The sequence below is a fragment of the Kitasatospora purpeofusca genome (genome assembly GCF_042691725.1).
Taxonomy (GTDB): Bacteria; Actinomycetota; Actinomycetes; order Streptomycetales; family Streptomycetaceae; genus Kitasatospora; species Kitasatospora purpeofusca_B.
In genome coordinates, this window is record NZ_CP170483.1 from 5,600,935 (window position 1) to 5,714,388 (window position 113,454).

At 73.5% G+C, this 113,454-nt stretch carries 98 protein-coding genes, 2 tRNA genes, 1 other RNA gene and 1 riboswitch (2 of these 102 cut by a window edge); of the genes, 73 read left to right on the forward strand and 28 right to left on the reverse strand.

Features of this window, described 5'->3' with window-relative positions; genetic code table 11:
- Both mtrB and ACFCLZ_RS24185 read left to right on the forward strand, forming a co-directional pair.
- Positions 1-1,178, forward strand: partial view of an MtrAB system histidine kinase MtrB gene (mtrB, locus tag ACFCLZ_RS24180; RefSeq protein ID WP_380279181.1) — the 3' portion only. It extends 964 nt beyond the left edge of the window; only the last 1,178 of its 2,142 coding nucleotides appear in the window; its start codon lies off the left edge, out of view; its stop codon occupies positions 1,176-1,178.
- Positions 1,153-3,042, forward strand: a complete 1,890-nt coding sequence (locus ACFCLZ_RS24185; protein ID WP_380279183.1) for an LpqB family beta-propeller domain-containing protein — start codon at positions 1,153-1,155, stop codon at positions 3,040-3,042. Before mtrB ends, ACFCLZ_RS24185 begins: the two co-directional genes overlap by 26 nt.
- Here the strand turns inward: ACFCLZ_RS24185 and ACFCLZ_RS24190 are convergent.
- Positions 3,030-3,701, reverse strand: a complete 672-nt coding sequence (locus ACFCLZ_RS24190; RefSeq protein ID WP_380286256.1) for a ComF family protein — start codon at positions 3,699-3,701, stop codon at positions 3,030-3,032. The two genes, ACFCLZ_RS24185 and ACFCLZ_RS24190, sit on opposite strands and share 13 nt — an antisense overlap.
- Positions 3,702-4,148: 447 nt before the next feature.
- Here ACFCLZ_RS24190 and hpf point away from each other — a divergent pair, with 447 nt between their 5' ends.
- Complete coding sequence (hpf, locus tag ACFCLZ_RS24195) at positions 4,149-4,841, forward strand: ribosome hibernation-promoting factor, HPF/YfiA family (protein WP_376089678.1); 693 nt, start codon at positions 4,149-4,151, stop codon at positions 4,839-4,841.
- A gap of 196 nt (positions 4,842-5,037) precedes the next feature.
- Positions 5,038-5,796 carry a response regulator gene (locus ACFCLZ_RS24200; protein WP_380279184.1) on the forward strand — a complete coding sequence of 253 codons (759 nt, stop codon included), beginning with the start codon at positions 5,038-5,040 and terminating at the stop codon, positions 5,794-5,796.
- A gap of 34 nt (positions 5,797-5,830) precedes the next feature.
- Here the strand turns inward: ACFCLZ_RS24200 and ACFCLZ_RS24205 are convergent, their stop codons facing one another.
- A complete protein-coding gene (locus ACFCLZ_RS24205; RefSeq protein ID WP_380279186.1) occupies positions 5,831-7,015 on the reverse strand; it encodes a winged helix-turn-helix domain-containing protein in 1,185 nt (394 codons plus the stop codon).
- A gap of 77 nt (positions 7,016-7,092) precedes the next feature.
- Positions 7,093-7,674 carry a GNAT family N-acetyltransferase gene (locus tag ACFCLZ_RS24210; RefSeq protein ID WP_380279188.1) on the reverse strand — a complete coding sequence of 194 codons (582 nt, stop codon included), beginning with the start codon at positions 7,672-7,674 and terminating at the stop codon, positions 7,093-7,095.
- Between the two features lie 251 nt (positions 7,675-7,925).
- On the opposite strand from ACFCLZ_RS24210, the gene secA reads away from it, so the two are divergent.
- Positions 7,926-10,688 (forward strand): preprotein translocase subunit SecA, encoded by a 2,763-nt coding sequence (secA, locus tag ACFCLZ_RS24215; RefSeq protein WP_380279190.1) that lies wholly within the window; start codon positions 7,926-7,928, stop codon positions 10,686-10,688.
- Between the two features lie 128 nt (positions 10,689-10,816).
- Here the strand turns inward: secA and ACFCLZ_RS24220 are convergent, their stop codons facing one another.
- The gene (locus ACFCLZ_RS24220; protein ID WP_380279192.1) at positions 10,817-11,296 is read right to left on the reverse strand and encodes an Rv3235 family protein; all 480 of its coding nucleotides are present in this window, start codon (positions 11,294-11,296) and stop codon (positions 10,817-10,819) included.
- Between the two features lie 395 nt (positions 11,297-11,691).
- Here ACFCLZ_RS24220 and ACFCLZ_RS24225 point away from each other — a divergent pair, with 395 nt between their 5' ends.
- The 11 genes from ACFCLZ_RS24225 (at position 11,692) to ACFCLZ_RS24275 (ending at position 26,920) form a co-directional block, all read left to right on the forward strand.
- A complete protein-coding gene (locus ACFCLZ_RS24225) occupies positions 11,692-12,789 on the forward strand; it encodes a patatin-like phospholipase family protein (RefSeq protein ID WP_380279194.1) in 1,098 nt (365 codons plus the stop codon).
- 122 nt (positions 12,790-12,911) lie between these two features.
- Positions 12,912-13,430, forward strand: coding sequence for a DUF6912 family protein (locus tag ACFCLZ_RS24230; protein ID WP_380279195.1), 519 nt, complete (start codon positions 12,912-12,914; stop codon positions 13,428-13,430).
- Between the two features lie 69 nt (positions 13,431-13,499).
- Positions 13,500-14,156 carry an HAD family hydrolase gene (locus ACFCLZ_RS24235; protein ID WP_380279197.1) on the forward strand — a complete coding sequence of 219 codons (657 nt, stop codon included), beginning with the start codon at positions 13,500-13,502 and terminating at the stop codon, positions 14,154-14,156.
- Between the two features lie 165 nt (positions 14,157-14,321).
- A complete protein-coding gene (gene pruA, locus ACFCLZ_RS24240; RefSeq protein WP_380286257.1) occupies positions 14,322-15,947 on the forward strand; it encodes an L-glutamate gamma-semialdehyde dehydrogenase in 1,626 nt (541 codons plus the stop codon).
- Positions 15,948-16,291: 344 nt separating this feature from the next.
- Positions 16,292-21,238 (forward strand): NAD-glutamate dehydrogenase, encoded by a 4,947-nt coding sequence (locus ACFCLZ_RS24245; protein ID WP_380279199.1) that lies wholly within the window; start codon positions 16,292-16,294, stop codon positions 21,236-21,238.
- Between the two features lie 90 nt (positions 21,239-21,328).
- Positions 21,329-21,889 carry a hypothetical protein gene (locus tag ACFCLZ_RS24250; RefSeq protein ID WP_380279201.1) on the forward strand — a complete coding sequence of 187 codons (561 nt, stop codon included), beginning with the start codon at positions 21,329-21,331 and terminating at the stop codon, positions 21,887-21,889.
- A gap of 37 nt (positions 21,890-21,926) precedes the next feature.
- Complete coding sequence (locus ACFCLZ_RS24255) at positions 21,927-22,556, forward strand: RNA polymerase sigma factor (protein WP_380279203.1); 630 nt, start codon at positions 21,927-21,929, stop codon at positions 22,554-22,556.
- The gene (locus ACFCLZ_RS24260; RefSeq protein ID WP_380279205.1) at positions 22,553-23,641 is read left to right on the forward strand and encodes a CU044_5270 family protein; all 1,089 of its coding nucleotides are present in this window, start codon (positions 22,553-22,555) and stop codon (positions 23,639-23,641) included. Before ACFCLZ_RS24255 ends, ACFCLZ_RS24260 begins: the two co-directional genes overlap by 4 nt.
- A 188-nt stretch (positions 23,642-23,829) precedes the next feature.
- Positions 23,830-24,009, forward strand: a complete 180-nt coding sequence (locus ACFCLZ_RS24265; RefSeq protein WP_380279207.1) for a hypothetical protein — start codon at positions 23,830-23,832, stop codon at positions 24,007-24,009.
- Between the two features lie 83 nt (positions 24,010-24,092).
- The gene (locus ACFCLZ_RS24270; protein ID WP_380279209.1) at positions 24,093-26,126 is read left to right on the forward strand and encodes a B12-binding domain-containing radical SAM protein; all 2,034 of its coding nucleotides are present in this window, start codon (positions 24,093-24,095) and stop codon (positions 26,124-26,126) included.
- A 323-nt stretch (positions 26,127-26,449) separates the two neighbouring features.
- Positions 26,450-26,920, forward strand: a complete 471-nt coding sequence (locus ACFCLZ_RS24275) for a hypothetical protein (protein ID WP_380279211.1) — start codon at positions 26,450-26,452, stop codon at positions 26,918-26,920.
- 321 nt (positions 26,921-27,241) lie between these two features.
- On the opposite strand, the gene ACFCLZ_RS24280 is transcribed toward ACFCLZ_RS24275, so the two are convergent.
- Entirely contained in the window at positions 27,242-30,058 is a 2,817-nt protein-coding gene (locus ACFCLZ_RS24280) for an FtsK/SpoIIIE domain-containing protein (protein ID WP_380279213.1), read from the reverse strand.
- A 425-nt stretch (positions 30,059-30,483) separates the two neighbouring features.
- On the opposite strand from ACFCLZ_RS24280, the gene ACFCLZ_RS24285 reads away from it, so the two are divergent.
- The 3 genes from ACFCLZ_RS24285 to prfB all read left to right on the forward strand — a co-directional run bounded on the left by ACFCLZ_RS24285 (position 30,484) and on the right by prfB (position 35,172).
- Positions 30,484-32,451 carry a protein kinase gene (locus ACFCLZ_RS24285; RefSeq protein WP_380279215.1) on the forward strand — a complete coding sequence of 656 codons (1,968 nt, stop codon included), beginning with the start codon at positions 30,484-30,486 and terminating at the stop codon, positions 32,449-32,451.
- Between the two features lie 222 nt (positions 32,452-32,673).
- Entirely contained in the window at positions 32,674-33,933 is a 1,260-nt protein-coding gene (locus tag ACFCLZ_RS24290; RefSeq protein ID WP_380279217.1) for a serine/threonine-protein kinase, read from the forward strand.
- A gap of 126 nt (positions 33,934-34,059) precedes the next feature.
- Positions 34,060-35,172 (forward strand): peptide chain release factor 2, encoded by a 1,113-nt coding sequence (prfB, locus tag ACFCLZ_RS24295; protein ID WP_380279219.1) that lies wholly within the window; start codon positions 34,060-34,062, stop codon positions 35,170-35,172.
- A gap of 78 nt (positions 35,173-35,250) precedes the next feature.
- Here prfB and ACFCLZ_RS24300 read toward each other — a convergent pair whose 3' ends face one another.
- The gene (locus ACFCLZ_RS24300) at positions 35,251-35,445 is read right to left on the reverse strand and encodes a hypothetical protein (protein WP_344325125.1); all 195 of its coding nucleotides are present in this window, start codon (positions 35,443-35,445) and stop codon (positions 35,251-35,253) included.
- A 351-nt stretch (positions 35,446-35,796) separates the two neighbouring features.
- Between ACFCLZ_RS24300 and ftsE the strand changes: the two genes are divergently transcribed.
- The 8 genes from ftsE (at position 35,797) to ACFCLZ_RS24340 (ending at position 44,887) form a co-directional block, all read left to right on the forward strand.
- A complete protein-coding gene (gene ftsE / locus ACFCLZ_RS24305) occupies positions 35,797-36,486 on the forward strand; it encodes a cell division ATP-binding protein FtsE (RefSeq protein WP_350544679.1) in 690 nt (229 codons plus the stop codon).
- 76 nt (positions 36,487-36,562) lie between these two features.
- Positions 36,563-37,474 carry a permease-like cell division protein FtsX gene (gene ftsX / locus ACFCLZ_RS24310; protein WP_380279222.1) on the forward strand — a complete coding sequence of 304 codons (912 nt, stop codon included), beginning with the start codon at positions 36,563-36,565 and terminating at the stop codon, positions 37,472-37,474.
- Positions 37,475-37,595: 121 nt separating this feature from the next.
- Positions 37,596-38,744 (forward strand): S41 family peptidase, encoded by a 1,149-nt coding sequence (locus tag ACFCLZ_RS24315; RefSeq protein ID WP_380279224.1) that lies wholly within the window; start codon positions 37,596-37,598, stop codon positions 38,742-38,744.
- A gap of 44 nt (positions 38,745-38,788) precedes the next feature.
- The gene (gene smpB, locus ACFCLZ_RS24320; RefSeq protein ID WP_363571207.1) at positions 38,789-39,265 is read left to right on the forward strand and encodes an SsrA-binding protein SmpB; all 477 of its coding nucleotides are present in this window, start codon (positions 38,789-38,791) and stop codon (positions 39,263-39,265) included.
- 87 nt (positions 39,266-39,352) lie between these two features.
- Positions 39,353-39,734, forward strand: a transfer-messenger RNA (tmRNA) gene (gene ssrA / locus ACFCLZ_RS24325).
- A gap of 129 nt (positions 39,735-39,863) precedes the next feature.
- Entirely contained in the window at positions 39,864-42,179 is a 2,316-nt protein-coding gene (locus ACFCLZ_RS24330; protein ID WP_380279226.1) for a HelD family protein, read from the forward strand.
- Between the two features lie 395 nt (positions 42,180-42,574).
- Complete coding sequence (locus ACFCLZ_RS24335) at positions 42,575-44,047, forward strand: NAD-dependent malic enzyme (protein ID WP_380279228.1); 1,473 nt, start codon at positions 42,575-42,577, stop codon at positions 44,045-44,047.
- A 558-nt stretch (positions 44,048-44,605) separates the two neighbouring features.
- Positions 44,606-44,887 carry an HU family DNA-binding protein gene (locus tag ACFCLZ_RS24340; RefSeq protein ID WP_030308200.1) on the forward strand — a complete coding sequence of 94 codons (282 nt, stop codon included), beginning with the start codon at positions 44,606-44,608 and terminating at the stop codon, positions 44,885-44,887.
- A 75-nt stretch (positions 44,888-44,962) separates the two neighbouring features.
- Here the strand turns inward: ACFCLZ_RS24340 and murA are convergent, their stop codons facing one another.
- Entirely contained in the window at positions 44,963-46,315 is a 1,353-nt protein-coding gene (gene murA, locus ACFCLZ_RS24345) for a UDP-N-acetylglucosamine 1-carboxyvinyltransferase (protein ID WP_380279230.1), read from the reverse strand.
- 299 nt (positions 46,316-46,614) lie between these two features.
- Here murA and ACFCLZ_RS24350 point away from each other — a divergent pair, with 299 nt between their 5' ends.
- The 6 genes from ACFCLZ_RS24350 to ACFCLZ_RS24375 all read left to right on the forward strand — a co-directional run bounded on the left by ACFCLZ_RS24350 (position 46,615) and on the right by ACFCLZ_RS24375 (position 54,051).
- Positions 46,615-47,199: a YqgE/AlgH family protein gene (locus ACFCLZ_RS24350; protein WP_380279232.1), complete on the forward strand. Its 585-nt coding sequence runs from the start codon at positions 46,615-46,617 to the stop codon at positions 47,197-47,199.
- Positions 47,200-47,291: 92 nt separating this feature from the next.
- Entirely contained in the window at positions 47,292-47,573 is a 282-nt protein-coding gene (locus tag ACFCLZ_RS24355; RefSeq protein ID WP_376089604.1) for a DUF3039 domain-containing protein, read from the forward strand.
- Positions 47,574-47,667: 94 nt separating this feature from the next.
- The gene (locus ACFCLZ_RS24360) at positions 47,668-49,275 is read left to right on the forward strand and encodes a beta-N-acetylhexosaminidase (RefSeq protein ID WP_380279234.1); all 1,608 of its coding nucleotides are present in this window, start codon (positions 47,668-47,670) and stop codon (positions 49,273-49,275) included.
- A 323-nt stretch (positions 49,276-49,598) separates the two neighbouring features.
- On the forward strand, positions 49,599-50,465 hold the full coding sequence (locus ACFCLZ_RS24365) for an FAD binding domain-containing protein (RefSeq protein WP_380286259.1): 867 nt from the start codon (positions 49,599-49,601) through the stop codon (positions 50,463-50,465).
- Entirely contained in the window at positions 50,462-51,727 is a 1,266-nt protein-coding gene (locus ACFCLZ_RS24370; protein WP_380279236.1) for a 2Fe-2S iron-sulfur cluster-binding protein, read from the forward strand. The genes ACFCLZ_RS24365 and ACFCLZ_RS24370 overlap by 4 nt, the downstream gene beginning before the upstream one ends.
- The gene (locus ACFCLZ_RS24375) at positions 51,724-54,051 is read left to right on the forward strand and encodes a xanthine dehydrogenase family protein molybdopterin-binding subunit (RefSeq protein WP_380279238.1); all 2,328 of its coding nucleotides are present in this window, start codon (positions 51,724-51,726) and stop codon (positions 54,049-54,051) included. Before ACFCLZ_RS24370 ends, ACFCLZ_RS24375 begins: the two co-directional genes overlap by 4 nt.
- A gap of 123 nt (positions 54,052-54,174) precedes the next feature.
- Here ACFCLZ_RS24375 and ACFCLZ_RS24380 read toward each other — a convergent pair.
- Positions 54,175-54,246 (reverse strand) — tRNA-Cys (locus ACFCLZ_RS24380).
- A 243-nt stretch (positions 54,247-54,489) separates the two neighbouring features.
- Positions 54,490-54,555: riboswitch (guanidine-III (ykkC-III) riboswitch) on the forward strand.
- 45 nt (positions 54,556-54,600) lie between these two features.
- On the opposite strand from ACFCLZ_RS24380, the gene ACFCLZ_RS24385 reads away from it, so the two are divergent.
- Positions 54,601-54,915 (forward strand): DMT family transporter, encoded by a 315-nt coding sequence (locus tag ACFCLZ_RS24385; RefSeq protein WP_380279240.1) that lies wholly within the window; start codon positions 54,601-54,603, stop codon positions 54,913-54,915.
- An 82-nt stretch (positions 54,916-54,997) separates the two neighbouring features.
- Positions 54,998-56,437, forward strand: coding sequence for an MFS transporter (locus ACFCLZ_RS24390; RefSeq protein ID WP_380279241.1), 1,440 nt, complete (start codon positions 54,998-55,000; stop codon positions 56,435-56,437).
- Between the two features lie 4 nt (positions 56,438-56,441).
- Here ACFCLZ_RS24390 and ACFCLZ_RS24395 read toward each other — a convergent pair whose 3' ends face one another.
- Positions 56,442-57,728: a hypothetical protein gene (locus ACFCLZ_RS24395; protein ID WP_380279243.1), complete on the reverse strand. Its 1,287-nt coding sequence runs from the start codon at positions 57,726-57,728 to the stop codon at positions 56,442-56,444.
- Positions 57,729-58,167: 439 nt separating this feature from the next.
- On the opposite strand from ACFCLZ_RS24395, the gene ACFCLZ_RS24400 reads away from it, so the two are divergent.
- From ACFCLZ_RS24400 to ACFCLZ_RS24410, 3 genes are read left to right on the forward strand one after another with little or no spacing between them, the layout of a single operon-like run.
- A complete protein-coding gene (locus ACFCLZ_RS24400) occupies positions 58,168-58,812 on the forward strand; it encodes a class F sortase (protein ID WP_380279245.1) in 645 nt (214 codons plus the stop codon).
- Positions 58,809-60,137 (forward strand): alpha/beta hydrolase, encoded by a 1,329-nt coding sequence (locus ACFCLZ_RS24405; RefSeq protein WP_380279247.1) that lies wholly within the window; start codon positions 58,809-58,811, stop codon positions 60,135-60,137. The genes ACFCLZ_RS24400 and ACFCLZ_RS24405 overlap by 4 nt, the downstream gene beginning before the upstream one ends.
- 20 nt (positions 60,138-60,157) lie before the next feature.
- Positions 60,158-62,770, forward strand: coding sequence for a bifunctional lysylphosphatidylglycerol flippase/synthetase MprF (locus tag ACFCLZ_RS24410; protein ID WP_380279248.1), 2,613 nt, complete (start codon positions 60,158-60,160; stop codon positions 62,768-62,770).
- A 241-nt stretch (positions 62,771-63,011) separates the two neighbouring features.
- Here the strand turns inward: ACFCLZ_RS24410 and ACFCLZ_RS24415 are convergent, their stop codons facing one another.
- Positions 63,012-63,446, reverse strand: coding sequence for an SsgA family sporulation/cell division regulator (locus ACFCLZ_RS24415; RefSeq protein ID WP_380279250.1), 435 nt, complete (start codon positions 63,444-63,446; stop codon positions 63,012-63,014).
- 327 nt (positions 63,447-63,773) lie between these two features.
- Between ACFCLZ_RS24415 and ACFCLZ_RS24420 the strand changes: the two genes are divergently transcribed.
- The 5 genes from ACFCLZ_RS24420 (at position 63,774) to ACFCLZ_RS24440 (ending at position 68,476) form a co-directional block, all read left to right on the forward strand.
- The gene (locus ACFCLZ_RS24420; RefSeq protein WP_380286260.1) at positions 63,774-65,606 is read left to right on the forward strand and encodes a DEAD/DEAH box helicase; all 1,833 of its coding nucleotides are present in this window, start codon (positions 63,774-63,776) and stop codon (positions 65,604-65,606) included.
- A 266-nt stretch (positions 65,607-65,872) separates the two neighbouring features.
- Positions 65,873-66,118 (forward strand): TM2 domain-containing protein, encoded by a 246-nt coding sequence (locus tag ACFCLZ_RS24425; protein WP_350564126.1) that lies wholly within the window; start codon positions 65,873-65,875, stop codon positions 66,116-66,118.
- Positions 66,119-66,133: 15 nt separating this feature from the next.
- The gene (locus tag ACFCLZ_RS24430; protein ID WP_380279251.1) at positions 66,134-66,562 is read left to right on the forward strand and encodes a DUF2752 domain-containing protein; all 429 of its coding nucleotides are present in this window, start codon (positions 66,134-66,136) and stop codon (positions 66,560-66,562) included.
- A gap of 378 nt (positions 66,563-66,940) precedes the next feature.
- Positions 66,941-67,591 (forward strand): IclR family transcriptional regulator, encoded by a 651-nt coding sequence (locus ACFCLZ_RS24435; protein WP_380279253.1) that lies wholly within the window; start codon positions 66,941-66,943, stop codon positions 67,589-67,591.
- Positions 67,592-67,669: 78 nt separating this feature from the next.
- Entirely contained in the window at positions 67,670-68,476 is an 807-nt protein-coding gene (locus tag ACFCLZ_RS24440; RefSeq protein WP_380279255.1) for a S16 family serine protease, read from the forward strand.
- A 29-nt stretch (positions 68,477-68,505) separates the two neighbouring features.
- Here the strand turns inward: ACFCLZ_RS24440 and ACFCLZ_RS24445 are convergent, their stop codons facing one another.
- Complete coding sequence (locus ACFCLZ_RS24445; RefSeq protein WP_380279257.1) at positions 68,506-69,081, reverse strand: Lrp/AsnC family transcriptional regulator; 576 nt, start codon at positions 69,079-69,081, stop codon at positions 68,506-68,508.
- 202 nt (positions 69,082-69,283) lie between these two features.
- Here ACFCLZ_RS24445 and ACFCLZ_RS24450 point away from each other — a divergent pair, with 202 nt between their 5' ends.
- On the forward strand, positions 69,284-69,868 hold the full coding sequence (locus tag ACFCLZ_RS24450) for a VOC family protein (RefSeq protein ID WP_380279259.1): 585 nt from the start codon (positions 69,284-69,286) through the stop codon (positions 69,866-69,868).
- 10 nt (positions 69,869-69,878) lie between these two features.
- On the opposite strand, the gene ACFCLZ_RS24455 is transcribed toward ACFCLZ_RS24450, so the two are convergent.
- Positions 69,879-70,430, reverse strand: coding sequence for a hypothetical protein (locus ACFCLZ_RS24455; protein WP_380279261.1), 552 nt, complete (start codon positions 70,428-70,430; stop codon positions 69,879-69,881).
- A 154-nt stretch (positions 70,431-70,584) separates the two neighbouring features.
- Here ACFCLZ_RS24455 and ACFCLZ_RS24460 point away from each other — a divergent pair, with 154 nt between their 5' ends.
- From ACFCLZ_RS24460 to ACFCLZ_RS24475, 4 genes are all read left to right on the forward strand, one after another.
- Positions 70,585-71,310, forward strand: coding sequence for a response regulator transcription factor (locus tag ACFCLZ_RS24460; protein WP_380279263.1), 726 nt, complete (start codon positions 70,585-70,587; stop codon positions 71,308-71,310).
- Complete coding sequence (locus ACFCLZ_RS24465; protein ID WP_380279265.1) at positions 71,307-72,857, forward strand: sensor histidine kinase; 1,551 nt, start codon at positions 71,307-71,309, stop codon at positions 72,855-72,857. The genes ACFCLZ_RS24460 and ACFCLZ_RS24465 overlap by 4 nt, the downstream gene beginning before the upstream one ends.
- 210 nt (positions 72,858-73,067) lie before the next feature.
- On the forward strand, positions 73,068-74,714 hold the full coding sequence (locus tag ACFCLZ_RS24470) for a cellulose binding domain-containing protein (protein ID WP_380279267.1): 1,647 nt from the start codon (positions 73,068-73,070) through the stop codon (positions 74,712-74,714).
- 163 nt (positions 74,715-74,877) lie between these two features.
- Complete coding sequence (locus ACFCLZ_RS24475; RefSeq protein ID WP_380279268.1) at positions 74,878-76,278, forward strand: glycosyltransferase 87 family protein; 1,401 nt, start codon at positions 74,878-74,880, stop codon at positions 76,276-76,278.
- A gap of 80 nt (positions 76,279-76,358) precedes the next feature.
- Here the strand turns inward: ACFCLZ_RS24475 and ACFCLZ_RS24480 are convergent, their stop codons facing one another.
- Positions 76,359-76,802, reverse strand: coding sequence for an SsgA family sporulation/cell division regulator (locus tag ACFCLZ_RS24480; RefSeq protein ID WP_380279270.1), 444 nt, complete (start codon positions 76,800-76,802; stop codon positions 76,359-76,361).
- A 421-nt stretch (positions 76,803-77,223) separates the two neighbouring features.
- On the opposite strand from ACFCLZ_RS24480, the gene ACFCLZ_RS24485 reads away from it, so the two are divergent.
- The 6 genes from ACFCLZ_RS24485 (at position 77,224) to mycP (ending at position 83,658) form a co-directional block, all read left to right on the forward strand.
- The gene (locus ACFCLZ_RS24485) at positions 77,224-78,552 is read left to right on the forward strand and encodes an RDD family protein (protein ID WP_380279272.1); all 1,329 of its coding nucleotides are present in this window, start codon (positions 77,224-77,226) and stop codon (positions 78,550-78,552) included.
- 90 nt (positions 78,553-78,642) lie between these two features.
- The gene (locus ACFCLZ_RS24490) at positions 78,643-79,350 is read left to right on the forward strand and encodes an RDD family protein (protein ID WP_380279274.1); all 708 of its coding nucleotides are present in this window, start codon (positions 78,643-78,645) and stop codon (positions 79,348-79,350) included.
- 170 nt (positions 79,351-79,520) lie between these two features.
- Positions 79,521-80,231, forward strand: a complete 711-nt coding sequence (locus ACFCLZ_RS24495; protein WP_380279276.1) for an endonuclease V — start codon at positions 79,521-79,523, stop codon at positions 80,229-80,231.
- Between the two features lie 96 nt (positions 80,232-80,327).
- Entirely contained in the window at positions 80,328-80,780 is a 453-nt protein-coding gene (locus tag ACFCLZ_RS24500) for a hypothetical protein (RefSeq protein WP_380279278.1), read from the forward strand.
- Positions 80,777-82,306 (forward strand): PPE domain-containing protein, encoded by a 1,530-nt coding sequence (locus tag ACFCLZ_RS24505; protein WP_380279280.1) that lies wholly within the window; start codon positions 80,777-80,779, stop codon positions 82,304-82,306. The genes ACFCLZ_RS24500 and ACFCLZ_RS24505 overlap by 4 nt, the downstream gene beginning before the upstream one ends.
- Positions 82,307-82,458: 152 nt before the next feature.
- Entirely contained in the window at positions 82,459-83,658 is a 1,200-nt protein-coding gene (gene mycP, locus ACFCLZ_RS24510) for a type VII secretion-associated serine protease mycosin (protein ID WP_380286261.1), read from the forward strand.
- On the opposite strand, the gene ACFCLZ_RS24515 is transcribed toward mycP, so the two are convergent.
- Together ACFCLZ_RS24515 and ACFCLZ_RS24520 are read right to left on the reverse strand one after the other, a co-directional pair.
- Complete coding sequence (locus ACFCLZ_RS24515; RefSeq protein WP_380279282.1) at positions 83,649-84,218, reverse strand: GNAT family N-acetyltransferase; 570 nt, start codon at positions 84,216-84,218, stop codon at positions 83,649-83,651. The two genes, mycP and ACFCLZ_RS24515, sit on opposite strands and share 10 nt — an antisense overlap.
- A gap of 59 nt (positions 84,219-84,277) precedes the next feature.
- Entirely contained in the window at positions 84,278-84,925 is a 648-nt protein-coding gene (locus ACFCLZ_RS24520) for an NAD(P)-dependent oxidoreductase (RefSeq protein WP_380279284.1), read from the reverse strand.
- Positions 84,926-85,064: 139 nt separating this feature from the next.
- On the opposite strand from ACFCLZ_RS24520, the gene ACFCLZ_RS24525 reads away from it, so the two are divergent.
- Positions 85,065-85,538 carry a winged helix-turn-helix transcriptional regulator gene (locus tag ACFCLZ_RS24525; RefSeq protein ID WP_380279286.1) on the forward strand — a complete coding sequence of 158 codons (474 nt, stop codon included), beginning with the start codon at positions 85,065-85,067 and terminating at the stop codon, positions 85,536-85,538.
- Positions 85,535-86,107, forward strand: coding sequence for a DinB family protein (locus ACFCLZ_RS24530; protein WP_380279288.1), 573 nt, complete (start codon positions 85,535-85,537; stop codon positions 86,105-86,107). Before ACFCLZ_RS24525 ends, ACFCLZ_RS24530 begins: the two co-directional genes overlap by 4 nt.
- A gap of 49 nt (positions 86,108-86,156) precedes the next feature.
- On the opposite strand, the gene ACFCLZ_RS24535 is transcribed toward ACFCLZ_RS24530, so the two are convergent.
- The gene (locus ACFCLZ_RS24535; protein WP_380279290.1) at positions 86,157-86,636 is read right to left on the reverse strand and encodes an RNA polymerase sigma factor; all 480 of its coding nucleotides are present in this window, start codon (positions 86,634-86,636) and stop codon (positions 86,157-86,159) included.
- Positions 86,637-87,188: 552 nt separating this feature from the next.
- The gene (locus tag ACFCLZ_RS24540) at positions 87,189-87,938 is read right to left on the reverse strand and encodes a hypothetical protein (protein WP_380279292.1); all 750 of its coding nucleotides are present in this window, start codon (positions 87,936-87,938) and stop codon (positions 87,189-87,191) included.
- A 256-nt stretch (positions 87,939-88,194) separates the two neighbouring features.
- Here ACFCLZ_RS24540 and ACFCLZ_RS24545 point away from each other — a divergent pair, with 256 nt between their 5' ends.
- Positions 88,195-89,283, forward strand: a complete 1,089-nt coding sequence (locus tag ACFCLZ_RS24545; protein ID WP_380279294.1) for a hypothetical protein — start codon at positions 88,195-88,197, stop codon at positions 89,281-89,283.
- 39 nt (positions 89,284-89,322) lie between these two features.
- Here ACFCLZ_RS24545 and ACFCLZ_RS24550 read toward each other — a convergent pair whose 3' ends face one another.
- Complete coding sequence (locus tag ACFCLZ_RS24550; RefSeq protein ID WP_380279296.1) at positions 89,323-89,913, reverse strand: isochorismatase family protein; 591 nt, start codon at positions 89,911-89,913, stop codon at positions 89,323-89,325.
- 258 nt (positions 89,914-90,171) lie between these two features.
- Entirely contained in the window at positions 90,172-91,488 is a 1,317-nt protein-coding gene (locus tag ACFCLZ_RS24555) for a nicotinate phosphoribosyltransferase (RefSeq protein ID WP_380279298.1), read from the reverse strand.
- A 202-nt stretch (positions 91,489-91,690) separates the two neighbouring features.
- Here ACFCLZ_RS24555 and clpS point away from each other — a divergent pair, with 202 nt between their 5' ends.
- The 9 genes from clpS (at position 91,691) to ACFCLZ_RS24600 (ending at position 97,868) form a co-directional block, all read left to right on the forward strand.
- Positions 91,691-91,984 (forward strand): ATP-dependent Clp protease adapter ClpS, encoded by a 294-nt coding sequence (gene clpS / locus ACFCLZ_RS24560; RefSeq protein ID WP_380279300.1) that lies wholly within the window; start codon positions 91,691-91,693, stop codon positions 91,982-91,984.
- 112 nt (positions 91,985-92,096) lie between these two features.
- Complete coding sequence (locus ACFCLZ_RS24565; protein ID WP_380279302.1) at positions 92,097-92,681, forward strand: DUF2017 domain-containing protein; 585 nt, start codon at positions 92,097-92,099, stop codon at positions 92,679-92,681.
- A gap of 244 nt (positions 92,682-92,925) precedes the next feature.
- A complete protein-coding gene (locus ACFCLZ_RS24570) occupies positions 92,926-94,383 on the forward strand; it encodes an amino acid permease (RefSeq protein ID WP_380279304.1) in 1,458 nt (485 codons plus the stop codon).
- 54 nt (positions 94,384-94,437) lie between these two features.
- Positions 94,438-94,869: a Mov34/MPN/PAD-1 family protein gene (locus ACFCLZ_RS24575; protein ID WP_380279306.1), complete on the forward strand. Its 432-nt coding sequence runs from the start codon at positions 94,438-94,440 to the stop codon at positions 94,867-94,869.
- Positions 94,870-95,019: 150 nt separating this feature from the next.
- Entirely contained in the window at positions 95,020-95,139 is a 120-nt protein-coding gene (locus ACFCLZ_RS24580; protein ID WP_327677307.1) for a putative leader peptide, read from the forward strand.
- Positions 95,140-95,243: 104 nt separating this feature from the next.
- On the forward strand, positions 95,244-95,522 hold the full coding sequence (locus tag ACFCLZ_RS24585) for a MoaD/ThiS family protein (RefSeq protein ID WP_209416124.1): 279 nt from the start codon (positions 95,244-95,246) through the stop codon (positions 95,520-95,522).
- Positions 95,523-95,607: 85 nt separating this feature from the next.
- Positions 95,608-96,576, forward strand: coding sequence for a PLP-dependent cysteine synthase family protein (locus ACFCLZ_RS24590; protein ID WP_380279309.1), 969 nt, complete (start codon positions 95,608-95,610; stop codon positions 96,574-96,576).
- Between the two features lie 156 nt (positions 96,577-96,732).
- The gene (locus ACFCLZ_RS24595; RefSeq protein WP_380279311.1) at positions 96,733-96,924 is read left to right on the forward strand and encodes a MerR family transcriptional regulator; all 192 of its coding nucleotides are present in this window, start codon (positions 96,733-96,735) and stop codon (positions 96,922-96,924) included.
- A 197-nt stretch (positions 96,925-97,121) separates the two neighbouring features.
- The gene (locus tag ACFCLZ_RS24600; protein ID WP_380279313.1) at positions 97,122-97,868 is read left to right on the forward strand and encodes an MBL fold metallo-hydrolase; all 747 of its coding nucleotides are present in this window, start codon (positions 97,122-97,124) and stop codon (positions 97,866-97,868) included.
- Positions 97,869-97,888: 20 nt separating this feature from the next.
- Here the strand turns inward: ACFCLZ_RS24600 and ACFCLZ_RS24605 are convergent, their stop codons facing one another.
- Positions 97,889-98,806: a branched-chain amino acid transaminase gene (locus ACFCLZ_RS24605; RefSeq protein ID WP_380279315.1), complete on the reverse strand. Its 918-nt coding sequence runs from the start codon at positions 98,804-98,806 to the stop codon at positions 97,889-97,891.
- A gap of 142 nt (positions 98,807-98,948) precedes the next feature.
- Here ACFCLZ_RS24605 and ACFCLZ_RS24610 point away from each other — a divergent pair, with 142 nt between their 5' ends.
- A complete protein-coding gene (locus ACFCLZ_RS24610; protein ID WP_380279317.1) occupies positions 98,949-99,989 on the forward strand; it encodes a LuxR C-terminal-related transcriptional regulator in 1,041 nt (346 codons plus the stop codon).
- Between the two features lie 31 nt (positions 99,990-100,020).
- Here ACFCLZ_RS24610 and ACFCLZ_RS24615 read toward each other — a convergent pair whose 3' ends face one another.
- From ACFCLZ_RS24615 to ACFCLZ_RS24630, 4 genes are all read right to left on the reverse strand, one after another.
- Complete coding sequence (locus ACFCLZ_RS24615) at positions 100,021-101,310, reverse strand: LLM class flavin-dependent oxidoreductase (protein WP_380279319.1); 1,290 nt, start codon at positions 101,308-101,310, stop codon at positions 100,021-100,023.
- Positions 101,307-102,365, reverse strand: a complete 1,059-nt coding sequence (locus ACFCLZ_RS24620; RefSeq protein ID WP_380279321.1) for an LLM class flavin-dependent oxidoreductase — start codon at positions 102,363-102,365, stop codon at positions 101,307-101,309. The genes ACFCLZ_RS24615 and ACFCLZ_RS24620 overlap by 4 nt, the downstream gene beginning before the upstream one ends.
- Positions 102,366-102,821: 456 nt before the next feature.
- A complete protein-coding gene (locus tag ACFCLZ_RS24625) occupies positions 102,822-104,099 on the reverse strand; it encodes a PTS transporter subunit EIIC (protein WP_380279323.1) in 1,278 nt (425 codons plus the stop codon).
- 407 nt (positions 104,100-104,506) lie between these two features.
- Positions 104,507-105,796 (reverse strand): PTS transporter subunit EIIC, encoded by a 1,290-nt coding sequence (locus ACFCLZ_RS24630; RefSeq protein ID WP_380279325.1) that lies wholly within the window; start codon positions 105,794-105,796, stop codon positions 104,507-104,509.
- Between the two features lie 377 nt (positions 105,797-106,173).
- On the opposite strand from ACFCLZ_RS24630, the gene ACFCLZ_RS24635 reads away from it, so the two are divergent.
- The 4 genes from ACFCLZ_RS24635 (at position 106,174) to rdgB (ending at position 108,547) form a co-directional block, all read left to right on the forward strand.
- A complete protein-coding gene (locus ACFCLZ_RS24635) occupies positions 106,174-106,407 on the forward strand; it encodes a glucose PTS transporter subunit EIIB (RefSeq protein ID WP_063349220.1) in 234 nt (77 codons plus the stop codon).
- Positions 106,408-106,575: 168 nt separating this feature from the next.
- Positions 106,576-107,310 (forward strand): ribonuclease PH, encoded by a 735-nt coding sequence (gene rph / locus ACFCLZ_RS24640; protein WP_380279327.1) that lies wholly within the window; start codon positions 106,576-106,578, stop codon positions 107,308-107,310.
- 191 nt (positions 107,311-107,501) lie between these two features.
- Positions 107,502-107,891: a hypothetical protein gene (locus tag ACFCLZ_RS24645; protein WP_380279329.1), complete on the forward strand. Its 390-nt coding sequence runs from the start codon at positions 107,502-107,504 to the stop codon at positions 107,889-107,891.
- Between the two features lie 50 nt (positions 107,892-107,941).
- Positions 107,942-108,547, forward strand: coding sequence for an RdgB/HAM1 family non-canonical purine NTP pyrophosphatase (gene rdgB, locus ACFCLZ_RS24650; protein WP_380279331.1), 606 nt, complete (start codon positions 107,942-107,944; stop codon positions 108,545-108,547).
- A gap of 68 nt (positions 108,548-108,615) precedes the next feature.
- Here rdgB and ACFCLZ_RS24655 read toward each other — a convergent pair.
- Both ACFCLZ_RS24655 and ACFCLZ_RS24660 read right to left on the reverse strand, forming a co-directional pair.
- Positions 108,616-108,690: transfer RNA gene (locus tag ACFCLZ_RS24655), tRNA-Leu, on the reverse strand.
- A 14-nt stretch (positions 108,691-108,704) separates the two neighbouring features.
- The gene (locus tag ACFCLZ_RS24660) at positions 108,705-109,037 is read right to left on the reverse strand and encodes an HNH endonuclease (RefSeq protein WP_380286262.1); all 333 of its coding nucleotides are present in this window, start codon (positions 109,035-109,037) and stop codon (positions 108,705-108,707) included.
- A 215-nt stretch (positions 109,038-109,252) separates the two neighbouring features.
- Between ACFCLZ_RS24660 and ACFCLZ_RS24665 the strand changes: the two genes are divergently transcribed.
- A complete protein-coding gene (locus ACFCLZ_RS24665) occupies positions 109,253-111,616 on the forward strand; it encodes a chitinase C-terminal domain-containing protein (RefSeq protein ID WP_380286263.1) in 2,364 nt (787 codons plus the stop codon).
- Between the two features lie 86 nt (positions 111,617-111,702).
- Here ACFCLZ_RS24665 and ACFCLZ_RS24670 read toward each other — a convergent pair whose 3' ends face one another.
- Together ACFCLZ_RS24670 and bcp are read right to left on the reverse strand one after the other, a co-directional pair.
- Complete coding sequence (locus tag ACFCLZ_RS24670; RefSeq protein WP_380279333.1) at positions 111,703-112,350, reverse strand: hypothetical protein; 648 nt, start codon at positions 112,348-112,350, stop codon at positions 111,703-111,705.
- A gap of 177 nt (positions 112,351-112,527) precedes the next feature.
- The gene (gene bcp, locus ACFCLZ_RS24675) at positions 112,528-113,004 is read right to left on the reverse strand and encodes a thioredoxin-dependent thiol peroxidase (protein WP_380279335.1); all 477 of its coding nucleotides are present in this window, start codon (positions 113,002-113,004) and stop codon (positions 112,528-112,530) included.
- A gap of 132 nt (positions 113,005-113,136) precedes the next feature.
- On the opposite strand from bcp, the gene ACFCLZ_RS24680 reads away from it, so the two are divergent.
- On the forward strand, positions 113,137-113,454 hold the 5' portion of the coding sequence (locus ACFCLZ_RS24680) for a DUF3618 domain-containing protein (RefSeq protein WP_380279337.1). The gene runs 33 nt beyond the window's last position; the window shows 318 of its 351 coding nt (coding positions 1-318); its start codon is at positions 113,137-113,139; the stop codon falls past the right edge of the window.

Consider the following 113,454-nt stretch of genomic DNA (forward strand, 5'->3'; position numbering starts at 1 on the left):
TCAACCGGATGGCCAACGCGCTGCAGGCGCAGATCCGCCAGCTGGAGGAGCTGTCCCGGGTGCAGCGGCGCTTCGTCTCGGACGTCTCGCACGAGCTGCGCACCCCGCTGACCACCGTCCGGATGGCCGCCGACCTCATCTACGACAGCCGCGAGGACCTGGACCCGATGGCGGCCCGGTCCGCCGAGCTGCTCCAGGGGCAGCTGGACCGCTTCGAGTCGCTGCTCGCCGACCTGCTGGAGATCAGCCGGTTCGACGCGGGCGCGGCCGTCCTGGACGCCGAGCCGGTGGACCTGCGTGAGATCGTCGGCCGGGTGGTCGAGGCCGCCGATCCGCTGGCCCGGGCCAAGGGCAGCGCGGTGGTGATCCGCGGCGACGGCGAGCCGGTGGTGGCCGAGGTCGACTCCCGGCGGATCGAGCGCATCCTGCGCAACCTGGTGGTCAACGCGCTGGAGCACGGCGAGGGCCGGGACGTCGTGGTCCGGCTGGGCTCGCAGGACGGCGCGGTCGCGGTCGGCGTGCGGGACTACGGCATCGGCCTCAAGCCGGGCGAGGCGTCCCGGGTGTTCCACCGCTTCTGGCGGGCCGACCCGTCCCGGGTGCGGACCACCGGCGGCACCGGCCTGGGCCTGTCCATCGCGGTCGAGGACGCGCATCTGCACGGCGGCTGGCTCCAGGCCTGGGGCGAGCCGGGCGGCGGCTCGCACTTCCGGCTCACTCTGCCGCGCACCCGCGGCGGCGAGATCAGCCGGGCGCCGTTCCGGCTGGAGCCGGAGGACTCGCGCAACAACCGGGGGCTGGGCACGTACGGGACGCCGTACCGGCGGGCGATCCGCCCGGGCGGCTCGACCGCGCTGGCCGCGGCCGAGGAGTTGGCCGTCCCGGAGACCCCGGAGGCCTCCGGAGCCGGTTTCGGCAGCGGGCTGGGCGGTGTGCTGAGCATCGGCCCGGGTCTCGGCCGGCGGCTGCCGGACGCCCCGCGGGCCGACCCCTCGGACGTCCTGCCGGCCGGTGCCGGGTACGGTGCGACCGGCGCGCAGGTCATGGTGGACACGGCGCCGGGCCGGCCGTCGGTGGCGCAGCGGACCGCGCGGCCGGACGAGGCCGCCGGGGCGGACGGCACGGGTGGAACGGACACGGAGGGGTCGCGGGGTGCGAAGGACCAGCGGCAGGACTGAGCCGCGGCTGGCCGGGGTGGCCGGCGCCCTGCTGGGCGCCCTGCTGGCCGGCGGCTGCGCGGCGATGCCGGATTCCGGCGGCGTCACCAAGATCGAGCTGTCCAAGAGCTCGGCGGACAAGAACCTCCAGGTCAGGGTCTTCCCGGTGGAGCCCGCCAAGGGGGCCGCGCCGCCGGAGCTGCTGGCCGGGTTCCTGGACGCGCTGACCGCCGACGACAGCTACGGCACGGCCCGCAAGTACCTGACACCCGCCGCGGCGGCGCGCTGGAACGCGGAGGCGGGCGTCACGGTGCTCGGCGGCGGGCCGAGCCAGGGCCGCGTGGACGTGACCGACGCCGACACCGAGATCTCCGTCCCGGTCCGCGGCCAGGTGGTCGCCGAGGTGGACGAGCGGCACTCGTACCGCATCCAGGATCCGCGGAACTTCGAGACCGACTTCTCCTTCAAGAGGGAGAAGGGGGGCGAGTGGCGGATCGACCAGCTGCCCGACGGGCTGGTCCTCAACGAGGTCAACTTCCGCAACAGCTACCGCCAGGTCGACCGGTACTTCTACACGGCGCCGGACCCGTCCGCGCCGTCCGCCGCTGCGGCGACCAGCCAGGACGTGCTGATCGCCGACCCGGTCTACCTGCGGCGCCGAATAGACCCGCTGGGCTCGGCCGCCAACGCGGTGGTCACCGGGCCGTCGACCTGGCTCGCCCCGGTGGCCCGCTCGGCCTTCCCCACCGGGACGAAGGTGGAGGCGGTGAGCCTGGACGACAACCGCACCGGACACGTGTCGGTCAGCGGGGTCGACCTGGGCAGTGCCACCGCCTGCCGCCGAATGGCGACCCAGCTCCTCTACACGCTCGCCGACCAGGGGACCGGACAGGTGGACCGGCTGGAGCTCAAGGGCCAGCACGGCGGCCCGAGCTGTCTGGCGAGCCGCGCCGACGAGCCCGCGATCGGCCCCGGCTCGCTGGCCGGGCAGATGGCCACCCGGCAGTTCTACCAGCGCGAGGACGACGGCGTGCTGTACGAGTCGCACGGCGGTGACTTCGCGGGCGATCCGGTGCAGGGGCCGTTGGGGCGCCCGCAGCAGTCCGGCAAGCGGCTCGGCCCGATCGCGGTGGCCCGGGACGGCGAGCACGCCGCGGCGATCAGCGGGGACGGCCACCAGCTCTTCACCGTGCCGTTCCTGGACGGCCTGGCGGCGATGCCGCAGCCGGTGCTGACCACCCAGAGCCGCGCGGGGGCGAACGACGGGCTGACCTCGCCGACCTGGGACGGGCGGGGAGACCTCTACGTGGTGGACCGCGACCCGCAGGGCCCGAAGGTGTTGTTGGTGCGCGACAAGAAGGTCGTCGAGGTGCCGGTGGTCGGCCTGGGAAACCGGTCGGTGCAGGGCATCAAGATCTCCTCGGACGGGACCCGGGTGGCCCTGCTGCTCAAGGAGGGCAAGGACAGCAAGGAACAGCAGCTCTGGCTGGGGCTGATGGTCCACGAGGGCACCAAGGACGCGCCGACCGCGAAGATCACCGGTCTGCGGCTGGCCAACCCGGTGTTCCAGGAGGTGACCTCGGTCTCCTGGGCCGAGGCGGACCAGTTGCTGGTACTGGGCAAGGAGAAGGACAAGCTGCAGCAGCTGCACTACGTCAGCACGGACGGGTCCCAGAACACCGACGCGCGACTGCAGAGCGGCGGCGAGATGGTCACGGTCGCCGCGTCGGAGTCCCGGGTGAACGGCGGGGGCGGCAGCGCGCCGCAGGTGCCGCCGGTGCTGGCGCTGCAGGAGGCGAAGGGCAAGCTGTACCGGCTGGTCAACAACCAGTGGCGGGAGCTGGTGCTGCAGTACCGGGCCTCCTCGTTCATCTACCCGGGCTGACCGCCGGGTCCGCCGGCCCCGGCGGGCCGGTCCGCGCCGGCCGCCGCGACGGTGGCGGCCGCGCGGGGCGGCAGGCCGACGGCGGACAGCGCCCGGGCCGCCTCGGCGAGGCTCGCGCCGGTGGTCACCAGGTCGTCCACCAGGACCGGCCGGAGCGCGGGCGGGCGGTGGCCGAGGGGCCGTACGGTGAGCGCGCCGTGCAGGTTGCGCCGGCGCTCGGCGGCCGGCAGCCCGGCCTGGTCGGCGACCGGTCGGGTGTGGCGCAACAGCGGTGCGGCGCGGGCGTCCAGGCCCTCCCGGCGCAGGGTCCGGGCGGCGGCCTCGGCCAGCCGCAGGGTCGGGTCGTGGCCCCGGGCGCGCACGGCCGCCCGGGCCGAGGGCACCGGGACGAGCAGCAGCGGGACCTGCCCGGTGTCCGGGCCGAGCGTGGAGCGCACCGCCCGGGCGAGGGCCTCCCCGAGCGGGCCGGCCAGCCTGAGCGCGCCGCGCTCCTTGTGGGCGAGCAGCAGCCGGCGGACCGGGCCGTCGTACGGCGCGGCGGCGTGCGCCCAGGGCAGGGCGGCGGAGGGGGTCGGCCGCGCGGTGGCGAGGATGCGCCGGCAGCCCGGGCACAGTTGGCCGCGGTCGGCGCCGCAGCCCGCGCAGGGCGCGGGGAGCAGCACGTCGAGCAGACCGGCCAGGGCGTGGGCGAACGGCCCGCGGGCGGACTGCGGTTGCGGCGGTGCGGAGGTCTTCGGCACGACAGCTCCTCCCGGCTCAGGAACGGAGAGTGAGCAAAGAATGCGCCGTACGGGGGGTGTTGTCCAGGTATTTACCTGTGTTTCACTCGCAGGAGGGTAGACAGGGGGCTACAGCTTGACCGCCAAGCCCCATTGGTCCGTCATACCCGAACTCTCCGCTGGGGAGGCGAAAACTCCCTGTGAGGTGTTCGATAAGCCCCAGGGGGTTTCAAACGTCCCTGGTGGGGAGGAAGTGAGGTGAGGGCCAGTCGTTCCCACCGTTGCCGGTGGGACGGAGGGCCGGCGGAAGGATTGGCTGGTCCGGCTGGTCTCAGCGCGGTCCGGTAGCACCCGGACCGGCGACAGAACGAGGGATCGGAGTTCTGCGTGGACATCGTTGTCAAGGGCCGCAAGACCGAGGTGCCCAAGAGGTTCCGGGATCACGTGGCCGAGAAGCTGGAGAAGGTCCAGAAGTTCGACACCAAGGCGATCAGCCTCGATGTCGAGGTGTCCAAGGAACACAACCCGCGGCAGGCCGACCGGTCCGACCGCGTGGAGATCACTCTCCGTACCCGTGGCCCGGTGATCCGGGCCGAGGCCGCCGCCGCGGACCCCTACGCGGCGCTCGATCTGGCCTCGGCGAAGCTCGACGCCCAGCTGCGCAAGTCCGCGGACCGGCGTCGGGTCCACAAGGGCGGCAACGGCCGCACCCCGATCAGCGTCGCCGAGGCGACGGCGGCCCTGGCCGCGCTGCCCGAGACGAAGCCGGCGGAGAGCGGCACCAACGGAGCCGTCCGCAAGACCATGATGGGAACCCTGGAAGTGGAGGGCGAAGGCCCGCTGGTGGTCCGGGAGAAGACGCACCCGGCCGCCCCGATGGCGCTCGACCAGGCGCTCTACGAGATGGAGCTGGTCGGTCACGACTTCTACCTCTTCGTGGAGAAGGACAGCGGCCTGCCGAGCGTGGTCTACCGCCGGCACGGTTACCACTACGGCGTGATCCACCTGAAGGCCGACGGCTCGACCGTCGAGGGCGGCGGCGCCGGCGGTGCGATCGGCGCGGGTGACGACGAGGACTGACCGTCCGAGCAGCATGGGAGGGTGACCCCGGTGGCCGGTGCCGCCGGGGTCACCGGCGTTCCGGGGCCGGCCCGGTCCGGTGCCGGGCGGCCGCGCAGGTCACCCGATGCGGGGCAATCGGCGCCGGAGGGTGATCGCAGGGCCCTTTGGCCGTGGAATGATTGGCGCACGACGACCGGCGACGGGGGAGGAGCGGATGGGGGATCACTTCGGGCTGGGGCCCGCAACGGGGCCGGTCACGGGGGTGTCGCCCGGCCCGGGGGCGGAGCCCGAGTACGCCTCCCCGCGGCGGGAGCCGATCCGCGTCCTGGTGGTGGACGACCACGCGCTGTTCCGCCGAGGCCTGGAGATCGTGCTGGCCGAGGAGGAGGACATCACGGTCGTCGGCGAGGCCGGGGACGGCGCCGAGGCGGTGCTCAGGGCCGCCGACCTGCTGCCGGACATCATCCTCATGGACGTCAGGATGCCGCGCCGCAGCGGGATCGAGGCCTGTACCGCGATCAAGGACGTCGCGCCCAGCACCAAGATCATCATGCTGACGATAAGCGACGAGGAGGCCGACCTCTACGAGGCGATCAAGGCGGGTGCCACCGGGTACCTGCTCAAGGAGATCTCCACCGACGAGGTCGCCACCGCGATCCGCGCGGTCGCCGACGGGCAGTCCCAGATCAGCCCGTCGATGGCGTCCAAGCTGCTCACCGAGTTCAAGTCGATGATCCAGCGCCGCTCCGACGAGCGGGAGTTGGTGCCCGCGCCGCGGCTGACCGACCGCGAGCTGGAGGTGCTGAAGCTGGTGGCCACCGGGATGAACAACCGGGAGATCGCCAAGGAGCTGTTCATCAGCGAGAACACCGTGAAGAACCACGTGCGCAACATCCTGGAGAAGCTGCAACTGCACTCCCGGATGGAGGCCGTGGTGTACGCGATGCGGGAGAAGATCCTCGAAATAGGGTGAGCGCGGGGCCCGCCGGGCCCCGCCCCCGCCGCGCTCAGCCGAGCAGCTTCTCCAGTGCCGGGCGGAGCGCCTCGTCGTGCAGCGCCTCGACCCGGACGCTGTCGCAGCCCACCCAGGACGCCGCCTCGCGCAGCGCCCCGGCGAGCGCCTCCAGGTGCCGGGGGGAGTCCAGCGAGACCTGACGGGCCACCAGCGTCCGCCCCTCGCGGGCCGGATCGACCCGGCCGACCAGCCGCCCGCCGGTCAGCAGCGGCATCGCGAAGTAGCCGTGCACCCGCTTGTGCTTGGGCGTGTAGGCCTCCAGCCGGTGGAACATGCCGAAGATCCGCTCGGTGCGCGGGCGCTCCCAGATCAGCGAGTCGAACGGCGAGAGCAGCGTGGTGCGGTGGCGCCCGCGCGGCGCCGCGGCGAGCGCCGCCGGGTCGGCCCAGGCCGCGCCCGGGGAGCCGTCCGGGCCCCAGCCGGCCACCTGGACCGGGACCAGGCCGGATTCGGGCAGCGCCGCGTCCAACTGGTCGGTGCGCAGCCGGTGGTAGTCCAGCAGGTCGGCCCGGGTGGCCACGCCGAGGGCCGCGCCGGACTGCGCGACCAGGGTGCGCAGGCAGTGCTCGTCGTCCGGCTCGGCCGCGAACAGCTCGGCGGGGATCGCCTGTTCGGCCGGCGCGTAGACGCGCTTCCAGCTCCGGCGCTCGGTGCAGACCACGTCGCCGAAGGCCAGCGCCCGCTCCACCGCGATCTTGGTGTCGGACCAGTCCCACCACTCGGCGGTCCGCTTGGCGCCGCCCAACTCGGTGGAGGTGAGCGGGCCCTCGGCGCGCAGCCGGTCGAGCACGGCGCGGTAGGTGGCCGCGTCGACCTGCTTGCCCCAGACGTGGGCCTTGGCGCGGTAGTGGCGCCGCCGGAAGGCGAACAGCGGCCACTCCTCGACCGGCAGCACGCAGGCCGCGTGCGACCAGTACTCGAAGCTCGCGCCGGAGCCCCAGTACGCCGTCTCGACCGCCGGGCGGCCGACCGCGCCGAGCCGGGCGTACGGGACCAGTTCGTGGGAGCGGGCCAGCACCGAGATGGTGTCGAGCTGGACGGCGCCCAGCCGGCGCAGCACCCCGCGCACGCCGCCGGGGCGGTCCGGGGCACCGAGCAGTCCCTGGGCGCGCAGGGCGATTCGGCGGGCGTCGTCGGCGCCGAGGACGGTCACCGGGGCGGGGGTCGAGGCGGTCATGCCGGCGAGCCTAGGCGGGGGCACCGACAACCGGCCCCGGCCGTCCGGGCCCGGCTGTTCGGCCGGTGCCCGGGCGTTCAGTCGGGGAGGTCCCCGGCGAGCAGGGAGGCGATCCAGGTGTCGAGGAACCGCCCGCGCTGCTCGGAGTAGGAGCGCAGGGTGCCCTCGAAACGGAAGCCGACCTTCCCGGCCACCGCGCGGGAGCCCTCGTTGCCCACGTAGGCGAGCCACTCCAGGCGGCGCAGACCCAGCTCGCGCAGGCCGTAGCGGGCCACCGCGGCGGCGGCCTCGACGGTGTACCCGCGGCCGCGGAACTCCTTGGCCGCCCACCAGCCGACCTCGGCGGCGCCCGGCCGGCCGGCACAGGCCATCAGCCCCTGGCTGCCGACCAGCGCGCCGGTCTCGCGCTCGAACACGCACCAGACCAGGTTCTCGCCGGTCCGCCAGCCGTCGATGGCGAGGTCGTGGACGAAGTACTCGGCGTCCTGGCGGCGGTACGGCGACGGGACGACCGTCCAGCGCTGGATCTCCTCGTCCTGGCAGGCGGCGAAGACGGCGTCGACGTCGCCCTCGCACGGGGCGCGCAGGACCAGGCGGTCGGTGGTGAGGACGACGGGCTCCGTCGGGTGCGGCGAGTTCTGCTTCGGCTGCTCATCCATGGACGGATTATTCCGTATAGAGATAAGTCGGAGCATCCGATTAACGGGTCGGCGCGTTCAACTGGACGGACGCCCGACCGTTTTGCCCCGGTGCGAGGGACTATCGTCGGAAGTGCTCGCGCGGGTGACACGGGAATACCGTGCTGACGCACCTCCCGGGGCATTGGGCTCCTCGCATACGATGGCCCGTGCGGTGGGGTGGATCCACCGTGCAGTCGTCCAGTGCCAATCCAGGCAAGGAGCCCGCTCACGTGTCCGTCTTCGACAAGATCCTGCGCGCCGGCGAAGGCAAGATCCTTCGCAAGCTGCAGCGGATTGCCGCCCAGGTCAACTCCATCGAAGAGGACTTCGTCAACCTCACCGACGCCGAGCTGCGCGCACTGACCGACGAGTACAAGCAGCGCCTTGCCGACGGCGAGAGCCTGGACGACATCCTCCCCGAGGCGTTCGCCACCGTCCGCGAGGCCGCCAAGCGCGTGCTGGGCCAGCGGCACTACGACGTCCAGATCATGGGCGGCGCCGCGCTGCACCACGGCTACGTCGCCGAGATGCGCACCGGTGAGGGCAAGACCCTGGTCGGCACGCTGCCCGCGTACCTCAACGCGCTCACGGGCAAGGGCGTGCACCTCATCACGGTCAACGACTACCTCGCCGAGCGCGACTCGGAGTGGATGGGCCGGGTGCACCGCTTCCTCGGCCTCGAGGTCGGCGTGATCCTCGGCAGCATGACGCCGGCCGAGCGCAAGCGCCAGTACGGGATGGACATCACGTACGGCACCAACAACGAGTTCGGCTTCGACTACCTGCGCGACAACATGGCCTGGTCGAAGGACGAACTGGTCCAGCGCGGCCACTACTTCGCGGTGGTCGACGAGGTCGACTCGATCCTCATCGACGAGGCCCGCACCCCGCTGATCATCTCCGGCCCGGCGGACCAGGCGACCAAGTGGTACGCCGACTTCGCCAAGCTGGTGCTGCGCCTGAAGATCGACCGCGACTACGAGGTCGACGAGAAGAAGCGCACCGTCGGCATCCTGGAGGAGGGCGTCACCCGGGTCGAGGACTACCTCGGCATCGACAACCTCTACGAGTCGGTGAACACCCCGCTGGTCGGCTTCCTGAACAACGCCATCAAGGCGAAGGAGCTGTACAAGGCGGACAAGGACTACGTCGTCATGAACGGCGAAGTCATGATCGTCGACGAGCACACCGGCCGCATCCTGGCCGGCCGCCGCTACAACGAGGGCATGCACCAGGCGATCGAGGCCAAGGAGGGGGTGGAGGTCCAGAACGAGAACCAGACCCTGGCCACCATCACCCTCCAGAACTTCTTCCGCCTGTACGACAAGCTGGCCGGCATGACCGGTACCGGCACCACCGAGGCGGCCGAGTTCCACCAGATCTACAAGCTCGGCGTGGTGCCGATCCCGACCAACAAGTCGCCGCTGCGCATCGACCAGCCCGACCTGATCTACAAGTCGGAGCCGGCCAAGTTCGCGGCCGTGGTCGAGGACATCGCCGAGAAGCACGAGAAGGGCCAGCCGGTGCTGGTCGGCACCGTGTCGGTCGAGAAGTCCGAGTACCTGTCGCAGGAGCTGCGCAAGCGCGGCATCCCGCACGAGGTGCTGAACGCCAAGCACCACGAGCGCGAGGCGCAGATCGTCGCCCAGGCCGGCCGCAAGGGCGCCGTCACCGTCGCCACCAACATGGCCGGCCGCGGTACCGACATCATGCTCGGCGGCAACGCCGACCACCTCGCGGCCGCCGAGCTGGCCCAGCGCGGGCTCTCCGCGGTGGACACCCCGGAGGAGTACGAGGCCGCGTTCCCGGCCGCGCTGGAGAAGGCCAAGGCCGCGGTGAAGGCGGAGCAGGACGAGGTCAAGGAGGCCGGCGGCCTCTACGTCCTCGGCACCGAGCGCCACGAGTCCCGCCGGATCGACAACCAGCTGCGCGGCCGTTCCGGCCGTCAGGGCGACCCGGGCGAGTCCCGCTTCTACCTGTCGCTGGGCGACGACCTGATGCGCCTGTTCAAGGCCGGCATGGTCGAGCGCGTGCTCTCGATGGCCAACGTGCCCGAGGACGTGCCGATCGAGTCGAAGATGGTCACCCGGGCCATCGCCTCCGCGCAGACCCAGGTCGAGCAGCAGAACTTCGAGATCCGCAAGAACGTCCTCAAGTACGACGAGGTGCTGAACCGCCAGCGCGAGGTCATCTACGGCGAGCGCCGCCGGGTGCTGGAGGGCGAGGACCTCCAGGAGCAGGTCGGCCACTTCATGGACGACACCGTCGAGGCGTACGTCCGGGCCGCCACCGGCGAGGGCTTCGAGGACGACTGGGACCTCGAGAAGCTCTGGACCGCGCTCAAGCAGCTCTACCCGGTGACCGTGAACCTGGAGGACCTGGAGGAGGAGGCCGGCGGCACCGCGGGCCTCACCCCGGAGTTCCTCACCAAGGTCGTCCAGGAGGACGTCCAGGCGCAGTACGGCGCCCGCGAGGACCAGCTCGGCACCGAGATCATGCGCGAGCTGGAGCGCCGGGTCGTCCTGTCGGTGCTGGACCGCCGTTGGCGCGAGCACCTCTACGAGATGGACTACCTCCAGGAGGGCATCGGCCTGCGGGCCATGGCGCAGCGCGACCCGCTGGTCGAGTACCAGCGCGAGGGCTTCGACATGTTCACCGCGATGATGGAGGGCATCAAGGAGGAGTCCGTCGGCTACCTGTTCAACCTGGAGGTCCAGGTCGAGCAGCAGGTCGAGGAGGTCCCGGTCGAGGACGCCGCGGTCATGCTCGACAAGCTCGAGAAGGACGCCGCCCGCCCGGAGATCAAGGCCAAGGGCCTGGAGGCCCCCAAGCCGCAGCGGCTGCACTACACGGCCCCCTCGGACGAGGTCGGCGGCGGCGTGGTCGAGGGCGACTTCGAGGACCTCGGGGCGGAGGACGAGAGCGACGGGCTGACCCGCGCCGAGCGCCGCAAGGCCGCCAAGTCGGCCAAGGGCCGTCGCCGCAAGGGCTGAGACGAGGCGGGCGGCCGGTCCGGGTTCCGGACCGGCCCGCCGCCGGGCAGGGCGCCGCTCCCGTACGGGGGCGGCGCCCCGCGCCGTTTCCGGGGCCGTCGAGGGCGGCAGCGGGGTGCGGGCGGCGGTCACCGGGCCTCCACGGCGGTGCACTGCCACTGGCCCGAGGGGCCGCGCGGCTCCAGCCGGAACGCCACCATGTGGTGCCGATGGCCCAGGTCGACCCGGACGCAGGCCTCGACGGCGCCCGGCGAGGGCGAGCGGTCGTGCACCGGGCCGAGCCGGGGCCGTACGCCGGCGGGTGTCCGCCGCAGGGTGCCGGCCCGGACCAGGGCGGAGAGCTGGCCGTAGCAGGCCAGCGTGGTGTGCCGCAGCAGCTGCCCGGACGGCCGGGCGCCGGTGAGCACCTCCACCAGCCGGTGGGCGAACCGGGTGCTGAGGCCGTCCAGCGGCCCCTGGGCGGTGGTGCACGCGGCCCGGGGGTGGCGGGGCCGGCGCGGGGGCGCCGGGCGGTGGTCCCGGGCGGTGCCGCGCGGGCGGTACGGGCGTGCGGAGAGCACGGCGGGCGGGGCGAGGGGCGGTGCGGAGCGGTTCGGGCACGGGGTCATGGGCCTTCCTCGGGGGCGGTCGGCGCGGACGCTCGGCGCGGAGCCGGGGGCCGGCGTCCGGTGGAAGCGGTGGTGCGGGTACGGACGGGTCCTTGCTAGCGGTCGCCCGCCGGGGGCGGCAACGGGTTTGCGGCGGGCTCCCGGACGGCTCCGAAGTTCACCTATCCGGGTGAGCCGGCCCGTGCGGCGGCAGACCCCCGGACACCCCCGCCGGACCGGGGTTGACGCGCCGGGGAGGCCGGGACGGCCCGAAAGGGGACGGTCCGTTGGACAGGACGGGCGTTGCGCCCCCGGCCGTTCCGCGCGCAGGATCGAAGGCCGGGCCGTACGCCCCCGCAGGGTGTCCGCCCGGCACCGCGGCACCACCACCGCCCCGACGACGACAGGCGGCCGGTATGACGACATGGGTATCCGGGACACGTCCGGCGCCGCCTTCGGCCGGGGGCGCTCCCCGGTGCGGCCTGGTCCTGGGCGGCGGCGGCATGCTCGGCGCCGCCTGGACGGTCGGCGCGCTGCGCGCCGTCGAGGAGGCGACCGGCCGGCCGCCGGGCGACGCGGAGGTGCTGCTCGGCACCTCGGCGGGCGCCATCCTCGGCGCGCTGCTCGCGGGCGGGGCGGACACCGGTCAGCTCGGCGACCACCAGCGGGGCCTGCCGGTCTCCGCCGGGCCGCTGGCCGGGATCGACTTCGACTACGACACGGCGGTCGGCGGCGCGCTGCCGCCGCGGCCCCGGGCGGGCATCGGCTCGCCGGGCCTGCTGCGGGACGCCGTCCGGCACCCGCGCACCTACCCCTGGCTCACCCTGGTCTCGGCGATGGCGCCGCACGGCCGGGGCTCGCTGGCGTCGGTGGGCGCGCTGGTCGGCGGCCTGTTCCAGGGCGCCGACGGTCCGGGCGGCTGGTCGGGAGGCCCGGCGCTGCGGGTCGTCGCGGTGGACTACCGCAGCGGCCGCCGGGTGGTCTTCGGCGACCCCGGCGCACCGCCCGTCCGGGTCGACGAGGCGGTGATGGCCTCCTGCGCGATCCCCGGCTGGTTCCCGCCCGTCCCGGTCGGCGGCACCGAGTACGTGGACGGCGGCTGCTGGTCGGCCACCAACGCCGACCTGCTGCTGGACCGGGGCCTGGACGAGGTGTACGTGCTCGCCCCGATGGCGCTGCGGCCCGATCCGCCGGGGCGCTCGGAGCCCGACGGCGGCGCGTCCGCCCTCGAGCGCGCCCGGCGCGTGCGGGACCGATCGCACGCCCCGCGCGAACGGGACCGTCCGAGCCGGGTGCTCGCCCAGCTGGTCGCCCGCTACCGCCGGACGGTGACCCGCCGGCTGCTGGGCGAGGCCCGGCTGCTGCGGGCGAGCGGCGTGCGCGTCCACCTGCTCGCCCCCACCCCCGCCGACCTGGCGGTGATGGGCCCGAACATGATGGACCCGGCCCGCCGCGGACCGGTCCTGGAGAGCGCCCTGGAGACCTGCCGCCGCTCCCTGGAAACCGCGCGCTGACCGCCTCCGGGAGGACGGGCCGCCCGGGCCGCGGGTGCGCGGGTGATCACGGCCCGCCGTCCGGCGCCTATTCTTGGGGGCGCTGGAAGCTGTGCCGCTGGACGAACCGGAGAGTGCCACCGATGCGCGTGTACGTGCCCACCACCCTGACCGCCCTGGCGGCGGCGCACTCGGGCGGCGCGCTGGAGCAGTCCGCGGCGTACGCCGTGACGCCCGCGCTGCGCGAGTGGTACGTCAGCGACGACCTGGAGGAGCTGGAGTACGCGGCCCTGAACCGGGCCGCCCAGTCCTCGCTGCGCCTGCTGGCCGCCGAGCCCGCCGCCCCGCGCCGCCGCGTCGTCGTGGCGCTCGACATCGCCGACTCGGCGGTGAAGCCGTTCCCCGGCGACGAGTACCAGGACCAGGCCTCGCTCGGCCGGGTGGTGCTGGCCGGCCCGGTGAAGCTCGCCAAGGCGGCCGCGGTGCACGCGGACGTCTCCGACGGGGACGTGGTGGCCGACGTGGCGGCGGCCGTCGAGGCGGTGGCGGCCGCGGACGCGGGCGACCAGGACGCCCAGTTCACCGTGGACGGCGCCGAGGACCACGACCTGCTCTGGTTCGCCACCCAGGAGATCGCCGCCCTGCTGGCCCGACCGGCCTGAGCCCGGCCCGCCCGGGGCAGTGAATTCCGTCCTACCGGTCCGCCGGTGCCCGGCGTTACCGTTCAACGCGTGCGCACTCACATCGTCTGGGACTGGAACGGAACGCTCTTCCACGACATGGAGGCGGTGCTCGGAGCGAGCAACGCCGCCTTCGCGACCATCGGCGTGGGCCCGATGACGCTGCAGGAGTACCGCGAGCAGTACGAGATCCCGATCCCCCGGTTCTACCAGCGCCTGCTCGGCCGGCTGCCCTCCGACGCCGAGTGGCTGCGCCTGGACGACGCGTTCCACGACCGCTACCGCCTGCTGAGCGCCGCCTGCGGCCTCACCGAGGGCGCCCGCGAACTGCTGGACGGCTGGCGGGCGGCCGGGCGCAGCCAGTCGCTGCTGTCCATGTACGAGCACGACCGGCTGCTGCCGGTGGTCGAGGGCTTCGGCCTGACCGGGCAGTTCCTGCGGGTGGACGGGCGCAGCGGCCCGGCCGGCGGCCAGAAGGCCGAGCACCTGGTCCGGCACCTGGCCGCGCTCGGCGAGCAGGTGGAGCCGGCCCGCACGGTGCTGATCGGCGACGCCGCGGACGACGCGCTGGCCGCGCTGGACGCGGGCGCGCACGCGGTGCTGTACACCGGCGGCTCGCACACCCGGGAGAAGCTGGAGCCGGTCGGCGTGCCGGTGGTGGACACCCTGGCGGAGGCGGTGGAGCTGGCCGGCCGGCTCACCGGCTGAGCCGCCCGCGGGCCCGCGCACGGCGCCGGGCGTGGCGCGGACCACGTCCACCGTTGGCGTGTCCGGGCGGGCGAAGCGGCCCGCCGCTGGTCAGGCTGGACGGGTGCCGGGCCCGTCGTCGGAACGGGCCGGCCGCCGTGACGAGGAGCGGAGCCCGCCATGCCCATCGACGCAGTCACCCAGGTCCCGGTCCCGGGCAACGAGCCGGTGCTCGGCTACGCGCCCGGAAGCCCGGAGCGGGAGCGTCTGGTGCGCCGACTGGACGAGCTGGCGGCCGAGCAGGTCCCGCTGCCGATGACCATCGGCGGCGAGCAGCGGTTCGGCGGCGGCGAGCGGATCGACGTCGTCCAGCCGCACCACCACGCGGCCAAGCTGGGCGTGCTCGGCAACGCCACCCGGGAGGACGGGCGGGCCGCGGTGGACGCCGCGCTGGCGGCCGGGCGGGAGTGGCGGGCGCTGTCCTTCGACGACCGGGCGGCGGTGTTCCTGCGCGCCGCCGACCTGCTGGCCGGGCCGTGGCGGGAGACGCTCAACGCGGCCACCATGCTCGGGCAGTCCAAGACGGCGCAGCAGGCGGAGATCGACTCGGCCTGCGAGCTGATCGACTTCTGGCGCTGGAACGTGCACTTCGCCCGGCAGATCCTGGCCGACCAGCCGGTCTCCTCGCCGGGGGTGTGGAACCGCACCGACCACCGCCCGCTGGAGGGCTTCGTCTACGCGATCACCCCGTTCAACTTCACCGCGATCGCCGGCAACCTGCCGACCGCGCCCGCCCTGATGGGCAACACGGTGGTGTGGAAGCCCGCGCCGGCCCAGATGCTGGCCGCGCACCACCTGATGCGGCTGCTGGAGGCGGCCGGCCTGCCGCCCGGGGTGGTCAACCTGGTCACCGGCGACGGGCAGCAGCTGTCCGCGGTGGCGCTCGCCGACCCCGCCCTGGCCGGACTGCACTTCACCGGCTCGACCGCGACCTTCCGCTGGCTCTGGCAGAGCATCGGCGCCAACATCGGCGGCTACCGGGCGTACCCGCGGATCGTCGGCGAGACCGGCGGCAAGGACTTCCTGCTGGCGCACCGCTCGGCCGACCCGGAGATCCTCAAGGCCGCCCTGATCCGCGGCGCCTTCGAGTACCAGGGCCAGAAGTGCTCGGCGCTCTCCCGCGCCTACCTGCCGCGCAGCCTCTGGCAGCGGATCAAGGACGACTTCCTCGCCGAGGTGGACGCGCTGGCCGTCGGCGACGTCACCGACCTGTCGAACTTCATGGGCGCGCTGATCGACCGGCGCGCGTTCGAGAAGAACCGGGACGCCATCGACCGGGCCAAGGCCGACCCGACGGTGGAGCTGGCGGCGGGCGGCCAGTACGACGACGCGATCGGCTGGTTCGTCCGCCCGACCGTGCTGGTCTCCTCGGACTTCCGCAACGAGATGTTCCGCACCGAGTACTTCGGCCCGATCCTGGCCGTGCACGTCTACGAGGACTCCCGCTGGGACGACGTGCTCGGCCGGGTCGACGCGGGCGCGCCGTACGGGCTGACCGGCTCGGTGGTCGCCCAGGACCGCTACGCGATCGCGCAGGCGGTGGAGGCGCTGCGGTTCGCCGCCGGGAACTTCTACATCAACGACAAGCCGACCGGCGCGGTGGTCGGCCAGCAGCCCTTCGGCGGCGGCCGGGCGTCGGGCACCAACGACAAGGCGGGCGCCGCGCAGAACCTGCTGCGCTGGACCTCCGCCCGGTCGATCAAGGAGACGTTCGTCCCGCCGACCACGTACGTTCATCCGCACATGGGCTGAGCGTCCACGCTCCGCACACGGACCGCGAACGGCGCTCCGCACGAAGTTTCGGCTTTCGGCGCAAACCGGCAGGCTGATTGGACAAGCTGTCCAGGACGGCCCGATCTTCCTCCAGGTTTGCGCCTGCTTGTCCCCTGACACCTTCGATTGATCCCGTTAGGCTGGCTGGCGTCGTCGGGTGGCTCCGCAGGCCGAACGTCTCGTCCTACCCGCTGCAGAGGTGTTTCATGCGCGCCATGGGCCCTTTTCAGCAGGGTGGTGCGGCAGGATTTGCGGGAACCCGGCGGTGCGAAGCGAGACCACCACCGAGTCACGCAACGGCGCGCGACAGGAGCCAAGAAGTCATGCAGACCAAGCTGGACGCAGCCAAGGCCGAACTGCTCAGGAAGGCAGCAGCAGCCGCTGAGAACAGCCAGGTGGGGGGAGCGGCGCCGGGGGAGGGACTGAGCAATGGCGCTCTGTCCGCGTACCTGCACCACTACTACCTCCACACCGCGCCCGAGGACCTGGTCGACCGCGACCCGGTCGACGTCTACGGCGCGGCAGCCTCGCACTACCGCCTGGGCCTCAAGCGCCCGCAGGGCACCGCCGAGGTGCGGGTGCACACCCCCTCGGTCGAGGAGAACGGCTGGTCCTGCGGCCACACCGTGGTCGAGGTCGTCACCGACGACATGCCGTTCCTGGTCGACTCGGTCACCAACGAGCTGTCCCGCCAGGACCGCGCGATCCACGTCGTCATCCACCCCCAGCTGGTCGTCCGCCGCGACATCACCGGCAAGCTGCTGGAGATCCTCGACGTCGACGCCTGCGCCCGCAGCCAGGCCGCCGGCACCGAGTGGCCGGCCGACGCGACCGTCGAGTCGTGGATGCACATCGAGGTCGACCGCGAGACCGACCGCGACGACCTGCGCGAGATCGAGGCCAACCTGCGCCGGGTGCTCGGCGACGTCCGTGAGGTCGTCGAGGACTGGACCAAGATGCGCGACTCCGCGCTGCGCCTGGCCGACGAGCTCGCCGAGCAGCCCCCGGCCGGCCTGCCCGAGCAGGAGGTCGGCGAGGCCTGGGAGCTGATGCGCTGGCTCGCCGACGACCACTTCACCTTCCTCGGCTACCGCGAGTACGACCTCGTCGAGCACGACGGCGAGGAGGTCCTGCGGGCCGTCGCCGGCACCGGCCTCGGGATCCTGCGCTCCGACCCGGTCACCCGCGACGAGCAGCACCACGCCGTCAGCGAGGCCTTCGGCCGGCTCTCCGCGCCGGTGCGCGCCAAGGCCCACGAGAAGAAGCTGCTCGTCCTCACCAAGGCCAACAGCCGCGCCACCGTGCACCGCCCCGCCTACCTCGACTACGTCGGCGTGAAGAAGTTCGACGCCAACGGCGAGGTCATCGGCGAGCGCCGCTTCCTCGGCCTGTTCTCGGCCGCCGCGTACACCGAGTCGGTCAGCCGCATCCCGGTGGTCCGCCGCAAGGTCCAGGACGTCATCGCCGACTCCGGCTTCTCCACCGAGAGCCACGACGGCCGCGACCTGCTGCAGATCCTGGAGACCTTCCCCCGGGACGAGATCTTCCAGACCCCGGCCGCCGGGCTGCTCCAGATCGCCACCAGCGTCCTCTACCTGCAGGAGCGCCGCCGGCTGCGGCTGTTCCTGCGCCAGGACGAGTACGGGCGCTACTTCTCCGCGCTGGTCTACCTGCCGCGCGACCGCTACACCACCCGCATCCGGCTGCGCCTCATGGACATCCTGATGCAGGAGCTCAACGGCGCCTCGATCGACTACACGGTCTGGTCGACGGAGTCGGTGCTGACCCGTCTGCACTTCGTCGTCCGGGTCACCCCCGGCAGCGAGCTGCCGCACCTGACCGACGCCGAGGTCGAGCGGATCGAGGCCAAGCTGGCCGAGGCCGCCCGGTTCTGGATGGACGGCTTCAACGACCAGCTGCACACCGAGCTGGGCGAGGAGCGGGCCGCCGAGCTCTCCCGCAAGTACGCCAACGCCTTCCCCGACGGCTACCGCGCCGACTTCACCGCGCGCACCGCCGTGGCCGACCTCAAGCAGATCGAGTCGCTGCACGGTGAGGGCGACTTCCGGCTGAACCTCTACCAGCCGGTCGGCGCGGGCGACGACGAGCGCCGCTTCAAGATCTACCGGGTGGGCGGCCCGATCTCGCTCACCGAGGTGCTGCCGGTCCTCCAGCGGCTGGGCGTCGAGGTGCTCGACGAGCACCCGTACGCGCTGACCCGCTCCGACCACACCACCGCCTGGGTCTACGACTTCGGCCTGCGGCTGCGCGAGGCCGTCGGGCTGACCGACGAGGCCCGCGACCGCTTCCAGGAGACCTTCGCCGCCACCTGGACCGGCAAGGCCGAGAACGACGGCTTCAACGAGCTGGTCCTGACCGCCGGGCTGACCTGGCGCCAGGCGATGATGCTGCGCGCGTACGCCAAGTACCTGCGCCAGGCGGGCTCCACGTTCTCCCAGGACTACATGGAGGACGCGCTCCGCAACAACACCCACACCACCCGCCTGCTGGTGAACCTCTTCGAGGCCCGGCTGAGCCCCAGCCACCAGCAGGGCGCGCTGGAGCTGACCGAGGGCATCCTGGAGGAGCTGGCCGGCGCGCTGGACGAGGTCGTCTCGCTGGACGAGGACCGCATCCTGCGCTCCTTCCTGCACCTCATCAAGGCCACCCTGCGGACCAACTTCTTCCAGCACGACGGCTCGGGCGAGTGGCACTCCTACGTGTCGATGAAGTTCGACCCGCAGGCCATCCCGGACCTGCCGGCCCCGCGCCCGGCGTTCGAGATCTGGGTCTACTCGCCGCAGGTCGAGGGTGTGCACCTGCGCTTCGGCAAGGTCGCCCGCGGCGGTCTGCGCTGGTCCGACCGGCGTGAGGACTTCCGTACCGAGATCCTCGGCCTGGTCAAGGCGCAGATGGTGAAGAACACCGTCATCGTGCCGGTCGGCGCCAAGGGCGGCTTCGTCGCCAAGCAGCTGCCGGACCCGTCGGTGGACCGCGACGCCTGGCTGGCCGAGGGCGTCTCGTCCTACAAGGCGTTCATCTCGGCGCTGCTGGACATCACCGACAACCTGGTGGCCGGCGAGGTCGTCCACCCGGCCGACGTGGTCCGCCACGACGAGGACGACACCTACCTGGTCGTCGCCGCCGACAAGGGCACCGCGTCCTTCTCCGACATCGCCAACGGTGTCGCCGAGTCCTACGGCTTCTGGCTGGGCGACGCGTTCGCCTCCGGCGGCTCGGCCGGCTACGACCACAAGGGCATGGGCATCACCGCCCGCGGCGCCTGGGAGTCGGTCAAGCGCAACTTCCGCGAGCTGGGCCACGACACCCAGACCGAGGACTTCACCGCCGTCGGCATCGGCGACATGTCCGGCGACGTCTTCGGCAACGGCATGCTGCTCAGCGAGCACATCCGCCTGGTCGCCGCCTTCGACCACCGCCACATCTTCCTCGACCCCAACCCGGACGCGGCCGTCTCCTACGCCGAGCGCCGCCGCCTCTTCGAGCTGCCCCGCAGCTCCTGGGACGACTACGACAAGTCGCTGATCTCGGCGGGCGGCGGCGTCTTCCCGCGCAGCGCCAAGTCGATCCAGCTGTCGCCGCAGGTCCGGGCCGTGCTGGGGGTCTCCGACACCCGGCTCACCCCGGCCGAGCTGATGAAGGCCGTCCTCCAGGCGCCCGTCGACCTGTTCTGGAACGGCGGCATCGGCACCTACGTCAAGGCCTCCACGGAGACCAACGCCGAGGTCGGCGACAAGGCCAACGACGCCATCCGCGTCAACGGCGAGCAGGTCCGCGCCCGCGTCGTCGGCGAGGGCGGCAACCTCGGTTGCACCCAGTTCGGCCGCATCGAGTACGCGTCCTGCGGCGGTCCCGAGGGCAAGGGCGGCTGGATCAACACCGACGCCATCGACAACTCGGCCGGCGTGGACACCTCGGACCACGAGGTCAACATCAAGATCCTGCTCAACCAGGTGGTCGCCGACGGCGACATGACGGTCAAGCAGCGCAACACCCTGCTCGCCGAGATGACCGACGAGGTCGGCCACCTCGTGCTGCGCAACAACTACGCGCAGAACGTGGTGCTGGCCAACGCCGTCGCCCAGGCGCACAGCATGGTCAACGTCCACTCCCGGATGATCAACCGCCTGGAGTCGGACGGCCGGCTCGACCGGGCCCTGGAGTTCCTGCCCACCGAGCGGCAGATCCGCGAGCGCCAGCAGAACGGCCGGGGCCTGTCCCAGCCCGAGATGTCGGTGCTGCTCGCCTACACCAAGATCACCCTCGCCGAGGAGCTGCTCGCCACCGCGCTGCCCGACGACCCGTTCTTCCGCACCGCGCTGCACGACTACTTCCCGAGCGCGCTGCGGGCCCGGTTCGCCGAGCAGATCGACCGGCACCCGCTGCGCCGCGAGATCATCACCACGCTGATCGTCAACGACACGATCAACCGCGGCGGCTGCACCTTCGCCTTCCGCCTGAAGGAGGAGACCGGCGCCACCTACGAGGAGGTCGCCCGCACCCACACCGCCGCCCGGGCCGTCTTCGGCCTGGAGGAGATCTGGTCCGAGATCGCAGGCCTGGACAACCGGGTCCCGGCCCGGGCCCAGACCAAGATGCGGCTGCACGCGCGCCGCCTCGTCGAGCGCGCCACCCGGTGGATGCTCAACAACCGGCGCCAGCCGCTGGACATCGCCGGCACCATCGAGTTCTTCCACGACCGGGTCGGCCAGGTCTGGGGCTCGCTGCCCAAGCCGCTGCGCGGCGAGGACCTCGTCTGGTTCGAGAAGGTCTACGACGAGCTCACCGAGGCCGGCGTGCCGGAGCAGCTCGCCACCCGGATCGCGGGCCTGTCCTCGACCTTCCCGACCCTGGACATCACCGAGGTCGCGGACCGCTCCGGCAAGGACGTCGCCCAGGTCGCCGAGCTCTACTACGACCTCGCCGACCGCCTCCAGATCACCCACCTGCTCGACCGCATCATCGAGCTGCCCCGCACCGACCGCTGGTCGTCCATGGCCCGCGCCGCCATCCGCGAGGACCTCTTCGCGGCCCACGCGGCGCTGACCGCCGACATCCTGGACTGCGGCCCCGACGGCGCCGCCCCCGAGGAGCGCTACACCGCCTGGGCGGACCTCAACTCCACCCTGCTGAACCGCGCCAAGAGCACCCTCGACGACATAAGGGGTTCGGACAACTACGAGCTGTCCAGCCTCTCCGTCGCGATGCGCGTCATCCGCACCCTGCTCCGCACGGGCTCGATGCGCTGACCGCGGCCTGCACGGCAACACGGCGGGCCCGCGTCCCTGGTGGACGCGGGCCCGCCGTATGCTGTTCGCCCGCTCGAAGGGGGAGGCGTCGTGGACGGGTTCGACGAGGGTGTGGAGTTCTCGCTGGAGTGGGAGGAGCTGCCGGAGCCGGCGGCGTCCGCCCGGGCGCGGTACGAGGACTGCCTGGAGCACCATCTTGACTGCCCGCACGCGCCGCACTGCCGGGAGCCGTACGAGGCGCTCGTCGGCGAGTACCGGATGGTCCTGGACGGCCATCAGCTGGGCGTCTGCCGGGAGGCGATGCGGCGAACCGGGATGAGCCACCCCGCGGACGAACCGGAGTTCCCCGACTGGCCGTTCGCCACCACGGCCGAGTGGTACGCCGCGCCGCAGCCGGTGCGGGACGCCCACAAGGCCGCCGACCTGGCGGCCCGTGCGCACCGGGTCCCCGGCATGGCCGGGATCCCGGAGTTCAAGGTGCGCGAGAGCGGCCCCTGGTCGGTGGGCGCGCAGGAGGTCGGCGAGGCCCTCGCCCGGTACGCCGCCGCCCCCGCGGCCGTCCGCGCCGAGCTGGAGGCCGGACCGCTCTGGCCGCTCTGGCTCGACTGGCTGCGGGAGACCGCCCGCCGCGGCGGCTTCCGCGTCGACTGAGCCCGGAACTCCTCCGGGGCCGCGGACAGGTGGAGGTGTGGAACTGTCGCAGCGGGGACGGATACGGGATGGCGATCAGTGGGCGTTCGGGGAGCTGTTCGACGAGACGGCGGGTGACCTGTACCGGTACGCGGTGCGGGCCACCGGGGACTGGGCGGTCGCGGAGGACGTCGTCCAGCTGACCTTCCTGGAGGCGTGGCGGCTGCGGCACAAGCTGCGGGAGGACGGCGGGGCGGTGCGGCCCTGGCTGTTCGGGATCGCCGCGAACGTCATGCGCAACACCGCCCGGGCGACGCGTCGGCACCGGGCGGCGATGGAGCGGCTGCCGGCCCGGGAGACCGTCCCGGACTTCGCCGACGAACTGGTGGGGCGGCTGGACGACAGCGCGCAGCTGGCCGCCGCGCGGCGGGCGCTCGGGCGGCTGCGCAAGGCCGAGCGGGAGGTGTTCGGGCTCTGCGTGTGGGCGGGGCTGGACTACGCGAGCGCGGCCGAGGCCCTGGGAGTGCCGATCGGCACGGTGCGGTCACGGCTCTCGCGCGCCCGGACCAAGCTGCGCGCGCTCGCCGACGAGGAACTGCGCAACGGGCGGGAACTGCGCCCGGCCCCCGGACAGGTACGGGTTGGCCGCGTCGACGCGGCCCGGTCGATACGGGAGACGAACCGATGAACGAGGACGAACGTGCCGAGCTGGACCGGCTGGTGCCGGGCCCGGCGAGGCCCGAGCTCTCCGCCGACCGCCACCGGTTGTTGAGGGGACATCTGATGAGTGAGATCCGGGAGACGAAGCCCGCGCGGGCCCGTCGCGGCAGGCTCGGCTGGGTGGCGGTGCCCGCCCTGGCGGGCGGACTGGCGCTGGCGCTGGTGCTGAGCAACGGTGGCGGCGACGGCACGCCGGAGCCGCAGCAGCAGGCGCAGTCGGCGCCGCAGAACCAGGAGGCCCCGCAGCAGGGGACCACCACGCTGAACGCCGCCCCGGTCGGCGCCGTCCAGCTGCTGACCCAGGCGGCCGACACCGCCGCCGGCAAGCCCGACCCGAAGCCGGGCAAGAAGCAGTTCGTGTACGTGGACAGCCTGGTGTCGTTCGGCGGCATCAACCTGGCCACCGGTCAGACGTCCATCCCCAAGCCGCACCGCCGAGAGATCTGGCTGTCGGTGGACGGCAGCCAGTGGGGCGTCCTCAAGGAGGAGGGCCTGGACGGTGGGAAGGCCGTCGATCCGGCCGGGCGCAAGCCCGGCGACTCGCGCCCGGCGCCGCGCACCGACGGCGGCATCTGGCTGGATCCGAACCCCAGGGCGGGCCTCAACGGCCCGACGTACGAGTACCTGGCCGCGCTGCCGACCGACCCGGACGCGCTGCTGAAGAAGATCTACGAAGAGACCAAGGGCATGGGCCCGGGCCCCGACCAGGAGGCCTTCGTGACCATCGGCGACCTGCTGCGTGAGCAGCTCGCCCCGCCGGCCGTCAGCGCCGCGCTCTACCGGGCCGCCGCGAAGATCCCCGGCGTCACCGTGGTGGACGACTCGGTGGACGCCTCCGGTCGGCACGGGGTGGCCGTGGCGCGCATGGACGGTGCGGTCCGGCGGGAGTGGATCTTCGACCCGAAGACCCACGAGTTCCTCGGCGAGCGCACCGTGATCGTTGCCGAGGGCTCCGAGTTCGGCAAGCCCGGCACCGTGACCGGCCACTCCGCCGTCCTCGGCCGCACCGTCGTCGACGAGGCCGGGGAGGAGCCGCCGCAGAAGAACGCCTGAGCCGGAAGGGCTCGTTGAAGGACAGGTGACGCTGTGGGGCCCGGTGCAAGCGGGCCCCACAGCCGTTTTCGGGCGCCTCGATGCTACGGGCGTGTCCCGGTGGGCGGAGGCGGAACCCGGACGCTACGTTGAGTGGCGGAGCGCATGCAAACAGTTAGGATGGGCCTCACTTCGAAAGGAGGTCCGCCATGACAAGCCCTGTCAATGACCTGAATCTGCGGATCGCACAACTCCTCAAGGACGCGCAGCCCAGTGACATCGTCGAAGTCCTGACGAATTCCGATGAGAGCGGACTGCTCAACGCCGACACCAACAACAACAACAATAACAACACCAAGAAGAAGCCGCCGGAGGAACTTCCGGAATAGCTGGACGCGCCCGACCCCCAAGTGCCGGCGGCTCCTGTGCGGTATTCGCGCGGGGGCCGCTCTCGTGAATGGACGGAAGAACCGTGCTGGATACACTCCTCGTCTTCCCGCCGCAGTGGAGTGCGTTTCAGCCCTCCCTTTCCCTGCCGTCCCTCTCCGCATGGCTGAGGCGCGAGGGGTACGGCGTCCACTCCCTCGACCTGAACGTCCTCTTCTACGAATGGCTGCTCTCCGAGCGGTGCGCCGGCCTGCTCGCCGGGGAGGTTGCCCGGCGGGAGTGGCCGGCCGAGGTCAAGGACGCCTACCTGGCGGTCTTCGCGAACTCCGCGGACTTTCGCGCCGACCTCGCCAGGATGCGGGGCGCCGGCACCGGCGGGGACCGCGAGTACTTCGACAGCCACTACCTGGGGGTGAGATCGCTGTCGACCTACCTGGGGGCCGTCTCCCAGGTCTGCGAGCAGTTCACGGTCTCGCCCTACAATTTCTATTTCGCTTCGGGAAACCTGTCGTCGGCGGCGTTGGAGCGCATGGTGGAATCCCCGCCGCCGCTGCTCCTGGAATTCGCCCGCGAGATGGTCGAGGAACACATTCTCACCCGGCCGGCCCGTTCCATCGGATTCTCCTGCATCGGGCAGGAGCAGCTCTATTTCACCATGCTCCTCGGGTCCGTCCTGAAACAGCGGGTGGACGTGCCGATCCTCGTCGGCGGCACGATCTTCTCCCGGATCTTCGAGCGCGGCGTCCTCAAGCCGGAGTGGTTCGAGCGGTACTTCGACGTGGTCGTCCGCAACGAGGGCGAGCGGCCGGCGGAGCACATTCTGCGCAACCTGCGCGCGGGCGTGCCACTGACGGAGGGCGTGCCGGGCGTGGTGTACCGCAGCGGCGGGCGCGTCGTCTCCTCGAAGCCCTCCGCCCCGCTGAGGCCGCAGGAACTCCCGGTGCCGGACTTCGACGACCTGCCGCTCACCCGGTACCTGCTGGCCGAGGTCACCCTGCCGCTGCTCTCCTCGCGCGGCTGCTACTGGGGGAAGTGCGAGTTCTGCCACCACGGGATGGTCTACGGCGAGAAGTACGCCGGCTACCAGGTCGATACGGTCGTCGACACCATCAGGAGCCTGTCCGAGCGGTACGGCGTGCGGCACTTCTCGTTCAACGACGAGGCGATTCCGCCGAAGCTCGCCCGTCAGCTCGGCGAGCGGGCCCCCGCCGGGGACACCACCGGCTGGCACTTCACCGGGCTCATCAAGTTCGAGGACTTCTTCCAGCGCGAGGATTTCGCCAACCTCCACCGGATGGGCTTCCGCTCGCTGTACGTCGGGCTGGAGTCGGCGTCCGAGCGGGTGCTGGAGCTGATGCGCAAGAACACCCGCCGGGAGGTGATGGTCCGCAACCTCTCCGACGCCACCCTCGCCGGGATCTGGATGCATTGCTTCCTGTTCTTCGGCTTCCCCGGGGAGACCGAGGCCGACGCCAGGGAGACCTTCGACTTCGTCCTGGAGAACCCGGACATCGTGGGCTCCTTCGGGGCCGGCACCTTCTCCCTGGAGCACAACGCGCCGATCTTCCGCCACCTGGAGGACTTCGGCCTGCGCCTCAAGCGGGCCGCCGACGAGGACATCGACGTCTACTACGACTACGAGGTCGCCGAGGGGCTGACCCCGGAACGCGCGGAGGAGTGGGTCCGGGAACTGGACGGCGCGGCGGCCGACATCCCCGGGTACTACAGCGCGAGCTGGATCCCCCGCGAGCTGCTGCTCGGCCTGCTGTCCCGGATGGGCCCGGCCGAACTCGTCGAGCGGGGAACGGAGATCCGCCGCGACGCCGGCTTCCCCGCCGCCGTCCCGCTGCGCCACGTGGCCAGCCGCTCCCCGCACCCGGACCGGCCCGACCAGTCGATCGCCATCAACCGGATCAACGGCAACGTCCTTCTCGTGGGCGGCGGCACCCGACCGCTCCTGGACGCCTGCCTGGAGTCCGACCTGGACCTCGACACCCTGCGCGCCCTGGCCCCGGTCCTCTTCGACCGCCTCTGCCCGCAGAAGCCCCCGGCAGCCGCCCCGGCGGCCCCGGCCGCCGCCCCGGCCGTGCGTGAGCCCGTGACGGCCGCCGTCGAGTAGCCGAATGCCACGGTCCGCCCCCGCCGCGAGCACCTCGCGACGGGGGCGGGCGCTTGCCGGATCCCGTCGGCCGGCGGGTGGCGATTTCGTGGGGCGTGCGCCCCGCTGCGTGCGCCGTTGAGTCAGGCCGCTGCCGCGTGTCAAGCGGCGGCGATCGCGCCATCGAAGGCCAGTTTCCGGTCTGATGATCGATCCCCAGGTCGATCGACTGCGTGGCCTTCGCCATGCGTGCCAGAGTAACCGCCATGGCGTAGATGAAATGTCATATATGGCATGTCTCTTGCCTTGAGATTCCGGAGACGGAGCAGAGGAGGAGTAGGACGATGCGAACGAACCGACTCGCCCTGACGCTGGCCGGTGCCGCCGGTGCGGTGGCGATGCTGGCGGCGCCGACCCAGGCGGGCGCCGCCCAGACCGGCGCGACGAACACGACCACCACCACGGAGATCTGCAGCTCGACCAAGCTGCAGGCCGGGCTGGCGACCTGGCTCTGTGCCGAGGTGACCGGCAGTGACGTGCAACTGGTGGGTTGGATCTACCTGGCCGGTCCGCCGAGCCCGGGCGGCCCTTACCCGCAGCCCGAGGACCTCGTGACCGTGCTCGACGGCCAGGTGGTGGGCGGCGCCTCGCTCGGCTCGGTCAACAGGTGGACGCGGTTCAACCTCACCAGTACCGACGTGCGCGGCGTCGGCGGGACCGTGGCGTGCGGCTCCACCGTGCACGGCAGCTTCAGCGTCACCAAGCCCGGCTGGGGATCGATACCGGTCACCCTCGACGCCGTGGTGCCCTGTTGACGGACAAGGTGTCCTGACCGGCAGGTCTTCGAGGTAGCCGAGGGCCCGGCGCACTGTCCGGGGTCCGGAGGCGCCCTTGAACACCCGTTCGCCCCCGCCGTGATCACGGCGGGGGCGAACGGGCTTCCTGGGGTGACGTCGGTGCGGCTCGGCAACTGGGCCGGGAGGGTCGGAGGGTGGGGCCGAGGGCGGTGGCCTCGGCCCCACCCTGGGGTATCGGGGTCACCTGGCGGCTCCGATGGGGTGGGGGCCGCGCTCGCACCGGACGACCTTGCCGATTCCGTCGGTGCGGTGGGTTCGGGCCGTTGAACCTCTTCTGCGTCAGCGCGCCGCGGCGCGCTGGAGGGCGCTGGCGAGGAGGGCGAGGTCGGTGGGGCCGTTGCCGAGTTCGCGGACGGGGCGGCGGGCGGGTGGGGCGCCGAGGGTGTGGGGGTCTATGGCGACGACGGTGGGGCGCAGGGTGGCGGTGCGGGGGATGCGGCCGCTGATGCGGGCGGCCTGGAAGGCGGTGACGCCGCCGTCCGGGAGGCGGAGGTAGCCGCGGCCGGGGGTGGAGTCGGGGAGGGCGGCGGCGTCGCCGAGGTGGATGAGGAGGTCGGAGTCGGCCGGGTCGTCGGTGCGCAGGGCGATCCGCAGCAGGGCGGCGTCGTCGATCTCGGTGCCGGTGGTCTCGTCGGGGCGGCCGGTGGTGACGGCGAGGTGGATGCCGAGGGGCCCGCCGCGGCGGGCGACGGCGGCGAGGGCGCGGGCGAGGGGGCGGCCGGCCGGGGAGGTGGGGGAGAGGAGGGCGTCGTAGTCGTCGACCACGACGACGAGGCGGGGCGGGCACGGCCCGGAGGAGTGGGCGGCCACCGGGGCGGCGGGGGTGTCGGGGCTGCGCGGGTGGATGATCAGCGGCGGCGTGGACGCGCCGGGGGCGCCGACGGTGGCGGGGACCGGGACGGGCTCCCCGTCGAGGATGCGGGCGGCGTGCCAGGAGGCGAAGTCCAGACCGTCGAACAGCCGCTCGCGCAGCGCCAGCTCGTCCTCCAGCGCCTCGGCGGCGAGCAGTGCGGCCCGCGGTTCGGCGGCGGCGTTGACCCGGCCGGTGACGTGCGGCAGCTCGCTGCACCCGGCGAGCCCGTCCTCGGTGGCCCGCCCCTCGACGATGCTGACGGCGAGGCGTTCGGGCCGCTCGGAGACGGCCAGCGAGGCGACCAGGGTGCGCAGCAGCTCGGTCTTGCCGGAGCCGCGGGCGCCGCCGATCAGCAGGTGCGGGCCGCCGGGGTCGGGGGAGGGGAGGGTGAGCTCGGGGTCGGCGAGGTCCAGCACGCACAGCTCGTCGCGGGTGGTGCCGAGCAGGGCGGTGGCGGCGCCGATGCCGCCGGCGTGCGCGTCCCAGCGGGCGGAGAGCTTGGCCGGGGTGACGGTGTCCAGCTGGAGCAGGTCGAGCAGGCGCAGCGCGTCCGGCAGCGGTCCGCGGTTGGCCGGGGTGGCCTCGCGCAGCGGGGCGAGGACGCGGGCGAGCCGCTCGGCCCAGGCGTCCGAGACGGCGTCCAGGGAGATCTCGTGCAGGGTCTCCCGGCCGCGGGCGACCGGGCCCGGGCGGTCGAGCGAGAGCTGGGTGCCGACCTCGCCGGTGATCAGCGCGGTGGCGCCGAGGCCGCGGGGCAGCAGTTCGGGCTGTTCGGCGAGGCAGATCGGGAAGACGCCGACGGCCGGGCCCTGGCGCAGCAGCAGGTCGAGCGCCAGCCGGGCGGACTCGGTGCCCGGCCGGCCGTCGACCACGACGACGGTGGCGGGGTGGCCGCCGAGGCCGACCGGGCCGCTGAGCCGGGCGGTGAGCTCGGCGAGCCGGGCGGTGGCCTGCTCGTCGTCGAGGCCGAGCAGCAGCCGGCAGTCCTGGCCGTCGGTGGGGCGCAGGTGGGGCAGCCACAGGGCCCAGGCCCAGGTGTCGGCGCGGTCCTGCGGGGCGCGGGCCGGGTCGGCGTCGACCACGACCAGGCTGAGCCCGGTCGGCGGGTGCAGGGCGGCGAGCTGGGCGACGACGGCGCGGGTCAGCGCGTCGAGGCGTTCGCGCGGGCCGCTGAGGCCGAGGCTGCCGGCGGTCTGCAGGTCGACGGTGACCGGGACGGCGGGCAGCACGGTGCCGGGGGAGGTGCCGGGGCCGCCGGGCCGGTCGGCGGTGCCGAGCCGCAGGGTGAGCGCGTCGGGGTGGCCGGGTCCGCGCTCCCAGAGCCGGGGGCCCGGGCCGAGCGCGTTGAGCAGCAGGGTGGCGAGGTCGGGCCAGCGTTCGCGCTGGGCGGCGGCCTGCCGGATGCGGACGGCGGCGTGGTGGCGTTCGGCGCTCTCCTCGGCCGGTTCGGCGGCGGAGCGGCCGAGCCGCAGCGAGAGCAGGCCGCGGCCGCGCCCGGCGGGCGGCTCGGGGGCGGCCGGCGGTTCGGCGGCGGGCGGCGCGGGGCGGACCGGCGCCGGGGCGGCGAGCTGGAGGTGGCCGTGGCCGTCGGGCAGCGCGGCGCGGACGGGTGACCCGGAGCGGTCCCTGAGGTCCGGGGCGGTGACCCGCAGGGTGGTCTCGCCGATCCGCAGCAGGCCGGTGCCGTCGAGCGGGACGGCCTCCTCGGGCGGGCCGGGCGGGACGATCCGGCCGTCGACGGTGGTGCCGTTGGTGGAGCCGAGGTCGCGGACGGTCACCGTGCCGTCGTCGGCGAGGTGCAGGGCGAGGTGGAGGCGCGAGACGTCGGGGTCGTCGACGGGGACGTCGGCCTCGCCGGAGCGGCCGACCCGGATCTCCCGGCCGTGCAGGCGGTGCACGCCGCCGGCGTCGGGGCCGCCGACGACGCGCAGCTCGGCGGCGGCCGGGGTGTCGTCCGGGTCGTCGGCGGTCGGGTCGGGCTCGTTGAGCGAGAGGACGGCGCCGTCGAGCAGCGGGGGGTGGCCGAGCAGCGTGTGCTCGTCCACCCGGTGCGCCCCGGCGTAGAGGTGGACGTGGGTCGCGGCCCGCGGTCCGCGCACGCCCACGGCGCCCGCGAGGGCACCCGCCAGGGAGCCGAGCGCGGTACCGACGGGCGCGGTGACCAGCACGTCCACGTACGGGATGGCGGAGCCGGCGGCTGCCGGGCCGCTGCGCGGTCGGAGGACGGTCAGCCGGATCTGCATCTCGCCCGCGGTCCCTTCTGCTGGTGTGACGCCTGGTGCCGCTGCCTCGGGCCGCTGCGGGGGAGCGGGGGTGGCCGCGACACCGCTTGGGCCACAGGAGTGGCGAGTGTCATCCTGCCATCCGTCACGGACAGTCCGCGCACCGTACCGGATTTGACGATCTTGCGAACATCGCCATGGTGGAGGCGACGGGGAATCAGGTCAACCGGCGCCCGCGAGGGCAGACCCCGAGGCCTCCGTGGAACCGTTCGCGGGCCCTGCGGGTCTTCCCGTAGGGGATGTCCCCCAACCCGGGCGAACGGCCCTGCCGGTCGCCCCAAAAACGTCTACGGACCCCGTTAGAGTGGCCGGAACACGGACCCGGCAGGCTCACCGCACCGGCGGAGGAGTGCCCCGCGCGGGCGGCACGACGAGGAGTGCGACAGGTGCGGCCAGTCGGCAGCAAGTATCTGCTGGAGGAGAACCCGCTCGGACGGGGCGCCACCGGCACGGTCTGGCGCGGTCGGGTCCGCGCCGACGTCGAGGTGCCCGGCAGCGTGCCCGGGCAGCTGGTGGCGATCAAGATCCTGCGCGAGGAGCTCGCCGCCGACCAGGACGTGGTGATGCGCTTCCTGCGGGAGCGCTCGGTGCTGCTGCGGCTGACCCACCCGAACATCGTCAAGGTCCGCGACCTGGTCGTCGAGGGCGAGCTGCTGGCCCTGGTGATGGACCTCGTCGACGGCCCGGACCTGGCCCGCTACCTGCGCGACCACGGCCCGTTCAGCCCGATCGCGGGCGCCCTGCTGATGGCCCAGGTCGCGGACGCGCTGGCCGCCAGCCACGTCGACGGCATCGTGCACCGCGACCTCAAGCCGGCCAACGTGCTGCTCGCCACCGCCGTCGTCGACGCCACCGAGCAGATGCACCCGATGCTGACCGACTTCGGCATCGCCCGGCTCGCCGACTCCCCGGGCATCACCCGCAGCCACGAGTTCGTCGGCACCCCCGCGTACGTCGCGCCGGAGTCCGCCGAGGGCCGGCCGCAGACCTCCGCGGTGGACGTCTACGGCGCCGGGATCATGCTGTACGAGCTGGTCACCGGCCGCCAGCCGTTCCAGGGGGACAACCCGCTGGCGATCCTGCACGCGCACCTCGCCCAGGAGCCGCAGCGGCCGTCGACCATGCCGGAGCCGCTCTGGACGGTGATCGAGCGCTGCCTGCGCAAGGACCCGGCGCAGCGGCCGAGCGCGGTGTCGCTGGCGGGCGCCCTGCGGGTGGTCGCCGGCGGGGTGGGCGTGCACGCCTCCCCGGCGGCGGTGGACGCGGCGCTCGCCGTCGGCGCGCTGCTCGTGCCGGACCCGCAGCCGGCCGCCGTGCCGGGTGCGCCGGTGGGTGTGCCGGGGCTGTCGGCGGACGCGCCGTTCGGGGCCGAGGACCGCACCCAGGTGCTCCCGGCGGGTCAGCAGCCCGGTCAGCCCGGCCAGCAGCCGGGTCAGCATTACGACCCGGCGGCGGCGACCCGGCTGATGGGCACCCAGCCGCCCCCGTTCGACCCGGCGGCCGCGACCCGGGTGATGCCGCCCGCCGCCGCGCCGCCGCCCCCGCCCGGGCCGCCGCAGGCCGAGACCCCGCACCCGTGGCAGACCCAGCTGCGGGCGGCCCGCGACCGCAACCAGCAGACCGAGATCGCCTACTTCGGGCCCGAGGACTTCGAGGCCCCGCCGGTCGCCCCGCCGCCCTACCAGGCCGGACCGGGGGGCCGCCCGCCGCAGGCCGCCCCGCAGGGCTACGGGCAGCCGGGCCAGCACTCCGGCCAGCAGCCGCCCGGCGGCTACCGGCAGGCCCCTCCGCCCGGCTACGCCCAGCGCCCGCCGGTCGCCCCGCCGCCCTACCAGGGCGGACCGGGCGGAGGGGCACCGGGCGGCGGCCGCCCGCAGCCGCCCGGCGGCTACAACCAGCCCCCGCAGCCGGCCCCGCCGTACGGCCGCCCGCAGCGGGCGCAGCAGCAGCCCCCGGCCGCCCCGCCCGGCGGCCACCGGTCCGGGCCCGCCCCGCAGCACCGCGAGCCCCCGCGGCAGCAGGCGGCCCCGGCCGCTCCGCCGCGCCGGGCCGAGCCGCCCGCGCCGCAGCACCGCGAGCCCCCGCAGCGCCGCGCCGAGCCGCCGCGCGAGGCACCCCGGGAGACGCCCCGGGAGGCGCCGCGCCGCGAGCCGCGTCCGCGCAGCCGCAACCGGATGTACATCCCTGGCCTGGGCTGCCTGAAGGGCTGCCTCATGGTCCTGCTGGTGCTGGCGGTGGCCGCCGTGGCGCTGTGGAACTTCACCCCGCTGCCGGACTACTGGGCCAACGTCCAGGACTGGTTCTCCAGCGCGAAGGACTGGGTGACCGGCCTCTTCGACAGCGCGAAGAACTGACGCGACGGACCCCGGGGCCCTCCGGAAGGCCCCGGAGCCCGGGCCACGCGGCGGGATTGACGCTTTGTCGATAATTCATGGGATTTCCCGCCGCCCAGGACCCGCCGAGCGCCCTCGGGCGGCCCGCGGAGGGCGTCCGGGCGCGTAGGTTGGTCGCTGTTGTCCCGCCCCACCGAGCGCCCCGGACCCTCCCGGAGCGCTCCCGCCGCCCACGGAGCAGCATTGGCACGCAAGATCGGCAGCCGCTACACCGTCCACCAGGTGATCGGCCGGGGTTCGGCCGGGACGGTCTGGCTCGGCGAGGGCCCGGACGGTCCGGTCGCGGTCAAGCTGCTCCGCGAGGACCTGGCCGCCGACCAGGTGCTGGTCGGGCGCTTCGTGCAGGAACGTGCCGCGCTGACCAGCCTCGACCACCCCCGGGTGGTCGGCGTGCGCGACATGGTCGTCGACGGCAGCGACCTCGCCCTGGTGATGGAGCTGGTCCAGGGCACCGACCTGCGCTCGCGGCTGGAGCGCGACGGCGCGGTGCCCCCGCAGAGCGCCGCCTCGATCATCGCGGACGTCGCCGACGGCCTGGCCGCCGCACACGCGGCGGGCATCGTGCACCGGGACGTCAAGCCGGAGAACGTCCTGCTCGACCTCTCCGCCGCCCCCGGTCCCGGCGGTGCCCCGCGCGCCAAGCTGACCGACTTCGGCGTGGCCCGGCTGGTCGACGCCCCGCGCCGCACCCGCGCCACCCGGATCATCGGCACCCCCGACTACCTCGCCCCCGAGATCATCGAGGGCCTGGAGCCGCGCGCCGCCGTCGACATCTACGCCCTCGCCACCGTGCTGTACGAGCTGCTGGCCGGCTTCACGCCGTTCGGCGGCGGCCACACCGGCGCGGTGCTGCGCCGGCACGTCACCGAGCAGGTGCCGCCGATCCCCGGGCTGCCCGACGGCCTGTGGCGGATCATCGCCGAGTGCCTGGCCAAGGCCCCGGCCTCCCGGCTGCGCGCGGCCGAGCTGGCCGCCCGGCTGCGCGAGCAGCTGCCGGCCCTGGCCGGGCTGCCGGTGCTGGCCGTCCCGCAGCAGGGTCGGGCACCCGCCGAGGAGCAGCTGACCCCGGCCGAGGCGGTGTACGCCGAGGTGGACGCCGCCCCCGGCACCCACAAGCGCCGCCGCGGCCCGGCCGTGCCGCTGGTGCCGGGCGTCGCCCCGGACTCCACCCGGGACACCCACACCAGCCTGCGCCGCCCGTCCGCGCACGAGCTGGCCTCCTACGCGGCCGAGTCGCGGGCCCAGCGCACCGCCCCGGGCGCGGCCCACCGCCGGGACCGCCAGGCGCTGCTGCGCCGCCGCCGGGTGCTGGCCGTGCTGCTGGCCGTGGTCCTGCTGCTGGCCGGCGCCGCCGCGGCCTGGACCGCCTTCGCCGCCACCGCCCCGGACGCCGGATCCGGGTCCCGCCCGGCCACCGTCTCCACGGCGCCGCGGGCCCCGTAGCGGCGCGTTCCGGCCGCCTTCCGGCCCCGCCCCGCAGGCCGGTCCGGAGGCCCGCGGCGGGGTCGTGCGCGCCCCGGACGCCCCCGCGGTCGTCAGAAGCCCCCCGGGAACCATTACCCTGGGGGCGTGGCAGCCGTCGATCCTTCCGAAGAGCTCAAGAACCTCGAAACGACCATGGGGTCGATCGAGGCCGTCCTCGACCTGGACAAGATCCGGGCCGACATCGCGCGTCTGGAGGAGGAGGCAGCCGCCCCCGACCTGTGGGACGACCTGGCGAACGCGCAGAAGGTGACCAGCAGGCTCTCCTTCCTCCAGGGCGAACTGCGCAGGGTCGAGGGCCTCCGCGGCCGCATCGACGACCTGGGCGTCCTGTTCGAGCTGGCCGAGGCCGAGGACGACGCGGACACCCGCGCCGAGGCCGAGACCGAGCTGGTGGCCGTCGCCAAGGCGGTCGAGGAGCTGGAGGTCCGCACCCTCCTGTCGGGCGAGTACGACGCCCGCGAGGCGCTGATCAACATCCGCGCCGAGGCCGGTGGCGTGGACGCCGCCGACTTCGCCGAGCAGCTCATGCGCATGTACCTGCGCTGGGCCGAGCGGCACGGGTACCCGACCGAGGTGTACGACACCTCGTACGCGGAGGAGGCCGGCATCAAGTCCGCGACCTTCACCGTCAAGGCCCCGTACGCCTACGGCACCCTCTCGGTCGAGCAGGGCACGCACCGCCTGGTCCGCATCTCCCCGTTCGACAACCAGGGCCGCCGGCAGACCTCGTTCGCCGGTGTCGAGGTGCTCCCGGTCGTCGAGCAGTCCGACCACGTCGACATCGACGAGTCGGAGCTGCGCATCGACGTCTACCGCGCCTCCGGCCCCGGTGGCCAGGGCGTCAACACCACCGACTCGGCGGTGCGCATCACGCACCTCCCGACCGGCGTGGTGGTCTCCTGCCAGAACGAGCGCTCGCAGATCCAGAACAAGGCGTCCGCGATGAACGTCCTCCAGGCCAAGCTGCTGGAGCGGCGCCGCCAGGAGGAGCGCGCGGCGATGGACGCGCTCAAGGACAGCGGCAGCTCCTGGGGCAACCAGATGCGCTCCTACGTGCTGCACCCGTACCAGATGGTCAAGGACGTCCGCACCGAGTTCGAGGTCGGCAACCCGCAGGGCGTGCTGGACGGCGACATCGACGGCTTCATCGAGGCCGGCATCCGCTGGCGCAAGCAGCGCGAGACCGCCGCGCAGTAGTCCGCGGCCCCCGTACGACGCGATGCGCGAAGGCCCCCGACCGGTTCACCGGTCGGGGGCCTTCGCGTGTGACGTCTCTCAGGCCAGCGCCTGCCGCGCGATCAGCGCCACCGCGAGCAGTCCGGCCAGTACGGCCAGCAGCATCGCGGGGGAGAGCGCGGCGAACGGACCCTGCTGCTCCTGCAGCCGGGCCCGGGTGGCACGGCACGCGGGGCAGCGGCCCTCGCTGACGCGGCCGTTGCAGTGGGCGCACACCAGATGGTCGCAGGTCATGCGATCTCCTCCTCGCTGCTACTGCAAACGCACCGGACCGGGCCTTGGTTCCTTCTCGTGCCCTGTGCGGCGGAGCGGTCGGGCCCGACCGCACCCTCCACTGTGCCAGGTTCCGGGCGTTCCGGCCCCCGGGCTGTGAGATGGCTCCCAATTTTCGGGGCATACCAGGTCATTCTCCCCCAGGTCCACGCCGCTGTCGCGGTCCGAACCTGCGGGCCGGGCGCCCGTTCGCGTATGGTCCCAAGCCGGGAGCGGCCGTTCCGTTCCCCTCGCCCGCCCCGGGCCGGGCACGCCGAGGGGCGGACCGACCCAGGAATTGGCGCCGCCTAGGATGGCCTCCGTGATGCAGCCGTGATCAGATTCGACAACGTCTCCAAGACCTATCCCAAGCAGAACCGTCCCGCCCTGGACAACGTCTCGCTGGAGATCGAGAAGGGTGAGTTCGTCTTCCTGGTCGGCTCGTCCGGCTCGGGCAAGTCCACCTTCCTGCGCCTGTGCCTGCGCGAGGAGCGCCCCAGCAGCGGCGAGGTGCACGTGCTGGGCAAGGACCTGGGCAAGCTGTCCAACTGGAAGGTGCCGCACATGCGCCGCCAGCTGGGCACCGTCTTCCAGGACTTCCGCCTGCTGCCCAACAAGACGGTCGCGCAGAACGTCGCGTTCGCACTGGAGGTCATCGGCAAGCCGAAGAGCGCCATCAACAAGGTGGTGCCCGAGGTGCTCGACCTGGTCGGCCTCGGCGGCAAGGAGGACCGCATGCCGGGCGAGCTGTCCGGTGGTGAGCAGCAGCGCGTGGCGATCGCCCGGGCGTTCGTCAACCGCCCGATGCTGCTGATCGCGGACGAGCCCACCGGCAACCTCGACCCACAGAACTCGGTCGGCATCATGAAGCTGCTCGACCGGATCAACCGCACCGGCACCACCGTGCTGATGGCCACCCACGACCAGGCCATCGTCGACCAGATGCGCAAGCGCGTCATCGAGCTCGACAAGGGGCTGCTGGTCCGCGACCAGGCCCGCGGCGTCTACGGGTACCAGCACTGACCACTCGGCGCTGACCCCGTGGGCCGCCCGCCCGCCTCGCCCGACCAGCAGTACCGACCCTGGAGTTGTTGAACGCATGCGCGCCCAGTTCGTCCTGTCGGAGATCGGTGTGGGTCTCCGCCGCAACCTGACGATGACCATCGCGGTCGTCGTCAGCGTCGCGCTCTCCCTCGCCCTCGCCGGTGCCTCCCTCCTGGTCCGCGACCAGGTCAACTCGATGAAGGGGTACTGGTACGACAAGGTCGAGGTGAGCATCTACTTCTGCACCAAGGCCGACGCCCGGAACTCGCCCCAGTGCGACAAGGGCGCGGCCACCGACCAGCAGATCGCCGACATCAAGACCCAGCTGGACAAGATGGACTCGGTGGTCCAGTCCTCGACCTTCGAGAACTCCGCCGAGGCGTACAAGCACTGGAAGGAGATGAACCCGGACAACCCGCTCATCTCCGTCCTCGGCCCGGAGGCCATCCCGCAGTCCTGGCGGGTCAAGCTCAAGGATCCGACCAAGTACGACGTCATCCAGAGCGCCTTCGCCGGCAAACCCGGCGTCAAGTCGGTCGAGGACCAGCGGAAGATCCTGGAGAACCTCTTCGGCCTGCTGAACGGCCTCCAGACCGCGGCGTTCGTCATCATGGTGCTGATGCTCTTCGTCGCCCTGCTGCTGATCGTCAACACCGTTCGGGTGTCGGCGTACAGCAGGCGGCGCGAGACCGGCATCATGCGCCTGGTGGGTGCCTCGAACTTCTACGTGCAGATGCCGTTCATCGCGGAGGCCGCGTTCTCCGCGCTGCTCGGCGCCGTGATGGCCGCGGGTCTGCTGCTCGGCGGCCACTTCTTCGTCCAGAACTGGCTGGCCGAGCGGGTGCAGTTCATCCACTTCATCGGCCTGTCCTCGGTGCTGGCGGTGATACCGCTGCTGGTCGTGGTGGGTATGGGCATGGCCGGCATCGCGGCCTTCTTCACCCTCCGCAAGTACCTCAAGGTCTGAGGCCCGAGGGCCCGGACGCTCCGGCGGCCCCGGACGGCACTGCGCCGTCCGGGGCCGTCGGCGTTTCGCCGCCGCGCTTTTCCGGGCCGCGGCGTTTCCGGGAGGTTCTAGACTCCGGTCCATGCCAGTCACTCCCCGCGCGGCGCGTCAGGTGGCCACCCTCAGCGTGGTGTTCGGCGTGGTGCTGCTGGCCGGAGCCGCCACCGGCGCCTGGGGCGAGCCCGGCGCGACGGCGCGGCCGCCGTCCGCCGACACCGCGCAGGCCGCCGCCGCGACCATCGGCGCCGGCCAGGACCCGGCCGGCGCCGACCTCTCCGAGCAGCAGGCCGAGCACCTGATCGGCGCCACCGGCGACCGCTGGGGCGCGTACTACAGCGCCCAGGAGTACGCCGAGTTCAGCCAGGGCCTGGACGGCCGCTACCTCGGCGTGGGCCTGTCGGTGGGCCGCGGCGAGGACGGCGTCACCACCGTCTCCCAGGTGCGGCCCGGCGGGCCGGCCGCCGCCGCCGGGATCGCGGTCGGTGACCGGCTGCTGCGGATCGGCGAGGACCAGGCCGACCGGCTGCCGGTGACCGAGGTGGTCGCCCGGCTGCGCGGACGCGAGGGGGCCGAGCGGCAGCCCGGCTCGGAGGTGGTCCTGGCCGTGCGGCGCGACGACGGCGAGGAGCGCGAGGTCCGGCTGCGCAGGGCGCTGCTGGACAGCCAGCAGGTGACCGTCGAGCACCTGGCGGGCGGCGTGGTGCGGATCGCCGTGCGGGCCTTCACCTCCGGCGTGGCCGAACAGGTGCGCGCCGCCGCGCGCGGCGCGCGGGCCGGCGTGGTGCTCGACCTGCGCGGCAACTCCGGCGGCCTGGTCGACGAGGCCGCCGGTACCGCCGGGGTGTTCCTGGACGGCGGCCCGGTCGGCTCGTACCAGGACCGCGGCGGCACCCGGGAGCTGACCGCCCCGCCCGGCGGCGACCAGCGCACCCCGCTGGTGGTGCTGGTCGACGGCGGCACGATGAGCGCCGCCGAACTGCTCACCGGCGCGCTGCAGGACCGCGGCCGGGCCGTGGTGGTGGGCGGGCGCACCTTCGGCAAGGGCACCGTCCAGCAGCCCAGCCGGCTCGCCGACGGCGCGGTGCTGGAGCTGACCGTCGGCCGCTACTACACCCCGGCCGGCCGCTCACCGGAGGGCGCCGGCCTGGCCCCGGACGTCCCGGCGGGCGCCTCCGAGGACGCCTCCGCGCTCGCCCTGCGGGTCCTGGCCGGTCTGGGCAGCCGCGCGTAAAGGGGCTGCTCCGCACCGGGCGGAGGTGCGAGAATGACCGCGCTATGGCAAAGGAAACCGGACACAAGCTGATCGCGCAGAACAAGAAGGCGCGACACGAGTACACCATCCTCGACACCTACGAGTGCGGTCTCGTACTCACCGGCACGGAGGTGAAGTCACTGCGCGAGGGGCGGGCCAACCTGGTCGACGGCTACGCCTACATCCAGAACCACGAGGCGTGGATCGACAACGTCTTCATCCCCGAGTACACCCAGGGGACGTGGACCAACCACGCGGCGCGGCGCAAGCGCAAGCTGCTGCTGCACAAGCTGGAGATCCGCAAGATCGAGACGAAGGTCCGGGACGCCGGCCACACCCTCGTCCCGCTCTCGCTGTACTTCAAGGACGGCCGGGTGAAGCTCGAACTGGCGCTCGCGGTCGGCAAGAAGCTGTACGACAAGCGGCAGACCCTGCGCGAGAAGCAGGACACCCGCGAGACCGCGCGCGCGGTGGCGGCCGCCCGGCGACGCCAGGGTTAATCGGCTGGACCCCCGCTGGTCGCCTCGCGTACCATGGGGCCCAGCACCACGGACGGTCTCCGTCCGCGCTGTTTCTCAACAAAACATGGGGATGATCGGTTTCGACAGGGGATGTTGAAACAGGGGAAGCGAGCCGAGGAACGCGGCAATGATCTCGTTAACCACGTGTCGCAAAAAAATAATCGCCAACTCTAAGCGCGATTCCCAGCAGTTCGCTCTCGCTGCCTAATAAGCACCGATAGCGCTTGGGTGTCAGACCGGGGGGTTCCCGACCCGGACCCTGGCATAATCTAGGGAACTCAACCGTCCGCCCGGGCTGCGGGGGTGGATGGGAAATCAAACAGCAGCTGGGCCTGTTGGCGGCTTGTCCGTGTGACCGCCAGGGCCGAGAAAAGCACAGCGGACTGCGCTCGGAGAAGCCCTGAATTAGCACCACTGGACCCGGGTTCGATTCCCGGCATCTCCACCACCCCCATGTTCACAGTGAAGGCCGTCCACCGCGTTGCGGAGGGCGGCCTTCACGTTTCCCCGGGCCGGGGCGTAGGATCGTCCGTCCGCTCGTTTCCCGGAGCCGGATTCCGCCGCAACCACCGAGGCCATGCAGAGCAACACGGACACCAGCACCACGGACACCACCGCCGCCGACCACGAGACCGTGCGCGCGCGAGAGATCGCCGGCGAGCAGCGTCACCTCGACACCGTCTACCGCCGCCTGGAGGAGAAGCTCGCCGAGGCCGAGTACATCCTGGAGGACGCCGCCAAGCGCGTGCACGTCGGCACCCCCGGCGCGCTCGCCGAGCGCGACGCCCAGGTGTACCGGGCCGGCGCCCACCTCCAGCGGCTCAACAACGAGTTCGAGGACTTCCTGTTCGGCCGCATCGACCTTCAACGGCCCGACGCCCCGGAGGAGCACGGCATCCCCTCCAACACCCCGCTCGACCCGGCGGACCCGGCCGTCGCCGAGACCCTGCACATCGGCCGGCTCGGGGTGCTGGACGCCGAGTACGGCCCGCTGGTGATCGACTGGCGGGCCCCCGCCGCGGCGCCGTTCTACCGCTCCACCCCGCTGGAGCCCGGCCGGGTCATCCGGCGCCGGGTGATCCGCTCCAAGGGCCGCAGGGTGATCGGCGTCGAGGACGACCTGCTGCGTCCCGACCTCACCCCCACCCTGGACGGCGAGGAGCTGGCGGTGGTCGGCGACGGCGCGCTGATGGCCTCGCTGGGCCGCGCCCGCAGCCACTCGATGCGCGACATCGTCTCCTCCATCCAGAAGGAGCAGGACGAGGTGATCCGCGCCGCCGCGGCCGGCGCCACCCTGGTCACCGGAGGCCCCGGCACCGGCAAGACCGCCGTCGCGCTGCACCGGGCGGCCTTCCTGCTCTACCAGGACCGCCGCCGCTACGCCGGGGGCATCCTGGTGGTCTCGCCGACCCCGCTGCTGGTCTCCTACACCGAGGGCGTGCTGCCCTCGCTCGGCGAGGAGGGCCAGGTCGCCATCCGCGCGGTCGGCTCGCTGGTCGACGGCATCGAGGCCGGCACCTACGACACCCCGGAGGCGGCCCGGATCAAGGGCTCGGCCCGGATGGTCCAGCTGCTGCGCCGCGCCGCCCGGGCCGCGCTGGAGCTCGGCGCGCCGCAGGAGCTGAAGGTGGTCGCCCGCGGCGAGGTGCTGAAGCTGGACGCGGGCCGCCTCAAGGCGGTGCGCGGCAACGTCATCGGCTCCGGCGGCACCCCGCTCAACCTGCTGCGCCCGCGCGCCCGCCGGCTGCTGCTGGACGCGCTCTGGCAGCAGGCCGTGCGCCACCTGCCCAAGCCCGCCGACCACTACGCCCGCGAGCAGCGCCAGGAGGAGAGGGAGGCCTTCGACGAGTACGTCTCGGACGAGGCGCCGTTCCTGGACTTCCTGGACGCCTGGTGGCCCGCGGTCACCCCGCGCAGGGTGCTCGGCACCCTGAAGCACGCCCGGCACATCAACCGGATCGCCCGCCGCGCGGTCGCCCCCGACGAGGCGCGGCTGCTGGCGGCGTCCTGGCGGCACCTGTCGGAGCGCGGCGAGGGCGCGCTGTCGGCGCACGACGTGGCGCTGGTGGACGAGCTGCAGGTGCTGCTCGGCGAGCCGGTCCGCCCGAAGGTCCGCGAGGTGGACGCGGTGGACCTGCTGACCGGCCTGGAGGAGGTCACCACCTTCGCGGACCGGTCCGCCCGGCAACGCGAGCGTGTGCTTGTCGAGCGTGTTGAGTACGCGCACGTGATCGTCGACGAGGCGCAGGACCTCACCCCGATGCAGTGGCGGATGATCGGCCGCCGGTCCCGGATGGCCACCTGGACCATCGTCGGCGACCCGGCGCAGTCCTCCTGGCCGTTCCCCGAGGAGGCGCAGGCCGCGCTGGACGAGGTGCTGTCCGGCAAGCCGCGCCGCCGCTTCACGCTGACCGTGAACTACCGCAACCCCGCCGAGATCGCCGAGGTGGCGGCCAAGGTGCTGGCGCTGGCCGCGCCGGGCACGCCGTCGCCGAGCGCGGTGCGGCACGTGGGCGTCGAGCCGCGCTTCGCGGCCGTCACCGACCCGTCGCCGGAGGCCTTCGGCGCGGGCGCCCGGGCCGAGCTGGAGCGGCTGCTGGGCGAGGTGGACGGCACGGTGGCGGTGGTGGTGCCGATGGACCGGCGGGCCGAGGCGGCGCGCTGGGCCGAGGGTCTGGGCGAGCGCGTGGTGACGCTGGGCAGCCTGGAGGCCAAGGGCCTGGAGTACGACGCGACCGTGGTGGCCGACCCGACCGGGATCGCCGGGGAGTCCGAGGCGGGCCTGCGGGTGCTGTACGTGGCGCTGACCCGGGCGACCCAGCGGCTGACCGTGCTGTCCGGCCCGGACGACCTGCCGGACGCGGCCGGGGTTCCCGCGCTGCTGCGCGACTGACGGGCGCGGGCGACCGGCGAAGACTGACGGCCCGTACGGCCGGCCCACCCGGGTCGGCCGTACGGGCCGTCACGCACCGCGACCACGGCGAAGGCCCCCCACCCGGCGGGTGAGGGGCCTTCAGAAGTCACGACACCGACCCGCCATGCTCGCCTCGCGGCAAGTGGTCCCTCGAAGGGACGAAGGTTGGGCCCGGGGGCTTGGATCGAGCCGGTGTCCCGTCCAATGTAACGCATCGGGCGGTGGAGGCAAGAAGTTGTCGGGTCCGCACACTCAATGAACGTTATTTCTGACTACGCCCTGGTAGGTGCGACCATCGATGTCTAGCATGCGCAAGCGAGGGCTCTCAACAAATTGTTGAACTCGCGGACGGACGGACGGAAGAAGGAACGTCGATGGCGACGGTGCCCAGTGTCTCGAACTCGATCACGGTGCGGCTGGAGGTGCCGGCCAGAGGCAACGCCGTCAGCGCGATCACCACGGCGGTGGAGTCCTCCGGCGGCTCGGTGACCGGCCTCGACGTGACCGCCTCCGGCCTGGAGGCGCTGCGGATCGACGTGACGGTCGCCGCCTCCTCGGTGGCGCACGGCGAGGAGATCGTCGAGAAGCTCCGGGCGATCGACGGCGTCACCATCGGCAAGGTCTCGGACCGCACCTTCCTGATGCACCTCGGCGGCAAGATCGAGATGTCCTCGAAGCTGCCGATCCGCAACCGCGACGACCTCTCGATGATCTACACCCCGGGTGTCGCCCGGGTCTGCATGGCGATCGCCGAGAACCCCGAGGACGCCCGCCGCCTCACCATCAAGCGCAACAGCGTCGCGGTGGTCACCGACGGCTCCGCCGTGCTGGGCCTGGGCAACATCGGCCCGGCCGCCGCGCTGCCGGTCATGGAGGGCAAGGCGGCCCTGTTCAAGCGCTTCGCCGGGATCGACGCCTGGCCGATCTGCCTGGACACCCAGGACACCGACGAGATCGTGGCCATCGTCAAGGCGATCGCCCCGGGCTTCGCCGGCATCAACCTGGAGGACATCTCCGCGCCGCGCTGCTTCGAGATCGAGGCCCGGCTGCGCGAGGCCCTGGACATCCCGGTCTTCCACGACGACCAGCACGGCACCGCGATCGTGGTGCTGGCGGCGCTGATGAACGCGCTCAAGGTGGTCGGCAAGGAGATCGCCGACATCCGGGTGGTGATGTCGGGCGCCGGCGCCGCGGGCACCGCGATCCTCAAGCTGCTGATGGCGGCCGGCGTCGAGCACGCCACCGTGGCGGACGTGAAGGGCGTGGTCCACGAGGGCCGCGACGACCTCAACGACAGCCTGCGCTGGATCGCCGAGCACACCAACCGCTCGGGCCGCACCGGCACCCTCAAGGAGGCCGTGGCCGGCGCCGACGTGTTCATCGGCGTCTCCGCCCCGAACGTCCTGGACGGCGACGACCTGGCCACCATGGCCGAGGACGCGATCGTCTTCGCGCTGGCCAACCCGGACCCGGAGGTCGACCCGGGGGTGGCCCGGCAGACCGCCGCGGTGGTCGCCACCGGCCGCAGCGACTTCCCGAACCAGATCAACAACGTGCTGGTCTTCCCGGGCGTCTTCCGCGGCCTGCTGGACGCCCAGAGCCGCACCGTCAACACCGAGATGATGATCGCCGCCGCCCGCGCCCTGGCCGCCACCGTCGGCGACGACGAGCGCAACGCGAACTACATCATCCCCAGCGTGTTCCACAAGGACGTCGCCAAGACCGTCGCCGCCGCCGTCCGGGAGGCCGCCCTGGCCGCCGCCTCGGAGGAGCCCGCCCCGGCCCGCCCGACCCCGGGCATCGTCGGCACGCTCGACACCGCCTCCTTCCCGGCCGTGAAGCTCTGACGCCGGACCGCGCCGCCGGGCCCCTGCGCCGGGCCCGGCGACGCGCTCCCGCGGCGGCCGGCCGCGATGTGTCGGGGATCGGTCAAATGTCCGATTAGCGGTCGTACCCGCCCGTTCCCGCCCCGAACCCTTGCGACACAAGGGCGAGGGGCGTGTTTGGGCTTGTCGGACCTAGGGCGTACGGTAGCCCTGCACGGGTCAGGCGTGTCCGACAAGTACGGAACGTCCCCCCGGTCTTCCGGCGCGTCCTCCCGACCGCCGCCCGCGCCCGGTACGCCGGAGCCGACGGAGCGTCACACCTCCGGCGGGCGGGCGCTGTTCGGGTCGTTCCGCCGGGGCCCGATTGGCATTCTCGGGGCCGGTCGGGGCAGGATTCGTATCCGGGCAGGCAGGCGGGCCTTCGAAGGCACGGCGCGCGGCACTGGGTGCGGACCCGGCTCGCGACCACGCATTGCCTGCATGAGCACAGTGTGCGGACCTGCGGCCCAGCCGGGTGCCCCCGGTGGGAGTACCGACGGGCCCCCGCACACCGCAAGCGAACAGACCACAGGAGTACACATGAACCGCAGTGAGCTGGTGGCCGCGCTGTCCGAGCGCGCCGAGGTGACCCGCAAGGACGCCGACGCCGTTCTGGCCGCCTTCGCCGAGATCGTCGGCGAGGTCGTCGCCAAGGGCGACGAGAAGGTCACCATCCCCGGTTTCCTGACCTTCGAGCGCACCCACCGCGCCGCTCGCACCGCCCGCAACCCGCAGACCGGCGAGCCGATCCAGATCCCCGAGGGCTACAGCGCCAAGGTCAGCGCCGGCTCCAAGCTGAAGGAAGCCGCCAAGGGCGCCTGAACCGCCCCTTGAACGCCCGAGAGGCCGGGTCCCCGTCGCGGGGGCCCGGCCTCTCGCCGTGGCGGGGGGCGCCGGTCAGGCGCCGACCAGCTCCTCGCTGGCCCGCTCGCTCGGCAGCTCGACGTGGGCGCCGAGGTCGCGCAGCTTGTCCATGAAGTTCTCGTAGCCGCGGTTGATCAGGTCGATGCCGTGCACGGTCGAGGTGCCCTCGGCCGCCAGCGCCGCGATCAGGTACGAGAAGCCGCCGCGCAGGTCCGGGATGACCAGCTCGGAGCCGATCAGCTTGGACGGGCCGGAGACCACCGCGGAGTGCAGGAAGTTGCGGGCGCCGAAGCGGCACGGCGTGGCGCCCAGGCACTCGCGGTAGAGCTGGATGTGCGCACCCATCTGGTTGAGCGCGCCGGTGAAGCCCAGCCGCGACTCGTACACCGTCTCGTGCACGATGGACAGGCCGGTCGCCTGGGTCAGCGCGACCACCAGCGGCTGCTGCCAGTCGGTCTGGAAGCCGGGGTGGACGTCGGTCTCCAGGGCGATCGCGGTGAGCTCGCCGCCCGGGTGCCAGAACCGGATGCCCTCGTCGTCCACCTCGAAGGCGCCGCCGACCTTCCGGAAGGTGTTGAGGAAGGTCATCATCTCCAGCTGGCGGGCACCGCGGACGTAGATGTCGCCCTTGGTGGCCAGCGCCGCACAGGCCCAGGAGGCCGACTCCAGGCGGTCCGGCAGCGCGCGGTGGGTGTAGCCGTCCAGCTCGTCGACGCCGGTGATCAGGATGGTGCGGTCGGTGCCCAGCGTGATGATCGCACCCATCTTCTGCAGCACGCAGATGAGGTCGACGATCTCCGGCTCGATGGCGGCGTTGCGCAGCTCGGTGACGCCCTCGGCGAGCACCGCGGTGAGCAGCACCTGCTCGGTCGCGCCGACCGAGGGGTAGGGCAGCTCGATCCTGGTGCCGCGCAGGCGCTGCTGGGCGACCAGGTAGGTGCCCTGCGGGTGCTTCTCGATGGTGGCGCCGAACTGGCGCAGCACCTCGAAGTGGAAGTCGACCGGGCGGCCGCCGATGTCGCAGCCGCCCAGGCCCGGGATGAAGGCGTGGCCGAGGCGGTGCAGCAGCGGGCCGCAGAACAGGATCGGGATGCGCGAGGAGCCGGCGTGGGCGTCGATGTCGGCGACGTTGGCGCTCTCCACGTGCGAGGGGTCGAGGATCAGCTCGCCGTCCTCGTCGCCGGTGCGCACGGTCACGCCGTGCAGCTGGAGCAGCCCGCGGACCACCTTGACGTCGCGGATGTCCGGGACGTTGCGCAGTCTGCTGGGGCCCTGGCCGAGCAGGGCGGCGACCATGGCCTTGGGCACGAGGTTCTTCGCGCCGCGGACGCGGATCTCGCCTTCGAGCGGGTTTCCGCCGTGGACCAGCAGGACGTCGTCGGTCATCGTTCTCGCAATCCGGGGTGCCAGAGGAGTGGGTGGGGCTCGGCGACGAGCCATGCGGTGGAACGGTTGCACGGGCGCGTCGGGCCCCCGGAGTGACCGAATCGGCACCGTGGACGGGCGTCCACCATCAGTAGATGGTAGTGGTCGTGCCGATGGTTCCCGTGAGCCTCTCCCGTGATGGTGCTCTCCCCGGGCCCCGCGGCGCGCGCCGGCGCGTCCGTACGGGTGTGCGCGGCCGGTTCCCCGGCCCGCCGGTCCTCGGGTGTCCGCCGCGGGGGGTTCTGCGGGATCATGTGGGCATGACGGCGGCCCATTCGCACGCAGGCCGGTCCCACACCGGCCGTCTGCTCGTCGCGACGCCCGTGCTCACCGACCCGAACTTCGCCCGGGCGGTGGTGCTCCTCCTCGACCACGACGCCGAGGGGGCGCTCGGCGTGGTGCTGAACCGGCCGACCCCGGTCGAGGTCGGCAGCGTGCTCGACGGCTGGGGCGTGCTGGTCGGCCGGCCGGCGGTGCTGTTCCAGGGCGGGCCGGTGGCGCTGGACTCGGCGCTCGGCCTGGCGGTGGCACCGGGGGAGCCGGGCACCGGGGAGCCGCTCGGCTGGCGGCGGGTGCACGGTGCGATCGGCCTGGTGGACCTGGAGGCGCCGCCCGAGGTGCTGGCCGGCGAGCTGGGCGCGCTGCGGATCTTCGCCGGGTACGCCGGCTGGGCGCCGGGGCAGCTGGAGGCGGAGCTCTCCAGCGGCGCCTGGTACCTGGTGGACTGCGAGCCGGGGGACATCTCCAGCCCCGAGCCGGAGCGGCTCTGGCGCGCGGTGCTGCGCCGCCAGCGCGGCCCGCTGGCCCTGCTGGCGAGCTACCCGGACGATCCGACGCTCAACTGAGGGGAGCCGCGGTGGGGCGGACGCATCCGTGACATGTGCAGGCCGCCGCGACACTGGCCCGGTTTCGCGGGGCGCCCATAGACTTGGCACCCATGAGCACTCTTGAGCCCGAGCGCGGCCTCGGCACCGGCACCCTGGTCGAGCCCGTCCCCCAGGTGTCCCACGGGGACGGCGACCACGAGCGCTTCGCGCACTACGTCCAGAAGGACAAGATCATGGAGAGCGCCCTCTCCGGATCCCCCGTGGTGGCGCTCTGCGGCAAGGTGTGGGTGCCCGGGCGCGACCCGAAGAAGTACCCGGTCTGCCCGATGTGCAAGGAGATCTACGACGGCATCGGCAAGCCGCAGGGCGGCGACGACAACGGCAAGCAGTAGGTAGCCCGCTCCGTTTTCCGCACCGCCGTTTTGCATTGCACGGCGATTCCGAGGTGGTCTATGCCAGTCGTCCGGGCCGGGGGAGGATGGCGCAATGGACCTCATTCCCGCCCCCGTGAGTTCCGTCCGCCTCCCGGACCGGGACTTCCCGCTCGACCGGACCACCACCCTGACCGCGCCGCCGGAGCTGGCCGGGGCCGAGCGGTGGCTGCGCTCCTCGCTGACCGCCGCCACCGGCCTGCCGCTCGCCCCCGGGCGGCCCGGCGAGGGCGTCGAACTAGTTCACGACGACACGCTGGCCGCCGAGGCGTACCGGCTCTCGGTGCGCCCCGGCCACGCGGTGATCACCGCCGGCGGGCCGGCCGGGGCGCTCTGGGGCGCCCAGACGCTGCGCCGGCTGCTCGGCCCGGACGCCTACCGGCGTGCCCCGCTGCGCTCGGAATGGGTGCTGCCCGGCGTGGACATCGAGGACGCGCCCCGGTTCGGCTGGCGCGGCGCGCTGCTGGACGTCGCCCGGCACTTCCTGCCCAAGGCGGACGTGCTGCGCTTCGTCGACCAGCTGTCCGCGCACAAGCTCAACGTGCTGCACCTGCACCTGACCGACGACCAGGGCTGGCGGGTGGAGATCAAGCGCTACCCGAGGCTCACCGAGGCGGCGTCCTGGCGCGAGCGCTCGATGGTCGGCTACCGGGCCGGCCAGCGCCGCGACGACCGTCCGCACGGCGGCTTCTACACCCAGGCCGACCTGCGCGAGATCGTCGCGTACGCGGCCGAGCGGGGCATCACGGTGGTGCCCGAGATCGAGCTGCCGGGCCACACCCAGGCCGTCGTCGCCGCCTACCCCGAGCTGGGCAACACCGACGTGGTGGACACCGCGGCGCTCGGCGTGTGGACCGACTGGGGCGTCAGCCAGAACGTGCTCAACGCGTCCGAGGCCACCCTGCGGTTCTTCGAGGGGGTGCTGGAGGAGGTCCTGGAGCTCTTCCCGTCCGAGTTCATCCACCTCGGCGGCGACGAGTGCCCCAAGGAGCAGTGGAAGGACAGCGCCGCCGCGCAGGCGCGGATCCGCGAGCTGGGCCTGTCCAACGAGGACGAACTGCAGAGCCACATCATCCGGCACTTCGACCGCTGGCTGGCCGGGCGCGGCCGGCGGCTGATCGGCTGGGACGAGATCCTGGAGGGCGGACTGGCCCCCGGCGCCGCCGTGTCGTCCTGGCGCGGCTACGGCGGCGGGATCGCCGCCGCGCAGGCCGGGCACGACGTGGTGATGTGTCCGGAGCAGCAGGTCTACTTCGACCACCGGCAGGCGCCGGGCGAGGACGAGCCGATCCCGGTCGGCTTCGTGCGCACCCTGGAGGACGTCTACCGGTTCGAGCCGGTGCCCCCGCAGCTCGACGAGGCCGCGGCCCGTCGGGTGATCGGGACCCAGGCGAACCTGTGGAGCGAGTTCATGCACAGCGCCCGGGACATCGACTACCGGGCCTTCCCGCGGCTCGCGGCCTTCGCCGAGGTCGCCTGGTCGGCGCTGCCCGCCGACCCGGCCGACCGCGACTTCGCCGGCTTCGAACGGCGGATGACGGGCCACCTGGAGGTGCTGGACGCGCTCGGCGTCGAGTACCGCCCGGCCGCCGGTCCGCACCCGTGGCAGACCTGGCCCGGGGTGCAGGGCCGGCCGATCGAGGGGCCGCCGCCGGTCGTCTGACGGCGCGCCGGGCAGGCGGGCGGACATCACCCACGGGAACTTCCGAGTGGTCGTCGGACGTCAAGAACAGATGAACATCCGACCCGGTCCCTGTCGGACCGGGTCGGATACCGCCCGGTATCGGTCCCAATCGGGCAGTACCGTTCGCCTGTCCCGAAATGATCATCGAGCATTGTGTGCCAGAGTTGCCCAACCCGGCCCGATCGCCCGTACCCTACGGGCCAGGCCGGGCTGCCGGAGCGAAAGACCCCGGCCGAGGGCCGCGGCGGCAGGCGATCGATGAGCAAGTGGAGCACGGTGGGACCCAGGTGAACCGGACGATCATGCTGCCGGCCTCCCTCGACGAGGCTGTCGAAGCGCTGGCCGCTCACCCGGCCGCGGTACCGGTGGCCGGCGCCACCGACCTGATGGAGGCCGTCAACGCCGGGCGCCTGCGCCCCGCCGCCCTGGTCGGCCTCGGGCGGATCACCGAACTCCGCGGCTGGCGCTACGAGGACGGCGGCACCGCTGTGCTGGGCGCCGGGCTCACCCACGCCCGGATGGACCGCCCCGACTTCGCCGCGCTCATCCCCGCGCTCGCCGACGCGGCCCGCACCGCCGGCCCCCCGCAGGTGCGCAACGTCGGCACGCTCGGCGGCAACCTCGCCACCGCCGCCCCGGCCGGCGACACCCTCCCGGTGCTCGCCGCACTGGAGGCCAGCGTCACCCTCGCCCGGGCCGGCGCCACCCGGGAGGTCCCGGTCAGCCACCTGCTCACCGGCCTCGACCCGCTGCGCCCCGGCGAACTGCTCACCTGGGTGCGCGTCCCGCTGCTGCACGCCCCGCAGGTCTTCCTCAAGGCCACCGGCCGCAGCGGCCCGGCCCGCGCCACCGCCTCCGTCGCCCTCGTCCTCGACCCCGCCCGGCGCGCCGTGCGCTGCGCCGTCGGCGCCGTCGCCCCGGTGCCGCTGCGCCCCCTGGAGGCCGAGGCCTGGGTGGCCGGCTGCATCGACTGGGACGGCTCGCGGGAGATCGACCCCGCCGCGACCGCCGCCTTCGGCGAGTACGTGGCCGCCGCCTGCGTCCCCGACGGCTACGGCGCGGAGGGCGCCTGGGAGGCCGTCACCGAGGGGCCGAGCGCGGCCGCCGTCCGCCTGCGGCGTACCGTAGCCGTGCTGGCCCGCAGGGCACTGGGAAGGGCGCTCAAGTGACCACAGACCACCCCATCGAGGCCCTGGACGCGGGGCTGCTCGACCACGCGCACGACCACGCGCCGCAGGTCAGCCGCGAACTGCGGCCGACCACCTCGTACAGCCTGCGGGTGAACGGCTTCGAACGGCCCGTCACCGACGCCTGGATCGGCGAGAGCCTGCTCTACGTGCTGCGCGAGCGGCTCGGCCTGGCCGGCGCCAAGGACGGCTGCGAGCAGGGCGAGTGCGGGGCCTGCTCGGTGCAGGTCGACGGGCAGCTGGTGGCCGGCTGCCTGGTGCCCGCCGCGCTGGCGCAGGACAGCGAGATCAACACCGTCGAGGGCCTGTCGGCCGGCGGCGGCGCCAGCGACGTCCAGCAGGCGCTGGCGGAGTCCGGCGCGGTGCAGTGCGGCTACTGCGTGCCCGGCCTGGCGATGGCCGTGCACGACCTGCTCCAGCGCAACCACCGGCCCACCGAGGTCGAGGCGCGGCAGGCGCTGTGCGGCAACCTCTGCCGGTGCACCGGCTACCGGGGCGCGCTGGCCGCCGTGCAGAGCGTCGCCGACGCGCGCGCGGCACAGGCCGGTGCGGCGGACGGGGCGGCCGCCGCCGAGGAGGCCGCCAAGGCCGCCGCGGCTCCCGCCCCGGACGAGGCCCCCGCGACCGCGCCGGTGCCCGCCGCGAGCCCCGCGGACGACGCCGCGACCGCCGCCGACCTGCCGGTGTACACCGACGGCGACGCCTGGATCGAGCACGTCCCGCAGCCGACCGCCGCGCAGGCCGCCCCGCCGGCGGCCCCCGCCGCCGGTGTGCCGTACGGCGCCTCCGACGGCGCGGGCGGCTACGACAGCGGGGTGTACGACACCACCGTGCTGGCCCCGATCCGGGACGTCCCGGCGCAGCCGGCCGACGGGTCCACCGGCTTCCACCCGGTCCAGGGCTACCCCGGGCAGCAGCCCTACCCGGGCACCACCCCGGCGCACGGCACCTACCTGCCCGGGGCCGGCGGCTACCCGGAGGCGGGCGGCTACCCGCAGCAGCCCGGCTACGACCAGGGCCCGGCCTACGACGGCGCGGCGTACGACGGCCCCGTCTACGAGACCCCGGGCGCCGGCTACCCGCAGCGGCCCGGCCACGACGGCGGCACCCCCGCGCACGGCACGCCGTACATCCCCACGCCCCCGCACGGCGTCCCGGCCGAGGGCACCGCCCCGGCCGGTGTCCCGTACGGCGCCACCCCCGCCCACGGCATCCGGCTCCCCGAGGACGACCACGCATCATGACGTCGCCTACCGACATCGGCGCAGCACTCCCGCAGGACGGCGACGCGGGCGGCGCGACGGAGCCGTTCGGGCTGGGCAGCTCCCCGCTGCGCAGCGACGCCCTGCCCAAGGCGCTCGGCATCTACCCGTACGCCGCCGACCTGTGGGCCGAGGGCCTGCTGTGGGGCGCGGTGCTGCGCTCGCCGCACCCGCACGCGCGGATCCGCGGCATCGACACCTCGGCCGCGCTGGCCCTGCCCGGCGTGCACGCCGTGGTCACCGCCGCCGACCTGCCGTCCGGCCCGGACGGCCTGCCGGACGGTGCGCCGTCCGGGCCGATCGTCGCCGACCGGCCGGTGCTCGCCGCCGGGGTGGTCCGCCACCACGGCGAACCGGTGGCCGCGGTCGCCGCCGACCACCCCGACACCGCCCGGCTCGCGGTCGGCCTGATCGCCGTCGACTACGAGCCGCTGGACGCCGTCACCGACCCCGAGCAGTCCTTCACCGCCCCGCCGCTGCACCCGGACGGCAACCTCTTCCGCCACCTGCCGCTGCGCAGCGGCGACCCGGAGGCGGCCGGCGAGCTCGTCGTCGAGGGCCTGTACCAGGTGGGCCGGCAGGACCCGGCGCCGCTGGGCGCCGAGGCGGGCCTGGCCGTGCCGCGCCCGGACGGCGGGGTCGAGCTGCACCTGTCCTCCACCGACCCGCACGGCGACCGCGACCGCACCGCCGCCTGCCTCGGCCTGGAGCCGGACCGGGTCCGACTGGTGGTCACCGGCGTGCCCGGCGCCACCGCCGACCGCGAGGACCCGTCCTTCCAGGTCACCCTGGCGCTGCTGGCGCTGCGCACCGGCCGCCCGGTGAAGATGACGCTCACCCGCGAGGAGTCCTTCCACACCCACGCCTCGCGGCACCCGGCGCTGCTGCGCTACCGCCACCACGCGGACGCCGAGGGCCGGCTGGTGAAGGTCGAGGCGCAGATCCTGCTCGACGGCGGCGCCTACGCGGAGGTCTCGGCCGAGGCGCTAGCCGCCGCCACCGCCTTCTCGGTCGGCCCGTACAACTGCCCCAACGTCTTCGTGGACGCCTGGGCGGTGCGCACCAACAACCCGCCGGCCGGCCGGATGCGCGGCGAGGGCGCGCTGCAGGCGTGCTTCGCCTACGAGTCGCAGCTGGACCAGCTGGCCGCCCGGGTCGGCATCGACCCGGTGGAGATCCGCCGCCGCAACGTGATGGCGACCGGCGACCCGCTGCCCACCGGACAGGCCGTCACCTGCCCGGCCCCGGTGGCCGCGCTGCTGGAGGCCGTCGCCGGGGAGCCGCTGCCGGCGCTGCCGGTGGACGACCCGGACGCCGAGTGGCTGCTGCCGGGCGGGCCCGGCGGCGCCGGGGACCCGGCCGCGGTGCGGCGCGGCATCGGCTACGCGCTGGGCATGGTGCACATGCTGGGCGCCGAGGGCGAGGACGAGGTCTCCACCGCGACGGTGCGGGTCAGCGGCGACCACGCCACGGTGATCTGCGCCGCGGTCGACGCCGGCCAGGGCTTCGCCACGCTGGCCCGGCAGATCGTGCAGAGCGTGCTGGGCGTCAGCGAGGTGTACATCGCGCCGGCCGACAGCGACCAGTCGGTGGCCGGGCCGTCTGCCCGGGGCCGGCACACCTGGGTGTCCGGCGGCGCCGTCGAGCGGGCCGCGCTGATGGTCCGCCACCAGCTGCTCCAGCCGATCGCCGCGGACTTCGGGATGTCGGCGGAGCTGCTGCAGATCGCCGACGGCAAGATCACCTCGTACGACGGGGTGCTCGGCATGCCGGTGGCCGAGGCGCTGGAGGGCAAGGAGCTCTGGGCGACCGCGCAGTGCCGCCCGCACCCGACCGAGCCGCTGGACGAGGCGGGGCAGGGCGACGCCTTCGTCTCCATCGCGTTCTGCGCGATGCGCGCGGTGGTGGACGTGGACATCGAGCTCGGCGCCGTCCGGGTGGTCGAGGTGACGGTCGCCCAGGAGGTCGGCCGGGCGCTGAACCCGCGGCAGATCGAGGACCGGATCGAGGCGGGCGTCGCCCAGGGCGTCGGCCTGGCGCTGCTGGAGGAGCTCCGCACCGAGGGTGGCCTGCTGGCCAACCCCTCGCTCACCGGCTACCGGCTGCCGACCGCGCTGGACACCCCGGAGATCCGGGTGGCCGCCCTGCTGGAGGAGCGCGACGTGGTGGCCCCGTTCGGGGCCAAGGCGGTCAGCGCGGTGCCGGCGGTGACCGCGCCGGCGGCGGTGGCCGCGGCGGTGCGCGCCGCCACCGGCCTGCCGGTGGGCCGGCTGCCGATCCGCCCGGAGGACGCCGTCACCGGCTGAGCGGATACCGGCTGGGCGGATACCGGGGAGTTCCGCGCGGAATTGTCTGCGGAATTCCCCGGAAAAGCACGGCGAATTGCCGGTCGACGCTTTCGGGCATCGACCGGCAATTCGCTTTCTCGGAGGCCATGACGGGAATCGAACCCGTGTACACCGCTTTGCAGGCGGTTCCCTAAACCACTCGGGCACACGGCCGTGGGGTGGAGCTGGACTGCGGGTGCGCTCAGGCGCAGCGGCAGCAGCGACAGGCGCGACAACACCGGGGAGCGGTGGCGCAGGTGCGGGGCGCGCGGGCCGCCGTCTTCCTGTCCATGTCCGACTCCTGTCGTCGTTCGCCGTGTTGGTGAATTCAGTCTGGCGGAATGCCCGGCGGAACGTCAATATCCATTTGTAAATTCTGTGTGGCGGGATTTCCGGCGGGGTGTGCTACGGTCGGGGACAGGTGGCCCCGCGTGGCCGCCCCGGACGAGCGCGTCGTACCCGGTGACGACAAGACGGCGCAGTGACAGCGGCAACCCGGCCGCTGCCGACTGCGGAGGTACGACCGTCATGGCTTGGCTCGTTCTGGTTCTGTCCGGCGTCCTGGAGACCGTGTGGGCGGTGGCCCTGGACTCCTCCAAGGGCTTCTCCCGCCTCGTCCCGACGGTGGTGTTCGCAGTGGCGCTGGCGCTCTCGATGGGCGGCCTGGCGTACGCGATGCGCTCGATCCCGATCGGTACCGGCTACGCGGTGTGGGTCGGCATCGGCGCGGTGGGTACGGCGCTGTACGGCATGGCGGTGCTGGGGGACGCGGTGACCGCGGCCAGGATCGGCTGCCTGCTGCTGATCGTCTCCGGCGTGGTGGGCCTCAAGGTGCTGCACTGACGATGGCCTAGGTCCGGAGTCGGAGAGGACGGGGGACCAGGGTCAGGGGTTATCGGCCCAGGCGCGCCTTACGATCATACGTATGACCACTGCCTCCCCAGCCTCGGCCGATACCGCCTTCGTTCCGATACCGACCGACCCCGGCGGAGGGGTCATGGGCGACCGTTTCCGGGCCCTGACCCTGGGGATCGTCTCGGTGGTCCTGGTGATCGCCTTCGAGGCGACCGCCGTCAACACCGCGATGCCGGTGGCCGCCCGCGAGCTGGACGGCCTCGGGCTGTACGCCTTCGCCTTCTCCGGCTACTTCACCACCACGCTGTTCGCCCTGGTCGTCTCGGGCCAGTGGTGCGACCGGAGCGGTCCGCTGCAACCGCTGTTCACCGGCATCGCGGTGTTCGGCGTGGGCCTGCTGGTGGCCGGCTCGGCACCCGGGATGTGGATCTTCGTCGGCGGCCGGGCGATCCAGGGACTCGGCGGCGGCCTGGTGATCGTCGCGCTCTACGTGGTGGTCGGCCGGGCCTATCCCGAGCGGTTGCGGCCCGCGGTGTTCGCGGCCTTCTCCTCGGCCTGGGTCCTGCCCTCGATCGTCGGGCCGGTGGTCTCCGGGGCGGTCACCCAGCACCTCGGCTGGCGCTGGGTCTTCCTCGCCGTGCCGGCCCTGATCCTGCTGCCGCTGGCGGTGATGGGCCCGGCGCTGCGCCGCTCGGAGAAGGATCAGCCGGTGCTCAGGGGCGCCGCGTTCGACCGCCGCCGCACCGGGCTGGCCGCGATGGCCGCGCTCGGCGCCGGTCTGCTGCAGTACGCGGGCCAGCGGCTGGACCTGATCGGCCTGCTGCCGGCCGTCGCGGGGGCGGCGCTGCTGGTCCCGGCGGTGCTCGGGCTGCTGCCGGCCGGGACGCTGCGGGCCGGGCGCGGGCTGCCGACGGTCATCCTGCTGCGCGGGGTCGCGTCGGGGGCGTTCTTCGCGGCCGAGGCGTTCATCCCGCTGATGATGGTGACCGAGCGGGGCCTGTCGCCGACGCTGGCCGGGCTCACCCTGACCAGCGGCGGCCTGACCTGGGCGCTCGGCTCCTGGATCCAGGGCCGGCCGGGGGCGGAGCGGTACCGCGCGCTGATGATCCGCGGCGGCTTCGTGCTGACCGCGGTGGCCATCGCGCTGGCGGCGCTGGCGCTCGTCCCGGCGGTGCCGACCTGGGTGGCGGCGATCGCCTGGGGCGTCGGCGGGCTCGGCATGGGCCTGGCGGTCGCGAGCGTCAGCGTGCTGATGATGAGGCTGTCGACGCCGGAGGACGCCGGGGCCAACTCGGCCTCGCTCCAGGTGAGCGACGCGCTGGGCAACGTGCTGCTGGTGGGCCTGGCCGGGGTGCTGTTCGCGGCGCTGGGCGGCGGCTCGGTGGCCGCCGCCCACGAGGGATCCGGGGGCACCGGCTCGACCGGTGCGTTCGCGGTGATCTTCGTGACCATGACCGGGGTCGCGCTGCTCGGCGCGCTGGTCTCGGGCCGGGTCCGGAAGGCCGCCTGAGGGCTCAGCCGGTGACGGCGGAGGTGGGCGGGCGATCAGCGGTGCCGAGGAACGTCTCCCAGCCTCCGGCCGGCGCCTGGCCCGGGCCGAGGGTCTGCAGCTTGCGCAGCACCGCCGGGTCCTGGGCGTCCAGCCAGTCCACCAGCTGACGGAAGGACACCAGCCGCACCTCGGGCCGCCCGGCGATCGACTTGAGCACCTCCTCGACGGCGTTCATGTAGATGCCGCCGTTCCACTCCTCGAAGTGGTTGCCGATGACGAACGGCGCGCGGTTGGTGGTGTAGGCGCGCTCGAAGCCCATCAGATAGGCGTCCCGGGCCTGGGTCTGGTAGCCGGGGTGCAGCGCCGGGTCGGCCTTGGTGTTGCTGCCGCACTGGTTGAACATGATGTTGTAGTCCATCGACAGCACCTGGAAGGTGTGCCCGGGGAACGGGATGGACTGCAGCGGGAGGTCCCAGAGCGCGCCGCCCTGGATCTTCTGCGGCCAGCTCTGCGTGCCGTTGCCGCTGCTGTCGTAGCGCCAGCCGCGCTTGACGGCGGTGGGCAGCAGGTTGCGCTGGCCCTCCAGGCAGGGGGTGCGACTGCCGATCAGCTCCTTGCGGTAGTCGAAGGGCAGCGCCGGCAGGTCGGTGAAGCCGGTGTTGGTGCGCCAGTTCGTCACGAAGTCCATCGCCTGCTGGATCTCGCTGTCCCACTCCTCCGGCGACCACTTGCCGACGCCGGTGGCGCCGCAGAAGTGGCCGTTGAAGTGGGTGCCGATCTCGTGGCCCTCCAGCCAGGCGGCGTGCAGGTTCTCCAGCGTGTCGTGGATGTGCTGGTCGCTCAGGTAGCCGATGTCGGAGGCGCCGACCTTGTGCTGCGGCGGGCGGTAGAGGTCCTTCCGCGACTCGGGCAGCAGGTAGAGGCCGCTGAGGAAGAAGGTCATCGAGGCGTCGTGCTCCCGGGCGAGCCGGCGAAAGCGCCGGAACAGCCCGTTGTCGAGCTCGCCGGCGCCGTCCCAGGAGAAGACCACGAACTGCGGCGGGCGCCGGCCGGGTTGCAGCGCCTCGGGGACGGGCTGGCCCGGCTGCGGGCCGGTGTCCGAGGTGGAGCCGTCGCCGATCAGGGTGACCGGGGGCTTGGCCGCCTCGGTCGGGACCGCCACGTGGTCCTCGGCCGGGGTGGCCGGCGCCGGGGCCGGAGTGGTCGTCTGCCCGCTGCCCGGGTCCGTCCGGGACCCGCAGCCCGCGGCGAGGGCGGCGGCGCCCGCGGCGCCCGCGGCCAGCAGGGTGCGACGGGAGAGAGCGTCCATGGTCACTCCGTTCGTGGGGCGTGCGCGGGGCGGGGCACGGTAGGCGCGGCGCACGGTCGTCCGGGCGGACCGGGGCCCGGTCGGACAAGTGCGGTGATAGGCCTGTGAACGGGGTCAGCATGGCATGTGATCGAGATCGGTCAGTGATTCACCACGGACGGTCGGAACTCATCGCCCGAAGGATGCAACCGGGATGCCGTTCCTGAGTGTCCGATGAAGAGATCGTCGTCATTCTTGAGAGCCGCCAGGTGACCGGAGGATGGCGCAAAGGTGACGTCTCACCCCTTTGGCCGGGGCTGGACCCCGGTAGGCCCTGCCGATCGGGGGGAGTGAGTACGACCAGCGTATGAATGTGGCATAGGGTCCGATCCGGTTGCATGGTTCCCAGAGAGTTCCCAGGAACCGACGGCCGATCCGACGTCAGCAGAGGGGAGCGCCGGTGGGCGCCCAGCAGAGCAGGAGCCCGTGGCCGGGCACCCTGGCGGTCGGTGCCGCGCTCGTGCTGGGCGCGTGGTTGCTGCACGACGGCGGGACCACCGGGCTGCCCCCGGCCCCCGGCGCCGGACAGGCCCTCACCGGCTTCGCCCCGGTCTCCGTGGCGCCACCGCTCGGCCCCTCCCGGCCGACCCGAATCCGCATTCCCGCCGTCCGGCTCGACGCGCCGGTCACCGGCCTCGGGCTCGACCGGGACGGCCGCCTCCAGACCCCGCCGGAGGAGGACCCCAACCTGGCCGGCTGGTACCGCGACGGCGCCACCCCCGGCCAGCGCGGCACCGCCATCATCGCCGGACACGTCGACAACCACAGTGGTCCAGCCGTCTTCTACCATCTGGGCTCGCTGCACCGCGGCGACCGGATCGAGATCCTCCGCGAGGACGGCCGGACCGCCGTCTACCAGCTCTACGCCATCGAAGTGCACGACCGAAAGGACTTCCCGGACGACCGGGTGTACCGTCAGGCCGCCGACGCCCAGCTGCGGGTGATCACCTGCGGCGGCGGATACAGCGAGGACCGCGGCTACGAGGGCAACGTCGTCGCCTACGGCTTCCTGGCCGACACCACCCGCCCGGGGAAGAACGTATGACCACCGCCTCTCTCGCCCTGGCCTGGAACCCGATCGACTGGCCGCTCACCCACGGCCCGATCCCGTACGCCGTCCTGGCGGCCGGCTGGGGTTCCCTGCTGGTCCTCGCCCTGCTGGCGCGCAGCCGTACCTGGTGGCGCCGCCGGCTCCCGGCCGCCCTGCTCACCGCCGCGACGCTGAGCCTGCTCCTGGACGTCGTCGTCGACGGCTGGTGGCACCCGTTCCCCGAGGGCATCCCCCGCTACGTCACCTGGTGGATCGCCACCGCCCTGCTGGGGCTCAGCCTGGCGGGATTCCGGATGCCCGGCACCGGCCGCCGGCGCAAGCTGCTGGCCGCCGGCGCCGGGGCACTGGTGCTGCTGATGGCCTCCTCCCAGGTCAACCGCGGCTTCGGCCAGTTCCCGACCGGGCGGATCATGCTGGCGCCCTGGCTCTCCAAGACCCAGGAGCTCACCACGGACATGACCGCCAAGACCGTCAGCCCGCCGCCCGGCAAGGTGCTGGAGGAGGTCTGGCAGGCCCCGCCCGGCCTCCCCGAGAAGGGCACCGTCTCGGTCGTGCCGATCCCCGGCACGAAGTCGGGCTTCACCGCCCGCGACGCGTACGTCTACCTGCCGCCGGCCTACCGGGCCAACCCCCGGCCGCTGCTCCCGGTCGTGGTGCTCGTCTCCGGTCAGCCCGGCAACCCGGGGGACTGGGTGCTCGCGGGCCAGGTCAACGAGGCCCTGGACGCCTTCGCCGCCGAGCACAACGGCCTCGCGCCGATCGTGGTGATGCCGGATCAGCTGGGATCGGTCTGGAAGAACACGCTCTGCTTCGACTCCAGGATCGCCAACGTCCAGACCTATCTGTCCAAGGACATCCCGGACTGGGTGCACAGCCACCTCCAGGCGGCCACCGGCCGGCAGGCCTGGGCGATCGGCGGCGCCTCGATGGGCGGCACCTGCGCGCTCCAGCTCGCCGTCAACGCCCCCGAGGTCTACGGCTCCTTCCTGGACATGGCCGGCCAGCAGGAGCCGACCCTGGGCACCCGCGAACAGACCGTCAAGGAGGCCTTCGACGGTGACGCCTCGAAGTTCGACGCCGTCGACCCGCTGCAGGTGATGGCCCGCAAGCAGTTCCCGGACACCGCCGCCGCGATCGTGGTCGGCCGCACCGACGCGGAGTTCCGCCCCCAGCAGGAGAAGGTCTTCGCGGCGGTCCAGGCCGCCGGGATGAAGGCCAAGTTCGACCTGATGCCGGGCGCCCACGGCTGGGTCATCTTCCGGCCGGGCATCGTCGACCAGCTGCCCTGGCTGGCCCAGCAGACCGGGCTGATCCGGTGATCCGGCTCGGCGCGGCCCCGATGTCCTCACTGCTCGGCGAACGCGCGGCGCAGTCGTTGCGGGCGCGCGAGCGCGGGGAGGGAACGGGCGACGAGCAGGCGCGCCCGCGGGTCCCCGAGCAGTCGCACGGCGGCCACGGCGCCCCGGATCCCGGCGCCCCCGCGCCGCGCCGCCCGCAGCGGGTGGTGCGCGCGGCCGCCGGCTTCGGCAACCGGCTGGCCGCCCGGGTCGGCGCGGCCCCGCTGACCGTGGTGCTGCTGGTCGGCCTGTGGGCCGTCGGCGCCGCCACCCGCAGCCTCGACCACGGCCCGTCCGAGGCCCTGCTGGAGCGGGTCGGCACCGGTGTGCCGACCCTCGGCGAGGGCCGCTGGTGGACGCCGCTCAGCTCGCTCTTCTGGTGCTCCGGCGCCGGTTCCTACGTCGCCACCAGCCTGCTGCTGCTCCTGGTCGTCCCGGCCGCCGAGCACCGGCTCGGCGCGCTGCGCACCGCGGGGGCGCTGGTCGCCGGACAGCTGGCCGGCACCCTGGCCGGCACCGCTGTGGTCGCGGTCGGCGCACGGCTCGGCGAGCAGTGGACCGCCTCGGTCGTCGACCAGACCGCGGTCGGCCCCACGGCGGGCCTGTTCGGCCTGGCCGGTGTGCTCGGCTACCGGCTCACCGTGCTGTGGCGCCGCCGGCTGCACCTGCTGGTGGTGCTGGTGCCGCTGGTGATGACCCTCTACGTGGGCCACCTGCAGAGCGTCCAGCGCTTCGCCGGCGCCCTGGCCGGCCTGGCCGTCGGCGCGCTGCTCTCCCGCCGCCGCCCGCACCTGCGCTCCCACCGCTCCTCGCACACCGAGACCCGGGTGCTGATCGCGCTCTGCCTGGTCGCCGCCGCGCTCGGGCCGATGATCGCCTCGCTGTACGACAATGCGACCGGCCCGTTCAACACCTTCTCGGAGATCTACCTCTCGCACCGGCTCACCCCGGACGAGGTCGCGGACTTCTGCGCGGCCTCGGCGCGCGACTGCGCCCGCGCCCACGCCGTCGAGCGGATCTTCGACACCCCGGCCCGGCTGATGGCCACGCTCTTCCCGGCCCTGCTGCTGGTGCTGGCCGAGGGCCTGCGCCGCGGCCTGCGGCTCGCCTGGCGGATCACCGTCGTCACCGAGCTGCTCTGGACCTTCATGCTGCTCTGGCTGTTCAAGGAGACCGGCACCCGGGCGGGCGGCGTCGTCCAGTACTTCGTCGAGGCGCTGCTGCTGCCGCTGGTCACCGGCGGCCTGCTGCTGGCCACCCGCAAGCGCTTCCCGCTGCGGCTGCCGCGGGCGGTGCTCGGCCGGCTGACCGTCGTGCTCGGCGGCGCGCTGCTCGTCGCGGCCACCGCGTACACCGGGCTGGGCGTGCTGGTCGCCCGGCAGTTCGAGCCGGGCGCGACCTTCCGCGGACTGGTCGCCGGACTGCCGGCCCAGTTCCTGCCGCCCGCCTACAACGACCTGCTGCCCGACTACCCGATCGCCGTCGGGCCGCTGGCGCGCGTCCTGGAGACGTACTGCGGGCTGGCCTTCTGGGTGATCGCGCTGGTCGCGCTGCTGGTGGCCTTCCGCCGCCCGGTGGTGCACGTCGACGCCGAGGACGCCGCGCGGGCCCGCACCCTGCTCACCGAGCACGGCGGCGGGACGCTCTCCTTCCTCACCACCTGGGACGGCAACCACTACTGGTTCGACGAGGACGGCCGGGCGGCCGTCGCCTACCGGGTGCTGAACACCGTCGCGCTGACCACCGGCGACCCGTTCGGCGACCCGGAGGCGCGCGGTCGCGCGGTGGCCGGGTTCGCCCGGTACTGCGACGCGCGCGGCTGGACGCCCTGCTTCTACAGCGTCACCCCGGAGACCCGGGCCGCCGCCGGACAGCTCGGCTGGCGCTCGCTGCAGGTCGCCGAGGACACCGTGGTCGCGCTGCCGGACCTCGCCTTCACCGGCCGCAAGTGGCAGGACATCCGCACCGCGCTCAACAAGGCCGGCAAGCAGGGCATCACCGCCGAGTGGTGGTCCTACCACGAGGCGCCGCTCGCGCTGAAGGAGCAGATCCGGGCCATCTCCGAGGAGTGGGTCTCGGAGAAGGGGCTGCCCGAGATGGGCTTCACCCTCGGCGGCCTGGAGGAGCTGGACGACCCGGCGGTGCGGCTGCTGATCGCCGTCGACGAGGACCGCGCCGTGCACGGGCTGACCAGCTGGATGCCGGTCTACGAGAACGGCGAGGCGGTCGGCTGGACGCTGGACTTCATGCGCCGGCGCTCGGACGGCTTCCGCGGCGTCACCGAGTTCCTGATCGCCTCCGCGGCGCTCGGGTTCAAGCAGGAGGGCGCCCGCTTCCTCTCGCTCTCCGGCGCACCGCTGGCCCGCTCCGAGAAGGAGCCGCCGACCGGGCTGCAGAAGACCCTGGACTGGCTGGGCCGGGCGCTGGAGCCGGTGTACGGCTTCCGCTCCCTGCTCGCGTTCAAGGCGAAGTTCCAGCCGGAGTACCGGCCGATGTACATGGCCTACCCGGACCCGGCCGCGCTGCCCAGCATCACCCGGGCGATCGGCAAGGCGTACCTGCCGCACCTCACCCCGGCGCAGGGCGTGCGGCTGATGCGCAAGCTCTCGGCGTAGCGGCGCACGAGGCCCACCCCGCCCCGGGCCGAAGGCCACCGCCCCGGGCCGAAGGCCACCCGCCCCGAGCCGAAGGGGCGCGCCGGTGCCGAAAGGGAGAAGCGAGGGGGCGACGAAGGAGCGAGGGAGCGCCGACCGTCGGCGCCGGACAAAAGCGCCCCGGAGGCGAGCGGGCGACCAACACAGCAGCTGCCCGGGCCCCGGTCCCGGGCGGCCGCCGACGTGTGCCCCGCCGGGTCGCTCAGCCGAGCAGCTGGGCGAGGGCGCGGTCGGCGTCCAGGTGCAGGTGCTCCTCGCCCTCGGGGACGAGCAGCCGGCTGCGCCACAGGAAGCGCCGCAGGTCGGCGGTGTCGAACTGGACCAGCGCGATGCCCTCGGGCGCGCGCAGTTCGACCAGGGTGCGCCGGCCGAGCCCGGGCCGGACGTGGACGTCGCCGATGCCGGAGGGCAGCTCCAGGCCGGCGGCGAGCAGCCGGCGGGCGAAGACCCAGACGATGTCGGCGGCCCCCTCCCCGGGGCCGTCGGCCGGGTCGTCCAGCGAGAACTCCGAGGGGAAGGCCATCCGGACGGCGAGCGGGTCCTCCGGGCGGTAGGTCAGCGTGACCCGCAGCCGGACGGAGCGGTGGGGGGAGAGGACCAGACGGGCCTGGACGGTCTCTTCGGCGGTGGCGTGCACGGCGGTTCCCTTCTCTGGGTGCGAGGCCGGTGACGGCTGTGGGGTTGGGGCGGCCTCACCCGGAAGAGAGGCGGTCGAGGGGGTTCCGCTTACCGCGTTTTCGCAACTTTCCGAGGTGATCCACGTCACATCGATTTCCGGCCGCACCGACCGGCCCGAGGCCGCACGCGCGCCCCGCCCGGCCCCGCCGGGGCCGCCCGAACGCCCCCGGGCCCGGTAGGCTGGGCGGGTTGTCCGAACGCCGTCCGACCGTGGGTCGAGGCCGCAAAACCGCCTCTGACCTGCGATGATCCCCCCTCGGAGACCGTGAGTACTGCCGCCGCCTCGATGCCGCTCTTCTCCGACGCCCACGAGCCGGACGCGCCCGTCCGGGCCGTCGGCCATGCCGCGCCGACCTCCTCGCACCACCTGTCCCCGGCCTTCCCCGGCCGCGCCCCCTGGGGCACCGCGGGCAAGCTCCGGGCCTGGCAGCAGGGGGCGCTGGACAAGTACATCGAGAACCAGCCGCGCGACTTCCTCGCCGTCGCGACCCCGGGCGCCGGCAAGACCACCTTCGCGCTGACCCTGGCCTCCTACCTGCTCCACAACCACCTGGTGCAGCAGGTCACCGTGGTCGCGCCGACCGAGCACCTGAAGAAGCAGTGGGCCGAGGCCGCCGCCCGGATAGGCATCAGGCTGGATCCGGCCTACTCCTCCGGGCCGCTCTCCCGGGACTACCACGGCATCGTGGTCACCTACGCGGGCGTCGGCGTGAACCCGATGCTGCACCGCAACCGGACCGAGGCCCGCAAGACGCTGGTCATCATGGACGAGATCCACCACGCCGGTGACTCGAAGTCCTGGGGCGAGGCCTGCTTCGAGGCTTTCGAGCCGGCCTCCCGGCGCCTCGCGCTGACCGGTACGCCGTTCCGCTCGGACACCAACCCGATCCCGTTCGTCCAGTACGAGGCGGGCGGCGACGGCATCCGCAAGTCGGTCGCCGACTACACCTACGGCTACGGGCACGCGCTCGCCGACCACGTCGTCCGTCCGGTGATCTTCCTGTCGTACAGCGGCAACATGCGCTGGCGCACCAAGTCCGGCGACGAGCTGGAGGCCCGGCTCGGCGAGCCGATGACCAAGGACCTCATCGCCCAGGCCTGGCGCACCGCGCTCTCCCCGCAGGGCGAGTGGATCCCGTCCGTGCTCCAGGCGGCCGACCGCCGGCTCGGCGAGGTCCGCAAGGCGATCCCGGACGCCGGCGGCCTGGTGATCGCCACCGACCAGACGGTGGCCCGCGCCTACGCCAAGATGCTGCGCGAGATCAGCGGCGAGAAGGTCACCCTGGTCCTCTCCGACGAGGCCGAGGCCTCCCAGCGGATCTCCGACTTCTCGGCCGGGACCTCGCGCTGGATGGTCGCGGTCCGCATGGTGTCCGAGGGCGTCGACGTGCCCCGGCTGGCCGTCGGGGTGTACGCGACCTCGATCTCCACCCCGCTGTTCTTCGCCCAGGCCGTCGGGCGCTTCGTGCGCGCCCGCAAGCGCGGCGAGACCGCCTCCGTCTTCCTGCCGACCATCCCGATGCTGCTGGGCTTCGCCAACGAGATGGAGCTCCAGCGCGACCACGTGCTGGACCGGCCGAAGAAGGAGGGCGAGGGCCTCTTCGACGAGGAGGACCGGCTGCTCGCCGAGGCCGAGCGGGCCAACGACGGCCCGGACGGCGCGGGCGGCGAGGAGTTCTCCTACGAGGCGCTGGGCTCCGACGCGGTCTTCGACCGGGTGCTGTACAACGCCATGGAGTTCGGCATGCAGGCGCACCCGGGCAGCGAGGAGGAGGAGGACTACCTCGGCATCCCGGGCCTGCTGGAGCCGGACCAGGTGCAGATGCTGCTGCAGAAGCGTCAGCACCGGCAGATCCAGCGGAGCAAGGGCAAGCCGGCCGAGGAGGCCGACCTGCTGGAGCTGCCGGCCGAGCAGCGGCCGGTCGTGACGCACCAGGAGCTGCGCGAGCTGCGCAAGGAGCTGAACGCGCTGGTGGCCGCCTGGCACCACCGCACCAGCCAGCCGCACGGGACCGTCCACAACGAGCTGCGCCGCCAGTGCGGCGGTCCGCTGACCGCGCAGGCGACGGCCAATCAGCTGAAGGCGCGGATCGCCAAGATCCGGGAGTGGGCGAAGTAACGATCCGTCGGCGGGAGTCGGTGGCGCGGCAATAAAGGTCATATGACATTCGGGTATACGCGAAGGAATTGTGGAGACATTCGGTCGGATGATCGGCTAGTCTTCCGCGTGCCGCGCCGTCTCCGGGCCGCCGATGCCGCACGCTCCCCGTCCGGGGCCGGCCGTCGCAGCTCCCGGTGACTTCGGTCGGCACCTCACCGACCCGGGGGGACGCGACGCGCCGTCGTGCGTCCGGGCCTGTCTGTCTTTCAAGGAGCACACCGAACGTGTCGTACCAGCAGCCCTACGCCCAGCAGCCCGAGCTCTCCGACAAGTCGAAGGTCGTCGCGGGCGTCCTGACGATCCTGCTCGGTAGCCTGGGTGTCGGTCGCTTCTACACCGGCCACATCGGCATCGGCATCGCCCAGCTGCTGACCTGCGGCGGCCTCGGCGTCTGGTCGCTGATCGACGGCATCCTGTTCCTCACCAGCAACGACCGCACCGACGCCCAGGGCCGCCTGCTGCGCAGCTGAGCCTTGGTCACCTCCGTGAAGGCGAGCCGCCCCGGTCGTCCCGGCCGGGGCGGCTTCGCCGTGCCCGAGCGGCTGCGCACGGCATGGGCGCCGGTCGCGGTGCTGGTCGGCGGCGCGGCGGGCTCGGTGTACCTGTGGTCGCGCAACCCCCATCTGCCCGGGCAGGTGCTGCCGTTCTGCCCCTGGCGCAAGGTCACCGGGCTGGAGTGCCCCGGCTGCGGCGGTACCCGGATGGCCTACGACCTGATGCACGGCGACCTCGCCGCCGCCTGGCACGACAACGCGGCGCTGCTGCTCGCGCTGCCGCTGGTCGCCGCGGTGTACCTGGTCTGGCTGCGGCACGGTCTGGCCGGCCGGCGCTGGCAGCCGCCGCTCGGCCGGCGCGGCACGGCCGTGCTGCTCGGTGTGGCGACGGCCTGGACCGTCCTGCGCAATCTGCTCTGAGGCGACCCGGTGCGACCCGGCGCGGCCGACGCGACCCGACGTGGCCTGACGTGGCCCGATCCGTCCGGAACTCGGACTGTGGTCGAACTTGCGAACGCCTGGTCGGGGTTTTCTGTGCCGCTTTGACCCGGTTTGGTAGGGCGTGCGCAATTGATCTTGCCCGAATTTTGGACAAACACTTCCGCCGCCGCAATTACTTCACTACCTTTCCCACACGCTCTCCCGCCGGGCAACCCCCCGCGAGACGGGCGCCGCAGGGCCCCAGGACGTCAAGGACGACTCTCCGCGGCCCGAGCGCGGCCACCCCACCTGCGCGCGACACCTGAGTCCGGACCGGCCCGCCGATCCGCGACCCGCCGCGGAAAGGAATTGCGCGTCGTGACTGCAGAGACCTCCCAGACCCTGGACCGCGGTGTCCGGGTCCTCAAGCTGCTCGCCGACTCGGAACGCGGGCTCACCGTGACCGAGCTGGCGGCCCGCCTCGCCGTCAACCGGACCGTCGTCTACCGGCTGCTGGCCACCCTGGAGCAGCACGGGCTGGTCCGCCGGGACATCGGCGGCCGCGCCCGGGTCGGCCTGGGCGTCCTCCGGCTCGCCCACCGGGTCCACCCGCTGCTGCGCGAGGCGGCGCTGCCCGCGCTGCGCAGCCTGGCCGAGGACCTCGGCGCCACCGCCCACCTCACCCTGGTGGACGGCAACGAGGCGCTCGCGGTGGCGGTCGTCGAACCCAGCTGGACCGACTTCCACGTCGCCTACCGGACCGGGCTGCGCCACCCGCTGGGGGAGAGCGCGGCGGGCCGGGCGATCCTGGAGGCCCGGGCCTTCCCGAGCCAGCGCCGGCCGGAGCAGGGCTTCGTCATCACCCGGGCGGAGGAGCAGTCCGGGGCGTCCGGCGCGGCCGCGGCGCTGATCGGACTGAGCGGCATCGAGGGCAGCGTCGGCGTGGTGATGCTCAACGGCCTCGTTCCGGAGCGGGTCGGCCCCCGGGTCGTCGAGGCCGCCACCGAGGTCGCCGACGCGCTGCGCTGAGCGCGCGGGCCGGCGGGCGGGCCGTCCGGGTGGCCGTGTGCGTGCCCGCCGGGCGGCCCGGTGTGTTTGGATGCCTCTGTGTCCGACACCAAGCTGCCCCCGGCCCTCACCGCTCCCCGGACCCGCGCCCTCGCGCTCTGCGGCGCCCTGGTCACCGCGCTGTTCGGCGTGGCCGCCTTCGTCCCGCTGCCGTACACGCTGACCTTTCCCGGCGTGACCGCGGACACCCTCGGCAGCTACCAGGACCGGCCGGTGCTCACCATCACCGGCGCGCCGGTCCGCAGCACCGAGGGGCAGCTGCGGATGGTGACCATCTCGGCGACCAACCCGGGCGAGCGGAACACCTTCTGGCGCTCGCTGCAGGCCTGGTTCGACCCGGACGAGGCCGTCCGGCCCACCGAGACCGTCTACCCGCAGGGCGACCCGGCCAAGGCCGAGGAGGTCACCGCCCAGCAGATGACGCAGTCGCAGGACGCCGCCACCACGGCCGCGCTCTCCCACCTCGGGCTGTCACCCGCCCAGGTGAAGGTGAAGGTCGACCTCGGTGACATCGGCGGCCCGAGCGCCGGCCAGATGCTCGCGCTCGGCATCATCGACAAGCTCGCCGGGGACGGCAAGGGCGGCGACCTCACCGGCGGGCTGACCGTCGCCGGCACGGGGACCATCGACGACCAGGGCGTGGTCGGCCCGGTCGGCGGCGTGCCGCTGAAGACCCAGGCGGCGGCCCGGGACGGCGCGACCGTCTTCCTGCTGCCCAAGGACGAGTGCACGGACGCCAAGGTGAACACGCCCGCCGGGCTGCGGCTGGTGCCGGTCGGCACGCTGACGGAGTCGGTCTCCGCGCTGGAGGCGCTGCGCACCGGCGGGGCCGTGCCGGCCTGCTGAGCCCCGGCCCCCCGGCCGCCCGGCCCCGGTCACTCGACGGCGGCCTGGTCGACCAGCGGCAGGATCCGGTACGGCACCGGGTTCTCCAGCGCGATCGCCGTCGAGGAGCGGACGATCCCGTCGAAGCCGACCACCCGGTCGATCACCCGCTGCAGATCGGCGTTCGAGCGGGCCACGATCCGCACCATCATGTCGCCGTGCCCGGTGATGGTGTGCAGCTCCAGCACCTCCGGCACCGCCGCCAGGTGCGCGCGCACGTCCGCGCCCTGGCCCTGGGAGATCTCCAGGGTGGCGAAGGCCGTCACCGGGTAGCCGAGCGCCGCGGGGTCCACCTCCGGGCCGAAGCCGCCGATCACCCCGCGCGCCTGGAGCCGGTCCAGCCGGGCCTGCACCGTGCCGCGCGCCACCTGGAGCCGGCGCGAGCACTCCAGGACGCCGATCCGCGGCTCCTCGGCGAGCAGCCGGATCAGCCGGCCGTCCAGGGCGTCGATCGCGTCGTTGGTGCTTCCGGCAGGCCCGCCCGGCGCGACGGAATGTCCTTGTCCGGTGGGCGAGTTGGACGATCCGGGGGCGCCCGGCGAGCTGGCGGCGTGGGCGGGGGGCATCGAGGGCTCCGTCCTCCGGTGGGCATTGTGTACAGCGGTGCGCCCGATTCTCCCGCCCCGGAGCACAGCTTGACCAGGAGGAAACGGAACAGTTGCGCGGACGTCGGCTCGGCGCCACCCTCCAGCCACAACCCCGTGCGCCCGTCCCCACCCGGCGTCCCGGGGCGACCCGTGGTCCCGTACCCCGACCGGGAGGGCTGACATGACCGACACCGCCGCCGACCTCGTGCTGCTCGCCGACGGCCCGACCGGCCCCGGCACGCCCGAGCCCGGTCCGGCCGCCTTCGGCGCCGGCGCCGTGGAGGAGATCGGCCTGCTCCCGATGGGCCGCGCCGACGCGGTGGTCTTCGTGGTCGGCGACGCCGAGCGGGCGGCCCGCCGGTACGCGGTCGCGCTCGGGCTGCGCTGTACCGCGTACGCCGGGCCGGAGACGGGCGAGCCGGAGACGGTCTCCTACGTGCTGCGGGCGCCCGGGACCAGATTCGTGCTGACCTCGCTCGTCCAGGCGATCGGCCCGCGCGGCCGGGAACTGGCCGGGTACCTGGCCCGGCACGGCGACGGGGTGGTCGACCTCGCGGTCGCGGTGCCGGACGTCTGTTACGCCTACGACTACGCCGTCGACCGGGGAGCGGCCTCGCTCGCCGAGCCCTACGAGGTGCGGGACGCGTACGGCACCGTGGTGCTCGCCGCGATCGGGGTGCCCGGCGGGACCAGGCACACCCTGGTCGACCGCTCCCGGTACCGCGGGCCCTACCTGCCGGGCTACGTGCCCTTCGAGCGCTGGTGACCGGCCCCGGTCAGCGGACGGCGGTCTCGACCCTCGGGGGGTAGCCGTTCCAGGAGACGATCACCGAGTTGGCCTGGTCGTCCTTGGTGAAGTCCACCCGGAGCCACTGGGGGCCGTTCCAGACCTGCATCTGCCATCCCGAATCCGGGGTGGCCGAGACCAGCGAGGCCTGGTCCGGCTGGAGGTCCAGGGCGACCTTGCCGCCCGGGACGAGGTAACTGTGTACGGAGGACGTGGTGCTGCTGACCGGTGCCGGGCGGTGCGAGGTCGGTGCGGCGGCCGACGGGGTGGCGGCGGCCGTGGGCCTGGGCGGGGCCGCCGACGCCCGGGTGGTGGGCGGCGGCGCGGTCGGCCCGGTGCGGTCGGCCGACTGCGGCTGCGCCGCCGAGGGCGTCGGCACGGGTTTCGCGCCGCCGGCCGCCGCCGGCGAGGGCAGCGGCAGTGCGGTGGGCCGTTCGAACGCGGCGCCGGTCAGTACGGCGTGCACGCCGAACCACGACAGCGCCACCGCCGCCCCGGTGGCCGCCGCCCAGGCGCCGAGCTGTACCAGTCCGTTCCGCATCGTGCGCACATCCTGCCGTATCTCCCGGCGGCGCAGGTGGGCGCCCCGGTACTTCCACAGGGAACTTGCACAAGTGCGGTCGGCTCCCCGCGGACCGGTGCCGGCCAACCCGAGGTACAGACCATTCGGGGCCGATGGCGTACCGTGCAGCCCCATGGCAACAGTGCTCGTGGTCGAGGACGACCCCTTCGTACGATCCGCCCTCATCCGCCACCTGACCGACACCGGCCACGCGGTTCGCAGCGTGGGCACGGCACTTGAGGCGCTGCGCGAGGTCGCCCAGGTCGGCTGCGACCTGGTGATCCTGGACCTCGGCCTGCCGGATCTGGACGGCAGCGAGGCGCTCAAGATGATCCGTGGCCTGACCAACGTCCCGGTCATCATCTCCACCGCCCGGGACGACGAGGCCGAGATCGTCCGGCTGCTCAACGACGGGGCCGACGACTACCTGGTGAAACCGTTCTCCGGGGAGCACCTGAGCGCCCGGATGTCCGCCGTGCTGCGCCGGCTCGGCGGCGGGGCGGCCCCGGTCAGCCAGGTGCTGCGGGTCGGCGGGCTGGCGATCGACCTCCAGCGCCGGGAGGCCTCGCTGGACGGACGGGCACTGGACCTGACCCGCCGTGAGTTCGACCTGCTGGCCTTCCTCGCGGCCCGGCCGGGCGTGGTGGTGCCGCGCAAGGAGATCCTGGCCGAGGTGTGGCGGCAGACCTACGGCGGGGACCAGACCATCGACGTGCACCTGTCCTGGCTGCGCCGCAAGCTCGGTGAGACCGCGTCGAACCCGCGCTACCTGCACACCGTGCGCGGGGTCGGCGTCCGGCTGGAGGCGTCCGGGCAGGCCGCCGGGCCCGGGCCCGTTCCCGTGGAGCGCCTGACATGAGGCGGTTGCGGCACTCGCTGCGCTGGGCCCTGATCAAGGCCGCCGTGGCCGGGACCACCATGGTCGCGCTGGCCTTCCTCATCCCGCTCGGCCTGATGGTCCAGCAGACCGCCCGGGACCGGGCGTTCACGGCCGCCGAGCGGCAGGCCGCGGCGCTCGGCCCGGCGCTGGCCATCACCATCGACGGGGACGCCATCGCCCGGGCGGTGGCCTCGACGGACGCGGGTGCGCAGGGGCGGATGGCGGTGCACCTGCCGCCGGCGGAGGCCGCCGTCGGGGCCGGCTCCGGTGCCGGTACCGCCTCCGGCCCGGCCGGCGCCGCGGGCGGGGTGGCCGCGGCGCCGGGCGGGACGGGGACGGCCGCGGGCGTGCCGGGGGTGGCCGCCGCGGCGACGGCCTCCGGGCCCTCGGCCGGTGCGACCATCGGCGAGGTCCGGGCGCTGGACGCCGACGTGGCCACCGCGGGCGGCCAGGGCCGCTCGTTCACCGTGCAGGTCCCGGGCGGCTACGCGCTGCTCCAGCCGGTCGCCGTGGACACCGTGCGGACCGCCGTGGTCGAGGTGTTCGTGGCCGACGACGACCTCACCCGGGGCGTCGCCACCGCCTGGCAGGTGCTCTCCGGGGTCGCGCTCGGGCTGGTCGCCATCTCGGTGCTGGTCGCCGACCGGATGGGCGCCCGGATCGTCGGCTCGGCCCGCCGGCTCGCCGCCGCCGCGCGCTCGCTCGGCGCGGGCAACCTCGCCGTCCGGGTGCCGGTGGACGGCAAGCAGGCCGCCGGCAGCCCCGTGGAGCTGCACGAGGCCGCCCACGCGTTCAACGCGATGGCCGACCGGGTCGTCCAACTGCTCGCCGCCGAACGGGAGCTGGCCGCCGACCTGTCCCACCGGCTGCGCACCCCGCTGACCGTGCTGCGGCTGAACGCCGCCTCGCTCGGCGAGGGCGACGCGGCCGACGCCACCCGGCACGCGGTGTCGCAGCTGGAGCGCGAGGTGGACCAGATCATCCGCTCGGCCCGCCGGGCGCCCGAGGACGCGCCCGCCGTCACCGTCGGCTGCGACGCCGCCGAGGTGATCCGCGAGCGGGTCGGCTTCTGGTCCGCGCTCGCCGAGGACGAGGGCCGCCCCTGGCAGCTGGCCGGCGCCGACCGCGAGACGCCCGTCCCGGTCCAGCGCGGCGACCTGGCCGCGGCGGTGGACGCGCTGCTCGGCAACGTCTTCCGGCACACCGCGGTCGGCACCGCCTTCTCGGTGGACGTGCTGCCCACCGAGAGCTCGGTGATCGTGCTGGTCGGGGACGCGGGCCCGGGCTTCACCGACCCGCAGGCCGCGCTGAAGCGCGGCGAGGGCCACGGCGGCGAGGGCTCCACCGGCCTCGGGCTGGACATCGTCCGCAAGCTCGCCGAGGCCACCGGCGGCGACCTCGCGCTCGGTGCGTCGGCCGTGCTCGGCGGTGCGGAGATCCGGCTGCGGCTGCGCACCCGGCAGGACGGCACCGCACCGGAGCGGACCGGCAGACGCCGCGGCCGCGGGTCGCTGTTCCCGCGCTGAACGGGGCTGCCACGGGCCGGTGACGAAAGGTTTCGGCGCTTCGTCAGGGCCCCGGGAGACCCGGGGGGAGGGGCACACCCCCTCTTTCTTAAGCGCACCGTAAGGGAGTTCTACCCCTGGCTCAGCAGGCGGTTTCCGGCCATTCGGCGCCGTTAGCGTCGTCGTCGGCGGTCACCCCCGACCGCCCACCTGCCAGCTCCGGAGGCCTCCATGACGACCCAGCAGCCGCCCCACCGCCGCCCGGGCGGCCGCCGTCGGCGCAGCCGCAAGGGCATGCTGCTCGGAGCCTCCGCGGTCGCCGCCGCCCTGGTCGCCGGAGGCGTCGTCGTCCTCGCCTCCTCGGCCAGCGCCGCCTCGCTCGGCGCCGTCTACAGCCGCACCAGCAGCTGGGACTCCGGCTTCACCGGCCAGTACCTGGTCACCAACCCGGACAGCAGCGCCATCGAGGACTGGACGCTCAGCTTCGACCTGCCCGCCGGCGCCAGGATCGACTCGCTCTGGAACGCCACCTTCACGGCGGAGGGCCAGCACATCACCGTCCGGCCGGAGGCGTGGAGCAAGCGGCTGGAGGCGGGCCGGAGCATCGTGGTCGGCTTCGTCGCGCAGGGCTCCGGCGCCGCGCAGGGCGAGCCGGGCAACTGTCTGATCAACAAGACCTCCTGCAAGCCCGGGGACGGCACCGCGCCCACCCCGTCCGGCCGGCCGACCACCACCGCGACGGCCTCGCCGTCCGCCTCGGCCCCGCCCACCGCGACGGCGACCGCCAGCGCCAGCGCCACCGCGACGCCGACCGCCACCGGCGCGCCGAGCCCGACCGCCACGGCGACCCCGCGGCCCACCACCCCGGCTCCGACGGCCACCGCGACCGCCACCACCACGGCCGCCCCCACCACCCCGGCGCCCACCGCCACCGCGACCGGCACCCCCGCCCCGGCCGGCGGCGCCGGCTTCTCCCCGTTCGTCGACACCTCGCTCTACCCGCCCTACGACCTGGTCGCCACCGCCAAGGCCACCGGCGTCAAGCACTTCAACCTGGGCTTCGTCGTCTCCGGCGGCGGCTGCACCCCGAAGTGGGGCGGCGTGAGCGACCTCGCCGCCGACGCGGTGGCCGCCCAGATCGGCGCCCTGCGCGCGATCGGCGGCGACGTCCGGGCCTCCTTCGGCGGCGCCAACGGCTCCGAGCTGGCCCTCGCCTGCTCCTCGGTCGCCGACCTCGCCGCCGTCTACCAGAAGACCGTCGACGCCTACGGCCTCACCAAGGTCGACTTCGACGTCGAGGGCGGCGCGATCGCCAACACCGCGGCCAACACCCGCCGCGCCCAGGCCGTCGCCCAGCTCCAGAAGAACGCCGCCGCCAAGGGCAAGACCCTGGAGGTCTCCTTCACCCTCCCCGTGCTCCCCTCCGGCCTGACCCAGGAGGGCGTCAACCTGATCGCCGACGCCAAGAACAACGGCGTGGCGATCGACGCGGTCAACATCATGGCGATGGACTTCGGCGACGGCGTCGCCCCCAACCCGCAGGGCCAGATGGGCAAGTACGCCATCGCCGCGGCCACCGCCACCCAGGCCCAGGTGAAGAGCGTGCTCGGGCTCGACGACGCGGCCGCCTGGCACAAGGTCGCGGTCACCCCGATGATCGGCGTCAACGACGTCGCCAGCGAGGTCTTCACCGTCGCCGACGCCAAGCAGCTCGCCGACTTCGCGAAGAGCAAGCACCTGGCCTGGCTGGCGATGTGGTCCGGCACCCGCGACAAGGCCTGCGAGGGCGGCGCCAAGGCGTACGCCGACGCCAGCTGCAGCTCGATCGTCCAGCAGCCGCTGGACTTCACCCGGACCCTCGGCGCCTACACCGGCTGACCCCCGCCCCACCGACTCCGGCCGTCCGTGCCCCGACCGCAACGGGGCACGGCCGGCCGGCACCATCCTCAGGGCGACTACTCTCCGTCATCAGCCCGATCCGGGGCGGTCGCGGGGCATCGGGTATCGTCGCTGGTTGGCCGACCGGCGGACGGAGCGAAGAGTGACAGCGGTGCAAGACGAGCGCGGCGTGGTGCCCACCGCACCGGACCGGGCGCCCGCCCCCCTGTCGGACCGGCTGCGCACCGCCCTCGGCGCGCCCCTGCGGGCCCTGCGCGAGGCCCCGCGCCGACCGCTGCTGGCCGCCTCCGCGGTCGCGTTGTTCTCCCTGCTCGCCTACGCGGTGGTCCGGCACTTCGCGCACACCTCGATGGTGGACATGATCGTCTACCGGGCCGAGGGCGCCGCCGTCGCCAACGGTGAGGACCTCTACGGGCTGCGCGTCACACAGTGGGACCTGCCCGCCACCTACCCGCCGTTCGCCGCGATGCTGTTCGTGCCGACGACCTGGTTCCCGATCCCGTTCCTGCGGGTCGCGGTCACGCTCTGCAACCTCGGCCTGCTCGCGCTGCTCACCCACCTGTCCTTCAAGCTGGTCGGCTGGCCGCGCCGGGACCTGCGCGCGATCGGCGTCATCCTGGTCACCGGCACCGGCGTCTGGCTCGAACCCGTCTACACCACGCTGCGCTACGGCCAGATCAACCTCGCCCTGGCCTGCCTCATCCTCTGGGACCTCACCCGGCCCGACGGGCGCCGCAGCAAGGGCGTCGCGATCGGCATCGCCGCCGGCATCAAGCTCACCCCCGGCCTGTTCGCGGTCTACCTGCTGCTCACCGGCCGCGTCCGGGCCGCGCTCGTGGCCGGCGCGACCTTCCTCGGCACCTTCCTGCTCGGCGCGCTCGTCCTGCCCGACGCCACCTGGGGCTTCTGGACCAAGTACCTCTACGACTCCTCCCGGGTCGGCAAGACCGAGATCGTCGACAACCAGGCGCTCAGCGGCGCCGTCGCCCGGCTGCTGCACACCGCCGAACCGGGTACCGCCGCCACCCTGGCCGCCGTCGTCGTCGCGGTGGCCGGCCTCGGCGTTGCCGCCTGGGCCGCCCGCAGCTCGCGATGGCTGTCGCGCTCCGAGGCCTGGGGCGTCTGCTGTGCCGCCGTCACCGCCGTGCTGATCTCGCCGATCAGCTGGACCCACCACTGGGTCTGGTGCGTGCCGCTGCTCGTCCTGCTCGCCTGCGAGGCGGCGGTCGAACGGGCCCGTCCGGCCGCCGTCCGGAAGGTCCGCTGGCGGGCCGCCTTCGCCGCCACGCTGGTCGCCTTCCTGTCCTTCGCGATGTGGCTCGCCAAGCCGCAGGGCGCGCTGGTGCTGGAGCTGTCGCCGCTCCGCCAGATCCCGACCTCGGTCTACCCGCTCGTCGGGATCGGTTTCCTGCTGGCCGCCGCGCTACGCGTCCGCGCCCGGCGCCTGGCGGCCGGCGCGCCGCCGGCGGCGCTGCCCGGCCAGCGCGGCGGCGGGCGGCCGGACTCCGCGCGCGAGCGTCAGCAGGCCCCCGCGGCCCGCTGAGCCGACCGGGTCGCCGGGGGCGGGGCGGCGGCTCACGCGCCTGACACCACGCCTGACATGCCTGACACGCCTCGCATGCCTCACGCGAGCAGCGCGGCCAGCGAGCCGTCCATGTCCAGCGCGGCCATCTCGCTGCCCGGCGGCACCAACCGGTGCGCCCGCTCCAGCCAGGCGGCCACCGCCGGCAGCGGCGCCTCCAACAGCGCGTCCCCGGCCGGCGAGCTCAGCGCCAGACAGAGCACGCTGCGCCGGCCCTTGGGGGTCCCCCCGGCCGAAGTTTGGGAGAGGGCCGGCCAGATCCGCACGTCGCCCTGGCCGCAGGGCCGGAAGGTGCCCTCCACCAGCAGCTCGCGGGCGAACACCCAGGTCACCGGCGAGCCGGTGTCCAGGTGGAAGGTGATGTGCACGGCGTAGGGGTCGTGGCTGCCGTACGACAGCCGGGCCGGGACGGGGACGCTGTGCTCGGGGGAGAGCACCAGGTTGAGCTCCAGCTCGTGTTCGACCACGCTCGTCGGGCGCTCCATGATCGGGTCCTCTCTTCCTGCGGTTGGCGCCCGGTTCCGGGCCCTGTGACCTTGGAGAGCGCGGCCCGGGGGCGCTCTTACACGGGTTTCCGGGATTTCTCGGGATTTTCCTGCGGAGATCCGTCGGCGGTGGTGCGGGGAGGGGTGAACCCGGGACGGCGGGCGCGCGGTCGGGCGTACGCGCCGTCTTCCTTACCGTGGGCGGCCTCGGCCTGTCCGGTGAATGGCCAACTTCCCTCGGCCCACCCGCCAAGGCACTACCCTTTGTGACTGTCCGGCGACTGTCCGCCTCCTCGGTGGCACCTCCGCGGTGGCACTTCCTCGCGCGCCGACGGCGGAGCCACCCGGGTCGCCCGTGCCGCCGTCGTGCACACCCCCTCGCCGGGCGCGCCGTATCGGCCTGCCAGGAAAGCGAGCCCCCATGACGGACCGGCCCCTCGCCGGCGGCAGCACGGACACGGCCGCCGGCCCCGCGCCGGGCTACTACCCCGACCCCTCCATCCCCGGGTTCGTCCGCTACTGGGGCGGCTCCGCGTGGGTGCCCGGCACCAGCCGGCCCGCCCCGGCGGAGGGCGAGGTGCTCGAACCGCCCCGGTACGCGACCCGCCGACCGGGGGCGGCGGGCGGCGGGGTCGGGGTGGGGCGGTACGTGCCGCCTCCGGTGGTGGCCGAGTCGTCGGCGGAGCCAGTAGGGGAGTCGGCGCGGGGGCCTGCCGGGCGGGCGTCGTCCGGTGGGGACACCGGGCCGGTGTACCTGGACCAGACGGGCGGCGGTGCGTCGTTCACCTTCGCGGTGCCGGAGAACGGGCCGGTGTTCCGCCGAGGCGGGGAGCGGGCACCCGTCGCGCAGCCGGGGCCGGGGCCGGGGTCGGGGTCGGGGCCGGAAGCGGAGTCGGCCGGGCGGCCGGCGGATCCGTGGGCGCAGCACGGGCTGATGGAGCGGGGCAACGCGTCGCGCTGGGTGTCCTGGGGCGTGCTGCCCGGGTCGGGGGAGGAGCCTCCCGTCGAAGCGCCCGCCCCGGAGCGGGTGAGCGGCCCCGAGTTGGTCGGTCCGGTACTCATCCCGGTGCTGTCGCCGGCGTCTGCCGCATCGCCGGACCCGGACCCGGTGCCGGCGGCGGAGGTCGTGGAGGACGCCGGACCTGCCCCGGTCGTCACTCGTCCCGCCGCCGCCACCGCCGCCACCGCCGTCCGGCCATCGCCCGCCACCTCGCGCCGTCGCGCCGGGGCGGCCCCGGCGCCTGCGCCACTGCCCGCCGGGCTCGGGCGCCGTCTCTCCGCCCGCCTGGTCGACACCGCCGTGCTGGCCGTGGTCGCCGTCGCCGCAGGCGCCCCGCTCGGCCGCTCGGTCGAGGCCCACCTCCAGCGCAAGCTCGACCAGGCCCGGATGGCCAGCCGGCTCACCCACCGCCAGATCGACGTCTGGCTGGTCGACGGCACGGTGCTCGGCAAAGCCGCCGTCCTGCTCGGCATCCTGCTCTTCGTGGGCCTGCTCTACGAGGTCCTGCCGACCGCCCGCACCGGCCAGACCTTCGGCAAACGGCTCGCCCGGATCCGGGTGGTCGCGGTGGCCCGGACCCCGTCCGCCGCCGCCCCGGCCCGTCCGGGGATCGGCCGCTCCCTGGCCCGGTGGCTGGTCAGGCAGGTCTCGATGCTGCTGGTGGCCGGCCTGTTCTGGCCGCTGTTCGACCGCCCGTCCCGGCGCGGCTGGCACGACCGGGCGGCCCGCACCCGGGTCGTCCGGGTCTGAGGTTCCACCGGTCTCCCACCCAGTGGTCTGATCGGACAAAACGGAGTCAATATCCCAAGTTCGTACAATGCGTGATGTTCTACTCGGGTCATGAGCACCTACGACCCCTCAGGCCCCGAGCCGGAGGGGGGCGGCAAGCCCTCCTTCGGCAAGCAGCCCCCGCAATCGGGCGGCGGCACGCCGGAAGGTACGCCGTCGGACCCGTACGGCACTCCGCCCCCCGGCGGCCCCGGTGCGTACGGCGGCACCTACGGCGGCGCTCCCGCAGGCCCGCCCTACGGCCAGAACCCCTACGGCCAGTCGCCGTACGACCAGCCCCCGCCCGGCTACGGCCCCGCCGGGCACGGCGCGCCCGGCAGCGGCCCCGTCCCCGGGATGCCCCCGCTCGGCAGCTGGCCCAACCGGATCCTCGCCCGGCTGATCGACTACCTGCTGGTGCAGGCCGTCGCCCTCCTCCTGGTCGTGCCGTTCGCCAGCCTCACCGACCGCTCCGCCTCGGCCGGAGCCTTCTGGCTCGCCTGCGCGCTCTACTTCGTCTACGAGGGCCTGATGCTCAGCCGGGACGGGCAGACCCTCGGCAAGAAGGCCATGAAGATCCGGGTCGCCATGCTCGTCGACGGCAACTCCCCGACCCAGAGCGCCGCCTGGACCAGGGCGGCGGTCTTCATCCTGCCCGCCGTGATCTGCTGCGCCGGGCTCTGGTGGCTCATCGACGGCCTGTTCGGCGTCTTCGACAAGCCGTACCGGCAGTGCATCCACGACAAGGCCGCGAAGACGGTGGTGGTCTCCACCGTCTGAGCCGACGGCCGGGCCCGGGCCCCCGGCCGCGTCCGCCGACCGGCGTGCGGAGCCCCGCGCGCCGGTCGGGCGCGCACGGGCCGCGGACGCGCCCCCGGGGCCGTCCGCCCCGCTCGGTACGGTGGGCCCGACCGCGTCACCACCGCTCCGTGCACCCTGGGGGAACCACCGTGCCCATCCCCGCCGACTGGCCCACCACCGAGGCCGAGGCGCTCGCCGAACAGGAACGCCTGCGCCCGCTCGTCCGGCCGACCGGCGCGGACGGCGCGGACGGCGTCGGTGACGACCGGCTGATCGCCGGCGTCGACGTCGCCTACGACGACGACCGCGACCTCGTCGTCGCCGCCGCGGTGGTCCTCGACCGGGCCACCCTCGCCGTCGTCGAGGAGGCCACCGCCACCGGGCGCATCGCCTTCCCCTACGTCCCCGGCCTGCTCGCCTTCCGCGAACTCCCCGCCGTCCTCGACGCCCTCGCCGCCCTCACCCACCGCCCCGGCACCGTCGTCTGCGACGGCTACGGCCTCGCCCACCCGCGCCGCCTCGGCCTCGCCAGCCACCTCGGCGTCCTCACCGGCCTGCGCACCCTCGGCGTCGCCAAGACCCCGTTCACCTTCGACCACCGCGAACCCGGCCCCGCCCGCGGCGACTCCACCCCGCTCACCGACCCGGCCACCGGCGAGGAGGTCGGCCGCGCCCTGCGCACCCGGCCCGGCGTCAAACCCGTCTTCGTCTCCGTCGGCCACCGCATCGGCCTCGCCGAAGCCGTCGAGACCACCCTGGCCCTCGCCCCCCGCTACCGCCTCCCCGAAACCACCCGGCACGCCGACTCGCTCTGCCGCCGCGCCCTCGCCGCCGCGAGTCGAGTACCGGACGTGAACTGACGGCACGCCAGGGAGGCGGCCCGTGTGTTAGACATGGACTGACTCACCAGAACCCTCAACGACACACCGGCCGGACGCACGGGGGAGGCGCCGCACGTGGCAACGGGGAACGGAACGGGATCGACCGGCGGATCGGGACGCGGCTACCGCGTCGAGGTCGAGCAGCTGCGCGCCTTCGCCGCCCAAGTGCGGCTGCTGCTCGCCGAGTTCCAGCACCACGCCGACGGCAACGCGACACACGGCCGCAGCGGCATCGGCCCCTCGTCGCTCGGCACCTTCGCCGAGGCCACCGACCTGCACGGCCGCTACCAGACCATGCGGGACGGCCTGCGCGACGTCCTCAACCAGCTCCAGGAAGCGGTCGACGAGGCCCAGAAGAAGGCCGAGCTCACCGCCACCAACTACGAGGAGCAGGAGCACCAGACCAAGGCCAAGCTGAAGCTCGGCGACGACGGGTGGTCCGTGGCCAACCCCTCCGCCACCAGCTACGCCGGCTACGGCTGGACCATCGCGCAGGCCCAGCACGACGACGGGAAGGGCGTCCGGTGAGCTACACCGACTTTCGCGGCTACAGCCACGCCGAACTCCGCCGGATGGTCCAGGCGCTCAACCCCGGCGAGGTGATGGCCGCCGCCGACCCCTGGCGCCGCGCCGCCGACACCCTCAAGGCCATCCGCGCCACCCTCACCCGCGCCAGCACCGAGGCCGCCACCTCCTGGGAGGGCAGCACCAGCGACGCCTTCCACGCCCGCATGCTCCAGCTCGCCACCACCATCAACACCACCGCCTCCTACGCCAACGACGCGGCCATCACCCTCAAGGCGGTCTCCGAGGCCATCGCCAAGGCCAAGGCCGACATGCCCGAGGAACCCAGCGGCTGGGAGCAGTTGAAGGACGGCGTCGGCGACACCGTCTCCTCCCTGTTCGGCGCCGACGACGAGGACTCCCGCACCGACCTCGCCAACCAGAAGAAGGCCGAAGCCGCCACCGTCCTGCAGACCCTCGCCATGCACTACCGGACCGCGGCTCCCATGCTCAAGCCCCCGCCTCCCCCGGGGCCGGTCAAGGGCGGGATCAACGAGGACTTCAAGGAGTCCCCGACGGCTGATGGGGATGCGAGTGGCTACGCGGCCGTGGGCGGCTTCCTCAGCGGCGTCGGGGTCGGCAACGTAGGCACGGGCGCGGCGCCGGTTTCCCGTCCGCGGGAGGGAGCGGTGGCGGATCCCCGTGTCGGCGGCGGACGCTCGAACCCTCAGGGGACGAGCCCGGCGTTCTCGAAGACACCGTCGGCTCCCTCCGACCCTGGCGTCAAGGGCGGGGTGGCCATGCCACAGCCCAAAGCCGCGCCGGTGAGTTTCGGCGCCGGGACCGTCGTTGACGGCGGAGCCGCCGGGCCCGCGACAGTGACACCCGGTGGGCAGCCGCCGTCCGGTGGGAGCGGTACGTCGATCCTCGGTTCGCCGGGGAGCGGTGGTAGCCAGTCCCTGCCCAACAACCCCGCCGCGCAGCCCGCCGCGCCGCAGGGCGGCAACGCGGGAGGAACACCCCACCCGGGCGGGATCCCGCAGTCCTTCGGCCCCACCGGTCGGCAGGAGTCCGGGCCGGGCGCCGGGTGGAACGGGCAAACCGGTCCGGAGGCCGTGCGCGGTGGCCGCGGAGGGGCACCGGGTCGGACCGGAGCCGGTCGCAGTGGTGCGATCTTCGGTGCCGAGGGCATCCCGGGGGTGAGTGGCGGCGGGAGCGTCGGAGGGGGATCAGTCCGGGGAAGGGGCGCTGGCGAGGGTGCGGCCGGTCGAGTCGGCGGCACGGTCGTCGGTGTCGGGGACCAGTCTGGCAGGAGTGGCGGCGGTAGGCAGTCTTTCACTGAGGGCGGCTCGGGCCTGGGAGCGCGCGGCCGGATCCGGCCGGAGACCGGTACGGGCAGCCCGCTTGCGCAGGCGCCCATGATTCCGCTGGGCGGCGCCGACCGGGGGCGGAAGGACGACGAGAAGAGGAAGGACCGTCCCGACTACCTCGTCGAGGACGAGGAGACCTGGGTGTCGGACGACCCGGTCAATCCGAACGTGGTGGAATGACGCCCGGCCTTCGGGCCGGGCGAATCGATCGGTTGCCCTGCGGCTGCTCGGGCTGCGGGCAACCTCTGTGCTGAGTGGGGTGGCAGGGCTTGAGGTGCTGGCGTCTGAACCGTGGGGCGGCAGTGCTGCTGGCAGGAGGACTGCTGGTGGCCATGGGCACGGGTTCCGCCCGCGCCGACGACATTCGCGATGCGCAGTGGCCGCTCGTCACCTACCGGGCGGAGTCAGCTATCTGGCCGGTCTCGGAGGGAGATGGTGTTACGGTCGCCGTCATCGACAGTGGCGTGCTGAAAGATCACCGGGATCTGACAGGGCAGGTGCTGGCCGGGGCGGACTTCACCGGGGCGAACACCGACGGCACGGTGGACACCGACGGCCACGGCACCGGAATGGCGAGCGTCATTGCCGGCCACGGCCACGGTGTCGGGGCCGGCATCATGGGCCTGGCGCCCAAGGCCAAGATCCTTCCAATTCGGATCACCTTGGGCGAGGAAGCGCTCTCGGATCAGTCGGAGACCGCCAAGGCGATCCGCTACGCCGTCGACCATGGCGCGAAGGTCGTCAACATGTCCATCGCGGGGCCTTCCGGGGACGACCCCGAGGAGCGAGCGGCAGTCAAGTACGCGGTGGACAAGGACGTGGTCCTGGTCGCGGGTACGGGCAACGGCGGTGGCAAGGGGGGAGCCGTGCAGTACCCGGCTGCATTCCCTGGGGTCGTGGCAGTTGGGGCGGCAGACCGGAACGGGCTGATCTGGGCCAAGTCGAGCTCCGGCCCTGAGACCACCCTGGTGGCGCCAGGTGCGGAGATCCCCCAGGCGAGTGCCAAATCGACGAGCGGGCAGGGCGTCGGCAACGGCACCTCGGCCGCCACCGCCTACGTCTCCGCCACCGCCGCGTTGATCCGCGCGAAGTACCCGACCCTCTCCGCCGGGCAGGTCATCAACCGGATGATCAAGAGCGCCGTGCCGCCCGGGGACGGGACGGCGGTGCCGAGTGAGCGGTACGGGTACGGGGTGTTGTCGCCGGCGAAGGCGTTGGAGGTGAATCCGGCGGTGGACGGGGGGCCGCGGGAGAATCCGTTGGCCGGGCGGGTGGAGGCGCAGGCGCCGGTGAGTGCGCCGCCGAGCGAGGAGGCGTGGGAGTCGCCGGCGGCGGTGCCGCCGGTGAGGGAGGCGAACCGCGGCGTCAGGTGGGTGCTGATGGGGACGGCGGGAGTGGCCGGAGTGGTGCTGGTCGGGGTCGTGGCGGCCGTGCTGCTGGTGGTGCGCGGGCGGCGTCGGCGGGAGCGGGCCGCGGCGGCGGGGTACCAGGGGTATCCGCCGCCGCCGCAGTGGCCGCCGTCTCAGGGGTGAGCGGCGAGCCAGTCGGGGCCCAGGGCGGCCATCCGTAGGACGTCGTGGTACTCGCCGGCCCAGTGGTGGGCCTGGCGGGCGCGGCCCTCGTGGTGGAAGCCGGCCTTCTCGTAGGCGCGGGCGGCGCGGGGGTTGTAGGCGTAGACCTCCAGTTCGACGCGGTGGAGGCGGACGGTCGCGAAGGCGTGGCGCAGGAGCAGCAGGGTGGCCTCGGTGCCGAGGCCGCGGCCGGTGCTGCCGGGGGTGAGGGCGATCCGGTAGTGGGCGGAGGCGTTGTCGGGGTCGAGGTCGTTGAGGGCGAGTTCGCCGAGGAAGCCGCCGGTGGCGCGGTCCTCGACGGCGAGGTCGAGACGGTCGGGCTGCTCGGGGCGGGTGGTGCACCAGTCGCGGATCTCGTCGTGGGTGAAGGCCCGGCGGGTGCCGGTGAGGCGGTTGGTCTCCTCGTCGGCGGTGAACCGCCACATGGGGTCGGTGTGCCGGGCGGTGAGCGGGACGAGGGTGACGGTGGCGCCGGGCAGGGTCGGCTTGTGTGCGAGCGCGCCGGGGTCGAAGGTGGGCATGGTGGTCAGGATGGACCGGAACGCTCCGCTTCCTCCAGCGGTTTCGCGCGCCGGGCGGGTCACTCGGCGACGGCGATCTGTTCGCGGTGGTGGGCGGCCGGGCCGGTGAGCTGGTCGGTGACGGCCGCGGCGAGGTCGGCCTGGGCGATCCGTGCGCCGAGGACCTGCGGGCCGCCCGTCCGGTAGTGGCCGGTGCCGGGGGCGGTGCGGTCGAGGTCGAGGGGCGGGGTGACGACGACCCAGTCGAGGGTGGCGGGGGAGTCCCGGAGGAGGTCGAGGGCGGCGGCGTGGCCGAGCGAGAAGGCGCGGTGGGCCGCGGGGAAGGCGGGGTCGTCGTGGAGGGCGACGCCGGGGGCGGTCTCCAGGGTGGTGGCGACACCGACGTGGACGAGCCGGTGGACGCCGGCGGTGCCGAGGCCGGCGACCAGGGCGCGGACCGCGGCGGGGTAGAAGGCGACGGAGGGGACGTCGGGGGTGTAGACGCTGCTGACCGCGGCGGCGTGGCCGAGGGCGGCGGTGGCGACGGCGTCGGGGTCGGTGACGTCGCAGCGGACCAGGGTGGTCCCGGGGCCGGCCAGGTCGGCGTGCCGTTCGGGGGCACGGACGGCGGCGGTGACGGTCAGGCCGCGTCGGCGGGCTTCGGCGACCACGGCGCGGCCTACCTGGCCGCCGGCGCCGAACACGATGAGATCGATGGCGGGGTTCACGGGTGTCTCCGTCCGTTCGTCAGGGGCGGTGCCGGGCGGGGGCGCTGGTCGCCGCCCGCCGTTGCCGTGACGGTAGAACGGGGGGTGCCGGTTACTTCAACGGTACCGGCGGGCACGCCCGTTCGGTTACCGTCGGGGCATGACCAGGACCGCGCCCGCGCCGTTGCCGTCGGACTTCTTCGACCCGCACTGCCCGGTGCAGCGGATGCCCGTCCTGGGCGGCCGGAAGTGGGCGTGGAAGATCGTGCGCTGTCTGGAGGGCGGCCCGCGCCGGTTCTCGGAGCTGCGGGTGCCGTTGGTGGGGATCACGGCGAAGGTGCTGGCCGAATCGCTGCGGTCGATGGAGCAGGACGGCGTTGTCAACCGAACGGAGTACGCGCAGAACCCGCCGCGGGTGGAGTACGCGTTGACGCCGCTCGGCCGGACGCTGCTGGGGCCGATGGACGCGGTGTGCGACTGGAGCCGGGCCAACCTGGCCGACCTGCTCGCGGCCCGCGAGGCCTTCGAGGGCGGCGGGGGCGGCGGGGGCGGCGGGGCTGGCAGGATTTCGGCGGCCCCTGGCGCTGACGCCGCTGGTGGGAGCGGTCCGGGCCCGGCCATCCTGGGCGCATGACCACTTCGGATCACCTGAGCGGCACGACCGGCGACGACGCGATCGTCCCCGACACCAAGGACTGGACCTGGGTGCTGGAGCGCCCCTGCGCGGACTGCGGGCTGGACGCCGGCGCGGTCGGCCGGGAGGACGTGGCCGGGACGATCCGGGCCAACGCGACGGGCTGGGCGGGGGTGCTGGCCGGGGATCCGGAGGCGCTGCGCCGCCGTCCGCGTCCGGAGATCTGGTCGGACCTCGAATACGCGTGCCACGTCCGGGACGTCCTCCGGCTGTTCCACGTCCGGCTGAACCTGATGCTGGACGAGGACGACCCGCTGTTCCCCAACTGGGACCAGGACGCGACGGCCGTCGCCGAGCGGTACGGGGAGCAGGAGCCGGCCGTGGTGGCGGGGGAGCTGGCGCGGGCCGCGGAGGTGCTGGCGGCGGGGTTCGCGGGGGTGTCGGGCGTGCAGTGGGCGCGCACCGGCAGCCGCAGCGACGGGGCGCGCTTCACGGTGGAGTCGTTCGCCCAGTACCTGGTCCACGATCCGGTCCACCACCTGTACGACGTCACGGGCGAGCGCGTCTGAGGGAGCCGGCGAGGGGCGTCACCGGCTCACGGTCGTCCCGGTCCGGGACTCACCAGCCGGAGGCCTCGCGCAGCATGGTGCGGCGGAGCCGGCCGGCCACGCTGGCGGTGTCGGTGCCGATGACGTCGGCGATCTCCGGTGCGGCGAGGCCGACGACGTAGTGCAGGATGGCGAGGTCGTCGTCGGCGGGCCGGCCGGGCCGGTCGTGGGTGTCGGGCCGGTCCTGGGCGTCGGGGCGGCCGGAGGGCAGGCCGCTCTGCCGGGTGTGGTCGCCGACGGTGTCGCGCAGGATCTGCCAGGCGTGCGCGGTGGGGTTGGAGCTTCCCAGCAACTCGCGCCACTGGACCGCGATTTCGGCGAAGGCCTGGCGGACGGCGTAGGCCGCGAGGTCCGGGTCGGGCAGCCAGACCCGGGCATAGCTGAGGTACCGCGGTCGGTGCAGCTCGCAGAACGCCGCGAACTCCAGCGGTACGGCGGGTTCACCGGCCCCCGTCGGCGGCTCGGCGGTGCTGTCTTGACGTGAGGTCATCTCGGCTTCTCGGCAAGTGAGATGGGCTTCTGACGGTCGATCATCTGTGCTCACTCTACGGTAGGCGCTCGGTGCGCTGGGTGACCAATCGGCCGGATTGCCCGGAAGGCGCCGCCGCACGGCCGGTTCCGGCGGTGGGCCGGACGGGGGTCGGCGGGCGGTGCGGCGGTGGCGGAGGGGCGAGGAGCGGTGCGCAGTGGTGTCAGAGGCGTGGGGGCGGGGCTTCGTGGCCGGTCAGCGGGGTGGCACGGCCGGTGGCGGCGGCCCGGCGGCGCGCCACCGCAGAGGGTGTGATGTGCCACCGTAGGCGGTTCGGCGGTTCTCGTCCACGCCTGCGGCGCGAAGCCGCGCCCGCACCACCGGGCGCACCACCGTTCGCGCGCCGGTCGGGCCGCGCCGGACCCCGCCGGGCTGCGGCGATGCCGCGCGAGGGCCCGGTGACGGCGCCCCCATGGAGGGGGCGGGGCGGTGGGCCGGCCCCGTCGCACGCGTCCCGCGTGCCCGGCCCGTCGACGGTGGATCGCCGTGTACGAGTGGAAAGTTGACGAACTGTCAGGAGTTGGTGCGGCGACCCTCCGCCGAGGTGATCCGGTCGTCCGGCGAGGCGCCTCGGGCGAGCTGGGCGGGGAACGCCTCGACCGCCCGCCGGCGGGCGAGTCGCGCGGCCGCCGCAGCCGCGGCCCCTGCGGTCCCGGCCGCCTCCGTGGCGGCGCTCAGCCGGTCCTGCTCGTGCTCCCGTCCCCGGACGTCCGCGGCCCCGTGCTCCGCGGTCGCGTGCTCCACGCCCTCCCGCCCGGCGTCCTGCCGGTTCTTCTGGATCTCCTGGATCTCCTGGGTCTGCTGGGCCTGTTGGGCCTCCTGTTCCTCGCGGGCCGTCGCGCGGGCGGCCTCGTGAACGGTCTCGTGGACGGCCTCGTGCGCGGCCTTGGTGGCGGAGCGGAGGCGGGCCGCCCCGGAGCCCCGCCGGGCCGCCCGCCCGTCGGCGGTGCGCGCCGCGTGTTCCTCGGCCACCTGTCTAGCCGCCAGGTAGGCCTGGACTGCGGCCATCCCGTAGACGGGCTGGATCAGCTGATGGCCCTTGAAGAAGGGGCGGGCGGGGGCGAATCCGGCGGCGACCACGAGGTCGCGGATCTCGGCTATCTCCGCCTCGCTGCGAGCGGTGAAGCGGACCTCCCAACCCTTCTTGTAGGTATGGCCCTCTGCGCCGCTACGGCGGGCCGGGTCCGGCCGGCGGACGTATCCGGGCAGGCGTCCGAGCCGGAGCTGGGCCGCGCGGAGGCCGGCGGTCTCGTCACGTGACATGTACTAAGGGTAGGCAATCCGGCGGGCTGGAGTGACGCCCGGAGGTGACTTCGCCGTATGTGCTTGATCACGCAGGGTCAGACGACCTGGTGGCTGATCGATGATGATCGAGTATGACAAGCAGATGATCACCCATTCCTCCGAATGGGTGAGGGTATGAGGACTTTAGTGCAGCCTGATCCCGGTTTCGCGACGGTTGGGTAACAGTGCGTCAGGCGGCCGCGACCGGCCCCGGGGTGTTGGGGATGGTGTCGGCATGAACTACCGGATTCCCATGCCGCCGCCGTCCCTGGAGGAACTGGCGCGCCGTCAGCAGAACGTGCTCACCGCCGGCCAGCTGCGCGCCCGGGGTGTGCCGGCCCGGATCATCAGCGAGCACTGCCGCCGCGGCGGCCCCTGGCAGCGGCTGCTGCCCCGGGTCTACCTGCTGCAGTCCGGCCACCCCTCGCCGGAGCAGCGGATGTGGGCGGCGCTGCTGTACGCGGCGCAGAGCGGCCGGGAGGGCGGCCGGGAGGGTGGCCGGGGGAACGGCCGGGAGGACGCCCGCCGCGAGGGCGCGGTGATCACCGGCCCGGCCGCGCTCGCGCTGTACGGCTTCGCCGCGGTGCCCCGGCTGCCCGCCGTCACCGGGGTGGACGTGCTGGTGCCCCGCCAGCGGCGGCTGAAGGACGTCGGCGAGGTGCGGATCCGGCGCACCGAGCGGGAGTTGGTGGCCCGCTCGGTGCACGGGCTGGCCTGCGCGCCGGTGGCCCGGGCGGTCGCCGACGCGCTGCGCGAGTGGACGTCCGGCGAGCGGGACGGCGAGCGGGCCGACGGCCGGTCCGGCGGGGGAGCGGTCGGGCCGGCGCCGGTCCGGGAGGTGCTCTGCGAGGCCGTCCGCCGCCCCGAGCTGCGCTGCTCACTGCGCGAGCTGGCCGCCGAGCTGGCCGAGTCCGGGCTGGTCGCCGACCTCCGGGTGCGGGCGGTACTGGACGGCCTGCTGGCCGCCGAGCGGGACCGGGTGCGGGAGCGGGTCGGCGAGCTGGCGGGCGAGTGGCTGCTGCCCGTCCCGATGACCGGTCCGGAGCTGCGGATGCGCGGCGGCACCTACGTCGCCGTCCCGGACCTCTACTGGCCGGAGGCGGGCGTCGCGGTCGAGGTCGACCCGGAGCTGCGCTGCGTCAGCGAGGGCGAGGCGGCCTGGGCGCGCGGCGGCCGGCACCGGATGGAGTACCTGGGGGTGCGGGTGGTGTACGTCTCCGGCACGCGGCTGGCCGAGGACCCGGACGCGGTCGGCGCCGAGCTGCGCGAGGCGTTCCGGCGGGGCGGGACCGACGTGGTGGAGCTGCTGGTCACCGGGGGGTGAGCACCGGGGGAACCGCAGCCGCCGCCGGTGCGCGGGTGTTCAGCCCCCGACGACCGGCGTGCCGACCAGCTCCACCCCGGCCGCCCGCAGCTCGTCCAGCGCGGCGGCGGTGGTCGGCGCGGCCACCCCGGCGGTCAGGTCGAGCAGGACCCGGGTGGTGAACCCGGCCCGCACCGCGTCCAGCGCGGTGGCCTTGACGCAGTGGTCGGTGGCGATGCCGACCACGTCCACCTCGGTGACCTGCCGCTCGCGCAGCCACTCGGCCGGTCCGCGGCTGTTCTCGTCGACGCCCTCGAAGCCGCTGTACGCCGCCGCGTGGGCGCCCTTGTCGAAGACCGCCTCGATCGCGCCGGAGGTGACGGACGGCGCGAAGTTGGGGTGGAAGCCCACCCCCTCGGTGCCCGCGACGCAGTGCGCCGGCCAGCTGCGGACGTAGTCGGGGTCGTCGGAGAAGTGCTCGCCCGGGTCGATGTGGTTGTCGCGGGTGGCGAGGATGTGCCGGTAGCCGGGCGCGGACTCGGCTATGAGGTCGGTGATCGCGGCGGCCACCTCGGCCCCGCCGGCGACGGCCAGGCTGCCGCCCTCGCAGAAGTCGTTCTGCACGTCGACGACGATCAGTGCCCGGTGCATGGCTGGCATTCCTCGGTCTGGTGGGTCCTGCGGAGGACGGGGGAGCGGACGTGAGGGGGCCTCATGGTCCGTACGGGGGAACTCTACGGTCGACTGTAGGCAGTGGCATCCGGAGGCGGAAGGCCCGGGGCGCGCCCGACCCTCCCCCCGTCCGCGAACCGCCCGCGAACCGTCCACGAACCGTCCACGAACCGCCCGCGAGAGCGGCCATGAAGCGGGCATGAAGCGGCCACGGGCCACCGCGGCGCGCGGCCGGCCTCACACGTGCAGCTCGGTCGCCAGCACCGGGTCGCCCTTGGAGAGCTGGGTGGCCGACAGCGGCAGCGCCGCCCGCGCCCGGACGTGCCGCTCGCGCGCGGCCTCCAGCGTCTCCCGGCCGACCATCTCGCCGGCCTTGACCAGCGGCACCTGCACCAGGTGCGGCGCCAGGGCGTCCGGGATCGGCCCGGTGCCGACGACCTCGGCCTCGGCGACGCCGTCCGCGTCGGGCCGCCGGGCCGCCCACTTGCGCCCGCCGATGCTGGTTTTGCCGCCGGCCGCGCGCTTGGCGACCGGGACCAGCGGGCCGTCGGGTCCGGCGGCGCGGGCGACCAGCTTGTAGACCATCGCGCAGGTCGGCTCCCCGCTGCCGGTGACCAGGCTGGTGCCGACGCCGTAGCCGTCCACCGGGGCGGCGGCGAGTGCGGCGATCGCGTACTCGTCGAGGTCGGAGGTGACGATGATGCGGGTCCCGGTGGCGCCGAGTTCGTCGAGCTGGCGGCGGACCCGGTGGGCGAGCAGGGTGAGGTCGCCGGAGTCGATCCGGACCGCGCCCAGTTCGGTGCCGGCCACCTCGACGGCGGTGCGCACGGCCTCGCGCAGGTCGAAGGTGTCGACCAGCAGGGTGGTGCCCCGGCCCATCGAGTCGATCTGCGCGCGGAAGGCGTCCCGCTCGGTGTCGTGGACGAGGGTGAAGGCGTGCGCGGCGGTCCCGGTGGTCGGGATGCCGTAGGTGAAGCCGGCCTCCAGGTCGGAGGTGGCGGCGAAGCCGGCCACGTACGCGGCGCGGGCGGCGGCGACGGCGGCCCGCTCGTGGGCGCGGCGGGCGCCCATCTCGATCACCGGGCGGCCGCCGGCCGCCGAGGTCATCCGGGAGGCGGCGGCGGCGATCGCCGAGTCGTGGTTGAGGATCGAGAGGATCACCGTCTCCAGGATCACCGCCTCGGCGAAGCTGCCCTCGACGGTGAGCAGCGGCGAGCCGGGGAAGTAGACCTCGCCCTCGGGGTAGCCGTGGATGTCGCCGGTGAACCGGTAGTCGGCGAGGAAGCGCAGGGTGTCCTCGTCGACCACGCGCCGGTCGGCGAGCCAGCCGAGCTGGGCGGAGGTGAAGCGGAAGTTCTCCACCGCGTCCAGGACCCGGCCGGTGCCGGCCAGCACGCCGTAGCGCCGCCCGGCGGGCAGCCGACGGGTGAACACCTCGAAGACGGAGCGGCGGTGCGCCGCTCCGCTGCGCAGGGCGGCCTGCAGCATGGTGAGCTCGTAGCGGTCGGTGAGCAGCGCGGTCGAGCCGGCCGCGGGCACGGAAGTGGCGTCCATGCGGATGATGCTACTACCCCTTAGCGTCAGTGTGACGATTTCTCGGCGCGGGGATCCGTCCAGCGCGCCGCCGTCCCCGGGGGCGGAATCGCCCGCCGGTCCCCCGGATGGCAGCATGGGGCAGGAGGGGCACGTGGAAGTCACGTGACGGCCGGGTGGGAGCCATCCGGGAACCGAACTGAGCGGCAGGAGGGATCCGGCGGTGAGTGTCGCGCCCGTGGAGATCGAGCGCCCGGAGGTCGAGGGCGTACCGGTGACGGAGCCGGACACCCCGTGGGTCACCATCGTCCACAACGATCCGGTCAACCTGATGAGCTACGTCCAGTACGTCTTCCAGGCCTACTTCGGCTATCCGAAGGACAAGGCCCGGAAGCTGATGATGGAGGTGCACAGCAAGGGCCGGGCGGTGGTCTCCAGCGGCTCGCGCGAGGAGATGGAGCGCGACGTGCAGGCGATGCACGGCTACGGCCTCTGGGCGACCCTGCAGCACGACTGACGGCACGACCGGCCGAACGACTGACCGCACGAACGGCCGTATGGCCGGCCGCGGCGGCGGCCCGCGCGGCCGCGGACCACTGGAACCGACGAGGACGGGCTGACCGATACCGATGGCTGGGTTGTTCGAGAGTGCCGGCGGCGGGGGCGCGGTGCTCGCGCTGGACGAGCTGGAGGCCTCCATCCTGCGCTCGCTGGAAGTGCAGATGCTGGAGCTGATCGGTCCCGGCCCCGGCGGCGACGGGGAGGGGTCCGACGACCCGCTGGCGGCGCTGTTCGCCGAGGGGCCGACCAAGGCGCCGGACGACCCGGCGCTCGCCCGGCTCTTCCCGGACGCCTACGGGGACCCGCAGGGGCCGGCCGACGCGGAGTCCCGCGAGGCCGCCGGGGAGTTCCGCCGCTACACCGAGCTGGACCTGCGCGCCCGCAAGCGGGACGACGCGCTGCACGTCGTGCGGGCGCTGGACGGCCTGGGCGGCGAGGGCGGCACGGTCAGCCTGGACTCCGCCGCGTGCCTGCGCTGGCTGGGCGCGCTCAACGACCTGCGGCTGACCCTGGGCGTGCGGCTGGAGGTCACCGAGGACGACGAGCGGGGCCTGTACGACCTGCCGGACGCCGACGACCGCAAGCCGCTGGTGATGGCCTACCTGTGGCTCGGCGCCCTGCAGGAGTCGCTGCTGGAGGCGGTCACCGACTGAGGCCCGCGGTCGCTCCGGGGGCTCGCCCCGGAGCGAGTCTCCCCCTGTTCGGGGCAGGCCCCGACCACTCGTCCGCATATTGGACGCATGGTCGGGGCTTTTCCGCTCAAAACGGGCGAAACCCTATCGGGGCATGCTCAAATATCGCTCAGATGGACACCGGTATCCGGACCGTGCGTGGTACGACTGCTCCCCCCACCCCCACGAGTCCCAGCGGCGAAAACCCCATCCAGGACGGTGCAGCATGGCCGAACAGCTCTACGACGAGGTCGTCGACGCCCAACCGGACGAGGAGGGCTACCACCGGGGTCTGGGCAGCCGCCAGATCCAGATGATCGCGATCGGCGGTGCGATCGGCACCGGCCTCTTCCTCGGCGCGGGCACCGCGATCTCGAAGTCGGGCCCCAGCCTGATCCTGTCCTACGCGGTCGCCGGCGTGGCGATCTTCGCGATCATGCGGGCGCTCGGCGAACTGCTCACCTACCGCCCGGTGGCCGGCAGCTTCGCCGAGTACGCGCGGGAGTTCCTCGGGCCCTTCGCCGGCTATGTGACGGGCTGGACGTACTGGCTCTTCTGGGTTGTCACGGGCATGGCGGAAACCACGGCCGCGGCCGTCTACGTGAAGTTCTGGGCGCCCGGGATCCCGCAGTGGCTCTGCGCGCTCTTCTTCCTGATGCTCCTCTACGGGGCCAACCTGATCTCGGTGAAGATCTTCGGCGAGATCGAGTTCTGGTTCTCCATGGTCAAGGTCACCGCGATCATCGGCATGATCCTGATCGGCATCGGGGTGCTCACCCTCGGGTTCAGCGACGCCGGCGACACCGCCTCGATCACCCACCTCTGGCAGGACGGCGGCTTCTTCCCCAAGGGCATCGGCGCCACCGTGATGACCCTGCAGATCGTCATGTTCGCCTATCTGGGCGTCGAACTCGTCGGCGTCACCGCGGGCGAGAGCGAGAACCCGAAGAAGACCCTCCCGCGGGCCATCAACACCCTGCCGTGGCGGATCGCGCTGTTCTACATCGGCGCCCTGGTCATCATCCTGTCGTTGGTGCCGTGGACCGAGTTCCAGCCCGGCGTCAGCCCGTTCGTCGCCACCTTCGGCAAGATCGGCATCCCCGCCGCGGCCGGCATCATCAACTTCGTGGTGCTCACCGCCGCGCTCTCCTCCTGCAACTCCGGCATGTACTCCACCGGCCGGATGCTGCGCGACCTCGCCCTGCGCGGCCAGGCCCCCGGGCAGCTCACCCGGCTCAACGGGCACCGCAGCCCTGCCGCCGCGATCACCGCCTCCTCGCTGCTGATGGGCGTCGGCGTGGTGCTCAACTACCTCGTCCCGGCCAAGGCGTTCGAGTACATCACCTCGGTCGCCACCGTCTGCGGCCTGTGGACCTGGGCGATGATCCTCATCTGCCAGATCCGCTACCGCCGGGCCTGGAAGGGCGGCCACCTGCCGCCGCCGACCTTCAAGGCCCCCGGCGGCGCCTGGAGCAGCTGGGCGGCGCTGGCCTTCCTGGTGCTGGTGGTCGTGCTGATCGCCCTGGACAGGTCCAACCGGATCTCGCTGTACGTCTTTCCGGTCTGGGCCGTGCTGCTGGTCGCCGGCTACCGGGGACTGCGCCGCCGCACCCCCGCCGCGGTGCACGCGGTCGCCCACGACCACCTGCACGTGCCGGGCGACGGCGGCACCGGGACCCGTTGACCGCGCCTCGGACGCCCCGGCGGTCCGCCGCCGGGGCGTGGCTATCCTGGCGCCATGCTGACCATCACCCGAGAACTGCGCGACGCGATCGTCGCCCATGCCCGCGCCGACCACCCGGACGAGGCCTGTGGTGTCGTCGCCGGGCCGGAGAGCAGTGGTCGCCCCGAGCGGTTCATCCCGATGCTCAACGCCGCCCGCTCGCCGACCTTCTACGAGTTCGACTCGGGTGACCTGCTCAAGCTCTACCGTGAGATGGACGACCGGGACGAGGAGCCGGTGATCGTCTACCACTCGCACACCGCCACCGAGGCCTACCCCTCGCGCACCGACGTGAGCTACGCCTCCGAGCCGAACGCCCACTACGTCCTGGTCTCGACCGCCGAGGGCAACGGTGCGGACGACCCGTACCAGTTCCGCTCGTTCCGCATCGTGGACGGTGTGATCACGGAGGAAGACGTCCAGGTCGTCGAGGCCTACCCGGCCTGACCCGCACCCACCTGGGCGAGGCCCGCCGACCGTCCGCGAGCGGTCGGCGGGCCGTTGCCGTTTTCGGCCGGTCTCGACATGGGGGACGAACTCATCCGTATCCCGAGACGGGCATGGAGGAGCGGGCCCGGGAATCTATACGATGAGCCCATGCGTTCCGTCGATGTGAGCACCCAGGCCCCGGGCACCCGCCTCGTGGCGCGCCTGCACGTCGACCTGTGCCGGCTCGCCAGTGCGATCTGTCCCGGCACGCCGGCGCGCTCGCGCTGAGCCACCCGCCCCGGCCCGCCCGCGGAGACCACTGCCCCGGCCCGCAACGCCCTGCCGCGCCCGCTGCGGCCCACCCACCTCACGACTCGCACAGGAGCGCACCCATGGCCATCGAGGTCCGCATCCCGACCATCCTCCGCACCTACACCGACGGCGCCAAGGCCGTCGAGGGCACCGGCAGCAACCTCGGGGAACTCTTCCACGACCTCGACGCCCGCCACCCGGGCATCGCCGCCCGCCTGCTGGAGGGCGGCGAGCTGCGCCGCTTCGTCAACGTCTACCTGAACGACGAGGACGTCCGCTTCCTGGAGGGCATCTCCACCGCGCTCGCCGACGGCGACAGCGTCACCATCCTGCCCGCCGTGGCCGGCGGCGCCCGCTGACCACCCGCCCGCCCCGTCCCGCGCACCGCCCGGGACGGGGCGGGCCGCCCGTACCGAACCCCACCGCCGCCCGCCGGAGGACCCCTTGCGCTACGACAGCCCGCTCGAAGCCGTCGGCAACACCCCGCTGGTCCGCCTGCCCCGGCTGTCCGCCGCGGTGCCCGGGAACACCGAGGGCCTGGTCACCCTCTGGGCCAAGCTGGAGGACCGCAACCCCACCGGCTCCATCAAGGACCGCCCGGCGCTGCACATGATCGAGCGCGCCGAGGCCGACGGCCGGCTCACCCCCGGCTGCACGATCCTCGAACCCACCAGCGGCAACACCGGCATCTCGCTGGCCATGGCGGCCAAGCTCAAGGGCTACCGGATGGTCTGCGTGATGCCCGAGAACACCAGCGAGGAGCGGCGCGAACTGCTCCGCATGTGGGGCGCCGAGATCATCTCCTCGCCCGCCGCCGGCGGCTCCAACACCGCCGTGCGGATCGCCAAGGAGACCGCCGCCGAGCACCCCGACTGGGTCATGCTCTACCAGTACGGCAACCCCGACAACGCCGGCGCCCACTACACCGGCACCGGCCCCGAGATCCTCGCCGACCTGCCCACCGTCACCCACTTCGTGGCCGGCCTCGGCACCACCGGCACCCTCATGGGCGTCGGCCGCTACCTGCGCGAGAAGGTCCCCGGGGTGCGGATCGTCGCCGCCGAGCCGCGCTACGACGACCTGGTCTACGGCCTGCGCAACCTCGACGAGGGCTTCGTCCCCGAGCTGTACGACGCCGAGGTGCTCACCACCCGCTTCTCGGTCGGCTCCGCCGACGCCGTCCGGCGCACCCGCGAACTCCTCCAGGAGGAGGGCATCTTCGCCGGCGTCTCCACCGGCGCGATCCTGCACGCGGCGATCGGGGTGGGCCGCAAGGCCGCCCAGGCCGGCGAGCGCGCCGACATCGTCTTCGTGGTCGCCGACGGCGGCTGGAAGTACCTGTCCACCGGCATCTACACCGCCGAGTCCACCGAGGCCGCCGTCGAGGCGCTGCAGGGCCAGCTCTGGGCCTGAGCCGGCCGCGGCCCCGGTCGTGACGACCGGGCATTGTCCGTGTCCTGCCCCCGGTTCGTCACGGTACGACCACGGTGTCCGGTCCGGGGCCGAGGTTCGCGGGCCGGGCGGAAAGGCTGTTCACGAACGTCCCCCACGCACCAGCGGAGGTGACCCGTGAGCCGCGGCTCCGACCTGTGGTCGTACACCGAGATCGCCCGCCACATCAACGTCCAGCCCGAGACCGTGCGCACCTACCGGCGCCACGGCCTGCTGCCCGAACCGGACGTGGTCGACGCCGGCGGGCACCCCCGCTGGTACCCCGGGACCATCCGCGCCTGGGCCCGCCGGCGCCCCGGCCACCGCTGACGCGCCACCGCGGCGCCCCCGCCCCCGCCTCCCCGGCGTTCTGGTGATTCCAGCCACAGCACGGCACGGAGACGGGGGCAAAGCGCCGGTCCGCCCTTACTCTCGACAACACGCGCAGGGCAGCGCCTCCGGCCGGTATTCCCGGCCCGCTGTCATGACCAGCGACAGCCAGGACGTGTCGGGGCGGAGGGGCTCGGATGAAACTGACCGTGGTGGGGTGCTCGGGGAGCTTCCCGTCGGCCGACTCGCCGTGCTCCAGCTACCTGGTGGAGGCCGGCGGCTACCGCGTCGTGCTCGACCTCGGCAACGGGGCGCTCGGCGCCCTCCAGAAGTACGTCTCGATCTACGACATCGACGCCGTCCTGCTCAGCCACCTGCACGCCGACCACTGCGTCGACCTGTGCGCCTACTGGGTCGCCCGCAACTACCGGGCCGAGGGCTGCCCCGACCCGATGCCCGTCTACGGCCCGGCCGGCACCGCCGCCCGGCTGGCCCGCGCCTACGACATGCCCGAGAACCCGGGGATGAAGGAGGTGTTCGAGTTCCGCACCCTCACCCCCGGCCGCTTCGACCTCGGCCCGCTGCGGATCGACGTCGCCCAGGTCAACCACCCCGTCGACGCCTTCGCCTTCCGGCTCGAACACGGCGGCCGCAGCCTCGTCTACTCCGGTGACACCGGCGAGAGCGCCGACCTCGTGGAGCTCGCCCGGGACACCGACCTCTTCCTGTGCGAGGCCGCCTACCTCGACGGCCGCGACACCTACCGGGCCGTCCACCTCAACGGCCGCGAGGCCGGCGAGCACGCCACCGCGGCCGGCGCCCGCCGACTGGTCCTCACCCACATCCCGCCGTGGACGGACGCCGAGCTGAACCGGCGGGACGCGGCCGCCGCCTACGCCGGGCCGGTCGACCTCGCCCGGCCCGGCGCGGTCTACCGGCTCTGACCCGTCCCGGGCAGGTCGGCTCACCCCACGTACGTCAGCCAGTGCCGGTAGCGCCCGTCCGCACCGGTCACCGCCGCCTCGTACGCCGCGCGCAGCCGCGCGGTCAGCGGACCCGGGGCGGCCGGCAGCTCCCGGTCGTCCAGCGAGCGCACCGCCACCACCCCGGCCGCCGTCCCGCACACGAACACCTCGTCCGCCGCGTACAGGTCCGAGCGCAGCAGCGACTCCACCCGCACCGCCGCGCCCAGGTCCCGGGCCAGCGTCAGCACGGTGTCCTGGGTGATCCCCTCCAGGGCGCCCGCGCTCGCCGGCGGCGTGCGCAGCACCCCGTCGCGGACGACGAACACGTTCTCACCGGTGCACTCGCTCACCGCGCCGTCCGCGCCGAGCAGCAGCGCCTCGTCGTAGCCCGCGTCGGTCGCCTCCCGCCGGGCCAGCACCGAGTTCAGGTACGGGCCGGTCGCCTTGGCGGCGGGCGGCACCGCGTTCGGGTCGGTCCGCCGCCAGCTGCTCGTCTTCAGCCTGATCCCGCCCTGCGCGTCCGGGAGTTGCGCGTGCCACTCCCAGCTCGCGATCGCCGTGGTGGTCGGCGAGGAGCGCATGTCCAGGCCCATCGCGCCGTAGCCCAGGAAGGCGAAGTGGCGCAGGTAGCACGAGCGGTGCCCGTTGGCCCGCACCAGGTCGACGGTGGCCGCCGCCAGGTCGGCCACGCCGTACGGCAGTTCCATCCGCAGCATGCGCGCGCTGCGCTCCAGCCGGCGCAGGTGCTCGGGCAGCCGGAACACCGCCGGACCGTCCGCCGTGGCGAACGCCCGGGTGCCCTCCAGCACCCCCGTGCCGTAGTGCAGGCCGTGGGTGAGGACGTGCGTGGTCGCCGCGTGCCAGGGCACCAGGGCACCGTCCAGCCAGATCGTCGAAGCCTCGGGAAGATCGGTCATGGGCGCCATCCTGGCCACCGCGGCGCCTGCGGTCAGCGCCCGGACCGCTGCCGGAACCGGCCATGGCCGGGAGCGGAAGCGGCCCGTCTCGCAGGGTGGAAACCCCGCGCGGGCGGGCGCGGGGCGTCACTAGGCTGCGCCGATGGAGAGCCCCGCCGACCGGGACGCCGCCCGGCTCTACGCCCGCCTGCTCGCCGAACCCGGCCGCCCGCCCGGCGAGTTGCTCCCCGACTGGGACGACCGGCGGCTCGCCGCCGCCACCGCCGAACTGCTCGCCCTCGGCCTGCTCCAGCCCGCCGCGGGCGGCCGCGTCCCGGACCCGGACCCGGGCCGGGCTTCGGACTCGGGTGCGGACACGGGTGCCGACCGGGCCGCCGTGTCCGTCGACACCGCCGTTCGGCAACTGCTGCTCGACGCCGACCGCCAGGTCACCGACCTGGTCGGCGCCCTGCACCGGGCCCGCGAGGCGGTGGACCGGCTGCACACCGGCTACCTGCCCGTCCAGGAACGGCACCGCGCCGGCACCGCGTTGGAGGTCGTCCGCGGCGCCGGGCGGATCGCCGCCCTGCTGGAGGACGCCGCCCGCGGCGCCCGCACCGAGGCGCTCTCGCTGCGCCCGGGCCAGGACCTCTCCGGCCCCGCCCTGGCGGGCAAGCTCGCCCGGGAACGCCTCGCCCTCGCGCACGGCGCCGCGTTGCGCACCATCCACCCGGCGGCCGCGCTGCGCCGCCCGACCGTGCTCGGGCACGTCCGGGAGCTGACCGCGGCCGGGGCGCGGATCCGGGTGGCCCACTCGCTGCCGCTCTGGCTGATCGTGGTGGACGCCCGGCTGGCGATCCTGCCCGCCCCGGGCGCCGGGCCGGGCGGGGACGCCCCGGTCGCGGAGGCCGCCGTGGTGGTGCGCGAGCCGGCCCTGGTCGCGCTGGTCGCCGAGCTGTTCGAGTACTTCTGGTCGGCCGCCTGGACGCCCGCCGAACTCCTGCCCGAGGCGGAGGCGATGACGGAGCGGCAGGCCGAGGTGCTGCGGCTGCTGGCGGCCGGCCGGACCGACGCGGCGATCGCCCGCAAGCTGGAGCTGTCCGAGCGCACGGTGCGCCGGCTGGTCGCCGAGCTGACCGCCGGCCTGGGCGCGGAGAGCCGCTTCCAGGCCGGCGTGCACGCCGCCCGGCTGGGCCGGGTCTGACCGCCACCGGGCGCCGGGGCCGGGCGGCGGCTCAGTGCCGTCCGGGGACCGGCAGGCCGAGGTGGTCGCGCAGCGTCGTCCCGGAGTACTCGGTGCGCAGCACCCCGCGCTCCTGGAGCAGCGGCACCACCCGGTCGACGAAGTCGTCCAGCCCGCCCGGGGTGAGGTGCGGGACGAGGATGAAGCCGTCCGCGGCGTCGTTCTGCACGTAGTGGTCGATCTGGGCGGCGACGGCCGCCGGGGTGCCGATGAAGCTCTGCCGGCCGGTCACCTCGATCACCAGTTCACGGCTGCTGAGTCCCTTCTCGGCGGCCACCGCGCGCCACCCGGCGGCGACCTCCAGCGGGTCGCCGAGCGAGGTGCGGCCCTGGACGAGGGCAGAGTCGCGGACCGGGTCGACGGCCGGCAGCGGGCCGTCCACGTCGTGGTCGGAGAGGTCGATGCCCCAGACCTGCTCCAGGTAGTTGATCGCGGTGGCCGGGCTCACCTGGGCGCGGCGGATCGCGGCGGCCCGCTCGACGGCCTCCTCCTCGGTGTCGCCCAGGACGTAGGTGACCCCCGGCATGATCTTCAGCTCGTCCGGCTTGCGCCCGTACGCGGCCAGTCGCCGTTTGACGTCGGCGTGGAAGGCCTGGCCGGCCGCCAGGGTGGAGTGCCGGCTGAAGATCACGTCGGCGGTGGCGGCGGCGAACTCCCGGCCCTCGGCGGAGTCGCCGGCCTGGATCACCACCGGGTGGCCCTGCGGCGGCCGGGGCACCGAGAGGGTGCCCTCGACGTCGAACTGCGGCCCCTGGTGGCGGACCGTGCCGGCGCCCGCCGCGTCCCAGAACTCCCGGGCGAGCGCGACGGTCTCGGCGGCCCGGGTGTAGCGGTCGGCGCGGTCGAGGTAGCCGCCGCGGCGGAAGTTCTCGCCGGTGAAGGCGTCGGAGGAGGTGACCACGTTCCAGGCGGCGCGGCCACCGGAGAGGTGGTCCAGGGAGGCGAACCGGCGGGCCAGTTCGTAGGGCTCGTTGTAGGTGGCGTTCACGGTCGCGGCCAGCCCGAGATGGGTGGTGACGGCGGCGAGCGCGCCGAGCACGGTGATCGACTCGGGGCGGCCGACCACGTCCAGGTCGTGGATCCGGCCCTTGACCTCGCGCAGTCGCAGGCCCTCGGCGAGGAAGAAGAAGTCGAACCGGCCGCGTTCGGCGGTCGCGGCGAGGTGGCGGAAGGAGTCGAAGGCGATCTGGCTGCCGGAGGCCGGGTCGCTCCACACGGTGGTGTTGTTGACGCCGGGGAAGTGCGCGGCGAGGTGGATCTGCTTGAGCGGGCGGTCCGTCATCGGGTCACCTCGGCGGTCACGGCGGGGGAGGTCGGGGCGGCGGGGGCGGCGATGGTCGCGGCGAGCGCGTAGCGGCTGGCGGGACGGGCCAGGCCGAGGTGCTCGCGCAGGGTGCGGCCGGTGTAGCCGGCCCGGAACAGTCCGCGCTCGCGCAGCGCGGGCACCACGTGGTCGGCGAGCGCGGCGAGGTCCCGGGCCGGGTCGGCGGGCACCAGGTGGAAGCCGTCGACCCCGCCGCCGCCCTCGGTGACCTCGGTGAGCAGGGCGGATATCGCGGTGTCGTCGGGGAGCGCGGCCGGGATCCGGGCCAGGATCCGCAGCGCCTCGCCGCCGCGCAGCCGCAGTTCGGTGGCGGCGGTGAGCCGGTCGGCCCGGTCGGGGGCGTCGAGCAGGACGACGTCGGCGTAGCGGGCCGCGGTGGCGACCCGGGCGCGGCCGCCGGGGCCGGCGTCCGGCGCGAGGTCGGCGGCGGCGACGCCGACCGCGACGACCGGGCGGCCCTGCGGCGGGCGGGGGGTGATGGAGGGGCCGCGGACGGAGAAGTGCGGGCCCTCGAAGTCGATGTAGTGGAGCTTGGCGCGGTCGACGAAGCGGCCGGTGGCGGTGTCGCGGATCTCGGCGTCGTCCTCCCAACTGTCCCAGAGCCGGGTGGCGACCTCGGCGGCGTCGGCGGCCTCGGACCAGAGCTCGTCGGCCGGGGCGGTGCCCTTGCGGCCGAAGGCCCGGGCCTCGGCCTCGGTGTCGCAGACGCCGACCAGCCAGCCGGCCCGGCCCTCGCTGACCCAGTCCAGGGTGTTGACCGAGAGGGAGGTGTGGAATGGCTCGGTGTGGGTGGTGGTGACGGTCGGGACCAGGCCGAGGCCGCGGGTGACCGGGGCGAGCCGGGCGAAGGTGGCGAGCGCGTCGAGCCGGCGCGGTTCGGGGGCGTAGGAGTCGTCGAGGGTGACGAAGTCGAGGGCGGCCCGTTCGGCGAGCCGGGCGAGGGCGGTGAAGTGGGCGGCGTCGACGTGGCCGGGGCTGTCGAGGGCGGCGGAGAGGTGCAGCTGGCGGGGCATGGGCGGCCTTGACTTTCCTGGGAGGGAAGCGGTGCGGGCGGCGGTCGCGGACCGGCCCGCGGCCCCGGGGGACGGGGACGGGCGGGCGGGTGCGCGCGGGCACGGGCCGGCCCGTCCGGGGGACGGGCGGGCGCGGGTGACGGGGTGGTGCGGGGGCCGGGCGCGCGGCGGGGACGTCAGCCGGGCGGCGGCGGGGGGAACGCTCGGGTCAGCCGCGACACGCCGCGGACCACACGCGACCGAAGTCGATGTGGCTGCGGGTCACCAGCGGACGGGGGGCGTTCACCGCTTCAGTTGACCAGCGGGTCCGTGTGTTCGTCAACCACCGTCTCAGCGGGCGGCCGCCGCCGCGGACACCCGGGCGGACGCGCCCGGGCACGCGAACGGCCCCGCCCCGCCACCCGGGGAGCGGGTGGCGGGGCGGGGCCGTGAGCGGCGTGCGGTGGTTTTCGGGCGTCAGGCCTTGGTGACGTCCTCGATCTCGTCGTCGTCCTCGCGACCGGGGGTCTTGAGGTCGAACTTCACGATCGCGAAGCGGAACAGGAAGTAGTACAGGGCGGCGAACGCCAAGCCGAGCGGGATGATGATCCACGGGTCGGTGGCCTTGCTCCAGGCGAGCAGGTAGTCGATCAGACCACCGGAGAAGGTGAAGCCGTCGTGCACGCCGAGCGCCCAGGTCAGGGCCATCGAGACGGCGGTGAGGACGGCGTGGATCACGTACAGCAGCGGGGCGATGAAGACGAAGGAGAACTCGATCGGCTCGGTGACACCGGTCACGAAGGAGGTCAGCGCCAGCGACAGCATCATGCCGGTGACGGCCTTGCGGCGGTGCGGCTTGGCGGTGTGGGCGATGGCGAAGGCGGCGGCCGGCAGCGCGAACATCATGATCGGGAAGAAGCCCGACATGAACTGTCCGGCGGTCGGGTCGCCGGCGAAGAAGCGGGTCAGGTCGCCGTGCACGACGGTGCCGTCGGCCTTGGTGAAGTCACCGGTCTGGAACCAGGCGTAGGAGTTCACGAACTGGTGCATGCCGACCGGCAGCAGACCGCGGTTGACCAGGCCGAAGGCGCCGGCACCGAACGCGCCGGCCCCGATGAGGCTGTCGTTCAGGCTCTTGATCGCGTCGCCGATGGGGCCCCAGGTCAGGGCGAACAGGACACCGACGGCGGTGCCGACGAAGGCCATGATGATCGGGACGAGGCGGCGGCCGTTGAAGAAGCCGAGCCAGTCGACCAGCTTGGTGCGGTGGTACTTCTGCCACAGTACGGCGCTGAGCAGACCGATCACGATGCCGCCGAGGACACCGGGGTTCTGGTACGTCGCGGCGACCCACTTGCCGTCGGCGATGTGGCCCTCGGTGATCGGGAACGCGGTCAGCACGTTCTTGTAGACCAGGAAGCCGACCAGGGCGGCCAGGGCGGTCGAGCCGTCGGCCTTCTTGGCGAAGCCGATGGCGATGCCGACCGCGAAGAGCAGCGGCAGGTTGTCGAAGACGCCGTTGCCGGCGGTGGCGAAGACCGCCGCGACCTTGTTCCAGCCGAGGCCGTCCTTGCCGAAGACGTCGTCCTGGCCCAGACGCATCAGCAGACCGGCGGCGGGGAGAACGGCGATGGGCAGCTGGAGGCTGCGGCCGATCTTCTGCAGACCCTGGAGCAGGTTCTGGCCGAACTTCTTGGCGGGACTGGGTGTGGCCGGAGCCGTGGCGGGCGCCGGTGCCTGCGCAGACTGACTCATGGGGGTGGGTTCCTAACGGCAAGGGCGGGTCGGTCGGGGGGACGGTGCACAGGGGGCCGAACCGCGAACTGGTCTACACCACACGTGGTGTAGACCAGTTTTGTAGCACGGGTGGAGGGGCCGGGGAACCCTTGAAAGCGCCGCAGCTGGGAAGCGCTATGAAATCGAAACCTACTTGTGGATCAACGATCTTGATTACCCGCCGTGATTGGCATTTTGGCTATTTGCGCAACAAAAAGCCGGGGCGGCCGAGTGCTCCACGGCAGGTCACCGGCTCGTCACCGACGGCCCGTCGGCGCCGCGCCGGTCTGCGTTCGCGTCGGGACCATCGGCCGGCCCGGATATGCCGAAGGCCCCCGGACCGACGGTCCGGGGGCCTTTTCGGATTCTGCGCGGTGACGCTCGGTTTATGCCTTGGTCACGTCCTCGACCTCGCTCTCGTCCTCGCGCCCCGGTGTTTTCAGGTCGAATTTCACGATGATGAAGCGGAAGAGGGCGTAGTACACGGCGGCGAAGCAGAGGCCGATGGGAATGATCAGCCACGGCTTGGTGGCCAGGCCCCAGTTGATCACGTAGTCGATCAGGCCGGCCGAGAAGCTGAAGCCGTCGTGCACCCCGAGCCCCCAGGTGACGGCCATCGACGCGCCGGTCAGCAGGGCGTGCACGCCGAACAGCGCCGGGGCGATGTAGGCGAAGGAGTACTCGATCGGCTCGGTGACGCCGGTCACGAAGGAGGTCAGGCCGACCGAGAGCATCAGGCCGTAGATCTCCTTGCGCCGGTGCGGCTTCGCCGAGTGGGCGATCGCCAGCGCGGCGGCCGGCAGCGCGAACATCATGATCGGGAAGAAGCCCGACTGGAACTGCCCGGCGGTCGGGTCGCCCGCCAGGAAGCGCGGGATGTCGCCGTGCACGATCATGCCGTCGGGCTTGGTGTACTCGCCGAACTGGAACCAGACGAAGGTGTTCAGCAACTGGTGCATGCCGATCAGCAGCAGGGCCCGGTTGGCCACGCCGAAGATGCCCGCGCCGCCCGCGCCCAGGTCGGCGAGGGTCTGGCTGAACGAGTTGAGGCCGCGGCCGATCGGCGGCCAGACCCAGAGCGCCACCACGGCGAGCAGCATGCCCACCAGGGCGGTGATCATCGGCACCAGCCGGCGGCCGTTGAAGAAGCCCAGCCAGTCGACCAGCTTGGTGCGGTGGAAGCGCACCCAGAGCCAGGCCGACATCAGGCCGAGCAGGATGCCGCCCAGCACGCCCGGGTTCTGGTACGTCGCGATCGCCGCCTTCGCCGAGGTGTAGTCCACGCACTGGTCGCTCACCAGGACGGTCGGCGGCTTGCAGTGCTCCGGGAAGGCGTGCAGCACCCTGTAGTAGACGAGGAAGCCGACCACCGCGGCCAGCGCCGTCGACCCGTCGGCCTTCTTCGCCATGCCGATCGCGACGCCGATGCAGAACAGCATCGGCAGGCCGAACGAGGAGTCCAGCAGTGCGCCGCCGGCCGCCGCGAACACCTTGGCGACGTTGTCCCAGCCCAGGCCGTCCTTGCCGAAGACGTCGGGCTGCCCGAGCCGGTTGAGGATGCCGGCGGCCGGGAGCACCGCCACCGGCAGCTGGAGCGAGCGGCCCATCTTCTGGAGGCCGCCGTAGAAGGTGTGCCACCACGTGGTCTGCGACGCTGTGGCGCCTGCCGAACTCATCCTTCGCCCTCCGGGTGCAGTGGCCGGCCGCAGGCCCGCCGGGGCCTCGGGCGGGGACCGGGAACACCCGGGGCCGTTCCTGCGTTCGTCGGAGTGCACATATATTGGTGTAGACCACTTTTGGGACGCAGGCGGCGCGCCGGGAGACGGCCCCACTGCTCGTCATCCTCGGCCGCCGGCCCGGAGCATGCGCGCCGAGATGGGCCAAAAGTGGACTAACGTGGCATAACGGTCTGGCTCGGGTCATGCTGGTCGCGCTGCTCCGGCAGCGTGCCACGGCACGACCGACCACTGACCCCGCGTCACCGCGACCGAGGTCACCGCGCAGGACGGCACCCGGCAGAGCAGCCGACGGGCCGAGACAGAGGGAGAAAGCAATGGCCAGCAAGGCTGAGAAGATCGTCGCCGGTCTGGGCGGCATCGACAACATCGAAGAGGTCGAGGGCTGCATCACCCGCCTGCGCACCGAGGTCAAGGACGCCTCCCTGGTCAACGAGGCCGCGCTGAAGGCCGCCGGCGCCCACGGCGTCGTGAAGATGGGCACCGCGATCCAGGTCGTCATCGGCACCGACGCCGACCCGATCGCCGCCGACATCGAGGACATGATGTGAGCTGAGCCCGCCAGGCTCGCACACGTCCGGCCCGCCGACCCCTCCCCGGGGCGGCGGGCCGTGGCACGTCCGGGCACCGGACACCGCCCGTCCGGGCAGACCCGGACGCCTCGGGACGCCTCGGGGCGTACCCGGAGCACCCGCCGAAACCGACTACGCTCGGTGCCTATGTCACGCATCGACGGCCGCACCCCCGACCAGCTCCGCCCCGTCACCATCGAACGGGGCTGGAGCAAGCACGCCGAAGGCTCCGTCCTCATCTCCTACGGCGACACCAAGGTGCTGTGCACCGCCAGCGTCACCGAGGGCGTCCCGCGCTGGCGCAAGGGCAGCGGCGAGGGCTGGGTCACCGCCGAGTACTCCATGCTCCCGCGGGCCACCAACACCCGCGGCGACCGCGAATCCGTCAAGGGCCGCCTCGGCGGCCGCACCCACGAGATCAGCCGGCTCATCGGCCGCTCGCTGCGCGCCGTGGTCGACCACCGCGCCCTCGCCGAGAACACCATCGTCCTCGACTGCGACGTCCTCCAGGCCGACGGCGGCACCCGCACCGCCGCCATCACCGGCGCCTACGTCGCGCTCGTCGACGCCGTCAACTGGGCCCGCGAGCGCAAGCTGCTGCGCGCCAAGGGCAAGCCGATCACCGGTGGGGTCAGCGCCGTCAGCGTCGGCATCATCGACGGCGTCCCGATGCTCGACCTCCAGTACGAGGAGGACGTCCGCGCCGAGACCGACATGAACATCGTCTGCACCGCCGACGGCCGCTTCGTCGAGGTCCAGGGCACCGCCGAGGGCGCCCCCTTCGACCGCGCGCTGCTCGACCGGCTGCTGGACCTCGGCACCCTCGGCTGCGCCGAGCTCGACGAGGTCCAGCGCAAGGTCCTCGGCGAGCTGGAGGGCTGACCCCGCAGGCCCGCTCCTCCCCCTGAGGTACCGGTTCCGCTTCGGTTTCCGGAAATGCCCGGGCGCCGGGCCCGGCCGCTGTACAGGCCGGGTCCGATGCCCGTACGGTTCCCGCAGCACCCGTTTGCGGGAACCGCGCACCCCTCAGCGCGCGTCCTTCCCTTCCGGAACCGCGCACCCAGGAGGACCGGATGCCCCAGAACATCGCCCGCCCCACCATGCTCGCGGTGGCCGGACTGATCGCCATCCTCCCGCTGAGCGCGGTCAGTTGCTCCGCCGCGCAGAAGGCGATCGACTGCGGCAACACCGCCGTCAGGATCACCGGTGACATCAAGGAGGTCAGCGACGCCTACGGCAACGCGAGCAACGACGCGGCCGCCGCCGGGCAGGCGCTGCAGAAGCTGAAGAACGACCTCGACCAGCTGGGCAAGAACTCCAAGGACACCGACGTCGCCCAGGCCATCACCGACCTCGGCACCCAGGTCGACAAGGTCCAGCAGGCGGTCAACAACAAGCAGGTGCCGGACTTCAAGCCGCTCGGTGACGCCGCCTCGAACCTCACCAAGGCCTGCACCGGCTGAGGCTCCGGCTGACGCGGGATCACACCGTTTGCTCGGTTTAGGGTGGTTCCATGACCACTCGACTCATCCTCGCCACCCGTAACCAGCACAAGGTCGCCGAGCTGCGCGACATCCTCGGCGACGCCGGCCTGGACGTCGAGCTGGTCGGGGCCGACGCCTACCCGGAGATCCCCGACGTCCCCGAGACCGGCGTCACCTTCGCCGAGAACGCCCTGCTCAAGGCGCACGCCCTGGCCCGCGCCACCGGGCTGCCGGCCGTCGCCGACGACTCCGGCCTGTGCGTGGACGTCCTGAACGGCGCCCCCGGCATCTTCTCCGCCCGCTGGGCCGGCAAGCACGGCGACGACCGCGCCAACCTCGACCTCCTGCTCGCCCAACTCTCCGACATCGCCGCCGAGCACCGCGGCGCCCACTTCTTCTGCGCCGCCGCCCTCGCCCTCCCCGACGGCACCGAGCGCGTCGTCGAGGGCCGCCTGCCCGGCACCCTGCGCACCGCCCCGGCCGGGGACGGCGGCTTCGGCTACGACCCGATCCTCCAGCCCCTCGGCGAGACCCGCACCTGCGCCGAACTCACCTCCGCCGAGAAGAACGCCATCAGCCACCGCGGCCAGGCCTTCCGCGCCCTCGCCCCGGTCGTGAAGGACCTGATCGGCTGAGGGTGCCGCACGCCATGACAATGGCCCCCTTTCCTTCGAATCGAAGGAAAGGGGGCCATTTCGCCCAGTACGCCCGGTGGGACTCGAACCCACGACACTGCGATCCTAAGTCGCAGCCCTCTAGCCAGCTGGGGTACGGGCGCACGTCGGCACAAGCCTACCGGCTGCCGGAGGCGCTGATGACAGGTTTGCGGTTCCGTCCGTAGTACGCCGGGGTGGCGGCATGGCGGTTCGGACAGAGCGGCCGGAGGTTCTCTCGGCGGTTGTCGAGCCGGTCGCCGTTGATGTGATCGACCTCCGGCGTCGGCGGACGTCGGCGCCGGAACGGCGGGGTGTTCGGTTGCGGGGGTCGTCGGCGGTGGTGCGGGCCGGGGGTGCGGCGCGGTGGTCGGTATGCGGAGGGGGCGGGGACGGCTGGGGCTGATGGGGTGTCGGGTGACCGTCGACAATCAGCCGTTCGACCGGGGATGTTGGGGAATTGATTACCAATTGGTACAGACCTATTGACCTATGTGGTTCAGACCACATAGCTTCGGCGCCAATCTGCTTTCCCCCACGTGCGTGCTCCCCCACAGGCACGCGCCGACACTCTGCCCGGAGGACCGAGTGTTGATCCGATCCTCGGCGGAGCGGCGTCCCACCGCTGCCCGTCGTTCCACGAGCCCGGCGGCCCGCGCCGGCCTGGCCTCGCTGGCGGGTGCCGTGATGGCCGGCCTGCTGGTGGCCACGCTGGGCGCGGCGCCCTCCCAGGCGTCCGCCACCGTCGACAACGCCGCCTGTCGCCCCGACGGCCTGTACGCCACGCCCGGCGTGGACGTGCCCTACTGCAGCGTCTACGACACCAACGGCCGCGAGAAGATGGGCGCGGACCACCAGCGCCGCATCATCGGCTACTTCACGAGCTGGCGCACCGGCCAGGACGGCACCAAGCCGTACCTGGTCAGCGACATCCCGTGGGACAAGGTCACCCACCTCAACTACGCCTTCGCCCACGTCGGCTCGGACAACAAGCTGTCGGTCGGCAGCGACACCGAGAAGAACGCGGCCACCGGGATGTCGTTCCCCGGCGTGCCCGGTGCCGAGCTCGACCCGTCGCTGCCCTACAAGGGCCACTTCAACCTGCTGACGAAGTACAAGAAGCAGTACCCGAACGTCAAGACGATGATCTCGGTGGGCGGTTGGACCGAGACCGGCGGGTTCTTCGGGGACGACGGCACGCGCGTCAACTCCGGCGGCTTCTACTCGATGACCGTCAACCCGGACGGCAGCGTCAACCAGGCCGGCATCGACACCTTCGCCAACTCGGCCGTCGACTTCATCAAGAAGTACGGCTTCAACGGCGTCGACGTCGACTACGAGTACCCGACCTCGATGAAGGACGCGGGCAACCCGCTGGACTGGCAGCTCGCCAACAGCAAGCGCGGCTCGCTGGCCAAGGGCTACGCCGCCCTGATGAAGACGCTGCGCGAGAAGCTGGACCGGGCCGGCGCCGCCGACGGCAAGCACTACCTGCTCTCGGTCGCGGCCCCGTCGTCCGGCTACCTGCTGCGCGGCATGGAGACCTTCCAGATCGCGCAGTACCTGGACTACGTCGACATCATGTCGTACGACCTGCACGGCTCCTGGAACAAGTACGTCGGCCCGAACGCCGCGCTGTTCGACGACGGCAAGGACGGCGAGCTGGCGGCGGCCAACGTCTACGGCACCGGCCAGTACGGCGGTATCGGCTACCTGAACGCCGACTGGTCCTACCACTACTTCCGCGGCGCGATGCCCGGCGGCCGGATCAACGTCGGCCTGCCGTACTACAGCCGCGGCTTCAAGAACGTCCAGGGCGGCACCAACGGCCTCTGGGGCACCGCCGCCGCGACCACCTGCCCGGTCGGCGCCGGTCTGACCACGTGCGGTGACGGCGCGGTCGGCATCGACAACATCTGGAACGACAAGGACGACGCGGGCAAGGAGTCCCCGGCCGGGTCGAACCCGATGTGGCACGCCAAGAACCTGGAGAAGGGCATCGTGCCCGACTACCTCTCCAAGTACGGCGTGACCGACACCGCCCTGCAGGGCAGCTACGTCCGCAACTACAGCTCCACCCTGGTGGCGCCGTGGCTGTGGAACGACACCAAGAAGGTCTACCTGTCCACCGAGGACGAGCAGTCGATCGCCGCCAAGGCCGACTACGTCGTCAACCAGGGTGCCGGCGGCACGATGATCTGGGAGCTCGCGGGCGACTACAAGTGGGACGCCACCGCCAACGGCGGCAAGGGCCAGTACGTGCCCGGCTCCACGCTGACCTCGCTGATGTACGACAAGTTCAAGGCGGCCTCGCCGTACGGCGCGACCCGCTCGACGATCGCGCTGCCGCAGCAGACCCTGCCGATCGACGTGTCGTTCACCAACTTCGCGCTGGGCGACTCGAACTACCCGATCAACCCGAAGATCCACATCGTCAACAACTCGACGCAGACCCTGCCGGGCGGCACCGAGTTCCAGTTCGACTACAGCAACTCGGCCCCGGGCAACGCCAAGGACCAGTCCGGCTTCGGCCTGAGCGTCATCCGGCAGGACCACGCCGGCAGCGGCAACGTGGGCGGCCTCAAGGGCACCTACAACCGGGTCTCGGTGAAGCTGCCGGGCTGGCAGTCGCTCGCGCCGGGCGCGTCGATCGACATGGACTTCGTCTACTACCTGCCGGTGTCCACCCCGTCCAACTGGACGGTCAACGTGGGCGGCACGCTGTACGGCCTCAAGGGCGACCTGACCCGCGGCGCGGTGGACGGCGGCACCACGCCTCCCACCACCCCGCCGACCACGCCTCCCACGACGCCGCCGACCACCCCGCCGACCACCCCGCCCACGACGCCTCCCACGACGCCTCCCACCACGCCGCCGACCACGCCGGCCGGTTGCGCGGGTGCGCCGAGCTGGGACGCGGGCACCAGCTACGCCACCCCGACCAAGGTCTCCTGGAAGGGCCACTACTACCAGAACAAGTGGTGGACCAAGGGCGACGACCCGAGCGCCAGCGGCGCCTGGGGTGTCTGGAGCGACCTCGGCGCCTGCTGATGACAGCGATCGCCTGAGGTGAGAGACGGCGGTGGCGGTGCACCCGGTCGGGGGGTGCGCCGCCACCGCTGCGCTGTCTCCCGGGCCTACTTCTCGATGTCGCCGCGCATCCTGGCGAACAGGGCGGCGGCCTCCGCCGGGGTGGTCCTCGGGAACAGCGCGACGCCGGCCGTGGAGCTGTCGGACCAGCCGCAGACGACGTCGGTGGTGGGCGCCTGCGGCAGCATCAGGCACTCCAGCGAGCCCCCGAGCGGGCCGGCCGCGAACGGGGTGGCGGTGGTCGGCTCGCCGGTGGAGCCGTTCCGCAGGGCGTAGTCGATCATGCCGCGCCAGAGGTGCTCGCGGCGCTTGGCCGGGTCCTCGGGGATGTTGTCGACGGCGATCAGCAGGATCCGGCGGCCGGAGGTCTGGCCGGGGCGGTCGAAGTTGGCGAGCACCATGTGCATGGTGTCGCGCATCTCGCCCGGGTCTACGGCGACGTCGGAGACGGCGTCCTGGCCGAGGGTCTTCGCCAGCCCGCCGGCCGTCCTGACCTCGACCACCTGCCGTTTGCCGGCCGGGGTGGCGGCGGTCGGCTGAGCGGTCGCGGTGGCAGCAGTGGTGGCGGTGGCAGTGGCGGTCGTCGTCGCGGTGGCCGGCGGCGGTGCGGCGGTGTCGTCGTTCTCCGGCCCGCAGGCGGTCAGCGCGAGCGCCGCGACGATCGCGCCGGCGACGGCGACACGGGCGGAGGACACGGATCTGGCACTCTGCACGGTTCTACTCCTGGGGCGGGGACGGAACCGGCGGCTGGCCCCCGGTGAGCAGAACGCTAGGGGGTACGGCCGCCCGCCGACAGGTCCCGGGCAGAGCGCGGACAGCACCGGGACACGGCGGTGACGAAGCGTCATGCGCCGCCGTGTCCGGGCGGTGCGTCAGGCTGTCTCGACCTTGAGGTCGCGCAGCAGCTTGGCCACGTGGCCGGTCGCCTTGACGTTGTACAGCGCGTGCTCGACCTTGCCCTGCTCGTCCACGATCACGGTGGACCGGATCACGCCGGTGACGGTCTTGCCGTACAGCTTCTTCTCGCCGAACGCGCCGTAGGCCTCCAGCACCTTCTTCTCCGGGTCGGACAGCAGGGTGACCTTGAGGTCCTCGGCCTCGCGGAACTTGCCGAGCTTCTCCGGCTTGTCCGGCGAGATGCCGATGACGTCGTACCCGGCCCCGGAGAAGACCTCCAGGTTGTCGGTGAAGTCGCAGGCCTGCTTGGTGCAGCCGGGGGTGAGCGCGGCCGGGTAGAAGTAGACGATCACCTTGCGGCCGAGGTGGCCGGCGAGGGACACCTCGTTGCCGTCGGCGTCGGGCAGGGTGAAGGCGGGCGCGGTGTCGCCGGGCTGGAGACGCTCACTCACGGGATTTCTCCTGGTGCTGGACGGGCGGTCGTACCACGGCAAACTTACCTCCGATGGTGGGTGGGGCCGCGCGGCCCCGCGTGCCAGCTGACACACTGGGTCAGTCGCACAGGACGAACGTCAGTGAATGGGGTGGCCCGAGTGGGCGAGGCGAGCAGTACGGACAAGTCGGCGCGGACGACCGCCCAGATCGAGGCGGACATCTCCCGGACCCGCACCCAGCTGGCGGCGACGCTGGACGAGCTCGCCGTGCGCGTGCACCCGACCACCATCTCGGCCCAGGTCAAGGCGAAGGCCGTGGCCGCCGTCGAGGAGAAGGCCGGCCGGGCGTACGTGGCCGCGAGCGGCCTGGTCGAGCAGGCCCGCGCGCAGTTCGTGGACGAGAAGGGGCAGCCGCGCAAGGAGCGGATCGTCCCGGCCGCGCTGGTCGGCGTCGGCCTGGTGCTGCTG

Bases quoted from the DNA above. Each gene is read 5' to 3' on its own strand.
- ACFCLZ_RS24200 (WP_380279184.1), top strand. From the start codon at position 5,038: ATGGGGGATCACTTCGGGCTGGGGCCCGCAACGGGGCCGGTCACGGGG.
- ACFCLZ_RS24205 (WP_380279186.1), bottom strand. From the start codon at position 7,015: ATGACCGCCTCGACCCCCGCCCCGGTGACCGTCCTCGGCGCCGACGAC.
- ACFCLZ_RS24210 (WP_380279188.1), bottom strand. From the start codon at position 7,674: ATGGATGAGCAGCCGAAGCAGAACTCGCCGCACCCGACGGAGCCCGTC.
- ACFCLZ_RS24220 (WP_380279192.1), bottom strand. From the start codon at position 11,296: ATGACCCCGTGCCCGAACCGCTCCGCACCGCCCCTCGCCCCGCCCGCC.
- ACFCLZ_RS24225 (WP_380279194.1), top strand. From the start codon at position 11,692: ATGACGACATGGGTATCCGGGACACGTCCGGCGCCGCCTTCGGCCGGG.
- ACFCLZ_RS24230 (WP_380279195.1), top strand. From the start codon at position 12,912: ATGCGCGTGTACGTGCCCACCACCCTGACCGCCCTGGCGGCGGCGCAC.
- ACFCLZ_RS24245 (WP_380279199.1), top strand. From the start codon at position 16,292: ATGCAGACCAAGCTGGACGCAGCCAAGGCCGAACTGCTCAGGAAGGCA.
- ACFCLZ_RS24260 (WP_380279205.1), top strand. From the start codon at position 22,553: ATGAACGAGGACGAACGTGCCGAGCTGGACCGGCTGGTGCCGGGCCCG.
- ACFCLZ_RS24265 (WP_380279207.1), top strand. From the start codon at position 23,830: ATGACAAGCCCTGTCAATGACCTGAATCTGCGGATCGCACAACTCCTC.
- ACFCLZ_RS24275 (WP_380279211.1), top strand. From the start codon at position 26,450: ATGCGAACGAACCGACTCGCCCTGACGCTGGCCGGTGCCGCCGGTGCG.
- ACFCLZ_RS24280 (WP_380279213.1), bottom strand. From the start codon at position 30,058: ATGCAGATCCGGCTGACCGTCCTCCGACCGCGCAGCGGCCCGGCAGCC.
- ACFCLZ_RS24300 (WP_344325125.1), bottom strand. From the start codon at position 35,445: ATGACCTGCGACCATCTGGTGTGCGCCCACTGCAACGGCCGCGTCAGC.
- ftsX (WP_380279222.1), top strand. From the start codon at position 36,563: ATGCGCGCCCAGTTCGTCCTGTCGGAGATCGGTGTGGGTCTCCGCCGC.
- ACFCLZ_RS24315 (WP_380279224.1), top strand. From the start codon at position 37,596: ATGCCAGTCACTCCCCGCGCGGCGCGTCAGGTGGCCACCCTCAGCGTG.
- smpB (WP_363571207.1), top strand. From the start codon at position 38,789: ATGGCAAAGGAAACCGGACACAAGCTGATCGCGCAGAACAAGAAGGCG.
- ACFCLZ_RS24330 (WP_380279226.1), top strand. From the start codon at position 39,864: ATGCAGAGCAACACGGACACCAGCACCACGGACACCACCGCCGCCGAC.
- ACFCLZ_RS24335 (WP_380279228.1), top strand. From the start codon at position 42,575: ATGGCGACGGTGCCCAGTGTCTCGAACTCGATCACGGTGCGGCTGGAG.
- ACFCLZ_RS24340 (WP_030308200.1), top strand. From the start codon at position 44,606: ATGAACCGCAGTGAGCTGGTGGCCGCGCTGTCCGAGCGCGCCGAGGTG.
- murA (WP_380279230.1), bottom strand. From the start codon at position 46,315: ATGACCGACGACGTCCTGCTGGTCCACGGCGGAAACCCGCTCGAAGGC.
- ACFCLZ_RS24350 (WP_380279232.1), top strand. From the start codon at position 46,615: ATGACGGCGGCCCATTCGCACGCAGGCCGGTCCCACACCGGCCGTCTG.
- ACFCLZ_RS24355 (WP_376089604.1), top strand. From the start codon at position 47,292: ATGAGCACTCTTGAGCCCGAGCGCGGCCTCGGCACCGGCACCCTGGTC.
- ACFCLZ_RS24360 (WP_380279234.1), top strand. From the start codon at position 47,668: ATGGACCTCATTCCCGCCCCCGTGAGTTCCGTCCGCCTCCCGGACCGG.
- ACFCLZ_RS24365 (WP_380286259.1), top strand. From the start codon at position 49,599: ATGCTGCCGGCCTCCCTCGACGAGGCTGTCGAAGCGCTGGCCGCTCAC.
- ACFCLZ_RS24375 (WP_380279238.1), top strand. From the start codon at position 51,724: ATGACGTCGCCTACCGACATCGGCGCAGCACTCCCGCAGGACGGCGAC.
- ACFCLZ_RS24385 (WP_380279240.1), top strand. From the start codon at position 54,601: ATGGCTTGGCTCGTTCTGGTTCTGTCCGGCGTCCTGGAGACCGTGTGG.
- ACFCLZ_RS24390 (WP_380279241.1), top strand. From the start codon at position 54,998: ATGACCACTGCCTCCCCAGCCTCGGCCGATACCGCCTTCGTTCCGATA.
- ACFCLZ_RS24395 (WP_380279243.1), bottom strand. From the start codon at position 57,728: ATGGACGCTCTCTCCCGTCGCACCCTGCTGGCCGCGGGCGCCGCGGGC.
- ACFCLZ_RS24405 (WP_380279247.1), top strand. From the start codon at position 58,809: ATGACCACCGCCTCTCTCGCCCTGGCCTGGAACCCGATCGACTGGCCG.
- ACFCLZ_RS24410 (WP_380279248.1), top strand. From the start codon at position 60,158: ATGTCCTCACTGCTCGGCGAACGCGCGGCGCAGTCGTTGCGGGCGCGC.
- ACFCLZ_RS24420 (WP_380286260.1), top strand. From the start codon at position 63,774: ATGCCGCTCTTCTCCGACGCCCACGAGCCGGACGCGCCCGTCCGGGCC.
- ACFCLZ_RS24445 (WP_380279257.1), bottom strand. From the start codon at position 69,081: ATGCCCCCCGCCCACGCCGCCAGCTCGCCGGGCGCCCCCGGATCGTCC.
- ACFCLZ_RS24450 (WP_380279259.1), top strand. From the start codon at position 69,284: ATGACCGACACCGCCGCCGACCTCGTGCTGCTCGCCGACGGCCCGACC.
- ACFCLZ_RS24455 (WP_380279261.1), bottom strand. From the start codon at position 70,430: ATGCGGAACGGACTGGTACAGCTCGGCGCCTGGGCGGCGGCCACCGGG.
- ACFCLZ_RS24460 (WP_380279263.1), top strand. From the start codon at position 70,585: ATGGCAACAGTGCTCGTGGTCGAGGACGACCCCTTCGTACGATCCGCC.
- ACFCLZ_RS24465 (WP_380279265.1), top strand. From the start codon at position 71,307: ATGAGGCGGTTGCGGCACTCGCTGCGCTGGGCCCTGATCAAGGCCGCC.
- ACFCLZ_RS24470 (WP_380279267.1), top strand. From the start codon at position 73,068: ATGACGACCCAGCAGCCGCCCCACCGCCGCCCGGGCGGCCGCCGTCGG.
- ACFCLZ_RS24480 (WP_380279270.1), bottom strand. From the start codon at position 76,802: ATGGAGCGCCCGACGAGCGTGGTCGAACACGAGCTGGAGCTCAACCTG.
- ACFCLZ_RS24485 (WP_380279272.1), top strand. From the start codon at position 77,224: ATGACGGACCGGCCCCTCGCCGGCGGCAGCACGGACACGGCCGCCGGC.
- ACFCLZ_RS24490 (WP_380279274.1), top strand. From the start codon at position 78,643: ATGAGCACCTACGACCCCTCAGGCCCCGAGCCGGAGGGGGGCGGCAAG.
- mycP (WP_380286261.1), top strand. From the start codon at position 82,459: ATGGGCACGGGTTCCGCCCGCGCCGACGACATTCGCGATGCGCAGTGG.
- ACFCLZ_RS24515 (WP_380279282.1), bottom strand. From the start codon at position 84,218: ATGCCCACCTTCGACCCCGGCGCGCTCGCACACAAGCCGACCCTGCCC.
- ACFCLZ_RS24525 (WP_380279286.1), top strand. From the start codon at position 85,065: ATGACCAGGACCGCGCCCGCGCCGTTGCCGTCGGACTTCTTCGACCCG.
- ACFCLZ_RS24530 (WP_380279288.1), top strand. From the start codon at position 85,535: ATGACCACTTCGGATCACCTGAGCGGCACGACCGGCGACGACGCGATC.
- ACFCLZ_RS24535 (WP_380279290.1), bottom strand. From the start codon at position 86,636: ATGACCTCACGTCAAGACAGCACCGCCGAGCCGCCGACGGGGGCCGGT.
- ACFCLZ_RS24540 (WP_380279292.1), bottom strand. From the start codon at position 87,938: ATGTCACGTGACGAGACCGCCGGCCTCCGCGCGGCCCAGCTCCGGCTC.
- ACFCLZ_RS24545 (WP_380279294.1), top strand. From the start codon at position 88,195: ATGAACTACCGGATTCCCATGCCGCCGCCGTCCCTGGAGGAACTGGCG.
- ACFCLZ_RS24550 (WP_380279296.1), bottom strand. From the start codon at position 89,913: ATGCACCGGGCACTGATCGTCGTCGACGTGCAGAACGACTTCTGCGAG.
- ACFCLZ_RS24555 (WP_380279298.1), bottom strand. From the start codon at position 91,488: ATGGACGCCACTTCCGTGCCCGCGGCCGGCTCGACCGCGCTGCTCACC.
- ACFCLZ_RS24565 (WP_380279302.1), top strand. From the start codon at position 92,097: ATGGCTGGGTTGTTCGAGAGTGCCGGCGGCGGGGGCGCGGTGCTCGCG.
- ACFCLZ_RS24570 (WP_380279304.1), top strand. From the start codon at position 92,926: ATGGCCGAACAGCTCTACGACGAGGTCGTCGACGCCCAACCGGACGAG.
- ACFCLZ_RS24575 (WP_380279306.1), top strand. From the start codon at position 94,438: ATGCTGACCATCACCCGAGAACTGCGCGACGCGATCGTCGCCCATGCC.
- ACFCLZ_RS24580 (WP_327677307.1), top strand. From the start codon at position 95,020: ATGCGTTCCGTCGATGTGAGCACCCAGGCCCCGGGCACCCGCCTCGTG.
- ACFCLZ_RS24585 (WP_209416124.1), top strand. From the start codon at position 95,244: ATGGCCATCGAGGTCCGCATCCCGACCATCCTCCGCACCTACACCGAC.
- ACFCLZ_RS24600 (WP_380279313.1), top strand. From the start codon at position 97,122: ATGAAACTGACCGTGGTGGGGTGCTCGGGGAGCTTCCCGTCGGCCGAC.
- ACFCLZ_RS24605 (WP_380279315.1), bottom strand. From the start codon at position 98,806: ATGACCGATCTTCCCGAGGCTTCGACGATCTGGCTGGACGGTGCCCTG.
- ACFCLZ_RS24610 (WP_380279317.1), top strand. From the start codon at position 98,949: ATGGAGAGCCCCGCCGACCGGGACGCCGCCCGGCTCTACGCCCGCCTG.
- ACFCLZ_RS24615 (WP_380279319.1), bottom strand. From the start codon at position 101,310: ATGACGGACCGCCCGCTCAAGCAGATCCACCTCGCCGCGCACTTCCCC.
- ACFCLZ_RS24620 (WP_380279321.1), bottom strand. From the start codon at position 102,365: ATGCCCCGCCAGCTGCACCTCTCCGCCGCCCTCGACAGCCCCGGCCAC.
- ACFCLZ_RS24625 (WP_380279323.1), bottom strand. From the start codon at position 104,099: ATGAGTCAGTCTGCGCAGGCACCGGCGCCCGCCACGGCTCCGGCCACA.
- ACFCLZ_RS24630 (WP_380279325.1), bottom strand. From the start codon at position 105,796: ATGAGTTCGGCAGGCGCCACAGCGTCGCAGACCACGTGGTGGCACACC.
- ACFCLZ_RS24635 (WP_063349220.1), top strand. From the start codon at position 106,174: ATGGCCAGCAAGGCTGAGAAGATCGTCGCCGGTCTGGGCGGCATCGAC.
- rph (WP_380279327.1), top strand. From the start codon at position 106,576: ATGTCACGCATCGACGGCCGCACCCCCGACCAGCTCCGCCCCGTCACC.
- ACFCLZ_RS24645 (WP_380279329.1), top strand. From the start codon at position 107,502: ATGCCCCAGAACATCGCCCGCCCCACCATGCTCGCGGTGGCCGGACTG.
- rdgB (WP_380279331.1), top strand. From the start codon at position 107,942: ATGACCACTCGACTCATCCTCGCCACCCGTAACCAGCACAAGGTCGCC.
- ACFCLZ_RS24665 (WP_380286263.1), top strand. From the start codon at position 109,253: ATGGCCGGCCTGCTGGTGGCCACGCTGGGCGCGGCGCCCTCCCAGGCG.